101 protein-coding genes and 1 tRNA gene (1 of these 102 running past the window's edge) are annotated in these 115,343 nt (G+C 67.4%); 42 read left to right on the top strand and 60 right to left on the bottom strand.

What is annotated here, in order from left to right; translation table 11 throughout:
- Window positions 1–883 carry the 5' portion of a peptide chain release factor N(5)-glutamine methyltransferase gene (gene prmC / locus BGO47_RS11100; protein WP_292711915.1) on the bottom strand. The gene continues 8 nt to the left of window position 1, outside the view, so 883 of the gene's 891 nt are visible here — the first part of the coding sequence; its start codon is at window positions 881–883; its stop codon lies off the left edge, out of view.
- A gap of 39 nt (window positions 884–922) precedes the next feature.
- Complete coding sequence (locus tag BGO47_RS11095) at window positions 923–1,579, bottom strand: hypothetical protein (RefSeq protein ID WP_292711913.1); 657 nt, start codon at window positions 1,577–1,579, stop codon at window positions 923–925.
- A 121-nt stretch (window positions 1,580–1,700) separates the two neighbouring features.
- Between BGO47_RS11095 and BGO47_RS11090 the strand changes: the two genes are divergently transcribed.
- Window positions 1,701–3,317, top strand: a complete 1,617-nt coding sequence (locus BGO47_RS11090) for a helix-turn-helix transcriptional regulator (protein WP_292711911.1) — start codon at window positions 1,701–1,703, stop codon at window positions 3,315–3,317.
- Here the strand turns inward: BGO47_RS11090 and BGO47_RS11085 are convergent.
- Window positions 3,271–3,678, bottom strand: a complete 408-nt coding sequence (locus BGO47_RS11085) for a hypothetical protein (protein ID WP_292711909.1) — start codon at window positions 3,676–3,678, stop codon at window positions 3,271–3,273. The genes BGO47_RS11090 and BGO47_RS11085 overlap by 47 nt on opposite strands.
- Before the next feature lie 421 nt (window positions 3,679–4,099).
- Between BGO47_RS11085 and cysK the strand changes: the two genes are divergently transcribed.
- Together cysK and epsC are read left to right on the top strand one after the other, a co-directional pair.
- Window positions 4,100–5,038, top strand: a complete 939-nt coding sequence (gene cysK / locus BGO47_RS11080) for a cysteine synthase A (RefSeq protein WP_292711906.1) — start codon at window positions 4,100–4,102, stop codon at window positions 5,036–5,038.
- 2 nt (window positions 5,039–5,040) lie between these two features.
- Window positions 5,041–5,619: a serine O-acetyltransferase EpsC gene (gene epsC, locus BGO47_RS11075; protein WP_292711905.1), complete on the top strand. Its 579-nt coding sequence runs from the start codon at window positions 5,041–5,043 to the stop codon at window positions 5,617–5,619.
- Window positions 5,620–5,740: 121 nt separating this feature from the next.
- Here the strand turns inward: epsC and BGO47_RS11070 are convergent, their stop codons facing one another.
- The 15 genes from BGO47_RS11070 to BGO47_RS11000 form a co-directional block, all read right to left on the bottom strand.
- Complete coding sequence (locus BGO47_RS11070) at window positions 5,741–7,471, bottom strand: amidohydrolase (RefSeq protein WP_292711903.1); 1,731 nt, start codon at window positions 7,469–7,471, stop codon at window positions 5,741–5,743.
- 42 nt (window positions 7,472–7,513) lie between these two features.
- Window positions 7,514–7,918: a hypothetical protein gene (locus tag BGO47_RS11065; RefSeq protein WP_366246890.1), complete on the bottom strand. Its 405-nt coding sequence runs from the start codon at window positions 7,916–7,918 to the stop codon at window positions 7,514–7,516.
- A 66-nt stretch (window positions 7,919–7,984) separates the two neighbouring features.
- Entirely contained in the window at window positions 7,985–9,067 is a 1,083-nt protein-coding gene (gene prfA / locus BGO47_RS11060; RefSeq protein WP_292711899.1) for a peptide chain release factor 1, read from the bottom strand.
- Window positions 9,068–9,097: 30 nt separating this feature from the next.
- Entirely contained in the window at window positions 9,098–11,206 is a 2,109-nt protein-coding gene (gene rho / locus BGO47_RS11055; protein WP_292711897.1) for a transcription termination factor Rho, read from the bottom strand.
- A gap of 219 nt (window positions 11,207–11,425) precedes the next feature.
- A complete protein-coding gene (gene thrB, locus BGO47_RS11050) occupies window positions 11,426–12,367 on the bottom strand; it encodes a homoserine kinase (protein ID WP_292711895.1) in 942 nt (313 codons plus the stop codon).
- Window positions 12,364–13,452 (bottom strand): threonine synthase, encoded by a 1,089-nt coding sequence (gene thrC / locus BGO47_RS11045; RefSeq protein ID WP_292711893.1) that lies wholly within the window; start codon window positions 13,450–13,452, stop codon window positions 12,364–12,366. Before thrC ends, thrB begins: the two co-directional genes overlap by 4 nt.
- Window position 13,453: 1 nt before the next feature.
- Entirely contained in the window at window positions 13,454–14,791 is a 1,338-nt protein-coding gene (locus BGO47_RS11040) for a homoserine dehydrogenase (protein ID WP_292711891.1), read from the bottom strand.
- Window positions 14,788–16,215 carry a diaminopimelate decarboxylase gene (gene lysA, locus BGO47_RS11035; RefSeq protein WP_292711889.1) on the bottom strand — a complete coding sequence of 476 codons (1,428 nt, stop codon included), beginning with the start codon at window positions 16,213–16,215 and terminating at the stop codon, window positions 14,788–14,790. The genes BGO47_RS11040 and lysA overlap by 4 nt, the downstream gene beginning before the upstream one ends.
- Window positions 16,216–16,370: 155 nt before the next feature.
- Complete coding sequence (gene add, locus BGO47_RS11030) at window positions 16,371–17,363, bottom strand: adenosine deaminase (protein ID WP_292711887.1); 993 nt, start codon at window positions 17,361–17,363, stop codon at window positions 16,371–16,373.
- Window positions 17,363–18,103 (bottom strand): GntR family transcriptional regulator, encoded by a 741-nt coding sequence (locus BGO47_RS11025; RefSeq protein ID WP_292711885.1) that lies wholly within the window; start codon window positions 18,101–18,103, stop codon window positions 17,363–17,365. The genes add and BGO47_RS11025 overlap by 1 nt, the downstream gene beginning before the upstream one ends.
- 64 nt (window positions 18,104–18,167) lie before the next feature.
- Entirely contained in the window at window positions 18,168–19,103 is a 936-nt protein-coding gene (locus tag BGO47_RS11020; protein WP_292711883.1) for a nucleoside hydrolase, read from the bottom strand.
- Window positions 19,104–19,172: 69 nt separating this feature from the next.
- Window positions 19,173–20,204 (bottom strand): ABC transporter substrate-binding protein, encoded by a 1,032-nt coding sequence (locus BGO47_RS11015; protein ID WP_292711881.1) that lies wholly within the window; start codon window positions 20,202–20,204, stop codon window positions 19,173–19,175.
- 208 nt (window positions 20,205–20,412) lie between these two features.
- Complete coding sequence (locus BGO47_RS11010; RefSeq protein WP_292711879.1) at window positions 20,413–21,246, bottom strand: DUF2993 domain-containing protein; 834 nt, start codon at window positions 21,244–21,246, stop codon at window positions 20,413–20,415.
- A gap of 3 nt (window positions 21,247–21,249) precedes the next feature.
- Window positions 21,250–22,914 carry an arginine--tRNA ligase gene (gene argS, locus BGO47_RS11005; RefSeq protein ID WP_292711877.1) on the bottom strand — a complete coding sequence of 555 codons (1,665 nt, stop codon included), beginning with the start codon at window positions 22,912–22,914 and terminating at the stop codon, window positions 21,250–21,252.
- A gap of 179 nt (window positions 22,915–23,093) precedes the next feature.
- Complete coding sequence (locus BGO47_RS11000; protein ID WP_292711876.1) at window positions 23,094–23,918, bottom strand: transglutaminase family protein; 825 nt, start codon at window positions 23,916–23,918, stop codon at window positions 23,094–23,096.
- A 107-nt stretch (window positions 23,919–24,025) separates the two neighbouring features.
- On the opposite strand from BGO47_RS11000, the gene BGO47_RS10995 reads away from it, so the two are divergent.
- Together BGO47_RS10995 and BGO47_RS10990 are read left to right on the top strand one after the other, a co-directional pair.
- Window positions 24,026–24,098: transfer RNA gene (locus BGO47_RS10995), tRNA-Arg, on the top strand.
- Between the two features lie 265 nt (window positions 24,099–24,363).
- On the top strand, window positions 24,364–25,596 hold the full coding sequence (locus tag BGO47_RS10990) for a dipeptidyl aminopeptidase (RefSeq protein ID WP_292711874.1): 1,233 nt from the start codon (window positions 24,364–24,366) through the stop codon (window positions 25,594–25,596).
- Window positions 25,597–25,718: 122 nt separating this feature from the next.
- Here the strand turns inward: BGO47_RS10990 and BGO47_RS10985 are convergent, their stop codons facing one another.
- The 5 genes from BGO47_RS10985 to BGO47_RS10965 all read right to left on the bottom strand — a co-directional run bounded on the left by BGO47_RS10985 (window position 25,719) and on the right by BGO47_RS10965 (window position 31,546).
- Window positions 25,719–27,593 carry an alkyl sulfatase dimerization domain-containing protein gene (locus tag BGO47_RS10985; protein WP_292711872.1) on the bottom strand — a complete coding sequence of 625 codons (1,875 nt, stop codon included), beginning with the start codon at window positions 27,591–27,593 and terminating at the stop codon, window positions 25,719–25,721.
- Between the two features lie 67 nt (window positions 27,594–27,660).
- The gene (locus tag BGO47_RS10980; protein ID WP_292712151.1) at window positions 27,661–28,524 is read right to left on the bottom strand and encodes a CPBP family intramembrane glutamic endopeptidase; all 864 of its coding nucleotides are present in this window, start codon (window positions 28,522–28,524) and stop codon (window positions 27,661–27,663) included.
- Between the two features lie 47 nt (window positions 28,525–28,571).
- Window positions 28,572–29,303, bottom strand: a complete 732-nt coding sequence (trmB, locus tag BGO47_RS10975) for a tRNA (guanosine(46)-N7)-methyltransferase TrmB (protein ID WP_292711870.1) — start codon at window positions 29,301–29,303, stop codon at window positions 28,572–28,574.
- A gap of 17 nt (window positions 29,304–29,320) precedes the next feature.
- A complete protein-coding gene (locus BGO47_RS10970) occupies window positions 29,321–30,610 on the bottom strand; it encodes a hypothetical protein (RefSeq protein WP_292711869.1) in 1,290 nt (429 codons plus the stop codon).
- A 96-nt stretch (window positions 30,611–30,706) separates the two neighbouring features.
- Window positions 30,707–31,546, bottom strand: coding sequence for a DUF3097 domain-containing protein (locus tag BGO47_RS10965; protein ID WP_292711867.1), 840 nt, complete (start codon window positions 31,544–31,546; stop codon window positions 30,707–30,709).
- A 138-nt stretch (window positions 31,547–31,684) separates the two neighbouring features.
- Here BGO47_RS10965 and BGO47_RS10960 point away from each other — a divergent pair, with 138 nt between their 5' ends.
- From BGO47_RS10960 to BGO47_RS10945, 4 genes are read left to right on the top strand one after another with little or no spacing between them, the layout of a single operon-like run.
- Window positions 31,685–33,670 (top strand): TPM domain-containing protein, encoded by a 1,986-nt coding sequence (locus BGO47_RS10960; protein ID WP_292711865.1) that lies wholly within the window; start codon window positions 31,685–31,687, stop codon window positions 33,668–33,670.
- Between the two features lie 45 nt (window positions 33,671–33,715).
- Window positions 33,716–34,453 (top strand): PspA/IM30 family protein, encoded by a 738-nt coding sequence (locus BGO47_RS10955; protein WP_292711863.1) that lies wholly within the window; start codon window positions 33,716–33,718, stop codon window positions 34,451–34,453.
- A gap of 12 nt (window positions 34,454–34,465) precedes the next feature.
- Window positions 34,466–35,281 carry an arginase family protein gene (locus BGO47_RS10950; protein ID WP_292711861.1) on the top strand — a complete coding sequence of 272 codons (816 nt, stop codon included), beginning with the start codon at window positions 34,466–34,468 and terminating at the stop codon, window positions 35,279–35,281.
- Entirely contained in the window at window positions 35,278–35,760 is a 483-nt protein-coding gene (locus tag BGO47_RS10945) for a Fe-S oxidoreductase (RefSeq protein ID WP_292711859.1), read from the top strand. Before BGO47_RS10950 ends, BGO47_RS10945 begins: the two co-directional genes overlap by 4 nt.
- On the opposite strand, the gene BGO47_RS10940 is transcribed toward BGO47_RS10945, so the two are convergent.
- The gene (locus BGO47_RS10940) at window positions 35,750–36,463 is read right to left on the bottom strand and encodes a tyrosine-protein phosphatase (RefSeq protein WP_292711857.1); all 714 of its coding nucleotides are present in this window, start codon (window positions 36,461–36,463) and stop codon (window positions 35,750–35,752) included. The two genes, BGO47_RS10945 and BGO47_RS10940, sit on opposite strands and share 11 nt — an antisense overlap.
- A gap of 116 nt (window positions 36,464–36,579) precedes the next feature.
- Here BGO47_RS10940 and BGO47_RS10935 point away from each other — a divergent pair, with 116 nt between their 5' ends.
- The 6 genes from BGO47_RS10935 (at window position 36,580) to BGO47_RS10910 (ending at window position 42,757) form a co-directional block, all read left to right on the top strand.
- Window positions 36,580–37,527: an alpha/beta hydrolase gene (locus BGO47_RS10935; protein ID WP_292711855.1), complete on the top strand. Its 948-nt coding sequence runs from the start codon at window positions 36,580–36,582 to the stop codon at window positions 37,525–37,527.
- Window positions 37,528–37,651: 124 nt separating this feature from the next.
- Window positions 37,652–39,163, top strand: coding sequence for an ABC transporter substrate-binding protein (locus BGO47_RS10930; protein ID WP_292711853.1), 1,512 nt, complete (start codon window positions 37,652–37,654; stop codon window positions 39,161–39,163).
- Between the two features lie 84 nt (window positions 39,164–39,247).
- The gene (locus BGO47_RS10925; RefSeq protein ID WP_292711851.1) at window positions 39,248–40,198 is read left to right on the top strand and encodes an ABC transporter permease; all 951 of its coding nucleotides are present in this window, start codon (window positions 39,248–39,250) and stop codon (window positions 40,196–40,198) included.
- The gene (locus BGO47_RS10920) at window positions 40,195–41,118 is read left to right on the top strand and encodes an ABC transporter permease (protein WP_292711849.1); all 924 of its coding nucleotides are present in this window, start codon (window positions 40,195–40,197) and stop codon (window positions 41,116–41,118) included. The genes BGO47_RS10925 and BGO47_RS10920 overlap by 4 nt, the downstream gene beginning before the upstream one ends.
- Window positions 41,115–41,912, top strand: a complete 798-nt coding sequence (locus BGO47_RS10915; RefSeq protein ID WP_292711847.1) for an ABC transporter ATP-binding protein — start codon at window positions 41,115–41,117, stop codon at window positions 41,910–41,912. Before BGO47_RS10920 ends, BGO47_RS10915 begins: the two co-directional genes overlap by 4 nt.
- The gene (locus BGO47_RS10910; RefSeq protein ID WP_292711845.1) at window positions 41,909–42,757 is read left to right on the top strand and encodes an ABC transporter ATP-binding protein; all 849 of its coding nucleotides are present in this window, start codon (window positions 41,909–41,911) and stop codon (window positions 42,755–42,757) included. Before BGO47_RS10915 ends, BGO47_RS10910 begins: the two co-directional genes overlap by 4 nt.
- On the opposite strand, the gene BGO47_RS10905 is transcribed toward BGO47_RS10910, so the two are convergent.
- From BGO47_RS10905 to BGO47_RS10895, 3 genes are read right to left on the bottom strand one after another with little or no spacing between them, the layout of a single operon-like run.
- Window positions 42,690–43,328, bottom strand: coding sequence for a GNAT family N-acetyltransferase (locus tag BGO47_RS10905; protein WP_292711844.1), 639 nt, complete (start codon window positions 43,326–43,328; stop codon window positions 42,690–42,692). The two genes, BGO47_RS10910 and BGO47_RS10905, sit on opposite strands and share 68 nt — an antisense overlap.
- Before the next feature lie 9 nt (window positions 43,329–43,337).
- A complete protein-coding gene (locus BGO47_RS10900; protein ID WP_292711843.1) occupies window positions 43,338–44,036 on the bottom strand; it encodes a uracil-DNA glycosylase in 699 nt (232 codons plus the stop codon).
- 3 nt (window positions 44,037–44,039) lie between these two features.
- A complete protein-coding gene (locus BGO47_RS10895; RefSeq protein WP_292711841.1) occupies window positions 44,040–44,540 on the bottom strand; it encodes a phosphoribosyltransferase in 501 nt (166 codons plus the stop codon).
- 63 nt (window positions 44,541–44,603) lie between these two features.
- Here BGO47_RS10895 and BGO47_RS10890 point away from each other — a divergent pair, with 63 nt between their 5' ends.
- Window positions 44,604–46,109, top strand: coding sequence for an MFS transporter (locus BGO47_RS10890; protein ID WP_292711840.1), 1,506 nt, complete (start codon window positions 44,604–44,606; stop codon window positions 46,107–46,109).
- Between the two features lie 23 nt (window positions 46,110–46,132).
- Here BGO47_RS10890 and BGO47_RS10885 read toward each other — a convergent pair whose 3' ends face one another.
- Window positions 46,133–46,909, bottom strand: a complete 777-nt coding sequence (locus BGO47_RS10885) for an SDR family oxidoreductase (RefSeq protein ID WP_292711838.1) — start codon at window positions 46,907–46,909, stop codon at window positions 46,133–46,135.
- Between the two features lie 137 nt (window positions 46,910–47,046).
- Here BGO47_RS10885 and BGO47_RS10880 point away from each other — a divergent pair, with 137 nt between their 5' ends.
- Both BGO47_RS10880 and BGO47_RS10875 read left to right on the top strand, forming a co-directional pair.
- Window positions 47,047–48,369, top strand: a complete 1,323-nt coding sequence (locus BGO47_RS10880) for a bifunctional o-acetylhomoserine/o-acetylserine sulfhydrylase (protein ID WP_292711836.1) — start codon at window positions 47,047–47,049, stop codon at window positions 48,367–48,369.
- A gap of 143 nt (window positions 48,370–48,512) precedes the next feature.
- A complete protein-coding gene (locus tag BGO47_RS10875; RefSeq protein ID WP_292711834.1) occupies window positions 48,513–49,718 on the top strand; it encodes a homoserine O-acetyltransferase in 1,206 nt (401 codons plus the stop codon).
- Between the two features lie 18 nt (window positions 49,719–49,736).
- Here the strand turns inward: BGO47_RS10875 and BGO47_RS10870 are convergent, their stop codons facing one another.
- From BGO47_RS10870 to BGO47_RS10860, 3 genes are read right to left on the bottom strand one after another with little or no spacing between them, the layout of a single operon-like run.
- Window positions 49,737–50,045 (bottom strand): thiamine-binding protein, encoded by a 309-nt coding sequence (locus BGO47_RS10870; RefSeq protein ID WP_292711832.1) that lies wholly within the window; start codon window positions 50,043–50,045, stop codon window positions 49,737–49,739.
- The gene (locus BGO47_RS10865; protein WP_292711831.1) at window positions 50,042–51,322 is read right to left on the bottom strand and encodes a hypothetical protein; all 1,281 of its coding nucleotides are present in this window, start codon (window positions 51,320–51,322) and stop codon (window positions 50,042–50,044) included. Before BGO47_RS10865 ends, BGO47_RS10870 begins: the two co-directional genes overlap by 4 nt.
- A gap of 56 nt (window positions 51,323–51,378) precedes the next feature.
- Window positions 51,379–52,230 carry an ADP/ATP-dependent (S)-NAD(P)H-hydrate dehydratase gene (locus BGO47_RS10860; protein WP_292711829.1) on the bottom strand — a complete coding sequence of 284 codons (852 nt, stop codon included), beginning with the start codon at window positions 52,228–52,230 and terminating at the stop codon, window positions 51,379–51,381.
- Between the two features lie 27 nt (window positions 52,231–52,257).
- Between BGO47_RS10860 and BGO47_RS10855 the strand changes: the two genes are divergently transcribed.
- Entirely contained in the window at window positions 52,258–53,334 is a 1,077-nt protein-coding gene (locus BGO47_RS10855) for an NADH:flavin oxidoreductase/NADH oxidase (RefSeq protein ID WP_292711827.1), read from the top strand.
- Window positions 53,335–53,344: 10 nt separating this feature from the next.
- On the opposite strand, the gene BGO47_RS10850 is transcribed toward BGO47_RS10855, so the two are convergent.
- The 3 genes from BGO47_RS10850 to BGO47_RS10840 all read right to left on the bottom strand — a co-directional run bounded on the left by BGO47_RS10850 (window position 53,345) and on the right by BGO47_RS10840 (window position 57,304).
- A complete protein-coding gene (locus tag BGO47_RS10850; RefSeq protein WP_292711825.1) occupies window positions 53,345–54,412 on the bottom strand; it encodes a hemolysin family protein in 1,068 nt (355 codons plus the stop codon).
- Entirely contained in the window at window positions 54,409–55,734 is a 1,326-nt protein-coding gene (locus tag BGO47_RS10845; protein ID WP_292712149.1) for a hemolysin family protein, read from the bottom strand. The genes BGO47_RS10850 and BGO47_RS10845 overlap by 4 nt, the downstream gene beginning before the upstream one ends.
- A gap of 115 nt (window positions 55,735–55,849) precedes the next feature.
- Entirely contained in the window at window positions 55,850–57,304 is a 1,455-nt protein-coding gene (locus BGO47_RS10840; RefSeq protein WP_292711823.1) for a GuaB1 family IMP dehydrogenase-related protein, read from the bottom strand.
- 174 nt (window positions 57,305–57,478) lie between these two features.
- On the opposite strand from BGO47_RS10840, the gene BGO47_RS10835 reads away from it, so the two are divergent.
- Together BGO47_RS10835 and BGO47_RS10830 are read left to right on the top strand one after the other, a co-directional pair.
- Window positions 57,479–61,195 (top strand): multifunctional oxoglutarate decarboxylase/oxoglutarate dehydrogenase thiamine pyrophosphate-binding subunit/dihydrolipoyllysine-residue succinyltransferase subunit, encoded by a 3,717-nt coding sequence (locus tag BGO47_RS10835; RefSeq protein WP_292711821.1) that lies wholly within the window; start codon window positions 57,479–57,481, stop codon window positions 61,193–61,195.
- A gap of 8 nt (window positions 61,196–61,203) precedes the next feature.
- Window positions 61,204–62,091, top strand: a complete 888-nt coding sequence (locus BGO47_RS10830; RefSeq protein ID WP_292711819.1) for a diacylglycerol kinase — start codon at window positions 61,204–61,206, stop codon at window positions 62,089–62,091.
- 35 nt (window positions 62,092–62,126) lie between these two features.
- On the opposite strand, the gene BGO47_RS10825 is transcribed toward BGO47_RS10830, so the two are convergent.
- The 4 genes from BGO47_RS10825 to BGO47_RS10810 all read right to left on the bottom strand — a co-directional run bounded on the left by BGO47_RS10825 (window position 62,127) and on the right by BGO47_RS10810 (window position 66,839).
- Window positions 62,127–63,425, bottom strand: coding sequence for an alpha/beta hydrolase-fold protein (locus BGO47_RS10825; protein ID WP_292711817.1), 1,299 nt, complete (start codon window positions 63,423–63,425; stop codon window positions 62,127–62,129).
- The gene (locus tag BGO47_RS10820; protein WP_292711815.1) at window positions 63,422–65,920 is read right to left on the bottom strand and encodes a DUF2156 domain-containing protein; all 2,499 of its coding nucleotides are present in this window, start codon (window positions 65,918–65,920) and stop codon (window positions 63,422–63,424) included. Before BGO47_RS10820 ends, BGO47_RS10825 begins: the two co-directional genes overlap by 4 nt.
- A gap of 77 nt (window positions 65,921–65,997) precedes the next feature.
- A complete protein-coding gene (locus BGO47_RS10815; RefSeq protein ID WP_292711813.1) occupies window positions 65,998–66,243 on the bottom strand; it encodes a zf-HC2 domain-containing protein in 246 nt (81 codons plus the stop codon).
- Window positions 66,240–66,839 carry a sigma-70 family RNA polymerase sigma factor gene (locus BGO47_RS10810; RefSeq protein WP_292711812.1) on the bottom strand — a complete coding sequence of 200 codons (600 nt, stop codon included), beginning with the start codon at window positions 66,837–66,839 and terminating at the stop codon, window positions 66,240–66,242. Before BGO47_RS10810 ends, BGO47_RS10815 begins: the two co-directional genes overlap by 4 nt.
- Before the next feature lie 74 nt (window positions 66,840–66,913).
- Between BGO47_RS10810 and aroA the strand changes: the two genes are divergently transcribed.
- The 3 genes from aroA to bcp are packed head-to-tail and all read left to right on the top strand — an operon-like array spanning window position 66,914 to window position 69,844.
- A complete protein-coding gene (gene aroA / locus BGO47_RS10805; protein ID WP_292711810.1) occupies window positions 66,914–68,278 on the top strand; it encodes a 3-phosphoshikimate 1-carboxyvinyltransferase in 1,365 nt (454 codons plus the stop codon).
- Complete coding sequence (gene rsgA / locus BGO47_RS10800; protein ID WP_292711808.1) at window positions 68,275–69,327, top strand: ribosome small subunit-dependent GTPase A; 1,053 nt, start codon at window positions 68,275–68,277, stop codon at window positions 69,325–69,327. The genes aroA and rsgA overlap by 4 nt, the downstream gene beginning before the upstream one ends.
- 49 nt (window positions 69,328–69,376) lie before the next feature.
- Complete coding sequence (gene bcp / locus BGO47_RS10795; protein ID WP_292711806.1) at window positions 69,377–69,844, top strand: thioredoxin-dependent thiol peroxidase; 468 nt, start codon at window positions 69,377–69,379, stop codon at window positions 69,842–69,844.
- A gap of 60 nt (window positions 69,845–69,904) precedes the next feature.
- On the opposite strand, the gene BGO47_RS10790 is transcribed toward bcp, so the two are convergent.
- Window positions 69,905–70,312, bottom strand: a complete 408-nt coding sequence (locus BGO47_RS10790; RefSeq protein WP_292711805.1) for a histidine kinase — start codon at window positions 70,310–70,312, stop codon at window positions 69,905–69,907.
- 223 nt (window positions 70,313–70,535) lie between these two features.
- Between BGO47_RS10790 and BGO47_RS10785 the strand changes: the two genes are divergently transcribed.
- On the top strand, window positions 70,536–70,784 hold the full coding sequence (locus BGO47_RS10785; RefSeq protein WP_019182239.1) for a WhiB family transcriptional regulator: 249 nt from the start codon (window positions 70,536–70,538) through the stop codon (window positions 70,782–70,784).
- A 31-nt stretch (window positions 70,785–70,815) separates the two neighbouring features.
- Here the strand turns inward: BGO47_RS10785 and BGO47_RS10780 are convergent, their stop codons facing one another.
- Genes BGO47_RS10780 through BGO47_RS10770 form a run of 3 tightly spaced genes read right to left on the bottom strand, consistent with a single transcriptional unit; the run spans window position 70,816 to window position 74,134 of the window.
- Complete coding sequence (locus BGO47_RS10780) at window positions 70,816–72,294, bottom strand: PAS domain-containing sensor histidine kinase (protein ID WP_292711798.1); 1,479 nt, start codon at window positions 72,292–72,294, stop codon at window positions 70,816–70,818.
- Between the two features lie 35 nt (window positions 72,295–72,329).
- Window positions 72,330–73,514: a hypothetical protein gene (locus BGO47_RS10775; protein WP_292711797.1), complete on the bottom strand. Its 1,185-nt coding sequence runs from the start codon at window positions 73,512–73,514 to the stop codon at window positions 72,330–72,332.
- Window positions 73,511–74,134, bottom strand: a complete 624-nt coding sequence (locus BGO47_RS10770) for an SAF domain-containing protein (RefSeq protein ID WP_292711795.1) — start codon at window positions 74,132–74,134, stop codon at window positions 73,511–73,513. Before BGO47_RS10770 ends, BGO47_RS10775 begins: the two co-directional genes overlap by 4 nt.
- A 98-nt stretch (window positions 74,135–74,232) precedes the next feature.
- Here BGO47_RS10770 and BGO47_RS10765 point away from each other — a divergent pair, with 98 nt between their 5' ends.
- On the top strand, window positions 74,233–74,514 hold the full coding sequence (locus tag BGO47_RS10765) for a helix-turn-helix domain-containing protein (protein ID WP_292711794.1): 282 nt from the start codon (window positions 74,233–74,235) through the stop codon (window positions 74,512–74,514).
- Between the two features lie 19 nt (window positions 74,515–74,533).
- Here the strand turns inward: BGO47_RS10765 and BGO47_RS10760 are convergent, their stop codons facing one another.
- The gene (locus tag BGO47_RS10760; RefSeq protein ID WP_292711792.1) at window positions 74,534–75,121 is read right to left on the bottom strand and encodes a hypothetical protein; all 588 of its coding nucleotides are present in this window, start codon (window positions 75,119–75,121) and stop codon (window positions 74,534–74,536) included.
- A 127-nt stretch (window positions 75,122–75,248) separates the two neighbouring features.
- Between BGO47_RS10760 and BGO47_RS10755 the strand changes: the two genes are divergently transcribed.
- Complete coding sequence (locus BGO47_RS10755; RefSeq protein ID WP_292711790.1) at window positions 75,249–75,689, top strand: Rv3235 family protein; 441 nt, start codon at window positions 75,249–75,251, stop codon at window positions 75,687–75,689.
- A 24-nt stretch (window positions 75,690–75,713) separates the two neighbouring features.
- Here BGO47_RS10755 and BGO47_RS10750 read toward each other — a convergent pair whose 3' ends face one another.
- Entirely contained in the window at window positions 75,714–76,940 is a 1,227-nt protein-coding gene (locus BGO47_RS10750) for a pyridoxal phosphate-dependent aminotransferase (protein ID WP_292711789.1), read from the bottom strand.
- A 61-nt stretch (window positions 76,941–77,001) separates the two neighbouring features.
- The gene (gene secA / locus BGO47_RS10745; RefSeq protein WP_292711788.1) at window positions 77,002–79,818 is read right to left on the bottom strand and encodes a preprotein translocase subunit SecA; all 2,817 of its coding nucleotides are present in this window, start codon (window positions 79,816–79,818) and stop codon (window positions 77,002–77,004) included.
- Between the two features lie 311 nt (window positions 79,819–80,129).
- On the opposite strand from secA, the gene BGO47_RS10740 reads away from it, so the two are divergent.
- From BGO47_RS10740 to BGO47_RS10725, 4 genes are read left to right on the top strand one after another with little or no spacing between them, the layout of a single operon-like run.
- Window positions 80,130–81,059 carry a biotin/lipoyl-binding protein gene (locus tag BGO47_RS10740; RefSeq protein ID WP_292711786.1) on the top strand — a complete coding sequence of 310 codons (930 nt, stop codon included), beginning with the start codon at window positions 80,130–80,132 and terminating at the stop codon, window positions 81,057–81,059.
- Window positions 81,056–81,784 (top strand): ABC transporter ATP-binding protein, encoded by a 729-nt coding sequence (locus tag BGO47_RS10735; protein WP_292711784.1) that lies wholly within the window; start codon window positions 81,056–81,058, stop codon window positions 81,782–81,784. The genes BGO47_RS10740 and BGO47_RS10735 overlap by 4 nt, the downstream gene beginning before the upstream one ends.
- Entirely contained in the window at window positions 81,781–82,992 is a 1,212-nt protein-coding gene (locus BGO47_RS10730) for an ABC transporter permease (protein ID WP_292711783.1), read from the top strand. Before BGO47_RS10735 ends, BGO47_RS10730 begins: the two co-directional genes overlap by 4 nt.
- A 42-nt stretch (window positions 82,993–83,034) precedes the next feature.
- The gene (locus tag BGO47_RS10725; RefSeq protein WP_292711781.1) at window positions 83,035–84,390 is read left to right on the top strand and encodes a hypothetical protein; all 1,356 of its coding nucleotides are present in this window, start codon (window positions 83,035–83,037) and stop codon (window positions 84,388–84,390) included.
- 69 nt (window positions 84,391–84,459) lie between these two features.
- On the opposite strand, the gene raiA is transcribed toward BGO47_RS10725, so the two are convergent.
- The 5 genes from raiA to mtrA form a co-directional block, all read right to left on the bottom strand.
- Window positions 84,460–85,116 (bottom strand): ribosome-associated translation inhibitor RaiA, encoded by a 657-nt coding sequence (gene raiA, locus BGO47_RS10720; RefSeq protein ID WP_292711779.1) that lies wholly within the window; start codon window positions 85,114–85,116, stop codon window positions 84,460–84,462.
- 201 nt (window positions 85,117–85,317) lie between these two features.
- Window positions 85,318–86,022, bottom strand: a complete 705-nt coding sequence (locus tag BGO47_RS10715; protein ID WP_292711777.1) for a phosphoribosyltransferase family protein — start codon at window positions 86,020–86,022, stop codon at window positions 85,318–85,320.
- Window positions 86,023–86,118: 96 nt separating this feature from the next.
- Window positions 86,119–87,798 carry an LpqB family beta-propeller domain-containing protein gene (locus tag BGO47_RS10710; protein WP_292711775.1) on the bottom strand — a complete coding sequence of 560 codons (1,680 nt, stop codon included), beginning with the start codon at window positions 87,796–87,798 and terminating at the stop codon, window positions 86,119–86,121.
- Window positions 87,795–89,486, bottom strand: a complete 1,692-nt coding sequence (gene mtrB, locus BGO47_RS10705) for an MtrAB system histidine kinase MtrB (RefSeq protein ID WP_292711773.1) — start codon at window positions 89,484–89,486, stop codon at window positions 87,795–87,797. The genes BGO47_RS10710 and mtrB overlap by 4 nt, the downstream gene beginning before the upstream one ends.
- A gap of 48 nt (window positions 89,487–89,534) precedes the next feature.
- A complete protein-coding gene (gene mtrA / locus BGO47_RS10700) occupies window positions 89,535–90,215 on the bottom strand; it encodes an MtrAB system response regulator MtrA (protein WP_292711772.1) in 681 nt (226 codons plus the stop codon).
- Between the two features lie 215 nt (window positions 90,216–90,430).
- Here mtrA and BGO47_RS10695 point away from each other — a divergent pair, with 215 nt between their 5' ends.
- The 6 genes from BGO47_RS10695 to aqpZ all read left to right on the top strand — a co-directional run bounded on the left by BGO47_RS10695 (window position 90,431) and on the right by aqpZ (window position 96,769).
- The gene (locus tag BGO47_RS10695; RefSeq protein ID WP_292711770.1) at window positions 90,431–91,666 is read left to right on the top strand and encodes a hypothetical protein; all 1,236 of its coding nucleotides are present in this window, start codon (window positions 90,431–90,433) and stop codon (window positions 91,664–91,666) included.
- Window positions 91,663–92,316 (top strand): DUF4129 domain-containing protein, encoded by a 654-nt coding sequence (locus BGO47_RS10690; RefSeq protein WP_292711768.1) that lies wholly within the window; start codon window positions 91,663–91,665, stop codon window positions 92,314–92,316. The genes BGO47_RS10695 and BGO47_RS10690 overlap by 4 nt, the downstream gene beginning before the upstream one ends.
- Complete coding sequence (locus tag BGO47_RS10685; RefSeq protein ID WP_292711766.1) at window positions 92,313–93,527, top strand: DUF4350 domain-containing protein; 1,215 nt, start codon at window positions 92,313–92,315, stop codon at window positions 93,525–93,527. Before BGO47_RS10690 ends, BGO47_RS10685 begins: the two co-directional genes overlap by 4 nt.
- Window positions 93,524–94,555, top strand: coding sequence for a MoxR family ATPase (locus BGO47_RS10680; protein ID WP_292711765.1), 1,032 nt, complete (start codon window positions 93,524–93,526; stop codon window positions 94,553–94,555). Before BGO47_RS10685 ends, BGO47_RS10680 begins: the two co-directional genes overlap by 4 nt.
- Window positions 94,556–94,562: 7 nt before the next feature.
- Complete coding sequence (locus BGO47_RS10675; RefSeq protein WP_292711763.1) at window positions 94,563–95,852, top strand: DUF58 domain-containing protein; 1,290 nt, start codon at window positions 94,563–94,565, stop codon at window positions 95,850–95,852.
- 131 nt (window positions 95,853–95,983) lie between these two features.
- Window positions 95,984–96,769: an aquaporin Z gene (aqpZ, locus tag BGO47_RS10670; RefSeq protein ID WP_292711761.1), complete on the top strand. Its 786-nt coding sequence runs from the start codon at window positions 95,984–95,986 to the stop codon at window positions 96,767–96,769.
- A gap of 76 nt (window positions 96,770–96,845) precedes the next feature.
- On the opposite strand, the gene katG is transcribed toward aqpZ, so the two are convergent.
- The 3 genes from katG to BGO47_RS10655 form a co-directional block, all read right to left on the bottom strand.
- Window positions 96,846–99,146: a catalase/peroxidase HPI gene (gene katG, locus BGO47_RS10665; RefSeq protein WP_292711759.1), complete on the bottom strand. Its 2,301-nt coding sequence runs from the start codon at window positions 99,144–99,146 to the stop codon at window positions 96,846–96,848.
- On the bottom strand, window positions 99,143–99,634 hold the full coding sequence (locus tag BGO47_RS10660) for a Fur family transcriptional regulator (RefSeq protein ID WP_292712147.1): 492 nt from the start codon (window positions 99,632–99,634) through the stop codon (window positions 99,143–99,145). The genes katG and BGO47_RS10660 overlap by 4 nt, the downstream gene beginning before the upstream one ends.
- A 61-nt stretch (window positions 99,635–99,695) precedes the next feature.
- On the bottom strand, window positions 99,696–100,694 hold the full coding sequence (locus BGO47_RS10655) for a stage II sporulation protein M (RefSeq protein ID WP_292711758.1): 999 nt from the start codon (window positions 100,692–100,694) through the stop codon (window positions 99,696–99,698).
- 16 nt (window positions 100,695–100,710) lie between these two features.
- On the opposite strand from BGO47_RS10655, the gene BGO47_RS10650 reads away from it, so the two are divergent.
- On the top strand, window positions 100,711–101,559 hold the full coding sequence (locus BGO47_RS10650; RefSeq protein ID WP_292711757.1) for an RDD family protein: 849 nt from the start codon (window positions 100,711–100,713) through the stop codon (window positions 101,557–101,559).
- Here the strand turns inward: BGO47_RS10650 and ahcY are convergent.
- Together ahcY and BGO47_RS10640 are read right to left on the bottom strand one after the other, a co-directional pair.
- A complete protein-coding gene (gene ahcY / locus BGO47_RS10645; RefSeq protein WP_292711756.1) occupies window positions 101,553–103,013 on the bottom strand; it encodes an adenosylhomocysteinase in 1,461 nt (486 codons plus the stop codon). The two genes, BGO47_RS10650 and ahcY, sit on opposite strands and share 7 nt — an antisense overlap.
- 44 nt (window positions 103,014–103,057) lie before the next feature.
- Window positions 103,058–103,264, bottom strand: coding sequence for a DUF3499 family protein (locus BGO47_RS10640; protein WP_292711755.1), 207 nt, complete (start codon window positions 103,262–103,264; stop codon window positions 103,058–103,060).
- A gap of 170 nt (window positions 103,265–103,434) precedes the next feature.
- On the opposite strand from BGO47_RS10640, the gene BGO47_RS10635 reads away from it, so the two are divergent.
- Entirely contained in the window at window positions 103,435–103,875 is a 441-nt protein-coding gene (locus tag BGO47_RS10635; protein ID WP_292711754.1) for a metallopeptidase family protein, read from the top strand.
- A gap of 7 nt (window positions 103,876–103,882) precedes the next feature.
- On the opposite strand, the gene BGO47_RS10630 is transcribed toward BGO47_RS10635, so the two are convergent.
- The 4 genes from BGO47_RS10630 to manA all read right to left on the bottom strand — a co-directional run bounded on the left by BGO47_RS10630 (window position 103,883) and on the right by manA (window position 109,977).
- Window positions 103,883–105,253, bottom strand: coding sequence for a DUF5719 family protein (locus BGO47_RS10630; protein ID WP_292711753.1), 1,371 nt, complete (start codon window positions 105,251–105,253; stop codon window positions 103,883–103,885).
- Window positions 105,250–108,246 carry a glycosyl transferase gene (locus BGO47_RS10625; protein ID WP_292711751.1) on the bottom strand — a complete coding sequence of 999 codons (2,997 nt, stop codon included), beginning with the start codon at window positions 108,244–108,246 and terminating at the stop codon, window positions 105,250–105,252. The genes BGO47_RS10630 and BGO47_RS10625 overlap by 4 nt, the downstream gene beginning before the upstream one ends.
- A gap of 97 nt (window positions 108,247–108,343) precedes the next feature.
- Window positions 108,344–108,667 (bottom strand): WhiB family transcriptional regulator, encoded by a 324-nt coding sequence (locus BGO47_RS10620; RefSeq protein WP_228177570.1) that lies wholly within the window; start codon window positions 108,665–108,667, stop codon window positions 108,344–108,346.
- A 152-nt stretch (window positions 108,668–108,819) separates the two neighbouring features.
- Window positions 108,820–109,977, bottom strand: coding sequence for a mannose-6-phosphate isomerase, class I (gene manA, locus BGO47_RS10615; protein WP_292711748.1), 1,158 nt, complete (start codon window positions 109,975–109,977; stop codon window positions 108,820–108,822).
- An 86-nt stretch (window positions 109,978–110,063) separates the two neighbouring features.
- On the opposite strand from manA, the gene BGO47_RS10610 reads away from it, so the two are divergent.
- From BGO47_RS10610 to BGO47_RS10600, 3 genes are all read left to right on the top strand, one after another.
- Window positions 110,064–111,455, top strand: a complete 1,392-nt coding sequence (locus BGO47_RS10610) for an O-antigen ligase family protein (RefSeq protein WP_292711746.1) — start codon at window positions 110,064–110,066, stop codon at window positions 111,453–111,455.
- Between the two features lie 97 nt (window positions 111,456–111,552).
- Window positions 111,553–112,947, top strand: coding sequence for an O-antigen ligase family protein (locus BGO47_RS10605; protein ID WP_292711744.1), 1,395 nt, complete (start codon window positions 111,553–111,555; stop codon window positions 112,945–112,947).
- Window positions 112,913–113,914, top strand: a complete 1,002-nt coding sequence (locus tag BGO47_RS10600; protein WP_292711742.1) for a glycosyltransferase — start codon at window positions 112,913–112,915, stop codon at window positions 113,912–113,914. Before BGO47_RS10605 ends, BGO47_RS10600 begins: the two co-directional genes overlap by 35 nt.
- Window positions 113,915–114,181: 267 nt before the next feature.
- Here the strand turns inward: BGO47_RS10600 and glf are convergent, their stop codons facing one another.
- A complete protein-coding gene (gene glf / locus BGO47_RS10595; RefSeq protein WP_292711740.1) occupies window positions 114,182–115,318 on the bottom strand; it encodes a UDP-galactopyranose mutase in 1,137 nt (378 codons plus the stop codon).
- Window positions 115,319–115,343: the final 25 nt, after the last annotated feature.

Raw genomic sequence — 115,343 nt, 5'->3', positions numbered from 1 at the left:
GCAGCGCGGTAGTGACCCGATCGCGGCGCGTGAGATCCATGTGGGTCGCGGGCGCTCGCCATCCGTCAGCCACCAGGAGCTCCCGGATCGCCGCGCCCTGACTCTCGCCGTGCTCGATGGCCACGAGCGCGCCGGGGTGAGCCAATCGCAGCGCTGTCGCGCTGACCTGCCTGACGACATCCAGCCCGTCTTCCCCGCCGTAGAGGGCGGTCGGCGGATCGAACCACCGCACTTCGGGATCGCGCGGCACCGCGGCATCCGGCACGTACGGCGGATTACTCACAACCACGGAGACCTTCCCGTCGAGGTCGGGAAACGCGCGGGCGAGATCGATGAAGGCGAGCGTGGCGTTGTGGGCACCGACGCGGGCGAAGTTCTCCTTGGCCCACACGAAGGCATCGACGGCGTTCTCTGCGGCGAAGACACGGGCGTGCGGAGCCTCGGTCGCCAGCGCGAGGGCAATCGCTCCCGACCCGGTGCCGAGGTCGATCGCGATCGGCGACGGTGAGGCTGCCGCCAGAAGCGCATCCAGCGCGATCTGCACGAGAGTCTCTGTCTCTGGTCGCGGCACGAAAACGCCCGGGCCGACACGCAGCTCGAGGTGGCGAAACGGTGCGCTTCCCGTGATGTGCTGCAGCGGCTCCCGGGAGGCGCGTCGAGCGACCAGCTCCCGGTAGTGCGCGTCGGATGCCTCCTCCAGCGTGTCGCCTCGCACGGCCGCTGCCTGGACTGCGCCAGGTGATACCGCGAGAACGTGCGCGAGGAGAAGCTCGGCATCCCGACGAGAATCGAGAACTCCTGCACGGGCGAGATGTTCAGCAGCATCGGAGATGGCGCCTGCGACTGTCTTGTGCTGGCTGGTGTGTGTCAGATCTGCATCCATGGGCGCCCCTCAGCCTAGAGGGAGCGCTGACACCCCAGCTCAGCGCGAAAGCAGCCACTCCGTGACAAAGGGACTGCCCGCCGGCTGAGTCAGCAGACTCCCCCCGCCACAGGTGATCTCGACCGGGCCGGGTCCGGGAGCGGCATCGACGACCGCGTCGAACACCGATGGATCGTCCATCCGCACGCCGTTGACCGTGACCGTCGGCGTGACGGTGTGAAGGGATGTGTCGATCCCGCCGATCATAATGCGACTCATCTCAGGGTTGTCGTACACCCAGGCGCCTGTGACCGTTCCGCCATATTCGAGCGACACCGTCATCTCCATTCCTGCGGTGTCGGCGACATACGTGGTGAAGGTCGCGGGCCCACCCCACTGGAAGGTGTGGTCGGCCTCGAAGATCCACTGGATCTCACCATCGATCGTCACATCAGCGGCGAGCACATCGAGCTGGTCGTCCGCATAGAGGTCCGCTTCCATCTGAGCTGCAAGACCCGGGAGATCTGCGCTCCACGCATCCAGGATGCACACATCGCCCGTCCCCGGCTCAGGCAGCTCAACGGACGGATCGATCGTTGCCTCCTCGACCTTGTCGGTCTTCGGCTGGTCGTCGAGGGGCGCACTGCTGCAGGCGGTCAGCCCGAGACCAGCGAGAGAAGCGAAAGCAACGAGGACAACAAGTCGAGAGGATCTCATGGCTCGATGGTTACCGACCTGGGTGCGCGCCGGGCTCGGCGTCACGTGGTTCCCCCCGCGTTCGGCGGCAGCGAGGGTAGTTCCCCCACCCTGTCGAGCGGCACGTGGCATGATCAGGCGCATGAGCCGAAGGGTCGAGGATGCTGCTTCCCTCGCCGTTTTGCAGACGATGGAGACAGGGCGAACCGACTGCCTCCCTGCGCGCGGATGGGCCGCGGCGTACGGCGCGCTGTTCGAAGGGCGATTCGGCGACGCTCATGCGCTGCTCGCCTCCGACGACGAAGACGACTCCGACGCCGCAGCAGCTGGCTGGGCGCAGGTCGAGGCCCTGCTCACGGGCGCGGTGCGGGGTGAGATACGGCCTCGGATGCCGGACGCTGGCTCCATAACCGGCGCGATGGCATTGTTCCGCTGGAGCGAGGCGGCACACATCGTCGGCGACATGGCTGGATGCCAGCGGATGCTGAGCGATGCCGTCCAGCTGGCTGTTCCACGCCGAGCTCGCGTGTGGCTTCACCTTGCGTTCACGCGCGCGCTGTTGTTCCGCGGCGACATCGACGCGGCCCGAGGCGCGCTCAATGCGGCAACCGCCGACGCGGAGGCACCTCTCGCTCAGAGATCTGTCTGGTGTGTGCGGGTTCTCCTCGCGGGACTGAGCGGCAACCCCCGCCTCGCGCTGGCCGAAACCGAGAAGGTTCGCGCAGTGATCCTTCCCGCACGAGGGTATGCCGACTCGGGCATGGCGCTCACGACATCGCTCGGTCTCGCCGCCGTCGGTGCGCTCGACAGCGCTTCAGAGATTCTGCGTCTCGGCAGCGGCGGCGCCGGAATGCCGTTGCTGCCCCCTGCCCTCCGCGCATACGCATACGACGTGCTGATCGAGGCTGCTGTCAGCGCCGGACAGATCGATCTCGCCGAGTGGATGATCCTGGACTTCGATCGGGTTGATCTGGGGGTCAACGAGCAATTCCACGCAGCACGAGAGGCCGCCCGAGCTCGGATCGATATCGCCCGCGGCGATCGGCCGGGCGGCATGGCACGCGCCGATCGCGCACGACGACAGGCCGATCGCACGGGCAGCGGGCTGGTCGGAGCCCGCGCGACCATGATCATCGCCAATGTCATGGCTACTTCCGGTTCTGCGGGCCCCAACCGCAGGGACGAACCAGATGCGGTGGCCGCCCGCAGCCTTGAGCGACTCCTCCGATCGGTGAGCACCGCGGAACTGCGAGCCTGGGCCGAACAGCGTCTCGCCTCGACATCCCCACCCGGGGCGGCCCTCGACAGTATCCAGTGGTCGAGCCTCACTCTCGCCCAGGAGGCTGTCGCTCGTCTGGCTGCTCAAGGCCTGCGCAATCAGGAGATCGCGAGAATCCTCTACCTCTCCCCTCGTACCGTCGAAGGTCACATCGCCGCGATCATCAACAAGCTGGGCGTTTCCAATCGAGTCGGAATTGCACGTGCCCGGGAGGGCGCCACCACGATCGACGCACTTCTGCTTGCGCGCATGACAGCTCGTCAGACCGAGGTCGCACGCCTGATGGTCGCCGGTGAGGGTAACCGGGCCATCGCCGAGCGCCTCGCGATCAGTGAGAAGACCGTTGAGAAACACCTTCGCGGTATCTACCGTGCCCTCGGCGTCGCCGGTCGTGTGGGAGCGGTCGCCGTCCTCGTTGGCACGGTACCCCCTGTCATATCCGGGCAGCTACAGACTCAGCCAACGCTTGTGTCGCGCTGACGAGCGCCTGATCCGTGGCGTGATCGCCAGACACACGCAGCCAGAAGACCTTGTCTGCGGAGGCGAAGTAGGCGCCCGTGCTGGTTGCGACGATGCCTTCGGAGCCCGCACGGGGCGCGTCCGGCGGCGGCGGATTGGTGCCCGCGGGATCCCAGACAATGAGTTCGAGGAAGGTCGCCCCACCCGCGGTGTCGCCGGTCGTATTGTCAGCCCACGCGCATTGGCCCCCGAACGAATCGGTGAGACTGCCGAACGAATTCTGGCTTACGAACGTCGCGGCGCCCAGAAGAGCCACCACCTCGTCATGACTGACCAGCGAGCACAGGTCGGAAGACTCCGGGTCGCTCGCCGCCTCGATCATCGGCTCCGGGGACGCGGTGGGCTCTGACCCACCCTCTGCCGTTGCCACGTCGGTCGTCGCGACGAGCGATGCTTCCGGGGCAGTGGGCCCGGAACCGGAACACGCTGTCAGTCCCGTCGCACTGAAGCACAGGATCGCGACGCTGAGCACACAAATGGGAGACCGGAACCGAACCGACATGACTACCCCTTCCGATGAACAGCGCCACGCTACGGTGCGTCACGTCAGGGATGGGGCGTCCCGAACCTGAACACCGCGCAGCCCCCCGCTCAGGCACGTGCATTCCCTACGTAACGGTGCATCGACCGAAGGTCGGAACGATGAGGCTCGGTTGACGGAGCAATTCGTCACATTTCGCCCACACCGGAGACGCTCGCCTACGCTTGGTCGTTGTACCGACCACCTCCGCGAAAGGCCTGGCATGACCGGCATCCACAACGACATCACGAGCGCGTTCGGCAACACTCCCCTCGTCAGGCTCAACCGCGTCGCGGAGGGCGTCGATGGCACAGTGCTGGCAAAGCTCGAGTTCTACAACCCCGCGTCCAGCGTGAAGGACCGCCTCGGCATCGCGATCGTGGATGCCGCGGAAGCCTCAGGCGAACTCCCCCCGGGCGGCACGATCGTCGAGGCCACCAGCGGCAACACCGGCATCGCGCTGGCTATGGTCGGCGCCGCTCGCGGCTACAAGGTCATCCTGGCCATGCCCTCGTCGATGTCGACCGAGCGCAAGCTGCTCCTGAAGGGCTACGGCGCGGAGCTCGTACTGACCGACCCGGCCCTCGGTATGAAGGGCGCGGTCGCGAAGGCAGAGGAGATCGCCGCATCCACACCCGGAGCGGTCCTTGCCAAGCAGTTCGCCAACGAGGCGAACCCTGCGATCCATCGCAAGACCACGGCTGAAGAGATCCTGCGCGACACCGACGGCAAGGTCGACTACTTCGTGGCCGGGATCGGCACGGGCGGCACGATCACCGGCGTCGGCCAGGTGCTCAAGGAGCGCGTCCCCGGCGTCAAGGTCGTCGCCGTCGAGCCTAAGGATTCCCCGCTGCTGACCGAGGGTCGCCCCGGTCCCCACAAGATCCAGGGCATCGGCCCGAACTTCATCCCCGAGATCCTCGACCAGGGCGTTATCGACGAAGTCATCGACGTCGAGTTCGACGACGCGATCACCACCGCCCGCGCCGTGGGCACGAAGGACGGCATCCTCGTGGGTATCTCCAGCGGTGCTGCAGTGTGGGCTGCTCTTCAGGTCGCGGCGCGACCCGAGGCCGCGGGCAAGAACATCGTTGTGGTCATCCCCTCCAACGGGGAGCGCTACCTCTCGACGGCACTGTTCGAGCACCTGCGCGAGGACTGAACGTGGGGGTGCGCCACGTCATCGGCCGTGTCCGTGAAGACATTGCCGCAGCGAAGCTTCGAGACCCTGCTGCCCGCAGCGGCCTCGAGATTGCGGTGCTCTACTCGGGCCTGCACGCGATCTGGGCGCACCGCGTCAACCACTGGCTGTGGACCCACAACGCGCGGTTCCTCGCGCGGGCGGGATCTCAGCTCACCCGCTGGCTCACCGGCATCGAGATCCATCCCGGCGCGCAGATCGGTCGGCGCTTCTTCATCGACCACGGCATGGGCGTCGTCATCGGCGAGACCGTCGAGATCGGCGATGACGTGCTGCTCTACCACCAGGTGACCCTGGGCGGCCGGCAGCGCGAGGGTGGCAAGCGCCACCCCACCATCGGCAACGAGGTCGCGGTCGGAGCCGGCGCGAAGATTCTGGGTCCGATCACCATCGGCGACCGGTCGGTCGTGGGCGCGAACGCCGTAGTCACACGGGATGCCCCAGCCGACAGCGTGCTCACCGGCATCCCGGCAAAGGCCCGCAAGCGCAAGGAGGGGATGGACACCCGTGCCATCCTGACGATGCCCGACTACCAGATCTGAGCTCCGCGAAGTTCGCAGAATCGTACGAGGTTCGCAGGATGCCGCGACAATCGTGCGGACTTCGCGTCATTCTGCGAACTTTGCGCGGCTTTCAGAGCCCGTCATGCGGGCGAGCCACCCGTCACGCGTCAGCTCCGGGAAGGTGACAGCAAGCAGGCACGCCATAAGTGCGCAGCTGCGCGAAGGCAGCGTCGTTGACCTGGTGGGATGCCGCCGCGAACTCCCCGAGATCGACGCGAGCGCCGCCTAGCCAGGTGCCGAGCACACCGATCGCACCGATCTTGTCGGGGACCACAGCGTAGGGATCGGCATCGAGCTCGACAAAGTCAGCGAACTTACCGACTTCGATCGAGCCGATCTCGTGCTCGCGCCCCAGCGCGAACGCGGCATTGATCGTGTGTGCCCGAAGCGCCTCATCGAGCGTCGCCGCCTGTTCGGGAGCGTGCAGCGCGCCGGACACACACCTGCGCGTGACTGCTGCCTGCATGTTCAACAGCGGGGTGGGAGGAGTGACGGAGCCGTCATTGTGGAACGAAACCGGAAGCCCCGCGTCGAAAGCGTCTCGGAAACGCTGCCAGGAACCGCCGACCGCCGGCTCGAACATGCCCCCGTCGAGCAAGTCGCCCCAGTAGTAGAACTGGAACGGGCCCATGGAGGGCACGGCACCGATTGAGGCCATCCGAGCGAACTGATCGGCGCGCGCACCGCCGATGTGCTCGATCCGCCAGCGGTGATCACTCTCGATCAGGTTGTGCCGGCCGAGCACCGTTGTGAAAGCATCCAGCACGATGTCGATCGCGATATCGCCGTTGGCGTGGAAGGCCATCTGCCAGCCCTCACCGACGTGAGCCTCCAACAGGGCATCGAGCTGGTCACGGGTGTAGTTCATCATCTTCTCGCCGGGGATGCCGGGAGTGATCCCCGCGGCGCGGGTGACGTCGGTGTCGAGGTAGGGCGAACTCATCGCCACGTTGCCGACCCACGGTGAGCCGTCGGCCCAGAGCTTGATCCCCTGTTTCCGAAGAATGTCGTCCGGGACGGCCGACGTGAACGGATCGCCACAATCAGCCTCGGTCGACATGTGGTACAGCGAGATTCGCAGCGGACTGTTCGGGAGCGATGCGAGGGCCTCGTAGGCGGATTTCAGCTCGGTCTTGTACGTATGCTCTGACGTGGCGGTGATCCCCGCCGAGGACAGCAGCACGTAGTACTCGACGGCCCCCTGCAGGGGCTTCGGGCTCTTCGCAAGCGCCTCCAGCACGGGAGCCGCTTGCGCCATCGCCGCCGGGATCTCAGTGGCCACACCGGTGAGGGAGCCGTCGGCGTTGCGGCCGAAGAATCCGCCGACGGGGTCCGCGGGTGGGTTCTTCACCCAGCCGAGGTGCTCGAGCACCGCGGTCGTGACGTACGACGTGTGCCCCGAGTTGCCGAAGACCATCACCATGCGGTCACCAAAGATCGCATCGAGCTCTGGTGCCGTCGGGTCGGCGTGCTTGTGCAGGAGACCATCGAAGCCGAAGAACGCGAGCGGCTGGTCAGCCGGTGTCTCCGCGATCGCCTTGTGGAAGGCAGCGACCACGTGATCCCACGTGGGCGCGAACCACGGGGCGATCCAATACGCCGGCGGCATCGTCGCCATGCCGCTGAGAACGGGATGCGAGTGCGGCTCGACGAATCCGGGCAGCAGCGCGGCGGCGCCCGTGTCGTGCACGCTCGCGCCAGGTAGCGCGCTCTGACAGTCAGCCACACTCCCCACGGCGACGATCCGCCCGTCTGAGACAGCGACAGCCTGCGCTCTGGTGCGCGCAGCGTCCATCGTGACGATGGTCCCCGCGGTGATGATGACGTCCATGTCGTTACCCCCCCCTGCCGGCGGCTGTGGCCCGCGTTCCGCCTATTTCTCGGAGCGGCGCTCCTCGACCTTCTTCTTGATGAAGACCATCGGCAACAGCCACGTCGCGAGGGCCGTCACCAGCCACACGATGACGGGCGCGAGAATCCAGGTGAGCACGAAAGGCTCACCGATGCTGATGCCGCTACGGGGGATGAGCACAACGATCACGAGCGCGACAAGGGTCGAGATGATGCCGATGCCCCCGAGCAGGGCGGGTGCGTTCCGCTTGGCGACTGTCGCAATCCACGGCGACAGGACGCTCTGGAGCACCGCGAAGATCAGCACTGCGAGCACGAAACCCCACCAGTCGGCCCAGTCGATACGGAAGCCAGGAAGCAGCAGGTCGGCGGCGATGAGGCCGACGGCGGCGGAGAGAACGAAGATCAACGCGCGGATGAGGAACATGACCACGCCCTGACAGTAGCGCCTCGATGACCACCGCGACAGGATCTCTCGCTGCGGCGCGCGGGATCAGTTCCCGTCTGAACCGAGAGCGGCGAGCCGCTCCTCCTCGTCGGCTGCGATGCACGACGCGATGATCGGTTCGAGGGCGCCATCCATGACCTGATCCAGGTTGTAGGCCTTGTAGCCGGTTCGGTGATCGGCGATGCGATTCTCGGGGAAGTTATACGTTCGAATGCGCTCCGAGCGATCCATCCCACGGATCTGGGAGCGACGGGCATCGGATGCCGCGGCATCCCGCTCCTCCTGCTGTTTGGCCAGCAGCCGGGCTCGCAGGACACGCATCCCAGCCTCGCGGTTCTGCAGCTGAGACTTCTCGTTCTGCATCGACACCACGATGCCTGTCGGCAGGTGCGTGATCCGTACTGCCGAGTCCGTGGTGTTCACCGACTGGCCGCCCGGACCCGATGACCGGAAGACATCGATCTTGAGATCGTTCTGATCGATGTGGATCTCTTCGGGCTCGTCGACTTCGGGGAAGACCAGCACACCGGTCGTGGAGGTGTGGATACGCCCCTGTGACTCAGTGGCGGGCACGCGCTGCACGCGGTGGACGCCGCCCTCGTACTTCAGATGAGCCCACACACCCTGCGACGGGTCGGTGGAAGACCCTTTTATCGCGACCTGGACATCCTTGAACCCACCGAGGTCTGACTCATTTCGCTCGAGGAGTTCGGTCTTCCACCCTTTCGAGGCCGCGTACTGCAGGTACATCCGCAGCAGGTCAGCGGCGAACAGGGCGCTCTCCGCGCCGCCCTCGCCCTGTTTGATCTCCATGATCACGTCGCGTGCATCATCCGGGTCTCGCGGAATCAGCAGCCGCCGAAGCCGCTCCTGCGTTTCGGCGAGGCGTTCCTCGAGGGCCGGCACCTCCTCGGCGAAGGCGTCGTCCTCCCTCGCGAGGTCGCGGGCAGCGGCAAGGTCGTCGGATGCCGCCACCCACGCGTCGTGGGCAGCGACGATCCGACTCAATTCGGCGTAGCGTCTGTTCACCCGCTTTGCGCGGGCAGGATCTGCGTGCACCGCCGGGTCAGACAGTTCGATCTGCACCTCGCGGTGCTCGTCGATCAGCGCGCGGACGGAGTCGAACATCGCCGGCTCGGCCATCTCGATGCCGCCGGGTCAGCGGATGCTGTTCTCGTGCCCGTGGCCGTGTCCGCCGGCACCGTGACCGTTGGAGGTCGGCGCCGGAATCGACTTCTGCATCTGCACGAGGAACTCGACGTTGGACTGCGTTTCCTTGAGCTTTCCGAGCACGACCTCGAGCGCCTGCTGGGGGTCGAGGCCCGCGAGAGCGCGACGAAGCTTCCAGGTGATCTTGACCTCATCGGGCGAGAGCAGCATCTCTTCGCGACGCGTGCTCGAGGCGTTGACATCCACTGCGGGGAAGATGCGCTTGTCAGCAAGCTGACGGTTCAGACGCAGTTCGCTGTTGCCGGTGCCCTTGAACTCCTCGAAGATGACGTCGTCCATCTTGGAGCCGGTCTCGACGAGTGCCGTGGCGAGGATCGTGAGCGATCCGCCGTTCTCGATGTTGCGAGCAGCGCCGAAGAAGCGCTTGGGCGGATAGAGCGCTGAGGCGTCGACACCGCCGGTGAGGACGCGGCCAGAGGTCGGCGCGGAGATGTTGTAGGCGCGGCCGAGTCGGGTGATCGAATCCAGCAGCACGACGACGTCACGGCCGAGTTCGACGAGGCGCTTGGCCCGCTCGATGGCGAGCTCTGCGACAGTCGTGTGGTCTTCGGCTGGACGGTCGAAGGTCGAGGCGATGACCTCGCCCTTCACCGTGCGCTGCATGTCGGTGACTTCTTCGGGCCGCTCGTCGACGAGCACGACCATGAGGTGGACCTCGGGGTTGTTGGTCGCGATCGCGTTCGCGATCTGCTGCAGCACGATCGTCTTCCCGGCCTTCGGGGGCGCGACGATGAGGCCGCGCTGGCCCTTGCCGATCGGGGCGACCAGGTCGATGATCCGCTGCGTGAGCTTTTCGGGGGCCGTCTCCAGGCGCAGGCGCTCCTGCGGGTAGAGCGGCGTGAGCTTGCCGAACTCGACACGGTTCGCGGCGTCCTCGACCGACAGGCCGTTGACGGCATCCACCTTGACGAGTGCGTTGTACTTCTGTCGGCCGGTCTGCTCGCCTTCGCGGGGCTGCTTGATGGCACCGACGACGGCATCACCCTTGCGCAGGTTGTACTTCTTGACCTGACCGAGCGAGACGTACACGTCGCTCTGGCCGGGCAGGTAGCCGGTCGTGCGAACGAACGCGTAGTTGTCGAGCACGTCCAGGATGCCGGCGATCGGGATCAGGACATCGTCCTCGCCGACCTCGGGCTCGAACTCGTCGTTCTGGTTCGGGCCACGGCGCTTGTTGCGCTGGCGACCGCGAGCGGTGGAGGAACCGTTGTCATCATCGGAACCCGTGGAAGCCGACTGTTCGGGCCCGCCGGTGGAACCCGCGTTGCCGTTGCCAGCGTTACCTGATCCGTTGCCGCTGTTGCCCGATGCCCTGTTGCGGCTCCGGCTCCGGCTGCGGCTCCGGCTGCGGCTCGGCGTGGACTCCTCGCCGGCGTCGTCGGAGGACTCGGTGCTCGGCGACGACTCGTCGGTCGCTGCGGCTTCGGCAGCAGCAGCATCGGGGGCATCGCCGGCCTCGGCTGACGTGTCGCCTTCGGCGGCCTCCTCGATCGGCTTGTCGTTCGGGACCGGGCTCGACTCCTCGGGCTCGGTGGCCGCCGGCGTCTCTGCGGCAGCCTCGTCTGCGGGAGCCTGGGCGGCAACGTCGGTGCTCTTGGCTCGACGGGGTGCCCGCTTGCGTACCGGCTTGGCGGGCGCTTCAGCGGCCGGAGCCTCCTCGGCGGGGGCCTCTGATGGCGCTGCGGATGCCTGCTCCTCGGCAGGCGCTGCCTCCTGGGCGTCCGGGGACGAAGCAGGGGCTGCGTCAGCAGTCTCGGCGCTCGCCTCGGCGGCATCACCTGCATCCTCGGCTGGCTCCGTGTTCGCTGCGGGTTCCTCAGCAGCAGCAGGCTCCGCGACCTCGGTCTCGGCAGCGGCCTCCGACTCAGGAGCCGAAGCTTCCGAGGTGTCGGCGTCGGCACCCTCGGTCTCGGTCTCGGTCGATGCTTCCGACGGGGTGGTTTCGGTCTGGGGTGCGGCCTCGTCGGCCGCGGGGGTGGTCTGGTCGACAGCGTCGCTCTCGGACGCGTCGGTCTGGACCTCGGAGATGGACTCCACGAGTACTCCCTTGTGTACCTAATGTGCGGTGAATCGAATGATGTGCGGATCCGCACGGATGAAGAAGCCGCCGCGATGGGCTCGAGGTGCTGAGCGGGACTCAGCGTCTCGTGCTCATCTGCCTCTCCTCGATTCCTTCCGGGCAGAGATGTCCGGATTCGGAAGATCGAGGGAATTGCGGAGGCTTCGCAGATATGCGGCGGGGGCCAGATTCACGAGTTACGTGGAACCCCCCGCGTGCTCCTTCACTGTACCACCCTTGACATCGACGGCCAGCATGTGAGCCTCCCACGGGGTGTCAGTCACCTGCTCGGCGACTGCTGCCGCCTCCAGGCGTCGACCAGGACCGTCGGCCATGACCAGCACACTGGGGCCTGCTCCCGACACGACTGCCGCGAAGCCCTGCTCACGCAGTGCCCTGACCAACCGGTCGGTCTCGGGCATCGCCTGCGCGCGGTAGTTCTGGTGCAGCTTGTCTTCCGTGGCGGCAAGCAGCAGCTCCGGGCTCTGCGTGAGCGCCGCGATCAGCAGCGCCGACCGCGAGAGATTGAAGACTGCATCCTCTCGGGGCACCTGGAGGGGCTGGAGGCTACGGGCGACGCTCGTTGACATCGTGAAGCTCGGGACGAACACGACGGGCGAGACGCCGCGGTGCACCAGCAGCTTCTTGTGCTGCGGCACCGCCTCATCCATCCACGCGATCGTGAGACCGCCGAACAGCGCCGGCGCAACGTTGTCGGGATGCCCCTCCAGCTCTGTCGCCAGGCGCAGCATCGTGTCGGGCCCGATCTCGACATCTCCCTCGAGCAGTCCCTTGACAGCGAGGATGCCGGCAACGACCGCAGCACCCGAAGACCCGAGACCGCGGCCGTGCGGAATCGTGTTGCGTGCCCTCAGACGCAAGCCGGGCATCGGGCGGTCGACGGCTTCGAAGGCGTAGGCCATGGCCCGTACCAGAAGGTTCGTTTCATCCCGCGGGATTTCGTCAGCGCCTTCACCCTCGGCCTGGATGTCGAGCCCGGGCTCCGCAAGCGAGGTCACGACCAGGTCGTCGTAGATGCTGAGGGCGAGCCCCAGCGTGTCGAATCCCGGACCCAGGTTCGCGCTGGTCGCGGGCACACGCACCGCGACCGAACGTTCGGCGACCCGGGCTGCGTTCACGCGGGCGCCCCTGCGCGCGCGAGTCCCAGCACAGAAGCCACCTCGGACGTGGTCGCGTCCACGACAGTCGGCCGGGCCTCCGAGCCGTCGGCGTTACGCAGCGCCCACTGCGGGTCCTTGAGCCCGTGGCCGGTCACGGTCAGCACGACCGTGGATCCCGCCGGGACCACTCCCGCCTCCGCCCGGTCGAGCAGGCCCGCAACACTGATCGCCGATGCCGGCTCCACGAAAACCCCGACCTCACCGGCGAGGATCTTCTGCGCGGCGAGAATCCGCTCGTCGTCGATCGCGCCGAACCAGCCATCGGTCGCCGCCCGGGCTTCGAGTGCGAGCTCCCACGATGCCGGGTTTCCGATCCGGATGGCGGTGGCGATCGTCTCGGGGTTCTTCACGACTTCGCCGCGCACGAGCGGAGCGCTTCCCTCTGCCTGAAACCCGAACATCCGCGGAACGCGGGTAGCGACGCCACGCTCTGCCTCCTCGCGGTAGCCGCGGGAGTACGCCGTGTAGTTACCGGCGTTGCCGACGGGGATGAAATGGAAGTCGGGCGCGTCGCCGAGGACCTCGACGATCTCGTACGCCGCAGTCTTCTGCCCCTCGATGCGGTCAGGGTTGACCGAGTTCACGAGGTGGACGGGGTAGTTGTCGGCGAGCTCCCGGGCGATCTCGAGGCAGTCGTCGAAGTTGCCGCGGATCTGGATGAGCTGACCGTTGTGCGCCACCGCCTGACTGAGCTTGCCCATGGCGATCTTGCCCTCGGGTACCAGCACTGCCGCAGTGATCCCCGCGTGGGCGGCGTACGCGGCAGCGGATGCCGAGGTGTTGCCCGTCGAGGCGCAGATGACGGCCTTGGCGCCGTGCTCGACAGCCCGTGAGAGGGCTACGGTCATGCCGCGGTCCTTGAAGGAACCGGTCGGGTTCATACCCTCGAACTTCACCCAGACCTGGGCTCCGGTGCGCTGCGACAGCGCCGGCGCCGGCACCAGGGGCGTGCCGCCCTCTCCGAGGGAGACGACCGTCGATTCCGCGGTCACCCCCAGGCGGTCGGCGTACTCGTTCATGACTCCGCGCCACACGTGTGCCACGTCAATCTCCTTCTACTCGCAGGACCGAAACGACCCGGTCCACGACGTCACTGTCAGCGAGGCGGGCAACCGTCTCGCTGAGATCCTGTTCCAATGCCTTGTGGGTGCCGATCACGAGGCGGGCAACACCCGTCGGGTCGGCGGCGACGCGCGCGAGCGGGTCGGTGGATGCGTCAGCCACCGTCTGTTCGACCGTCGCAATCGAGACGCGACCCTCGCTGAGGATGCCGGCCACGGTCGCGAGGACCCCGGGCTCGTCGGTGACCTCGAGCGTGATCTGGTACTGCGTCGTCACGTGCCCGATCGGCAGGATCGGGAGGTTCGCGCGGGTCGACTCGCCGACCCCCACGCCACCGGCAATATGGCGTCGTGCGGCAGAGACGACATCGCCCAGAACCGCGGATGCCGTCTGCACGCCGCCCGCTCCGGCGCCGTAGAACATGAGGTTTCCGGCAGCCTCGGCCTGCACGAACACGGCGTTGTTCGCGCCGTGGACGCTCGCGAGTGGATGTTCGCGAGGCACGAGGGCCGGGTACACCCGCACGGAGATCGCCTCGCCGGAGCCGTTCGACACACGCTCGCAGACGGCGAGGAGCTTGATGACATAACCCGCCTTGCGCGCGGCATCCATCATCGGCTTGTCGATCGCGGTGATGCCCTCGCGGTGAACCGCTTCCAACGGCACCGACGTGTGGAAGGCGAGGCTCGCGAGGATCGCTGCTTTCTGCGCCGCGTCGTATCCCTCGATGTCGGCCGTCGGGTCAGCCTCGGCATACCCGAGGGCCTGCGCCTGCGCGAGGACCTCGCCGAAGTCGGCACCCTCGGTGTCCATCCGGTCGAGGATGTAGTTGGTGGTGCCGTTGACGATGCCCATGATGCGCTGCACCCGGTCGCCGGCGAGCGAATCACGCAGGGGACGGATGATGGGAATCGCGCCCGCCGCCGCAGCCTCGTAGTACACCTGCGCGCCGACCTGGTCGGCTGCTTCGAAGATTTCCGGTCCGTGCGTGGCAAGAAGCGCCTTGTTGGCCGTCACGACGTCAGCACCCGAACCGATCGCCTGCAGCAGGCTCGTGCGCGCAGGCTCGATCCCGCCCATCAACTCGATGACGATGTCGGCGCCGAGAATGAGGGTTTCGGCATCGGTTGTGAACAACTCGCGCGGCAGGTCAGCGTCGCGCGGCGCGTCCGGATTGCGCACGGCGATGCCTACGAGTTCGAGGCGTGCTCCGGCGCGGTCTGCCAGTTCGTCGGCGTGCTGACGCAGCAGCGCGGCGACCTGGGAGCCGACGGCCCCGGCGCCAAGCAGCGCGACGCGGAGGCGGCGATAGTCGGTCATGCCGTCCTTTCGGTCGGGAGGATGCCGGCGTCACGCGCCAGCAGGTCATCGATGGTCTCACCGCGCACGATCACGCGGGAGCGCCCGTCCCGGACGGCCACGACGGCCGGACGCGGGAGGAAGTTGTAGTTGCTGGCCAGCGAGAAGCAGTACGCGCCGGTCGCAGGGACCGCTAGGAGGTCCCCCGGTGCGACATCGGCGGGCAGGTACTCGGCATCCACGACGATGTCACCGGACTCACAGTGCTTGCCCACGACGCGAACCAGCTGGGGCTCAGCGCCGCTGACCCGCGATGCCAGGCGGGCGCTGTACTGCGCTCCATAGAGCGCCGGTCTCGCGTTGTCGCTCATCCCGCCGTCCACGCTCACGTAGAGGCGCTCGAGGCCACCCTCGAGCGCGACGGCCTTGGTCGTCCCGACGGTGTATAGGGTGACCCCTGCCTGGCCGACGATGGCCCGGCCTGGCTCGAACGCAAGGTTCGGCATCCGGATGCCGCGCGCGGCGCACTCGGCAGCGACAGCATCGACGATCCCATCGGCCAGAACCTCGATCGCGGTGGGGGTGTCAGCCCGCGTGTAGGCGATACCGAATCCGCCGCCGAGGTTCAGCACCTGGAGGTCTTCGGCAGCATCCGTACCGCCCTGCAGATCTGCGTAGAGACCCACGATGCGGGCTGCCGACTCGGCGAAACCGGCGGTGCCGAAAATCTGCGAACCGATGTGGCAGTGGAGCCCGACCAGCCGCAGGCCTGCGGCTGCACGCACACGGGCTGCCGCCACAGCCGCGTCGGTGATCGTGAACCCGAACTTCTGATCCTCATGGGCTGTCGCAAGGAAGTCGTGGGTCTCGGCGTGGACGCCGCTGTTGACTCGCACGAGCACGGGTTGCACGGCGCCAGCGGCCTGCGCGACGGCAGCGAGCCGCTCGATCTCCTGGAAGCTGTCGACGACGATCGAGCCGACGCCCACAGCGACGGCCTGCTCGAGCTCGGCGACGCTCTTGTTGTTGCCGTGTACGCCGATCCGGGCCGGGTCAACACCCGCTGCCAAGGCGACGGCGAGTTCACCACCGCTGGCGACGTCGACGGCAAGGCCGGCATCCGTGACCCACCGCACCACCTCGGTGCTGAGGAAAGCCTTGCCGGCGTAGTAGACCCGCGACGCTACCCCGTGCCGGGCAGCGGCAGATGCGAAGGCCTCGCGAGCGCGCAGCGCGTGGGCACGGACCTCGCTCTCATCCAGGACGTACAGCGGTGTCCCGTAATCGCGAGCGAGCCCGGATGCTGCCACTCCCCCGAGGACCAGCTCACCCGTGGCATCTCGCGCGGCATCCGTCGGCCAGACGCCGGGGACCAGATCATTCGGGTCCGACGGCACGTCCAGCCACGCCGGCAGCGCCGGAGCAGAAGTCGGGTGGGCGGACACGCAGAAGCCAATCGGTGAAGTCTTCGGCGCCGAACAAGCGGCGCGAGCAGGACTCGGGCGGTCAGCGCACGCGCCGAGACACTCCGGTCAGTCTAGGGCACCGGGTATCCTCGCCCGGGAATCCGCTTCCCCACGCTCCCCGCGCCCGCGCGACGCTACGAGCCGCTCTCGAGCCGGTTCCGCCAGCTCCGTCGTACGCCGTCTGCAACGAACGCCGCGTCCACGCTGTGCCGCGCCAACGCCGCGATCATGGCGTCATCGAACCCGAGGTCCTCGCGCAGCACGGCGACTTCGTTCGAGAGCAGCGAGCCGGTCTGTCGGGGGTTGTCATCGCCCAGGACGACGCGGGCACCGGCGCGGGCGAACCAAGCCGCCGGGTGGGCATCCATCGACGTCACAGCACCCGTATAGACGTTCGAGGTCGGACACACTTCGATCGCGATGTCGCGCTCGATGAACCAGCCGATGAGGTTGGGTTCCTCGGCGATTCGCGCACCGTGGCCGATCCTCGTGGCACCCAGGAGCTCCACAGCCTGTTGCGCAGCATGCCCGGACGCCGCCTCGGCAGCGTGGCACGTGATGCCCAGGCCCGCACTGCGTGCGATGGCGAACGCATTCCGGTAACGCTCGAGGTCGGGAAAGAGCAGTTCGTCACCGGCGAGATCGAATCCGACGACGCCGGACCCTGCGGCGCGAGCGGCGGCCCGAGCGACCGCCTCGTTCACCTCGGTGGCGTCGCTGCGCAGCGCCGCAACAACGACGCCGGCGGAAATCCCGGTATCGGCCATACCCGTGGCAAGTCCCGCGCACATCGCGGCGATCACGGCATCCAGCTCGGCGAGCGTCGCCGCGTGCGAGGCCGGACCGAACCGCAGCTCGAGGTGATCCTCGCCGTCTGCTGCAGCGTCTTCTACGGCCTCCCGGGTGATCCGCTCGAGCAGATCGAGCCGTGAGAAGAAGGGGAACGTGGCGACGACCTTCACGAGGTATGTGGTGAGGTCTGCCGGACCATCCAGCTGCAGAGCCGCCTCCCAGTCGCGGTCGGCGTCCGGCATCCCGAGTTCCCTCGCGATCTCGGCAGCCGTCGACGGCCGCACACGCCCCTCAAGGTGCGAGTGCAGGTTGATCAGCAGGGGCGCACCCGCCATCATGCGCTCTGCAGGAGTGAGATGGTGCCCGCCGCAGACAGAATGACGTCCTTCGCATAGAGCACGGTCGCCCCGCGGTATGAGACACGCTGCGTAAGGATGAGGGCGCTCGTGTCGGGGTCGGCACCGAGCGCTGTGGCACGGTGATCACCGAGAACGCCCACGGAGACATCGCAGGCGCTCGATACGTGCGACGGGTCGACGGATGCGAGGAGCCGGGTCAACGCGGTGGCTTCGGGCAACGTGTCTGTTGCAGGATCCGCGAGCACCGAACTTGCTGCGGGTACCGCCTCGAACGTGAGTGCCAGCTCACGGCCGTCGCGCCGCAGCACCGACTCCCACGTCCACACCGCAGCCGACGGATCGAGCCCGAGTGCCCGAGAAAGCAGATCAGACGCCGGCTGGACTTCATGGCTGAGCCGATCCACCATGATCGCACCGGCGGATTCGCCGAGAAGAAGCTCGAGTCCGCGCACGCGTTCGAGGCCGATCCGGGGAATCGCATCGCTGACGAAGCGACCGATCCCCCGACGTGTCGATATCAAGCGGTCCTCTTCGAGCAGCAGCATCGCCTCGCGCACGACCGGTCGGCTCACACCGAGGGCCGTACAGAACTCCGCATCGCTGGGCAGCACCGATCCGAGGGGGTAGGTCCCGTTGCGGATCGCTCGGGAGATGCTGTTGTACACCGCGACACGAAGGGGTTGGCCGACGGTGAGGGATAGGGGCTCGAGGGGCATATGGCGATCTCTCCTCACTAGCGTTTGGGCGATCACAATCCTCCTCCCCGCAGGGGCCGGACGCTCACGAGAGGACGCCAAGCATGGTCTGGAAGAACAGATCTTCGTCGATCTCCTCAATCACGCGCGCATTCGGCTCGCGACCAGATCGACGGACCGAGTCGACCAGGCAGTAGCCGGTTGCGATGCCGCGTGCGGTCTCGACGTCCACATAGTAGTCGCTCGCTTTCGTCACGATCCGCGGCTCGACGGCGATCGCAACCGCGATGGAATCCGGGTGGGTACTGCCATCCATCCCATGAGCCTTCTTGTTGTAGGCCAGCGTGCCCCGGTTTGCTCGGACGAAGAACCGGGATGCCCGCGTATCCAAGCTTTCGATGCGCTGCAGCTTGTCGGGACCAAACACTCCCTGGCGCATCACGAGATCCCAGGGAACGAGCGTTGTGCGAAAGCCCGCACGCAGCACGAGCGCAGCAGCCTCAGGGTCATGGAAGAAATTGGCCTCCGCCGCTGCCGTGATGTTGCCCGCAGCGTTATTCGTCCCTCCCATGATCACGAGGTCTTTGACCTTCCCGGGGAACGTTCGATCCGCGGCGGCGGCGAGCGCAAGGTTCGTCAGTGGCGCCTGGGCGACGATTGTGAATTCCCCCGGGTTGTCGGCGACAAGACGTAGCAAAGCGCTGACAGCATTCTCGGGTTCGGGGCGCTGCCGAGCTCGAGGAAAGCCCGCTCCGCCGAACCCGTCGGAACCGTGAACGTAGGAGGAATCGTCGAAGGGTGCCAGCAATGGCAGCCGTGCCCCCTCGTAGACAGGCACATCTCCCCCGCGCCCCGCCACCTCGATCGTGTAGAGAGCGTTCTCGACCATCTGGTCGAAGGCGACGTTGCCGTAGTTGATCGTGACCGCCTCCAACTGGGCGCGCGGGTCGCGCAGTCCGATCAGCAGCGCGAAGGCATCATCCTGTGCGGTATCGGTGTCGATGATCATGCGAACTGTCATTGACGGTTCCTCTCTGGGTGGGTGTCTCCACCGGTGGGCTGCGCGGGGCGGCGCAGCCCACCAGCACGGTCAGGAGCCAAGCGCGACGAGCTCGGGGAACTCGGCGTAGACCTCAGCGAGCAGGCTCAGATCGAACAGATCGTCTGCCGCGACCTCGATCCCCGCCGCGGACAGGCTCGCAAGAGTACGCTCCTGAAGCTCCGGGCTGATGGTGAACAAGCCGTTGGCAACGGTCTCGTCCGAAACGACGAGCGTGTTCTGCTCTTCGGCACCGGCACGCACGGCGACGGGATCGAGATCCAGGTCAGCACCGAACTGCTCCGTCACCAGACGCACGGTCTCGTCGACGTTTCCCAGCGCATCAGCCCAGCCCTGGATCTCGGCCCGAAGGAAGGACTTCAGCATTTCCCGGTTCTCGGCAATTGTCTCGTCCGCGGCAGTGATGGTCTTGGCAACGAACGGCAACCCGTTGGTCGCAAAGGGAAGTGTGGTCGTGGCGATCCCCCGCGCCTCGAGCACGAGCGGCTCGTTCGTGAGGTAGGCGACGAATCCATCGACCTCACCGTTCACGAGCGGAGCCGGATCGAACTGTACGGGCACGACCGTGACCTCGTCAGCGCCAATTCCGTTCGCCGCGAGCAGTGCGGAGAACAGCGCCGAGTTGCCATCCTGAACGCCGATGCGCTTGCCGATCATGTCTTGCGGCGTTGCGATGTCGGCGCCCCCTGCCAGCGAAATCACTGCGAATGGGTTCTGTTGGAACACGGCACCGAGGATCTTCAAAGGCGCCCGCTCGCGGGCCACCGCAGCGCCAATGGTCACGGCATCGCTGAACGCGACGTCGGCCGTCCCGCTGATGAGCTCGGGCACGCCCGCGGAGGGTCCAGGAACAAGCTGGACGGGACCGAGCCCCGCCGCGGCGTAGTAGCCGGCGGTTTCGGCGAAGTATTCTCCGGCGAACTCTTCGTTGAAGATCCAACTGAGCTGGACCGTTGCCGGAACGGTCTGGACGGTCGGATCAGCGGATACCGAGGCGGAGGTCCCCGGGCCTTCGGAGGAACAGCCGGCAAGGGCAAGAAGACCGACGAGTAGTGCGGACAATCCGGCTGCGTGATGAGCACGACGGGGCGAGAACGGGGTGGACATGATGCGCTGACTCCGGGATCGAGGGGACCGACACGGGCGTGCCGACACCCCGAAGCTATGCAGTCGGCATTTCGCCTCGACATCCGCCAGGTTTCCATCTGATTTCAGATATCGGTTGTCTGATATCTGCAAAGAGACGCACGGTGTGTACAGACGGAGCTGCTTAGCAGGTGCCGTTCTGCTGAAGCGCTGCGTCGTCGAGCATCCGGCCATCGATGTCGAACGTGGCGACAAGTTCCGCGCCCGTGACCGACGCATCCGTCAGGGTCGCTCCGGCGGGCAGGTACTGCGCAACACAGATCTGCCAGTCCTGCAGCACGGGGTCGGCGAGCGACCCGAACTGGTCCCGCACGCCGTCAGCGGTCACAGCGAGCCCGCTGACCTGCAGGCTCTCGGGCGAAAGTACGAGTTCGCCGGACGCGGCGCTGGGCACCAGCGACAGCGATACCGGGATGCCGAATCCGAACAGCGAAAGCTCGGTTCCCACCACGATCGCCGGATCCTGGAGCGTGAGATCGACGATGTCGATCTGCGCCACGCTGTCAGTGAGCGCTACCACCTGAGTCTGGTCGAGGGTCACGGTGGCTACTCCCCGACCCACGGTGTGGGGCGCCCCGGTACTGACGCCCTGCAGCGTGACATCGACATCCGCCGTCGTTGGCCCCAGTGGCACGTCAGTGGACGCCAGATGCAGATCGTCGAGGCTTCCGGTGAGGAGCTGGAGGGTGAGTGGCCCCGCGATCGAGACGTCGACGGGTTGATCGGCGGGCAGGTCAAGTCCCGTCCGCACCTGGCTGGCGATGCCCGCCTCGATCGTCGATCGCACGACGGTCTCGACGATGACGACCACCACCACGACGAGGACGATCACCACGGCCGCAGCTGCAACGAGCCACGGCCACACGCGGCGACGCTTCTTCGACTCCTCGGGAACCGCGAGCACCCACCCCGCACGCAGGTCCGGCAGCGGGTCGGTCGGGTGTTCGGCATCCGTCATGGGTTACATCCGTTCGGGAGCTCCGACGCCCAGCAGCGTCAGTCCGTTGCGCAGCACCTGGCCGGTGGCGTCGTTGAGCCATAGCCGCGTCTGATGCACCGGCGCGACGGGGTCGTCACCGAGCGGGATAACGCGGCAGTTGTCGTACCACCGGTGGTAGAGACCCGCGAGCTCTTCGAGGTAACGGGCGATCCGGTGAGGCTCCCGCACCTCCGCAGCGAACGCGACAGTGCGGGGGAATTCCTGCAGGGCGCCCAGCAGCGCCGACTCGGTCTCGTGCGTGAGCGTTTCGGGTGCGAACACACTGCGGTCAACACCTGCCGCCGCAGCGTTGCGTCCCACGTTGTGCGTGCGGGCATGCGCGTACTGCACGTAAAAGACCGGGTTGTCGTTCGTCCGCTTCTGCAGGATGTCGAGGTCGATGTCGAGGTTCGAGTCCGTGGAACTGCGCGTGAGGGCGTAGCGGGCGGCATCCACCCCGACGGCCTCGACGAGGTCTTCGAGGGTCACGACGGTGCCGGCGCGCTTGGACATTCGCACCGGCTGGCCCTCACGCAGCAGGTTGACCATTTGACCGATGAGGATCTGCAGGTTCACGTATGGCTCGTCACCGAACGCGGCGCACATCGCCATGAGTCGCTTGACGTAGCCGTGGTGGTCGGCTCCGAGCATGATGATGCACCGGTTGAAGCCGCGTTCGCGCTTGTCGAGGTAGTACGCCAGGTCGCCCGAGATGTAGGCGGGCTGGCCGTCGCTCTTGATGACGACGCGGTCCTTGTCATCGCCGAAGTCGGTCGAGCGCAGCCAGATCGCACCGTCCGCCTCGTAGATGTGGCCGAGATCGCGCAGCCGGTCGACGGCCCGGGTCACCGCGCCGGATGCGTGCAGGTCGTTCTCGTGGAAGTACACGTCGAAATCGACGCCGAAATCGTGCAGGCTCTGCTTGATCTCGTCGAACATGAACCCGACGCCGAGCTCACGGAATGCTTCCTGCTTGGCCGGGGCATCCAGAGCATCGAGGTCGCCACCGTGGGCATCCGTCACCCGCGCCGCGATGTCGGCGATGTAGGCGCCGCCGTACCCGTCCTCGGGAGCCGGTCGCCCCTCCGCGGCCGCGACCAGACTCCGGGCGAAGCGATCGATCTGGGCACCGTGGTCGTTGAAGTAGTACTCCCGCGTCACACTCGCGCCCTGCGAGGCAAGGATGCGGGCGAGCGCATCTCCGACGGCAGCCCATCGGGTGCCGCCGATGTGGATCGGACCCGTGGGGTTCGCCGAAACGAACTCGAGGTTGATGACCTGGTCAGCGAGCACCGTCGAGGTACCGAAGGCAGCGCCGGCATCGACGATCGTCTTGGCAAGTGAGCCGGCGGCCGCGGCATCCAGCCGAATGTTGATGAACCCGGGACCCGCTACCTCGACGCTCGCGACACCGTCGACCTGCTCGAGGCCCGCGGCGATCTCGGCGGCGAACTCACGGGGGTTCACACCCAGGCTCTTCGCGAGCTTCAGCGCCGCGTTGGATGCCCAGTCGCCGTGGTCGCGGTTCTTGGGCCGCTCCAGGGGCAGGTCGGCGGCGGTCAGATCGGATGCCGCGCCTTCACGTCGCGCCTCGGCAAGGGGCGTGATCACGGCGACGAGGGCAGCGGAGAGTGCTTCGGGGTTCATGGCCGATCCAGTCTAGGCGCGCAGCGGGCCCTCCCCTCCCGCGTCCTGCATCCTCCTTCGGCCGCTCGGCCCGCTCACGCCTCAGCCGAAAATCCGATCGGGCGCCGATAATCGGCTCGGGACCGGCGCCAGAGGCGCCCGATCGAATTCTCGGTGTGTTCGTGGCTTGTCTGCGGGGGTCAGGCCAGTTGCACGAGGGCAGCGAAGTCATCGGCGGCGTCGGGGCCGGATGCCGCGGGTGCGGCATCGACTGGCGCGATTCGAGCGTCCACGCGCATCCGATCAAGGCTGAGGTTTCCGCCGTGGTAGCTGAGGAAGGCACAATCCGCGGCATCCCGGCCCGTCGCGATGCGCACGAGCGAGCGCCGGTCAGCCAGCCGCGTGGCGTCGATGACGTACCAGGCGCCCTCGAGGTAGGCCTCGGCCACGGCGTGGAAGTCCATCGGCTCGAGCCCCGGCGCGTAGCAGGCGGTGTAGCGCGCCGGCACGTCCATCGCACGAAGGAGCGCGATGACCAGGTGGGCGTAGTCGCGGCACACGCCCTGCCCGGTCATCAGGGTCGTGACTGCCGAGTCAGTGCCAAGACTCAGTCCCGGCGTGTAGGTCACGGTCTCGGATACGAACTCCGACACGGCGAGCAGAAGCTCCTCGCCGACAATGCCTTTGAACTGCCGCCGGGCCTGCGAGAACACCTCATCGGATTGGGCGTACCGGCTCGGACGCAGGTAGGTGATCGCCTCGAGGTCGCTCGTCGGCCGGGACGTCACCTGTTCGTCGACGACGGCGTCGTACCGAACCTCAAGAACCCCCGGCTCGCCGCAGAAGCGGTGCAGGCGGCTTCCGGTCTGGTCGATGATCTCGATCGGCGTGTAGACACGATCCCCCTGCGAGAAGGTGAGATTTTCACTCAGAACCGGTGCATGCTGGGCGACGGCGATCTGGAAGATGAGGTCGATGGATGCCCGGAGTTCCAGGTCCAGTTCGGCGGTCACGATGCGATGCACCGGAGTATCCTCGCACGCCCTGAAGACCTGCGGATGACGCGTCCCGGTGACCCGGGCTCGGGGCGGTCAGGGCAGGCCCGGCGGGCGATGGTAATCTCGATCGGTACGCCTCCGTAGCTCAGGGGATAGAGCGTTGGTTTCCGGTACCAAAGGTCGCAGGTTCGATTCCTGTCGGGGGCACGTTATAGAGAATGGGACCGCCCGAAGGGCGGTCCCATTCTCTATCTCTACACCCACCGTCAGGCGGGCCCCTGCCGCCGGAGGCTCCGCGCGCTGCATCCGGAATGTAGGACAAATCCGCAGCGCAGGATGCTTCGGCGCGCAACCCTCCTACCTCAGCGATAACTCCTACGCTCGTGCGCACCGTCGCCGACGTCCGCGCACCCCACTTCCGCTGCCGCGACCGCGCCGATAGCCTGCCCCCGACGGCACTCGGGGAGAGATGATGGCGAATCTATTCAGCAGGCACGCGCACGACGTCTTCGAAACGGGGTTCTACAGCGAGGACTTCGACTTCGAGGTGCGGATCCAGCTCGGGCAGGCCCCCTACGGTGGCTCGGACGTCGGCGAGGTGCTGCGGACCATCGCAGACGTCAAAGACGGAGACCACGAGGGATGGCAGCGGGCGTGGAGCGCCCTCGGCGGGCGCCTCACCACGCAGGCGGCGGCGTCAGCGGATGCCGGGCATCGCGCCAGCGCGGCGGCAGCCTACCTGCGCGCGGCGAACGCCTACTCCCCCGCTGTGAGCGCAGCGGCAGCGTTGGGTGATGAGGACCTGCTGCAGCACACCTTCCGCGCCCACCGGGCCGCGTGGGATGCGTTCGTCGATCACGCGTCATACCCGGCGGAGCGCCTCGCGATCCCGTACGAGGACACGACGATGCCGGGGTATTTCTTCAGGGCGGACGCGGATGGCACGAAGGCGCCGACCCTCATCCTGGTCAACGGCAGCGACGGGTCTATCAGCAGCATGTGGGCGACCGGCGGGCTCGGCGGCCTGCAACGCGGGTACAACGTGCTCATGTTCGACGGGCCCGGTCAGCAGTCCATGCTCTTCGATCGGGGCATTCCCTTCCGCTACGACTGGGAAGCAGTCATCACGCCGGTCGTCGACGCACTCGTTGCTCGCGACGACGTGGATGCCGACCGTATCGCCGCGTACGGCATCAGCCAGGCCGGGTACTGGCTCCCCCGCGCCCTGGCATTCGAGCACCGGATCGCCGCTGCCGTGGCAGACCCGGGAGTCGTCGACGTGTCGCAGTCGTGGCGCGCCGGCATCCCGAAGTCCGAGATGGAACTGGTCGAGAAGGGCGAGAAGGAGAAGTTCGACCGAGGCATGGAGATGGCCCTGCGCTACTCGAAGTCCGTCGCACGCCTCTGGAACTTCCGCGCCAAGCCGTTCGGCAAGGACAGTCCCTACGACACCATGGTCGAGATGCTGCGGTACCGCCTCGACCCCGAGGTTGCCGCGAAGATCACGACGCCGCTGCTGATCACCGCTCCCGAGAAGGAGCAGTTCTGGCCTGGCCAGTCCGAACAGCTCGCCGCGATGGTGCCCGATGCCACGCTTCAGCAGTTCACGGCAGACGAAGGCGCCGATTACCACTGTCAGCCACTGGCGCGCCTGCTCACCGACGAGCGCATGTTCGACTGGCTCGACGCCCGCCTCCGGCGCTGAAGAGCCGCGGCCCCGCCTCGTCAAGGTAGGAGAAATCCCCGCCGCAGGATGAATCTCTGCTGATTCGTCCGACCTCGGGGATTTCTCCTACGTCCGTGATGCCGGCCAGCAGCTCCCTGCGGTCAGGGGAGGACGATCTCGAAGTTCGGATCTCCGGGTTCGAGCACGGCGGCGAGTTGCTCGAACACCCGCATGTCCCCTTCTGTGTCGACACCCGGGCTGGTGCGGTCTCCGCCGAGGAGGGCGAGCAGTCGCAGCTTCGGCATCCGCAGCACCAGCGGGGCGTCGGCAGGCTCCGAGCGCACGACGTACACGAGCACCCCGTTGCGAAGCGTCACCCGGTAGGTGACATCCAGGTCGGTGAAGACGAGATCCAGCGTCAGATCCAGGTCCCACGCGGCCGGCCCGTTCACAGAGATCGCGAGGGAGTCCAGCAGCTGCTCGGGTGAGAGCTGCGCGACGATCGACGGCGCGTTCGGACTTGTCGGGGTGCCGAAGCTCCCCGACGCCAACTCGGTGGCCCCCGACAGGAAGAAGTTGCGCCAGGTACCGTTCTCGGACCCGTAGCCAAGCTGGCGCAACGTCGCGGCATAGAGTTCGCGCACGCCGCCGTGCTCGGCATCCACGAAGGTCGCGTGATCGAGAAGGGTCGCCGCCCACCGGAAGTCGCCCTCGTCGTACGCCGCCTGAGCGAGCTCGATGACGCGGTCGATTCCGCCCAGCACCGAAACGTAGCGCTCCGCCAGAGCCGCCGGAGGGTGCGGCCACAGGCGCGCCGGGTTTCCGTCGAACCAGCCCATGTAGCGCTGGTAGATCGCCTTGACGTTGTGACTGACCGAGCCGTAGTACCCGCGGGCATTCCAGGCGTTCTCGAGCGCCGGCGGAAGCTGGATCACCTCGGCGATCTCGGCTCCGGTCATGCCCTGGTTGAGCATCCGTAGCGTTTGGTCGTGGAGGTAGGCGTAGAGGTCACGCTGGGTCGAGAGGAACTCCACGATCTCGTCACGTCCCCACGTCGGCCAGTGGTGGGAGGCGAAGACGACGTCGGATGCCTCACCCCACCGTTCGACGGCTTCGGTCAGGTACTGCGACCACACGTGCGGATCGCGCACGAGCGCGCCGCGGAGGGTCAGGATGTTGTGCAGGTTGTGGGTCGCGTTCTCGGCCATGCACAGCGCGCGGAAGGACGGGAAGTAGAAATGCATCTCGGCTGGCGCCTCGGTACCCGGTGCCATCTGGAACTCGATCTCCACCCCGTCGATCGTGTGCCGCTCGCCGGTTTCGCGGATGTCGAGGGTGGGCACGATGAGGCCGACGGACCCCGTCGAGGTGGTCTGACCGAGGCCCGTCCCGACCTGTCCGCGCGGCCCTCGCGGGAGCGCTGCGCCGTACATGTACCCGGCGCGACGGCCCATCGCGGTGCCGGCGTAGACATTCTCTGCGACCGCGTGGGCCACGAATCCCTCGGGTGCGATGATCTGCACGGCGCCCGCGTCCACCTCTTCCTGGGATGTCACACCGAAGACCCCGCCGAAGTGGTCGGCGTGGCTGTGCGTGTAGATCACCGCGACGACCGGTCGCTCGCCTCGGTGTTCGCGGTAGAGAGCGAGTGCGGCGGCGGCGGTCTCGCTGGAGATGAGCGGATCGACGACGATGACCCCGGTATCCCCCTCGACGAACGTGATGTTCGACAGGTCGAAGCCCCGCACCTGATAGATCCCCGGAACGACCTCGAACAGACCGTGCCGCGCGGCCAACTTCGACTGACGCCACAGACTCGGGTGCACGGATGCCGGGGGCTCGCCCTCGAGGAAGTTGTAGCTCTCGCCGTCCCAGACGACGTCGCCTGCGGCATCCGTGATCACGAGGGGATCCAGAGTGCCGAGGAAGCCGCGCTCGGCGGCGACGAGATCGCGATCGTCGTGAAACGGAAGCGTGTTCAGGGCGAGGGCGTGGGCGTCGACAATGGCCGGAGCCGGGTCGAGAGATTCACTCATGGCATCAGCGTGACTGAAGCTCCGTCGGCGCGCAAGGGCTAAAGGGCCCAGTCCTCCTGGGGGTAGATCAGATGAGAAACAACCCATCGAACAGGCCCGGATTGTGCGCGTGGACCAGCACGGCGAAGACCACCGCGTCGAAAAGCAGATGCACGGTGACGACGTACGCGAGCGAGCGGGTGACGAGGAAGATGTAGCCCTGCAGGAGCGCGAACGGGATCGTCAGGAATGGACCCCACGCCTGGTAGCCGAGTTCCCACAGGAACGAGACGAACACGACAGCCTGCAGCAGGTTCGCGGTGATCGGATGCATGTGCCGAAGCAGCAGGACGAACACCGTGCAGATGAAGAAGAGTTCGTCCCAGATGCCCACGGCGCCCACCCCGACGAACAGCCGGGCGATGAGGTCGGGAGTGTCAACCACCGGCCAGTTCAGGTACACGCCGGAAGTGATGAAGTAGAACGGCAGGATGAGCCACCCGAGCACGAGCACACCCACAAGCCAGGCCCACTGAAACCACGTCCAGCGCCCGCCGCCCCGCCACGGGAATCCGATCGCCCGGTCCCGATAGACCAAGCGCGAGATCAGGTAAGGGACTGCCACCGCTCCCCCGAGCGCCACCCCGAACCGAAGGATGGCGAGGTTGTCGAGCTCGGCCTTGAGCGGGATGGCGCTGACGATCAGCATCCCGATGGCGATGAGTGAGAGATCGCGCACGATCGAGGGGTCGCGAGAGACGACGCGGGCTGTGTCCGGCCGCGTCCCTGCCCGCACGATCGGGCGGGCAGGGACGGGCGCAAATCTCTCCACCAGCACGGCTGCGATCAGACCCGCCGCCAGGAGCATCCACCCGAGCCAGGGCAACAGGGCGACGAAGAACGCGGGAGCTGCCAGCACGACCAGCAGGGCCGGCAGGACGCGCCACGAGATCGCAGGAAGCCGGTGCGGAGCGCCGTGCGCGGCATCCGCGTGGCTGCTCACGCAGACCGCCGGTAGGTGAGGTCGCGGATCTCGCGCCCGGCGCGGGTGCCTTTGCGTTCAAAGGCCGTGAGCACGCGACCGTCGAAGCGAGGTGCCCAGTCGCCGTCGAAGGCGCGAGTGAACCCCGGCGCAGCATCCAATACCGACACCATCTGGTCGGCGTAGTCCTGCCAGTCCGTGGCAAGTCGAAGCACACCGCTCGGCCGCAGAACGGATGCCGCGAGCGCCGCGAACTCGGCCGTCACAAGCCGCCTCTTGGCGTGCTTCTTCTTGTGCCAGGGGTCGGGGAAGAAGATCCACAGCTCATCGACGGATGCCGAGGGCAAGAGATGCTCGAGAACCTCGGGAGCGTTGCCCTCCACGAGTCGGAGGTTGTCCAGGTTCGCCCGGTCGGCGTCGAGCATCGTGCGCGCAAGCCCCGCCCGAAAGACCTCGACTGCGAGGAAGTGCGCGCCTGGCTGGCCGGTTGCAGCATGCACGATCGCGTGCCCCTGGCCCGATCCGATCTCGACGATCAGGGGCGCCGTCCGTCCCCACACCGCCGCCGGGTCGATGGTCGAGTCCGCTCGGATGCTCGTGGAGGCGGCATCCCGCTCGACGGGGATGAGCATGCGGGGACTGACCTCGTTCCAGGCCCGCTGTTGCGCCTCCGACATCCGGCCGCTGCGGCGGACGAACGAGACGGGGTGCTGACGATAACCCGTCGGGGCTTCGCCGGAAGATGTCATCGCGGGGGCGCGACCGGTCACGGATACCCGATGGTCCACAGCAGGAAGACCGCCGCCACCTGCAGTCCGAGGCAGCCCAGCAGAAGCCACTGCCTGCGATGCTGCGTCGACGAGAAGCGTTCATCGCCGAGCAGGGGCGAGAGCGGCATCATGAGGCGGAAGGTCGACTGCTGGGGCAGGAAGACACCGAAGAGGTACAGGCCGTAGCTTGCCGCGTACGCCACGATCACCAGACCCAGCTTGCGCGTGGGCTTGGAGAAGATCCACCACGCGAATGCCGCCATGATCGCCAGCACCAGAAGGATGCCGAACACGTTCAAGTACGTGCCGAAGAACCGGAACCAGGGTGTCATGGGCACGAAGTCGCCAGTGCCGACGAGTGGAATCCACCAGGCGGTCTCGGTACGGACGTAGGCGTGCGGGATGCCGGTGACGGCATCGGCGATGTAGGTCCACGAGAGGCCCGCCGCCGCGATCGCGATCCCGCTGGCGGCAAGGCTGAGTCGCTGGGTCCAGGGGAACGGGTCGGTGCGGTGTTGCAGCCACCGCACGAGGAACACGATTCCGAGGCCCAGCGCGAGAGCGAGGACGCCGGGTCGGGTGTAGGCCGCGAGCACACCCACCGGCAGGATGAGGAGGTACTGGCGCTTTATCGCGAGGAGGAGGGCCGTGAAAACGAGCAGGAGGAACAGCGACTCGGCGTACGCGAGCACGTAGACGAACGACAGAGGCGCGAAGGTGAACAGGACGATGCCCCACCAGGATGCCTGCGGAGTCGTCACGCGCCGCAGCAAGAGGAAGAGCACGAGGGTAGCGCCGAGGCTTGCCGCGATGCTGACGATGATCCCGATGATTCCCTCGTTCACGCCGGTCAGGTCATGGCCCACCCGCTCGAGGAATGGCAGAACCGGCAGGAACGCCCAGTCGTTGGGCTGAACGATGCCCTCCTCCATCGGGAGCCGGATCGGATAACCGGTCCGGGCGATGTTGAGGTAGTGGTCAGCATCCCACCCCGTGAGAAAGGTGAGGAAGGTGCGCACATGGATGCCGAACGGGCCGAAACCGAGGTCAGCGAGACGCGAGATCTCGAAGAACATCCACAGCAGCCCGAGGTTGACGGCGCGACCTATCGCCCAGATCCCGACGACCTTGGTCAGCGTCCCGGATGCGATCGGTTCAACGCCGACGCGCTCCGAGGTGAGGTCTGAGAGCCATTCGCTCAGAGCGCGAGGAAGACCTCGCCATCCCCGGGAGGAGGGGGCTCTCCGAGGGGAGAGCGCGACATCCTGTCGAGAGGTGGGAACCACTGCTGACCTTCCGCGCACACAAAAGGAGGCGAGAACGCCTCTGTCTAGTATGCCAGTCTCTTCGGCAGGACCAATTCGGCCGTCAGCGCGACTCCCTCAGTCCGAGGCAGTCACGTAGTCGATCAGCTCCTCGACGCGACCGAGCAGCGATGGTTCCAGGTCGCGGTAGCTGCCGACCGCGCCCAGTATCCGCCGCCAGGCACGCGCGAGGTCCGCGGGGGTGTCGCTCGGCCAGCCCAGGGCGCGGCACGTTCCGACCTTGATGTCGACCCCGCGCGGCACGGTCGGCCACGCGCGAAGCCCGAGGGCAGCGGGGCGCACGCACTGCCACACATCGATCTCGGGGTGACCGACGATCAGGAGGTTCTGCCCGTGCCTGCCGCGCATGATCTCCGCGGCGATGCGGGCCTCTTTCGATCCGGTGACCAGGTGGTCGACGAGGATGCCGTACCGGCGGCTCGCTGACGGAGGCTCATCATCGAGCATGGCGGCGAGGCGGTCGATCCCTTCGAGGTACTCGACGACAACGCCCTCGGCACGCAGATCATCTCCCCAGACTTTCTCCACGAGCTCGGCGTCGTGGCGCCCCTCGACGAGGATGCGGCTTGCTCGCGCAACGCGCGCCCGCTGTTCGGGAGCCGCGAACGAGCCGGATGCCGTGCGCTTCGGCTGCTGCGCGGCGACCGGCCGGTGCGCGACGAGGACGACGTGCGAACCATCCAGCAGGAATCCGGGTCCGAGCGGGAAGCGGCGTCGTGCACCGAAGCGGTCTTCGAGTTCGACTGTTGCCGCGTCAGCCTGTGTCACAGCGCCGCAGAATCCGTCGGCCTGCACCTCGATGACAAGGCCCCGCTCTGCCGGCACGCGTGCACTCTCGGAGCGGCCATGTCCGCGCCAACCGCTTGCGAGCACGTCAGTTCCGTAGCGATCATCCACCACCGCACCTGCCTTTCGGGGACTCACCCTACGACGCACGCTGTGAGGATCCGGTGTGCCTCGCGGAGTGCTTCCCCGGGGCCTTGCCCCATCAATAGGATCGAAGAGTGCGGGCTTCGCACGCCGGGAGGGGAATCGATGCCGACTCGATGGTCATTCGGGGCCGTCCTGAGCGCGGTGACGACAGTGGCATTGCTCTCGATCATTGCGGCGCCGGCAAGCGCCACCGATCCGGTTACACTCGACGCCTCGTACGTCCTCGACGAGGTCGATGCGCTCAGCGCTGCCGATGAGGCGGCCGCCAACGCCACCCTCGCCGAGCTGTACGAGTCGACCGGAATCGATCTCTACGCCGTGTTCGTCGACGACTTCACCAACCCGTCGAACAGCCAGGAGTGGGCAGACGCGGTAGCGGAAGACAACGGGCTCGGACCCAGCCAGTACCTGCTTGCGGTGGCCACCGAGTCGCGCCAGTTCTACACCTCGGCCGATTCCTCCGGCCCGCTGAGCGAAGATCAACTGCTGGCCATCGAGGACGAGATCAAGCCCTATCTGAGCGCCGGCGACTACCTCGGTGCGATCACAACCGCGGCCGCTGGGTTTGAGGAAGCCCTGGCCGGCGGAGCTGGGGGCGGCGGGTTCTTCACGGTCGTGCTGCTCGTCGTGGTGGTCGGCGCCCTCGCTGGCCTGGTCATCTGGATCGTCATTCGTTCGCGTCGAAAGCGGCAAGCCGATCCGCAGGCGGTGAGTCTCGATGAGCTCGCCCGGCGCGCCGCATCGGCGCTGGTAGCAACGGACGATGCGATCACCACGAGCACGCAGGAACTGGGGTTCGCTCGCGCGCAGTTCGGCGACGCGGCGGCTGCCGAGTTCGAGAAGACCCTTGCCGCGGCCCGAGCGAGCCTCATGGAGGCGTTCTCGCTGCAGCAGCGCCTCGACGATGCCGAGCCCGATACTGAGGCTCAGATCCGCGAGTGGAACCTCGCGATACTCGACCTGTGCGGGAAGGCGAACACGGCGCTCGACGAGAAAGCCGCGGAGTTCGAGGCCCTGCGCGAGCTGGAGCGCACCGCGCCCCAGGCGCTCGATCGCGTTGCCGCGGACCGTGAAGAAGCCTCAGCTGGCATAGCCGGCGCCGAACGCGCACTCTCTGACCTTGAAGCAGCGTTTCACCCGGATGCCCTTGCGACTGTCGCCGACAACCCCGACCAGGCGCGGGAACGCCTAGCCTTCGCTGATGCTGCGCTTTCCCGGGCCCGGCAGGACCTCGCTGCCGGCAAGACAGCCGAGGCCGCGGTCGCGATCCGCGGCGCCGAGGATGCTGTAGCCCAAGCACTGCAGCTGGAGCGCGCGATCGACACACTGGCACACGACCTGCGGCAGGCGGCAGCGAACGCGCAGAGCGTCATGGCCGGGATCGAAGCCGACATCGCAGCCGCGCGCGCACTTCCCGATCTCGATGGGCGCCTGGCTGGTGTCGCGGCGAGCACGACGCAACAGGTCGCAGCGGCCCGAGCTCTCCTGGATGCCCCACAGCAGCGTCCGCTTGCCGCGCTGCACGCGCTCCAGGAGGCGGACCGGCAGATCGACGAGGTCCTGCAAACAGCGCGGGACGCGCAGGCGCGAGCGCAGCGAGCCCAGCAGGCGCTCGCGCAGATCTCGATGCAGGCGAGCTCTCAGATCTCCGCTGCCGACGACTTCATCGCCGCTCGGCGCGGCGCCGTCGGCGCCGAGGCCCGGACGCGACTGGCCGAGGCCCGCGCAAGCCTCGCCACCGCGCAGCAGATCCAGGTTTCCGACCCCGCGCAAGCCCTCCCTCACGCACAGCGCGCGGAACAGCTCGCGTCTGAGGCGATTCGGGCCGCCCAGCGCGACGTGGGTGCCTTCGATGTCAGCGGCTATGGCGGCTCCCGCGGTGGCGGATCGAACGGCATGATGGGCGCAGTTCTCGGCGGCATCGTGCTCAATTCGATCCTCTCCGGCGGCGGAGGCGGTAGGGGCGGCGGATTCGGCGGCGGGTCACGCGGCGGCGGATTCGGCGGCGGATCACGCAGCGGCGGATTCGGCGGCGGGTCACGCGGCGGCGGAGGCTCTCGCGGACGCCGCGGCGGGGGCCGTTTCTAGGCACGATCGACCACCACTCACACACCCAGACGGAAGGACATACCGATGGCAAAGCAGTCAATCTTCGGACGCATTTCAACCCTCATGAAGGCGAACATCAACGCGATGCTCGACCAGGCCGAGGACCCGCAGAAGATGCTCGACCAGCTCGTGCGCGACTACACGAACAACATCGCAGACGCCGAGGCTGCCATCGCCGAGACGATCGGCAATCTGCGCCTGCTCGAGCGCGACCACCAGGAAGACCTCCAGTCGGCATCCGACTGGGGAAACAAGGCGCTTGCCGCCAGCCGCAAGGCCGACGAGTTCCGTGCGGCGGGCGACCCGGTGGATGCCGACAAGTTCGACAACCTGGCCAAGGTCGCCCTACAGCGCCAGATCGCGGCCGAGAACTCCGCGAAGGCTGCGGCCCCGCAGATCGCCTCGCAGACCGAGGTCGTGAACAAACTCAAGGACGGCCTCAACGGCATGAAGCAGAAGCTCGAGCAGCTCAAGGCCAAGTCGGCCGAGCTGGTCGCGCGTCAGAAGACCGCCGAGGCCCAGACGAAGGTCGTGGATGCCGTCAAGTCGATCGATGTTCTCGACCCGACCAGCGAACTCGGCCGCTTCGAAGAGAAGGTTCGCCGCCAGGAGGCCATCGCGCAGGGCAAGACGGAGCTCGCCGCCTCGAGCCTGGACGCCCAGTTCGAGAGCCTCGACGATCTCGGTGAGCTCACGGAGGTCGAAGCTCGCCTCGCCGCACTCAAGTCCGGCGGTGCCCCCAAGCCCGCCATCGAGGGCTGACCGAACCAGCCGATGGCTCACTTCGTCATCGCCCCGCAGTGGCAAGGCTCCGGGTCGGCTCGCGCAATGCAGCTGATCGACGGCGCCGAAGCCATCGCGGGCGACCTCCCGGCTTCGGCCTGCACCCGTTTGGAGGTGCCGGTCGAAGCCGGTGAGAGCCTCGAGACCGGCATCCGTCGGGCCAGCTCACTCGTGCGCATCCGCGATCTCGTCCGGGATGCCGTGGCGAGCCTGTCCGAGCCGGTGGTCGTGATCGGCGGGGATTGCGGGGTGACCCTCGGCGCGCTGGAGGCAGTCGCGGCTCCCGACGTCGCGGTTGTCTGGTTCGATGCCCACGCCGACCTGAACACCCCGGAGTCCTCGCCCAGCGGAGCGTTCTGCGGCATGGTGCTGCGCGCCGCTCTCGGAGGCGGAGCCGATCGACTCCGCCTTCCCCACGGCATCCTGACCCCTGACCGGGTCGTGCTGGCCGGCACCCGAGAACTCGACGACGCCGAACAGCAGTACGTCGATCAGCACAGCATCCGCCGGGTGCTGCCTCGGGACCTGGCCGATCCCGAGACGCTCGTCGCCGCGGTGGCAGCGACCGGCGCTGCACGGGCATACGTCCACATCGACATCGACGTCTTCGATCCCTCCGTCGTTACGGGAGTGTCCTCACCCGTGCCGTTCGGTCCGGATGCCGGCGAGGTCATCGCAGCAGTCCGAGCGGTACGTGATCGCTTCCCGATCGTCGGGGCGACGATCGCCGGCTTCTCTCCCGCGTCTGCGGACACCGCGATTGAAGACATGCCGACGATCCTGCGCCTTCTCGGGGCGCTGGCGTGACCCCGATTCCGACGCCCCCACCGGGGTGGGAGGCTGCCGCGGAGCGGGCCGTCGCGCGAGGTCAGCTGCTGGATCGCTGGCTCCCGCTGCTGGACTCCCCGGTTTCGCGGGCAGGCTCCGTCATCGGAACCGCCATCGGCTTTGTCTGGGGCTTCCTCTGGAGCACAGGCAGGGTGCGAGTCCACCGGGGCGCCGACAGCACGGTGTTGTATGTCTTTTCCGGCATGCCCTCGTGGACGTTCCCCCGCGGCGGCGTGTGCGTCGGCGCCTGCTACCTCACGGCAACCAATGACGGCCCGCGCGTGCTGCGGCACGAGCTCGTCCACGCGCGGCAGTGGCGCCGCTACGGGATGCTGATGCCGCTGCTCTACCAGCTCTCGGGCCGCAACCCGCTAGGCAACCGCTTCGAGATCGAGGCGGGCCTCGCGGACGGGAACTACATCCCGCGCCAGCGACCGAAGAGAGCAGTCAGTCGATGAGCACCTCGTCCAGAGCGACGAGTTCGTCATCGCTCATGCCGTGGGCGCGCAGGTAGTCTCGCGGCGACCCGTAGGTCTCATCCAGGCTCTCCAGAAGCCCCGCGATCGCCGCGGCGGGAGACTTCGTGGCCAGTTCCTCGAGGTTGACCGAATCCGGGTGGAACTGGCGGATGCGAGCCACGACGTCGCGGTTGCGCGATTGCGGCAGGAGAGCCTCCGTGCGCGCATAGTCGGCGATGACGGCATCCCTGTCGACTCCCGCGGCGGCCAGCGTGATTGCCACGGTGACACCCGTGCGATCTTTGCCGACCGTGCAGTGCACCAGGACCGGCTGATCGGCCAGCACTCCTCGCACGACGTCGACCACACGCCCCGCTGAGTCATCGACGAGCCGGCGATACATCTCCGTGAGCGGAACGTCCTCGACGAAGAACGAGGCTACCGAGCCCAGGAACAGCGGAACCCGCTGCACCACGAGCTCACGGTCATCGAATCGGCTGGGCGCGCCGGCGACTTCGGCGTCGTCGCGAAGGTCGATGACGCGACGGATTCCGAGCCCCGAGAAGGCACGGATGCCGTCCTCGTCCAATCGCGCGAGATTTCCCGACCGGTAGAGCACGCCCTCACGGGTCCGACCTGCGCCAGCGGAAAGACCGCCGGTGTCCCGGAAGTTGATCGCCCCGGAGATGTCGAGTGTGCTCACGGCCTTCGACCCTATCGGGGTCGCATGATGCCTGCCTGTGCGCTGGTGGTCGTCGAGGTTGCGAGAGCGGGGCCACAATGGTTTGGTCACTCCCTTGCGACCACGGACGGACAGCGATGACCACGCCTGACGATGAGTTCCGATTCCTTTCCACAGACGCCCGCAGCGTCGGAGTGGCCGGAGACCTCCCACCGGTCGAGCGCGTGTCGCTCATCCTCGACGATGGACGCACCCTGAGCGCCCTGCGCTTCGGGGACACACCGCCGGTTGCCACCTTCATCCACGGCGCGGGGCTGAACGCACATACGTGGGACTCGACGATCCTGGCGCTGGGCCTGCCCGCCCTCGCGATCGACCTTCCTGGGCACGGCGACTCGTCCTGGCGATCCGACGCCGCCTATACCGCGGCGAGTCTGGCACCCGATGTGGCAACGGGTATCCGGGCATGGACCTCGACGCCGCAGCTTGTCATCGGACACTCGCTGGGAGGACTGACGGGCGCCGCACTGGCGGCATCCGTTCCCGAGCTCGTGACGCAACTGATCATCATCGACATCACCCCCGGCATCGATCCGAACGCCGGTGCAGCGCAGATCAGAGCGTTCTTCGCGGGACCGACCGACTGGCCAAGCCGCGACGAGTTGGTCGATCGCGCGCTGGCCTTCGGCCTCGGAGGCGGCACCCGAGAAAAGGCGGAACGCGGCGTATACCTGAACTCGCGAGTCCGCGAAGACGGACGCGTCGAATGGAAACACCACTTCGCTCACCTGGCCTCGGCTCTCGCGGCAGCGCCCGAGCTTGCCGCCCAGCTCGACGCGCAGCAGGACGCGCTTTCCGAGATCCTGTCGGCGACGGGATGGAACGACATCGCCGCCGTGACAGCACCGCTGTCGCTGATCCGCGGGGAGCAAGGCTTCGTGACGACCGAAGATGCGGCGGAGTTCAGCAGGCGCCGGCCCGACGCCGTTGTCGTCGCCCTTCCGACCGGCCACAACGTCCACGAGGAAGCACCGACAGCACTGGCTCAGACCATCACCGAACTGCGTAGCGTCGAACAACGATGACGTCACGTTCGCGGCTCGATGAGGGGAACGCCGCAACCGGACCCTAGAGTTGTCTACCGCAGATCCCCTTCGTGCTCCGCGTGCCCACCAGCTTCGCCGCGGATGCCCCCCGGAAAGGACTCCCATGTTCCGCCGCACCGCTCTGGCCGCGTCGGCCTTGCTCGCCGCGAGCGCCCTCGTTCTGACAGCCTGCACCGGAAGCAGTGACCCCGCATCACCGGCTTCGGGGGCCCCCGACCCTGACGCGTCGGTCGCGATCCGTCTCGTGCTGGAGCCGGGCAACCTCGACATCCGACAGACCGCGGGCGCCGCCCTCGACCAGATCCTCATCGACAACGTCTACCAGGGGCTCGTCGGCCGCACCCCGGAGCAAGACATCGTCCCCGTACTCGCCGAAGAGTACGACGTGTCGCCAGATGGGCTGACGTACACCTTCACCCTGCGCGAGGGAGTGACCTTCGGTGATGGCCAGGAGCTGACCCCGCAGGATGTCGTGTGGTCGCTGACGACCAGGCGCGACACCCCGGAATGGGCGGACTCCGCTCGGCTCGCGAACATCGCATCGATCACAGCCGAGGGGCAGGACATCACGCTCACCCTCTCCGAACCCGATTCGAGCCTGCTGTGGAACCTGACCGGTCGCGCCGGACTGATCCTCAAAGAGGGCGACACGGTCGACTACGCCACGGCAGCCAACGGCACCGGCCCGTTCCTGCTCGACTCCTGGCGTCAGGGCGACTCGATCACGTTCGTCCGCAACGACGCCTACTGGGGTGAGCCCGCAGCGTCCGCGGAAGTGGTCTTCGACTACATTCCGGAGACGCAGGCCGCCCTGAACGCGGCGCTGGCCGGCGAGGTCGATGTCGTCACCGGGTTCGACGCGAACTTCACCGATCAGGTTGAAGCGGACGGCGGGTTCGAGGTTGTCCTCGGGCAGTCGACCGACAAGGGAACGCTCGCAATGAACCAGTCTGCCGGTAGCCCGCTGGCCGATCAGCGCGTGCGCCAGGCGATCCGCCAAGCGATCGACCACGACGCCTTCGTCGCGGCGCTGGGAGCCGGCCAGACGCTGTCCGGCCCGATCCCCGAGCTCGACCCCGGCTACGAGGATCTCTCCGACGTGGCCCCCTACGACCCGGATGCCGCACGCCAGCTGCTCGCCGACGCCGGAGCGGAAGACCTCGATCTCACCCTCACGATCCCGTCGTTCTACCCGACCACAATCCCCCAGATCCTTGTCTCCGACCTCAACGAGGTGGGCATCACCCTCACGGTGAACAGCGTCGACTTCCCCACCTGGATCAACGACGTCTACGTCAACCAGGACTACGACCTGAGCTTCGTGCTGCACACCGAAGCCCGCGACTTCGAGAACTGGGCGAACCCGGACTACTACTTCACGTACGACAACCCCGAGGTGCAAGAGCTGTACCAGCAGTCCCTGGCCGCGACGGACGAAGCAGAGGCCGCTGCTCTGCTGGCCGAGGCTGCCCGGATCGTGTCCGAAGACGCCGCCGCCGATTGGCTCTACAGCGGCGCCTCCGTCGTCGCTGTAGGCACGGGAATCAGCGGGATGCCATCCATCAACGTCAACGAACGGCTCAACCTCGCCGACCTCGCCAAGATCGCGGGCTGAGGCGGGCTCTGACGAGGTCATCGTGATGCGTCGGCTCGCGCCCGCCCCGGGGGCGAGGGCGGTGGGGCTCGTCGGGAGAGACACGTGACCCGGTACGTCGTGACCCGGCTCGGCCTGCTCGTGGTGGGGCTCGCCGTGGCAAGCGCGATCATCTTCGTGACGCTTCGCGTTCTTCCCGGTGACGTGGCGCAGCTGATCGCGGGAACGAACGGCACGCCTGCACAGATCGAGGGCATCCGAGAGCAACTCGGGCTGAACCGCCCGCTGATGGTGCAATACCTCGACTGGATCGGTGGGGTCCTTCGGGGGGACCTCGGCACGTCTCTGCTTACCGGTACGCCGGTGGCCGAAGAGCTCGCTGAGAAGGCGCAGATCACCCTGCCCCTCGGCATCCTGTCGCTGACCGTCGCGGTTCTGTTCAGTGTTCCGCTCGGTGTCGCCTCCGCGATCTGGCGCGGCCACCGCCGCGGCACCATCATGAGCGTGAGCGCCCAGACCGTCGCTGCGGTTCCCGTGGTCTGGGCCGGCATGATGCTTGTCGTCGTCTTCGCCGTCTGGCTGGGCTGGCTCCCCGCCCAGGGCTTTCCGCGCAACGGATGGAACGACCCGGCGGCGGCGATCCGCTCGCTGATCCTTCCCGCCGTCACGATCGGAATCGTGGAAGGCGCCATGCTCCTACGCTTCGTGCGGAGCGCAACACTCCAGGCCATCGGACAGGATTACGTCCGCACGGCAGCCGCCAAAGGCCTGACCCGCACGACGGCACTCATCCGGCATGGGTTGCCGAATGTCGGGCTGTCGGTCATCACGGTCCTCGGGCTCCAGGTCGCGGGCATCATCGTTGGCGCCGTGATCATCGAGCAGCTCTTCTCGCTCCCGGGCATCGGTCGGATGCTCGTGGACGACGTGGGAGCACGGGATCTTCCCAAGGTCCAGGGCGAGCTGCTGGCACTCACGGGCTTCGTCCTGATCGTGGGGTTCTTCGTCGACCTGCTCCACAGGATCCTCGATCCCAGGCAACGGGAGGCGTCGTGACTCTCCCCCGAGGTGGCGCACGCAGCGGGCGCCCGCTGCGAACGCGGTGGCTGCGGCGCGTGTGGGCAGTGCCGACGGGGCGCTTCGGAACCTGCGTCGTCGCCGCGATCATCCTGGTCGCTCTGATCGCTTGGGTATGGACACCGTTCGATCCGCAACAGGTCAACGTGCAAGACCGCTGGCTTCCGCCGAGTTGGCCGCACCTGCTCGGCACGGATGGCGCAGGGCGCGACATCCTGAGCCTCGTGATGGCCGGCGCAGGAACAACGCTCTGGGTGGCAGTCGGGTCGGCGGTTGTAGCCACGGTCATCGGGATCGCGTTGGCAAGCCTCGGTGCTCTCACGACACGCTGGGTTCGCGAATCGGTGGCGGTCCTGATCGACATCCTCGTGGCATTCCCCGTACTGCTGGTGGCCATGATGATCTCCGCGGTGTGGGGCGGGTCGCTGTGGGTCGTGATCTGGTCGGTAGGGATCGGCTTCGGCGTGAACATGGCCCGCGTCACGCGACCCGAGCTGCGACGCGTCCTCCACAGCGATTTCGTGCTGGCAGGAACCGCGGCAGGCCTCACCCCGATGCAGAACCTCTGGCGCCACCTCCTCCCCAACGTCGCACCGGTGTTCATCGTGCAACTGTCGTGGGCGATGGCCGTCGCGGTTCTTGCCGAAGCCGGCCTCTCATACCTCGGTTTCGGTGCGCCAGTGACCGAGCCCTCCTGGGGAGTCCTGCTTCGGGACCTGCAGCAGTACCTGACCGTCTATCCGCTTGCCGTGCTCTGGCCAGGCCTGGCGATCACGGTGACAGTTCTCGGGCTGAACCTGCTTGGCGACGGCATCCGTGAGGCATCCGACCCGACTCTGGCCTCGACGACCGGCGCCGCGCGAGTGTCGCGCACGCACATGCCCGAGGTGGTCTCATGAGCCTCGAGGTGCACGGGCTGACGATCGAGATCGGCGGCGAGCGCGTCGTCGACGGTGTCTCGTTCGAGGTCCCGGACGGCGGGACGGTGGGGCTCATCGGAGAATCCGGATCCGGCAAGTCCCTGACGGCGCTGGCGATCGTGGGGCTTCTACCCCAGGGTGCGCAGGCATCGGGCAGCATCCGTTGGCGCGGACAGGAGGTTCTGGGCCTTCACGAGCGTGCTCTCGCGGAGCTCCGCGGCGACGAGATCGGCATCGTGTTCCAAGATCCCCTGACAGCCCTCAATCCGGTCCGGACAGTCGGACGGCAGATCGCCGAGTCGGTTCGCATCCACGAACGACTGCGAGGCCGCGGGCTGCGGGAACGCGCCATCGCCGAGGCCGCTCGAGTCGCGCTGCCCGAACCCGAGGCCATCATCAAGCGCTATCCGCACCAGCTCTCCGGGGGCCAGCGCCAACGTGTGGCCATCGCCATGGCGCTCGCGTGCCGGCCTCGTCTGCTCATCGCCGACGAACCGACGACAGCGCTCGATGCGACGGTGCAGGCCGGGATCCTCGACCTGTTGCGCGGCCTCACCGCCGACGAAGACATGTCCCTGCTGTTCATCACCCACGACCTGGCGGTGCTCGCCCAGGTCGCCACTCACGCCGTGGTCCTCGAACGCGGTCGCGTCGTCGAGGCCGGGGCGGTTCCCCGCCTGCTGAGCGCGCCGCGCGCGGCTGTCACGCAGGGACTGCTGCGTGATGCGACAGCCACGCTCTGGCGCGGGCAGACCTCGGGTGGGGACGCATGAGCGCTGAATTCGTGCGCGCGCAGGCGCTCACCCGGCGTCACCGCACCCCACCCACGCGGCTGTTCACGAAGCCCGTTTTCACAACGGCTCTGGATGCTGTCGATCTCACGCTCGAAGAGGGACACAGCCTCGGGGTCATCGGCGAATCCGGTTCCGGCAAGTCCACCCTCGTCCGCCTCCTCCTGGGCCTGGACACACCGACCTCCGGTTCGGTGCACATCGACGGCCGCGAGGTCGACGCGTCAGCATCGGCCAGGTCGCTGCGGTGGCTGCGGCGCGACACCGGCATCGTGTTCCAGGATCCCTATGCCTCACTCGACCCCCGCATGAGCGTGGGGCGCATCGTCGGCGAGCCGCTGTGGGCACTCGGCATCCCCGGCGACCGGCGAGCGCGCGTGCGGGAGGTTCTCACCCAGGTCGGTCTGGATGCTGCGGCAGCCGACAGGTTCCCGCACGAGTTCTCGGGCGGCCAGCGTCAACGCATCGCTCTCGCCCGGGCGATCGCACACCGGCCCCGCCTGCTCGTCGGTGACGAGCCACTGTCGGCGCTCGACGTCACGGTGAGAGCGCAGATCCTTGGTCTGTTCGACCGACTCCGACAGGACGAGGGCATGACGATCATCATGGTCTCCCACGACATCGGCGTGGTTCAGAACCTCTGCGACCGGGTGGTGGTCATGAAGGACGGACGGATCGTCGAACGAGGCGAGACATCCAACGTCCTGCGTGCGCCCGAGGCCGACTACACGCGAGCGCTCTTGGCCGCGATCCCGTCGATCACTCCCCCGGGCGAGGCTCCCGCGGACCGCCGCCGCGACGGAACAACCCCTTCTTCACCGGCTTGAGCGACTTCTGCAGGTAGATCGTTCCGAGCCACCGCCCGAACTTGAAGCCGACGCGACCCATCCGCCCGACTTCGGTGAAGCCCAGTCGCTCGTGAAGAGCAATCGAGGCCTCCGCGCCCTTGTCGCTGATGACGGCGACAATCTCGCGAATGCCCCTCTGCTGGCAGGCCTCGATGAGCGCCTCGAGCAGGGCGCGGCCGAGGCCCTTGCCTGCCGCAGCCTGGCCGAGGTAGATCGAGTTCTCGACGGTGTAGCGGTATGCGGACTTTCCTGCCCACGGCTGCACGAGCGCGTAGCCCAGGATCTGACCGGTCGGTGACTGAGCGACGAGAAAGGGCAGGTCGAGCTTCGCCAAGAACGCGAACTTCTCGCGCCATTGCGCGATCGACCAGACCTTCTCATCGAAGGTCACGACGGAGTTGCGCACGTAGTAGTTGTAGATCTCCCGAATGTCGGGGATGTCGCGCTCCTCGGCGGCCCGGATGACGTAACTGAACGGCCCTTCAGGCTCGGACCGCCGTCGCAGATGGAAGGGAAGCCGCCGCTTCTTGTCGTATTCCTCTTCCAGCATGAGATCAGCCTACGCCGACCGCTCGACGCGCCAGTCGATCGGTTCTGCCCCCTGCTGCTCCAGCAGCTCGTTGGCCCGGGAGAACGGGCGGGAGCCGAAAAACCCACGGCTCGCCGACAGGGGTGAGGGATGCGGCGACTCGATGATCGGAACCGGCCCCAGCAGGGGCCGCAGATTAGCGGCATCCCGCCCCCACAGGACGGCGACAAGCGGCTGGTCGCGTGCCGCCAGGGTGCGGATGGCATGCTCTGTGACAGCCTCCCAGCCCCAGCCGCGGTGTGAGCCTGGGGCGCCCGGCGACACCGTGAGCACGCGGTTCAGCAGCATGACGCCCTGATCACTCCAGGCGGACAGGTCGCCGTGCGAAGCTGGCGGGATGCCGAGGTCGTCGTTGAGCTCTCGGTAGATGTTCGCGAGGCTTCGCGGCAGGGGCCTCACGTGAGCGTCCACCGCGAACGAGAGCCCGATCGGATGCCCGGGGGTCGGATACGGATCCTGACCGACGATGAGTACGCGCACATCCGCCAGCGGCCGCGCGAAGGCCCGGAGAACCCGATCTCCCGCAGGCAGGTACCGCCGTCCCGCAGCTGCCTCCGCCCGCAGGCGCTCGCCGATGCCGGCGATCCGATCGGCGACCGGCGAGAGCGCGTCGGCCCAGCCGCCGTCGATCAGACCGGCGTCGGCGAGCTCTGGCAGGGACATCGCCATCGATCAGGCTGGTTCCTGAGCCGCGGCATCCTGCTCGATGACCGACCCCTGCCACGACCAGGGGAAATCGATCCAGAGGTCGGTGTCTTTCCACGACCAGTCTGGACGGATGATCGTCGTCGGCTTCGTGAAGATGACGACGCTACGCACGATCGCGCCACGATCGGTCAGGAGCCGCACCGCCAGATCGAGCGTGCGCCCGCTGTCGGCGACATCGTCCACGAGAAGGACGCGACGGCCTTCGAGGTAGGCCATATCCATCTCTGGGGGCAGGAGCTCGGGATCGGGAAGCACCGTGCCGATGCCGGTGTAGAACTCGACGTTGATCGCCCCGCAGTTCTTGACGCCGAGCCCGTACGCGATGGCGCCGGCAGGCAGGAGCCCGCCGCGGGCGATCGCGACGACCACATCGGGCATGAAGCCATCAGCCACGATGGTGCGGGATAGCTCACGCGTGGCATCTCCGAACCCTTGCCAGGTCAACGTTTCCCGCTCGGTCGTCACCGGTTCTCCTCTCGGTTGCCCCCGCACCAGACTAGGCGGCGCCGCGGTGCTATTCTCGCGGACGTGCCCGCCGCATCCGCCCTCGACCGGTTGCGCGGAACGGGCCTGGGAATCACTGCAGGGCTGATCGGCTGGTTCATCCTCGTCGAATTCGTCAGCGGCATCATCCAGGGCTACTACGTTCCGCTCTTCAGTGACATCGTCATCGACCTCGGCATCCACGATTCGGATGTGAACTGGTTCGAAGCTGCCCAGCTGCTGCTGTCTGCGCTCGTCGTTCCCATCCTCGCGAAGCTCGGCGACATGTACGGGCACAAGCGGATTCTGCTGATCTCGTCCATCCTGACCGCTGCAGCCAGCTGGTGGCTCGTGTTCGCGGGAGACTTCTGGACCTTCCTGATCGCGTGGGCATTGCAGGGGTTCTACGTCGTCTGGCTGCCGCTGGAGGTCGCGCTCATCTTCGAGCGCGGTCGCCGCCAGAACCGCGGCGTTTCCTCCACCCGGCGCGCAGCTGGGCTCCTCGTCGTCGGACTGCAAGCCGGTGCGATCGCGGGGGCGCTTGCCGCAGGCGCGATCTTCGAAGCGACCGGCGACCGCACCGTCACGATGATGATTCCCGCGATCGCGGTCACCCTCATCGCCGGGGTCATCTGGCTCGGTGTTCCCGAGTCTGAGCCCACGACGGGTCGGCGCCTGGACACCTGGGGCTTCGTGCTGCTGACGTGGGGTCTGTTGCTGGTGACGGGCGCCCTGGTCTACATGCGCATGATCCCGCAACTCGACCTCGGCGAGAACGCGTGGTGGTGGGTGGTCGCGCTCTTTGCCGCCGGGCTTGGCGTCTTCGTCTGGTTCGTCCGGTTCGAACTGCGACAGGACGACCCCGCGATCGACATCCGGGTCCTGCGGCGACCCGAGATGTGGCCCGTGCAGACGACTGCGTTCCTCGTGGGAATCAGCCTGCTCGGCGCCCAAGGGCCGCTGTCGACGTACGCGGGAACCGACTCATCTCTCGGCTACGGACTGGGGCTGTCGGCGTCGCAGCGCTCGTACGTGATCGGCGTGTATCTGCTCTCCCTCATCATCGGCGCCATCATCTTCGCCGTGCTGTCGCGTCGGGCCAATCCCCGACTCATCCTGATCGGCGCATCGCTTCTGGTCGGCATCGGCTACACGCTGTTCTTGCCGTTCCACCTCGAGCTCTGGCAGGTGCTGCTGAACCTCATGATCGCGGGCCTCGGCTCCGGCGCTCTCGTCGGGGCGCTGCCTGCGGCGGCTGCGGCGGCAGCCCCACGTGGACAGACCGGCATCGCCTCCGCGCTGACCAACACCACCAAGACCGTCGGCGGCGCCTTCGCGTCAGCCGTGTTCGGCGTGCTGCTTGCAGCCGGCGCCGGGGCTGTCGCCAGCGAAACCGCGGCATCCCTCGGCGGCTACCTCGCCGTCTGGGCGATCTGCGCCGGCGGCGGTTTCCTCGCAGCCCTGCTGCTGCTGTTCGTCCCGAAAGTCGCCTTCGCCGACACCGACACGAGCCAGCTCGAGGCCACCCAGGGCAGCGGACAGCTGACCTGAGCGTGGTCGCGCCCGCCCCTGCGCTACGGGAGGCGCGGAGTGAGCGGCCCTCGGGCAAGCAGGTACTGGGCAGACTGCGCGACGGGGCGCATGGTCACAAGGTCGAGGTTGACGTGGCCGGGCGCCTCCAGGGCGTAGCCGATCACATCGGCGACGTCCTCGGCAGTGAGCGGGTTCTGCACGTCCTCGTAGACAGCAGCCGCACGGTCACGATCACCACCGACACGGTTCAGGGTGAACTCTTCGGTATAGACCATCCCGGGGGCGATCTCGATGACGCGCAGTGGCTCCCCATTGAGCTCGAGACGCAGGGCATTCACCAGCATCGACTCGGCGGCCTTCGCGGCGTTGTATCCACCACCTCCGGGATATGCAACCTGCGCGGCAGTCGAGGTCACGAACAGCAGGTCGGCATGACCGTCGGATGCCGCACTTCGCCGCAGCTGCGGGAGCAGCGCCTGCGTCAGCCGCTGCACGGCGAGGACATTGACGTCGTACATCCACTGCCAGTCCGACACGCGGCCCTCCTCGACACGGTCAGTGCCGCGAGCACCGCCGGCGATGTGTGCAACGGAGTGCACGGCTCCGGACCCGGCGAGAAACTCCGTCAGCGCGTCGATGTCGGCATCCGTCGTGAGATCCGCAGCGAACGCAACGGCTCCGGTCTCATCCTCCAGCGCCGCGAGGCGATCGGCGCGCCGGGCGACGGCCACGACCTCCCACCCGCTCGCGCGCAGACGGCGCACCGTTGCCGCACCGATTCCCGAACTGGCTCCCGTCACCACTGCGCGTCTGGTCATGCGTCAACGCTAGCTGGCACGGGCACGCGAAGTGTTACGTCACATTTCCATGCGGTTGTTGACAACGGCACGTCTTCGTACTCTCGGTGGTGGCCGGTCGACCCGCCGACCGACCCCGAAGACGCAAGGAGCACCTCATGTCCGCACCCGAGAACTGGAAGTTCGAGACCAAGCAGATCCACTCCGGCGCCGCCCCCGACCCGACCACGAAGTCGCGCGCGACCCCGATCTACCAGACCACCTCATACGTGTTCGACAACGCCGACCACGCCCAGAACCTGTTCGCTCTGGCCGAGTCCGGCAACATCTACACCCGCATCATGAACCCGACGCAGGATGTCGTGGAGCAGCGTGTCGCGGCGCTCGAGGGTGGCAGTGGCGCCCTCCTCGTCTCGTCCGGTCAGGCCGCTGAGACCTTCGCCGTGCTGAACATCGCGCAGGCCGGCGACCACATCGTCTCGTCGAGCTCGATCTACGGCGGCACCTACAACCTCTTCAAGTACACGCTCGCCAAGCTCGGCATCGAGACGACCTTCGTTGAGAACCAGGACGACCCCGAGGAATGGCGTCGCGCCGTCCGCCCCAACACCAAGCTCTTCTTCGCCGAGACCATCGGCAACCCGAAGATCAACGTGCTCGACATCCGTTCGGTCTCGGCCGTCGCACACGAGAACGGCGTGCCGCTGATCGTCGACAACACGATCGCCACCCCGTTCCTCATCCGTCCCCTTGAGCATGGCGCCGACATCGTCATCCACTCGGCGACGAAGTTCCTCGGCGGTCACGGCACCACCATCGGCGGCATCATCGTCGACGGCGGAAAGTTCGCCTGGTCGCAGAACGTCGAGAAGTTCCCCGGTCTGACCGAGCCGGACCCCTCCTACCACGGCGCGTCCTACACGACCGCGGTCGGCGACGGCATCGCCTACATCATCAAGGCGCGCGTGCAACTGCTGCGCGACCTGGGTTCGTCCATCTCCCCGATCAGCGCCTGGCTGCTGCTGCAGGGCATCGAGACGCTCTCGCTGCGTATTGAGCGTCACGTGCAGAACGCGCAGGAGATCGCGGAGTGGCTCGAGAACCAGGATGACGTCGCATCGGTGAACTACTCGGGTCTGCCGACCTCACCGTGGTACTCCGCTGCGAACACCTATGCACCCAAGGGTGTCGGTGCCGTGCTCTCGTTCGAGCTCAAGGGCGGTGTCGACGCCGGTCGCGCGTTCGTCGACTCGCTCGAGCTGTTCAGCCACCTGGCCAACATCGGTGACGTGCGCTCGCTCGTGATCCACCCGGCATCCACGACCCACTCGCAGCTCACGCCCGAGCAGCAGCTCACGGCAGGCGTTACGCCGGGCCTCGTTCGCCTCTCGGTCGGTCTCGAGAACATCGAGGACCTGAAGGCTGACCTCGCCCAGGCCCTCGCCGCGGCCCGCAGCGTCGGAGCAGCAGCCAACGCCTGACCTGCGTCTCGCGCCCGAAGGGTCGCGACACGCCGCACGGATCCCCGATCCAGCGGCGAGTTGCGACCCTTCGGCGTTCGAGTCCGGACGCGGGAAACGTCATATTGCGACGGGAGCCGGGGCAGACCCGGGAGAATGGGTGAATGGACTGGCAGACCTCGGAAGACACGGTGCCCTCATCGCCCGTGACCGAGGCCGACGCGCGCCTCCTCCTGGGCAGGCCCCCGGCGACAGGCGCCTGGCGTGACGGCGACCCCGCCGGCGACCGCCGCTTCGCCGCGTTCGGCACCTTCCGGACGGAGGGCGGCGCCGAGCTTCCCGCCTACCGCCTCGCCTTCGAGACGTGGGGCGAACTCTCCCCCGGGCGGGACAACGCGATCCTGATTCTCCACGCGCTGACCGGCGACTCGCACGTGCGCGGACCAGCAGGCCCGGGGCATCCCACCGACGGCTGGTGGGACGGGATCGTCGGGCCCGGAAGCGCCATCGACACGAACCGCTGGTTCGTGGTCGCTCCGAACATGCTGGGCGGATGCCAGGGGTCGACCGGACCTGCGACGATCGCACCCGACGGGTACGAATGGGCAGCGCGGTTCCCGTACCTCACGATCCGCGACCAGGTCCACGCGCAACGGCAGCTCGCCGACGCTCTCGGCATCGACGTGTGGGCAGCTGTCATCGGCGGCTCGATGGGCGGGATGCATGCACTCGAGTGGGCGATCGAATACCCCGACCGGCTCGAGCGGGTCGCCGTACTGTCTGCTCCCCCGGCGAACACCGCCGACCAGATCGCCCTCAATTCGGTGCAGCTCGATGCGATCCGGGTCGACCCGCGCTTCCAGGGCGGCGAGTACTACGATGCCGCTGACGGCGACGGCCCCCACCGCGGGCTCGCGCTTGCACGGCGCATGGCCCTGCTGAACTACCGGTCACCGACCGAGCTCAACCAGCGCTTCCAACGCTCCTGGCAGTCAGAGGTCAGCCCGCTGGGCAACGGCGGCCGGTTCGCGGTCGAGTCGTACCTCGATTTCCACGGCAACCGCTTCACGCGCCGCTTCGACGCGAACACCTACATCACGCTCGTGGAGGCGATGAACTCCCACGACGTCGGCCGCGATCGCGGCGGCATCGAAGATGCCCTGGCTCGCGTGAGCGCCACCGCGCTCGTTGTCGGCATCGACAGCGACAGGCTCTTCCCCATCGAGGGACAGCATCGCATCGCCCGCGGCATCCGCACCAGCCTCGACGGAGACCAGGCTGCGGTCATCTCGAGCGACTTCGGCCATGACGGCTTCCTCATCGAGACACCGACAGTGAGCACCCATCTGCGCCGGCTCCTGGAGAGCTGATCGCGCAGTCCGGCGGCGTCAGTCCTCGTTGCTGAGGGCCTGCTCGAGGCGCTCGAGCTTTCCGTCGAGTTCGCCGGTATAGCCCGGGCGGATGTCGGCCTTGAGCACGAGCGAGACCCGTGAACCGTGCGCGCCGACCGCCTCGGTGGCAGCCTTCACGACCGTGAACACCTCGTCCCACTCCCCCTCGATCTCGGTGAACATCGAGGACGTACGGTGCGGCAGACCCGACTCCCGAACGATCCGTACCGCCGCGGCGACGGCATCGTGAACAGAACCGTCGGCACGCCCTGTGCCACTCGGGGCGACGGAGAAGGCAACGATCATGAGGCAGACCTTTCGCTGACGGATGCAGGGCGTCTGTGCGGCGCCCGTGCCGAGGCAGACCCGCCCTCGCGGGCAATGCGCACCAGGTGGATGACCGACCACGCGAACATCACCACGAGGGCAAGGTTTCGCGCCGTGAGCAAGGCGACGACCCCGGGAGCAGGGTGGTCCGTCATGAGGAAGTTGTAGTAGATCGGGTAGACGATCTGCGTCAGAAGCCCGGCCGCCACCGCGAAGGCGGCGGGCCGCAGCCAGGTCGCACGGTCAACCACGAGCCCGTAGACCAGAGGCGCCACGATCCAGGTCATGTACTGGGGCGAGCCGACCTTGTTCACGACGATGAAGGCGAGAACCAGGGCGAACGCCAGTGCCGGATACAGCCGCACGATGTGCGCTCCACGGCGCACTCCCCACACCCCGAGCAGCAGCAATGCAAGCACGGAAGCCGCCAGCAGCGGTGTCATGAGGGCAACTACGGCGTCGACGCCGGGGCCGGTGACCTGGAACGTGAGCAGGTCGCTGGAGTAGTACACCTGGGAACCGGCGACATCGAGCGCCGAGAACCACAGGTACACGGCGGACACGGGAGCCTCAATCTGCAAACCCCTGCCGGTCTGGTCGCTGATGAAGCCGAACAGATACCGCCCGCCGCCGAGCGCGAGCACCACCGCGATGGTGGCCGCCGATACGATGACGGCACCGCCGACGATGGCGAGGCGACGTCGCACCGCGACAAGGGCTGCCGCCAGCAGGGCTGCGGGCCACACCTTGATCCAGGTGCCGGCGGCAAGCAATGCTGATCCGAGCCACGGCCGGCGAACGAGCCACAGGCATCCCATGATCGCCAGCGGAACCGTGATCCCTTCCAGGCGATACATACCCACGGGCCCGAGCGCAACCATGAAGGTGAGCCAGAACGCGGCGGCCAGCGCCCGACCGCGAGACCGCGCATCGCCGAGCAGCACGGCGAACGCGACGGCGTCCACCAGGGTCACCAGGATCGCCCAGGCCGGTGTGTACGACACTGCGGCCTCGAACAGCCACGCCGCGAGCATGGGTATGAGGGCCAGAACGGGATAGACCCACGGCTCGGTAATCCCGACGATCTGCCGTCCGGACGTCCCGCAGTAATCCATGATGCCGAGTGCGCAGCCCGACCACGGCTCGTAGACCAAGTACACGTCACCCATCGGTGCGTTGGGCAGCTGGTACCCCGCTACTGCAACGAATCCGTGTACGAGGGCGAACGCCACCCACATCCAACCCCGCCGTGCCACGCAACCATCCTACGGAAGCGGCGGGGTCCGCCCCGTCAGCACGCCCGTCGCGCCGATCACGATTCGATGAGCATTGGCGTCGTGTGCGGGCCCGCGAGAAGGCGGCCCACCACGACCGGAAGATGCTCGGCGACATCCAGCGCCGTGATCGGTCCGCCGGCCACGGCCTCCGACGCGGTCTGGGCGGCCTGGCCATGAAGCCACGCAGCAGTCGCCGCACACGCGGCGAGCGAGACCGATGCGCGTCGCGCAACAGCCCCGGCTGTGACGGCCCCGAGGATGCCTGCCAGGACGTCCCCGGTCCCGGCAGTGGCGAGCCATGACGTCGGGGCTTCGATCGCGCACTCCCAGCCCTCCGGGGATGCCACGATCGTCGTGGCGCCCTTCAGCAGCACCACGGACCCGAGTGCCACAGCGGTCTCTGCTGCACCCGCCGCGCTGCGGGCACCATCCGGGTCGAGTCCGAGCGCAAAGCGGAGCTTCGCATGCTCCCCGGCATGCGGTGTGATGACTACCGGAGCTGTGGCGGATGCCGCAAGATCGAGCGCGCCGGCATCGACAACGACAGGATCAGGTCCGTCGAGAACCTCGCGCAACATGCGCGTCTCGGCATCCGTCCGATCCGCGGAGCTCGTACCCGAACCAATGACCCACGCCTGGACGCGGCCGCCAGCTGTGACGGTCTCGGGACGCCGCGCCAGCACGAGCCGTGTCGGTCGCGCCGGTCCGAGATAGCGCACCATGCCGATACCCGTGCGCCAAGCGCCCTCGACCCCGAGCACAGCGGCACCAGGGAATTGCCGTGACCCGGTCCGCAAGCCGACGACACCGCGGGAATACTTGTCGTCATGGGCGGTTGGTCTTCCCAGGACGCGGGTCGCGTCATCCGCCGCCCATGACCGCAACATGCGAGCAACCCTACCTCTGGAGAATCGATGAGTCTGCTGTTCACCCCCGTCGAGATCGGTTCTCTGCAGGCGCGCAACCGCCTGTGGGTCGCCCCCATGTGTCAGTACAGCTCGGTAGACGGGATGCCGAACACGTGGCATCTCACCCACCTCAGCTCGTTCGCGACCGGCGGCGCGGGCCTGGTGATGACCGAGGCGACCGCGGTCAGCCCCGAGGGACGGATCAGCCCTGAGGACACGGGTATCTGGAACGACAAGCAGCGCGACGCCTGGGCGCCGATCGCTGCAGAGATCCGCGCGCGAGGAGCCCTTTCCGCTATCCAGCTCGCGCACGCAGGCCGGAAGGCGTCGACATGGTCTCCGCTGAAAGCAGGTCGCGGGTCGGTTCCGGCAGCGGACGGCGGGTGGCAGGCGCTCGCGCCCTCGCCGATCGCCTACGACGGCTACGCCGTTCCTGCGGAGATGGATGACGCCGCAATCGCGAAGGTCGTCGAGGACTTCTCGGCAGCCGCCCGCCGCAGCGTCGAGGCCGGCTTCGATGTGCTGGAGGTGCACGCCGCGCACGGCTACCTGCTCCACGAGTTCCTCTCGCCGCTGTCGAATCAGCGGACTGATTCCTACGGCGGCTCGCTCGAGAACCGAGCCCGGCTGCTGCTCGCGGTGATCGACGCCGTTCGCGCTGCCGCGCCCACGACGCCCGTCATGGTGCGGTTCTCGGCCACGGATTGGGCTGAGGGCGGCTGGGACGTGGCCGATACCGCGACGGTAGCCGCCTGGGCCGCTCAGCGCGGTGCCGTGTTCTTCGACATCTCCAGCGGCGGCCTCGTCGCGCACCAGCGGGTCATCGCGGGTCCGGGCTACCAAGTGCCGTTCGCCCGCGAGGTGCGAGAGCGCGCGGGCGTTCCGGTGAGCGCGGTGGGGATGATCACCACGGGCACACAGGCCGAGGAGGTTCTCGCCTCGGGTGCCGCGGATGCCGTCATGGCGGCGCGCGAGTGGCTTCGCGATCCGCACTTCGCCCTGCGCGCCGCGACGGAGCTCGGCGATGACATCGAGTACTGGCCGGCGCAGTACGAGCGGGCCCGACTGACACGGATGGGGTGACCGCGGACCCCTACCGTTCGTTTCGCCAGCCCCGGCGGGTGGCATCCTGCACCTCGCCGACGAGTTCTTCGATGACATCCTCGAGGAACAGAACACCGGTGATGGTGCCGCCCGCGTCCCGCACCTGCGCGAGGTGCCGGCCGCGCTCCCGCATGAGCGCAAGCGCATCCTCAAGATCGGTGTTCTCGGTCACCGGAACCATGTGGTGGATGCGAGCGGGGTCGATCGGCCGCACAACGTCGGTCGCGGCATCCTCACCCTCAGCGGCGCGCAGGATGTCTTTGAGGTGGACGTACCCAAGCGGAATCCCCGCAGGGTCCACGATGACGTAGCGCGAGAACCCGTTCTTGGCCACGGCGCGCTCGATCTGCTTGGGCGTCGTGTTCTGCGGCAGCGTCAAGAGATCTGCAAGAGGCACAGCGATATCGCGAGCCTTCTTCTCCGTGAACTCGACGACTGCCGCGACGGTGCCCGCCGTGTCCTCGAGCACGCCCTCCATCCGGGACTGCGCCACGATCGTCGCGACTTCTTCGAGGGTGTAGGTCGACGTCGCCTCGTTCTTGGGCTCGACCCGGAACAAGCGAACGACGTGATTGGCGATCCAGTTGAGGGTGACGATGACCGGGTGGAAGACCTTCGATACCCACACCAGCGGCGGCGCGAGCATGAGCACCGCACGATCGGGAACCGAGAACGCCAGGTTCTTGGGAACCATCTCGCCGAAGACGACGTGGAGGTACGAGACGACGACGAGCGCGATGATGAACGCGATGACATCGACTGCGGCATAGCTCAGCCCGGTGAGCTCGAGCGGCACCGCCAAGAGGTGGTGAATCGCCGGTTCCGAGACGTTCAGGATCAGCAGTGAACAGATGGTGATACCCAGCTGCGAGGTGGCCAGCATGAGCGTTGCATGCTCCATGGCGTAGAGCGAGGTCTTGGCGGCACGCGAGCCACGCTCAGCCAGCGGCTCGATCTGCGATCTGCGCGCGGAGATGACAGCGAATTCAGCGCCGACGAAGAAGGCGTTGGCCACCAACAGGACGACCAGCCATGCCAGGCCCGCCCAGTCACTCACGAGGACACCTCCTCGTCAGCATCCTCACCGGGAAGGGCAGCGGGGACGAACCTCACCCGATCGACCCGCCTCCCGGCCATCCGCTCGACCGCCAGGGTCCCCTCCTCGAGCTCGACGCTGTCTCCCACGGCGGGGATCCGCTCGAGTTCGCTCATGAGGTAGCCCCCGACCGTGTCGTAGACGTCACCGACCGGGATGCGGATGCCGATCCGGTCGAGCACCTCGTCGGGCCGGAGCTCCCCCGGGAATACCACGTCCCGATCGATGCGGACGATGTCGGTGCGGCGCCGGTCATGCTCGTCGAGGACTTCACCGACGATCTCTTCGACGAGATCCTCGAGGGTGACGACCCCGGCGGTGCCGCCGTACTCATCGACGACGATCGCCATCTGGTATCCGCGGGAGCGGAGCTCGGCCAGCAGCGCGTCCAGGTGCACGGCTTCGGGCACGCGCAGCGGCTCGGTCGCGATCGCACCCACCGGAACCGTTCCGCGTCTGCCACGGGGAACACTGACTGCAGCCTTGAGGTGAGCGATCCCGACGATGTCATCCATCGACTCCTCGTACACCGGAAAGCGGCTGTGACCCGTGGATCGCGCGAGTTGGATGACGTCTTCGACGGAGTCATCGGATGCGAGCGCGTGAACGCTCGGGCGCGGCGTCATGACATCGGCGGCGGTCAGGCGCGCAAAGGTGAGGGAGCGGTCGAGCAATGACGCCGTGTCCTGTTCCAGGACACCGGCGCTCGCCGAACGGCGTACGAGGCTTGAGAGCTCCTCTGCCGAGCGCGCACCCGAGAGCTCTTCCTTGGGCTCGATTCCCACCGCGCGAAGGAACGCGTTGGCACTTCCGTTGAGCACGACGATGGCGGGGCGAAAGACGGTCGTGAAGGCAGTCTGGAACGGCACGACGAGTTTCGCCGTCTGCCGAGGGACGGCGAGCGCGAAATTCTTCGGTACGAGTTCGCCGATCACCATCGAAAAGATGGTGGCGATGCCGACACCGATGATCGCAGCGAGCGGACTGACAACGGCATCCGGCCAGCCCCACCCGGTGAACACCGGGCGCAACAGGCTCGAGATCGCCGGCTCCATCGTGTAACCGGTGAGAAGCGTCGTCAGCGTGATGCCCAGTTGTGCACTGGAGAGGTGCGTCGAGGTGATCTTGAGCGCGCTGATCGTCAGCGACAGGCGCGTCTCTCCCGCAGCCTGCCGCGCTTCGAGGTCTGCACGATCGAGGTTCACCAGCGCGAACTCGCTGGCGACGAACAGCCCCGTTCCGATCGTGAGCAGGAGCCCCACCCCCAGCATGATGAACTCCATCACGCATCACCCCCGGTCTGGGGTGCGGGTCGGTGGGGCGATCGTCGGCAACTCGGAGGGTCGTCCATCGTGAGGCGAGTCTACCGGGCGAGATAGAGCCCCCGGGCGGCGAACATCACCAGCTGACCGGGAGGGCCTTGCCTTCCTCGTAGCCGGCAGCCGACTGCAGACCGACGAGCGCGCGCTCGTGGAACTCGGGAACCGAGGCGGCACCGGCGTAGGTGAACGAGGAGCGCACCCCCGAGGTGATCATGTCGATGAGATCTTCGAGGCCGGGTCGCTGCGGGTCGAGGTAGATCTTCGACGACGAGATGCCTTCGGCGAACAACTCCTTGCGCGCTCGTTCGTAGGCGTCCAGGCGACCGAATCGCGCTTGCACGGCCTTGGTCGAAGCCATCCCCCACGACTCCTTGTAAAGGTTGCCGGCAGCATCGCGCTGCAGCGATCCGGGAGCCTCGATCGTGCCGGCAAACCACGAACCGATCATGACGGATGCCGCGCCCGCTGCCAGCGCCAGAGCAACGTCGCGCGGGTAACGCACACCGCCGTCAGCCCACACATGAGCACCGGCAGCGCGGGCCGCAAGCGCCGTCTCGTGGACAGCCGAGAACTGCGGTCGCCCCACCGCGGTCATCATGCGGGTCGTGCACATCGCGCCCGGCCCGACGCCGACCTTGATGATGTTCGCGCCGGCTGCAACGAGGTCGCCAACGCCCGCGCTCGTTACGACGTTCCCGGCCACGAGCGGCACACCGAGATCGAGGGCCGACACGGTGCGCAGCGCGCTCAGCATCCCCTCTTGATGACCGTGCGCGGTGTCGAGCACCAAGACATCAACACCGGCGGCCACGAGCGCTCGCGCCTTACCGGCCACATCTCCGTTGATACCTACGGCTGCCGCGACGATGAGGCGACCGTCTCGGTCGACCGCCGGTTGGTACAGCGTCGCGCGCAGGGCGCTTCGGCGAGACAGGGTCCCGACGACCTGTCCGTGGTGGACGACGCAGACGATCTCGACATCGGCAGCGACAATGACATCGAACGCATGCCGGGCGGACTCGATGTCATCGGCATCCACTGACGCGGGTCGTCCGCGTGTGAGATCACCCAGTCGAGCGTCGGGGAGGGCAGATCCCAGTCGGACAGCGGTCACGATGCCCTGAACGTCCTCGATCATGAGACGGTCGGTGGGCTGCGCGACGATCACGCCGTAGCCCTCCGTCGGAGGCAGCAGGGTCGTTGCGTCGGCAACTGTCGCGTCGGGGGGAAGAACCAGTGGCGTGTCCCAGGCTGCGGGCTGGTCCTTGACCCAGCGGATCGCGGCATCCAGTTCCTGCAGAGGGAGGTCCTGCGGAAGAACCCCGAGCCCGCCCCGGCGCGCGAGCGTGGCGGCAAGGCGCGCACCTGTGACCGAGTTCATGTTCGCTGAAACCAGCGGGATGGTGGCTGCAGTCCCATCGCGGGGCGAGAGGTCGACCTCGAGTCTGCTCCCCACGCCTGATCGGCGGGGAACGAGGAAGACGTCCGAGTAGGTCAGGTCGAAGGCCGGCGCATCACCGTAGAACTCCATGTGCGCCAAGCGTACCCGTCAATGCACTCAGCGGAATCGTGACCAATTCGCGGCGCAGCTCAGGTTCGGATGGCCTGCCGGGCCGTTCAGACGGACTACGCTGGTGTGTTGAACGACGCGGGCGCGACGACGATAGTCCGCGACGACAATCGTGACGAAAGCGGGCGATCTAACGTGTCGAGTCAGGTGACCGGCGTCGGCGTGTCGAACGAAAGCGAGTTCGGCGCAAACGAATGGCTCGTTGAAGAGCTATACGAGCAGTTTCGACAAGACCGCAACTCCGTAGACAAGGCCTGGTGGCCGGTTCTCGAGGCCTACCACTCCGCCACCGAGAACGGCGTGAAACCCGCCGGCGAGAGCGGCGCGAAGCCCTCGGGAGAGAGTGTGGCCGCGAAGCCCGCGTCAAACGACGCGCATCCAGTCACCGCGCCCACGCCGGTGATCGGCTCGCAGCCCGTTGCGCGCACGACAGCGCGTCCCGCCGCGGCCCAACCGATCCCGGCACAGGCCCCCGATACCGCACGCTCGGAGTCAGACGCCCCGCCGTCCGAGGACACGGTGACGGTCCTCAAGGGGATGCCGAAGACTCTCGCTGCGAACATGGATGAATCGCTCACCGTTCCCACCGCGACGAGCGTGCGCACCGTCCCCGCCAAGCTCATGATCGACAACCGGATCGTGATCAACAACCACATGGCGCGCACTCGGGGCGGAAAGGTGAGTTTCACGCACCTCATCGGGTGGGCCATCATTCGTGCCCTCACCGAGTTCCCGAGCCAGAACGTGTTCTACGCCGAGATCGACGGGAAGCCGTCGGTTGTCGCTCCAGCCCACGTCAACCTCGGTATCGCGATCGATCTCCCCAAGCCCGACGGCACTCGGGCACTGCTGGTACCGAGCATCAAGCACGCTGACACCCTCACTTTTGCCGAGTATCTGTCGGCTTACGAAGACCTGGTTTCGCGCGCCCGCAAGAACAAGCTCACCGCCGCGGACTTCCAGAACACGACGATCTCCCTGACCAACCCCGGCGGGATCGGCACGGTGCACTCCGTCCCCCGTCTCATGAAGGGGCAGGGATGCATCGTCGGCGCCGGCGCGCTCGAATACCCCGCCGAGTTCCAGGGCGCGAGTGAGAAGACCCTCAACGAGTTGGCGATCGGCAAGACGATCACCCTCACGAGCACGTATGACCACCGCGTCATCCAGGGCGCCGGCTCGGGAGAGTTCCTCAAGAAGATCCACGAGCTGCTCATCGGTGAGCGCCACTTCTACGACGACATCTTCGCCGAACTGCGGATTCCATACGCACCCATTCACTGGAATGCCGACATCAACGTCGACATCGCCGAGCGGATCGACAAGACGGCTCGCGTTCAGGAGCTGATCAACAGCTACCGCGTCCGCGGTCACCTGATGGCCGACATCGACCCCCTCGAGTACCAGCAGCGCACCCACCCCGACCTTGAGATCGAGTCGCACGGGCTGACGTTCTGGGATCTCGACCGGGAGTTCGTCACGGGCGGCTTCGGCGGCAAGCGCACGATGAAGCTGCGCGAGGTCCTCGGCGTGCTCCGCGACTCGTACTGCCGCACGATCGGCATCGAGTACATGCACATCCAGGACCCGGAGCAGCGGGCCTGGTTCCAGCAGAACCTCGAGGTGAAGTACACCAAGCCGGGCCACGACGAGCAGCTGCGCATCCTCAGCAAGCTCAATGAGGCTGAGGCCTTCGAAACCTTCTTGCAGACGAAGTACGTCGGTCAGAAGCGATTCAGCCTCGAAGGCGGTGAGTCCCTCATCCCCCTGCTGGATGAGATCCTGCAGGGTGCCGCAGAAACCGGGCTCGACGGAGCCACGATTGGGATGGCTCACCGTGGGCGACTGAACGTTCTGACCAACGTTGCCGGCAAAACGTACGGGCAGGTGTTCCGCGAGTTCGAGGGACGTGTCGCGATCGGCTCCAAGCGCGGCTCCGGCGACGTGAAGTACCACCTCGGGACCGAGGGCACGTTCGTCGCTGACGGCGGTGAAGAGCTTCCGGTCTATCTCGCAGCCAACCCGTCTCACCTCGAAACCGTCGACGGCGTCCTCGAGGGAATCACCCGGGCAAAGCAAGACCGACTGCCTATCGGAACCTTCTCGTGGTTGCCGATCCTGATCCACGGGGATGCGGCCTTTGCCGGCCAGGGCGTCGTCGTCGAGACCCTCCAGATGTCTCAGCTGCGCGCCTACCGCACCGGCGGCACTGTGCATGTCGTCGTCAACAACCAGGTCGGATTCACGACGCTGCCACAGGATGGCCGCACGTCTGTCTACGCGACGGATGTCGCAAAGACTATCCAAGCGCCCATCCTTCACGTCAACGGCGATGACCCCGAGGCGGTCGTGCGGGTCGCGCAGGTCGCTTTCGCCTACCGCGAGCGGTTCCACCGCGATGTTGTCATCGACCTGGTCGTCTACCGCCGGCGTGGGCACAACGAGGGCGACGACCCCTCGATGACCCAGCCGCTCATGACGAACCTCATCGAGGCGAAGCGGTCGGTGCGCCGCCTGTACACCGAGTCGCTCGTCGGCCGCGGTGATATCACGGAAGAGCAGTACGAGCAGGCCAAGAAGGACTTCCAGGATCGCCTGGAGCAGGCCTTCGCCGAGACACACGCCGCCGAGACCGGTTCTTCTCCGGTGGCGGGCGCCCCGATGACCGGCTCGATCGACACCATCGGCGAGCCCGAGACGACCGGCGTGTCGCGCGATGTCGTACAGCTCATCGGAGACGCGTTCGTCAACAAGCCCGATGGCTTCACTGTTCATCAGAAGCTGCAGCAGCTGCTCGACAAGCGCCAGGACATGAGCCGCAACGGCAGCATCGACTGGGCGTTCGGCGAGCTCCTCGCGTTCGGTTCGCTCCTGGTGGAGGGCACGAACGTCCGCATGGTCGGGCAGGACTCGCGACGCGGGACCTTCGTGCAGCGTCACGCCGTGTTCCACGACCGCGCCAACGGTCAGGAGTGGCTGCCGCTGGTGAACCTCTCCCAATCACAGGGACGCTTCTGGATCTACGACTCCCTTCTCAGCGAGTACGCCGCGATGGGCTTCGAGTACGGATACTCCGTCGAACGCTCCGACACGCTCGTGCTGTGGGAAGCGCAGTTCGGCGACTTCGCGAACGGCGCCCAGTCCGTGATCGACGAGTTCATCTCGTCCGCTGACCAGAAGTGGGGTCAGCAGTCGAGCGTCGTGCTGCTGCTGCCGCACGGTTACGAGGGACAGGGCCCCGATCACTCGTCGGCTCGCATCGAGCGCTACCTGCAGATGTGCGCTCAAGACAACATGATCGTGGCGCGGCCATCGACACCGGCCTCCTACTTCCATCTGCTTCGCCGTCAGGCCTACGCCCGCCCGCGCCGGCCCCTCATCGTGTTCACCCCGAAGGCGATGTTGCGTCTTCGCGGTGCGACAAGCCCCGTTGAAGACTTCGTGGGTGGCAGGTTCGAGCCGGTGCTCGACGACGATCGCGGTATCGACAAGAGCGCCGTCAAGCGCGTCCTGCTGCACGCGGGCAAGATTCACTGGGATCTGAAGGCGGAACTCGAGAAGAACCCGAACCCCGAGATCGCCCTGGTGCGCTTGGAGCAGTTCTATCCGGCACCGGTCGAGGACCTCAATCGCGTCATCGACGAGTACCCGAACGCCGAGTTGGTGTGGGTGCAGGACGAGCCCGAGAACCAAGGGGCCTGGCCTTTCATCGCCCTCGAGGTGGTCAAGCACCTGCACGGTCGCACGATCCGTCGTGTGTCCCGTGCCGCCGCGGCATCCACCGCAACCGGCTCCCCGAAGGTGCATGCCGCTGAGCAGGCGGAGATCATGCAGAAGGCGCTCACCCTCTGAACGTCACCGTGCTGGTCAATCCGGCGGCTCGAGCCGGAACGGGTGGCACGATTGCGAACCGGGCCGCAGAGCGGCTGCGCGAGCACGGCATCCGCGCAACCGTGATCAGCGGCGGCAGCGCTGCCGAGTCGACGGAGTTACTGAAACAGGCGGTGCGACTGGGCACGAATGCAGTGGCTGTTGTCGGCGGCGACGGAACGCTGTCTCTGGCGATGCAGGTTTTGGCGCACGGCGCGACGCCGCTGGGCATCATCCCGGCGGGAACGGGCAACGACCTCGCCGAGATGCTCGGCATCCGCGAGATGCGCCCTGACGATGCTGCCGACGCGATCGCCCGGGGTGTGACCCGCGAGATCGACCTCGCACGCATCCGTCGCCAGGGCCAGCCTGACGTCTACTTCGGGTCGGTTCTGGCCAGCGGCTTCGACTCGCGGGTCAATGACCGCGCCAACCGGATGCGGTGGCCTCGCGGCTCGTCGCGATACACCATCGCAATCCTGCGGGAGCTGGTCGCGCTGCGCAGCTTCGCGTACGAGGTCGAATTGACGGATGTCGAAGGCGCTGTGACGCGGCACGACGGCCCTCTTCTGATGGCGGCGGTTGCCAACGGAACCAGTTATGGCGGTGGCGTGCAGATAGCGCCTCGGGCAGACGCCGCAGATGGCGAGTTGGATGTCGTCCTCGTCCGCCCCACGCGGCGCGCGCGCTTTCTGCGCCTCCTTCCCCGCGTCTACCGCGGAACGCATGGAGATGTCCCCGAGGTGAGCATGCACCGAGCCCGGACGGTCCGCCTCAGAGCGCTGGGTGTCACCGCCTACGCCGACGGTGACCCGATCGGCCCTCTTCCTGTCGAGATCGATGTCGCGCCGCGGGCGCTTCGCGTCTTCGTGCCGTAGACGACGTGGACTGGCGTGACCTTCGCGCCAAGCACTCAGCCAGCGGGCGGAGCAAGGCCCAGACGGGGTGCGAGAGAGTCAAGCGCGAAGTCCAGGCCTCCGTCGAGGGCCTCGCCACCGTGGCCTGCACCGGCGATGGTGTCGGAGAACACCGTGAACCCGGCATCCGAGGCCAGGGCAGCATTCGAGACCTGACCCGGCCCGAACACGGTGTCCTGATCGCCGTGCGTGAACACGGCGACGTGCCCGGCGTACTGGCCTGCGCGAGCAACCAGAGCCGCGCTGGGCGACGCGGCCTGGAATGCAGCGGCATCCCCGGCGAAGACCTCATCGATGGTCTGCTGGACGTGCTCTGATCCCGGATACTCATTGCCCGAGATGTCCATCACGTTTCCCCAGATCTGCGGGTCCTGCGCGCCCCACGCGAAGGCGCAGGACCCTCCGTTCGAATAGCCTCCGATGACCCAGCGTGAGCGATCGGCCGTGACGTTGAGATGCGCCACAGCCCACGCGGGTATGTCCGTCGTGAAATACGTCGAGACAGCGCCGTATGTCGCGGAATCATGACACGCGGGGTCCCGATCGATGGCACCCAGCTGGTCCGCGACGACCGCGATGGGCGCAAGCCCGTTGTGAGCTGCAGCAAACCTGTCGAGCGCGGCAGCGATACTCGTCGGGTCGGGGGTGCCCGGCTGACCCATCATGAAGACGATGAGCGGAAGCCTCGGCGGGTTGGCGACAAGAGCAGCAGGCGGAAGGTAGAGCGCAGCATCCCTCGGCGAATACCCCTCGGCGGGGATGCGGTCCTCGCCCGATAGGGCGCTGACTCGACCAGTCGCCGGCAGGTCCGCGGGCGCCGCCCAGGTGGCGTAGAGGGTCGCGGGGTCATCTGTCGAGGTCGTGAGTGCGGGAAGCGGGAGGTCATCCAGTGCCTGGATGCCAAAGACTGCCGCCGGCGTGTGCGTCAGCCCGTATGACGAGTTGACCCCGAGCGCCGCGGCCATCAGCGCCGCCACAGCCATGACGACGGCGAGCAGACCCCGCCACCAGGGACGGGTGAACGCGACGACAAGGCCGGCGACCGCGAACCCGGAGCCTGCACCGATCCACAGCGCCGCGTGATCGGGTAACGGTCCGTCGAAGGCGCCGAGAGCCTCGGCGACCACGGCGAGGAGAAAGCCGCCGACACAGCCAGCGACCAGGGCGATCAGCCAGCGCCACGGATGTCTCGGGGCGGGCCACGCGATCACAACGGCCAACGCGACGACGATCGCGCACAGGACACCGAGGATCGGGCTATCGATCAGCTCGAGCGTCAGGAACCACTGTCTCATCGAGCACCGCCGTATCCGGCCCGGGCCACTGCGACGAGCTCGCGAGCCGACGGCTCCGATAGGTAAGCACGCAACACTGCGATACCGATGCCCGGAAGTTCCACGGGGTCGCTGTACGCGAGGTACAGCGTGCGATATTCCGGCCGGAACTTGCTCTTGAAGCGGAAGAGAGACGCGAAGCCGTACGCCGGTTCGAGTGCGGCAGCCACCTGTTCGAGAAGCGATGCGAGCAGCGTGCGGTCGCTTTCAGCGGCGCCGCCCGGCTTACTCGCCAGCGGAGCACCAGACAGGCTCACTACCTCCAGCCCGTCATCCTTGGCTCGAAGCGCGGTCTTGACGATGACAAACTCCATGAGACCGTTGGGACCGTCGACGCGGCGGCGCATATAGTCGAGGGTCCACCCCACGCGTCGACCCGATCGCCACGACGGCATCCAGCTCGTCACGACCTGGATACGCTCTTCGGGGTCGACCGCGAGTACCAGCGCCACATCCGGGTCCTTCGCCTCCTCGATCGACCCGAGCGTGAAGCCGAGCTCGGGGAGGGCCTTGTCGGCGACCCATTGCTCGTCGATCTCTCTGATCTGGGCGATCTGGTCAGCAGTGAGGTCATCCCATCGCGTCCACAGTGCAACAAACCCGTCTCGCTCAGCCCGCGTCATCGGCTGGCGCACCTTCTGCCAGGCCTTCCCCGTCAGTGTGAGCTCGGCGAGTACCATCACTGTCTCCTCACCGACCGATGTGTAGGCCCAGCCCATCTCCCGAAAGATCGGTAGGAACTCGTCATGGATGCTGTAAAAGGCCGGCGACCATCCCTGATCTGCGCAATGATCAACAAACGCCCGCACCGTCTGATCGCGCTGACCGGGCACACACAGCGGGTCCGCGATAGCGAGGGCAACATCGCCCACCCGCCGAAACGCCACGGCTCCTGTGCCGTCGGCGGTGTACCAGTGGTCGTTTCCGCGCCAGGTTCCCATGAACCCGAGGGTTCCGCCGCCGCGGCGAAGCAACCGGCGATAGCGCTCGTCGTCGGCGACGACAGCGTGCTGCGGGAATCGGTACATCCGCAGCATCGCGACGATGAAGACCGCCCAGAACAGGACACCCACCCACTGGTAGATCAGCAGCGCGGCACCGTGAGTAGGGTATGGCGGCTGCCCGAGGTTGCGCAGGAACGATGGCGGGACGAACCGGCGCAGCGTCTCGACCAGAAGGTCGGTGACACTGACGCGCTGAACGTAGGTCTGCCGGAAGATCGACTCGGCGACGAGGTGGGTTGCAGCGCAGGCAGCAAGAGTGGCGCTGACCGTTCCGGTGAACCACAGCACAGCGCGACGATCTGCCCGGACGGGAAAGAATCGCCGCAGCACGACCAGCGCACAGGCCATGGCCAGTGACACCCCGATTGCCGCGACAGCCCACAGCCCGTACTCCAGCCAGGTCGGATCGCCCCAGGGGCCGACCGAGACGGTTCCCGCGATGACGGACCAGATCGCCAGGACACCGATCAGCGCCTCGACCACAACCGCCAGGACGAGCGCAGAACGCCGACCACGGCGTAGGCCGAGGGCGGCGACCAGCAGCAGGGCGACCGGCACGAGCGCCATCAAACCCGGGCCGACGCCGCGCGTCACCACGACAGCGAGCTGATGGTCACAAAGCGGGCTGTACCGTGTCGCGCACAGGTCGATGAGGTTCTCGTCGTACTGGGTGAAGAACGACACGGCAAACGACAGCGGCCCCCGACCGCCGCCGGCCAGTACCGCCGCGAGCGGACCGAGGCCCGTCACCGCGACGACCAGTGCCGTGATGGAGCGCGTCTCTCGCGTGGATGATCGGTGCCAGGAACGTCGTGGGGTTCCGCGAACGAGCCACAGCCCCACCAGGAGCCCGAGCACTGCGGCCACGAGGCGGTACCACGCGTCGGTGTCACCGGCGTAGAGGGCGAACATGGCCAACACGGCGAAACCGACGACCCGGATGCGGCGACGCCAGAGGGCGGATGCCAGTGCAGAGGCAGCCATGAGTGCACCGACCATCGCGGTTGCCGGGTCAAGCACCGGTGTTTCCGCCGCCTCGACGGGACGCAGATCTGACACCGTCCACAGGAGGGCGTGGACGGCCGTGGCTACGAGGTTGCCGGCGAGGGCAACCACAAGCGTCACCCCGAGCAGCCGGAGGCGGCCCAGCAGCCTCTCGGCGTAGGCGAAGCCCGTCAGCGCAAGAAGAATCGTGAGGATCGTGTCAACAGCGGAGTCTGGAACGAAGATCGCCGTCAGCGGCGTCCACCAGCGGCCTTGGGAGAAGACCGCGACCGGTCCCACGCCCCAAAGCGATCCGTCGTCGCCCCACAACGTTCCGGTGAAAGCTGCGCACGCCAGGACGAGGCCCGCGGCTGACACCGCGACGACGTGTTCCGTGATGTAGCGTCTGACGACGCTCAGGCGTCGTGACGCAGCGAGATCGGGCTGTGCATGCTCGACAGCAGCCACCGGCGCACCTCCCGTTCACACGGTCGCGCCGAAACACTACAGCCATGTGCTCGACGTGGAGAGGGCGATCCTGTGGATCAGTGATGAGCCGCCTGTGCGGCGCGCAGCGTTGAAATTACCTGGTCGCGCAGCTCCTCGGGAGCTGTCTCCTTGCACGCTCGTGCGACAGCCTCGGTCAGAGTGGTTGCTACGAGCGCCTCCTCGCGGCAGGCCGGGCAGTGCTCGAGATGCTCTCGAATGTCGGCATGCTCGGTCTTGCATACCTCGTTTCGCAGGTACTCCTCCAAGTCCCGCGTGGCCTTTGCGCAGCCGCAGTCAGTCATGTGTCGCTCCTCGAGGCGGCGACCGAGATGCCCCGCTCGGTCGCATATTCGGCCAGCAGCTCCCGCAGCATCCGCCTGCCACGATGCAGACGGCTCATCACGGTGCCGATGGGGGTTTTCATGATGTCGGCGATCTCCTGATACGCGAAGCCTTCGACGTCGGCGAGGTAGACCGCGAGACGGAAGTCCTCGGGAATCGACTGCAGCGCGTCCTTCACGATGGATGCCGGCATGTGGTCGATCGCTTCGGCTTCCGCCGACCGCGTACGCGTTGAGGTCGTGGACTCTGCCCCGCCGAGCTGCCAGTCTTCGAGATCCTCGATAGCGCTCTGGTAGGGTTCCCGCTGCTTCTTGCGGTACGTGTTGATGTACGCGTTCGTCAGGATGCGGTAAAGCCATGCTTTCAGGTTCGTTCCCTGTGTGAAGCTCGACCATGAGGCGTAGGCCTTGACGAAGGTCTCCTGCACAAGATCTGCAGCATCTGCCGGGTTGCGCGTCATTCGCATCGCAGCTGCATAGAGCTGGTCCATGAACGGCAGGGCCTGCTCTTCGAACTGCGTGCGCGGGTCGGCCGGCGCGTCGGCCTGTTCAGTCATCACGCGCCAGTCTACGTCCGGCGCCATAGCGATCGTCATCGGGCTCCTTCCGTCCCTCATTAGGCTAGGAACCGATGAGCGGCCAGAGATATTCCACCCCGACCGGTTCCGGAGAATCCGGCTGGTCAGCTCCGCGCGCGGTGGAAGCGGTCGCCGCCCGTCTGGCGGTCCCAGGATCCAAGTCGCTGACGAATCGCGAACTGATCCTCTCGGCGATTGCCGATGCTCCGAGCACCCTCCACGCTCCGCTGCACTCCGACGACTCGGTGCGCATGGTGGCAGCATTGACGGCGCTGGGCGTCCAGGTGGAAGCCGTCGAGGGCGACAGCCCCTTCGGGCCTGACCTGGTCGTCACCCCTCCCAGCGCATCCGGATCGGTCGGCGCGACCTCTTCCGGGCTTCGCGGCGCGACAGTCGACTGCGGTCAAGCGGGCACTGTCATGAGGTTCATCGCGGGCATTGCTGGGCTGGCCGAGGGCGATGTGATGCTGACCGCGCACGAGAGCGCGCTGCACCGACCGATGGGAGCGATGATCAGGGCGCTTCGCGACGTGGGCGTCGATGTCGACGACGAGGGCCGCTGGGCGCTTCCCTTCCAGGTTCGCGGTCACGGCCACATCCGCGGCGGCGAAGTCGTGATCGACGCGAGCGCCTCCAGCCAGTTCGTGTCCGGGATGCTGCTCGCGGCGCCCCGTTTCGACACGGGTCTTCACCTCATTCATTCTGGGTCGCGGCTACCGAGCATGCCGCACATCGACATGACGATCGAATGCCTCGCGCACCGCGGTGTGCATGTCGAGCGGCCTTCCCCGCGCGAGTGGATCGTCCCGCCGCAGCCGCCCCGCGGCAAAGTCGTGGCCATCGAGCCCGACCTGTCCAACGCCGCCCCCTTCCTGGCAGCTGCCATGGTCACCGGCGGCACCGTCACGATCACCGGTTGGCCCGCGCACTCCACACAGCCAGGCGCGATGCTCGGGTCGATCCTGCACGACATGGGTGCCCGCGTCACGCGTCGTGGTGGGGCCCTCACCGTCGCTGCGGGCCGCGGCATCCGGGGTATCGAGATCGACTTGTCGGCAGCGAGCGAGCTGACGCCCACGATCGTCGGGCTTGCCGCCTTCGCCGCGGAACCGACGACGATCACCGGCGTGGGTCACATCCGCGGCCACGAAACCGACCGCATCGCAGCGCTCGTCGGAAACCTGCGCGCGCTCGGCGGTACCGCTGAAGAGCTCGAGGACGGTCTGCGCGTTATTCCCCAGCCGCTCCACGGTGGGGTGTGGAAAGCGTTCCACGATCACCGTATTGCCACAACCGGCGCTCTGATCGGTCTCGCCGTCGATGACGTCGTCGTCGATGACATCGGAACGACCGCGAAGACCATGCCGCAGTTCCCCGACCTGTGGACCTCGATGCTCGAAGGGAATGACGCGGAGTGAGTTGGCTCGGGGACATCGATGATGACGATGAACTCGGCATGGACGAGAGCGATATCCGCGTCAGGCCGAACCCCAAGGCCAACCGGCCGCGCACGAAGCGCCGCCCCAGCCACGCGGATGCCGAGATCGCACGGGTCCTGGGGGTAGACCGCGGCCGCTACGCGGTGCTCGTCGGCGAGGACACGGATGCCGAACGCCAGGTGACGGCCGCGCGGGCACGCGAGCTGCACCGCACCGCGATCGTCACCGGTGATCGCGTCCGGGTCGTGGGAGACACCTCGGGAGATGAGGGAACGCTCAGCAGGATCGTCGGGATCGAGCCGCGCACGTCTCTCCTGCGGCGAAGCGCCGACGACACCGATCAGGTGGAGCGCGTCATCGTCGCCAACGCCGATCAGATGCTCATCGTGATCGCCGCCGCAGATCCAGAGCCGCGCCCCCGCCTGGTCGACCGGTACCTCGTCGCCGCGTTGGATGCCGGCATCCGTCCCCTGATGGTCATCACGAAGACCGACCTGTCTGACCCGGCAGAGTTCCTGTCGCACTTTGCCGGACTCGACCTCGAGGTCTTCACCAGCGCGCGCTCGGACATCCCGCTCGAGCGGATCGGTGCCGCACTGGTTGGGCACAGCACCGTTTTCGTCGGACACTCCGGGGTGGGTAAGTCGACTCTCGTCAACGCTCTGGTTCCCGGCGCCGATCGCGCGACGGGACATGTCAACGAGGTCACCGGTCGGGGACGACACACATCGAGTTCCACGGTCTCATTGCGCTACGAGGCCCCCTCAGGCACGGGATGGGTCGTCGACACCCCCGGCGTACGCTCCTTCGGGCTCGGTCACGTCGATCCCGACAACATCCTGCGGGCATTCACCGACCTTGCCGAGGTCGCGCGGGAGTGTCCGCGTGGATGCACCCACCTGCCGGACGCGCCCGATTGCGCCATCTCGGAGGCTGTCGCGGCGGGACGCCTGGGTCCGGGGGCGGCAGCGCGGCTGGATTCACTGCAGCGGCTGCTCACGACCTTCGCAGATCGTCCTGAGCGCTGAGGACCCTGTCGAGAGCGCGGCGAGGAACGGGCGGCTCTAGGGTTGACGTATGACAGTGCGTCTAGAACCCGGTACCGCGGCCCCCGACTTCACCCTCGTGAACCAGGACGAGACGGATGTCTCACTTCACGATCTTCGGGGCACGGGCGTCATTCTTTTCTTCTACCCGCAGGCGATGACGCCGGGGTGCACGACGGAGGCTTGCGACTTCCGCGACAGTGTCGCGCCGCTTCGCAGCGCCGGGTACGTCGTGCTCGGCATCTCGCGCGACGCTCCCGCCAAGCTCCGGGCGTTCCGCGAACGCGACGCGCTCCCGTACGACCTGTTGAGCGACCCCGACCGTGCCGTCCACGAGGCCTACGGGGCGTGGGGCGAGAAGACGATGTACGGCAAGACGACGGAGGGGGTTCTGCGCTCGACCTTCGTCCTGGACGAGAACGGCGTCATCACGCACGCCCTCTACAACGTCAAGGCGACGGGGCACGTTGCCCGTATCCGCGGCCTGCTCGGTCTCTAGTTCGCCGAGTTGCAGCCCGCTGAGCCGCTGAGCCGCTGAGCCGCTCGGTGGCGCCGCTGACTACGCCGATTCACCGGAGCGACCGGCCTCCGAGTCCGCGCGCGCACTCGCGGCCGCGCCGCGAAGCGCTATCACCAGGAGCACGAGGGCGACGACCGCCGGGATGGCGATCACCACACCCGTGACCGGATGCGCGTACTGGCCCGTTGCAGCGCCGAGGGCGACGGCAAGGATCAGCAACTGCGTCACGATCGCTCCCGAGCGCCCCCACGACAACCCTCGCCACGTCGTGATACCGAACACTGCCACGATCGCGGCCCCGACCAGCGTCAGCACGATCAGGGCAATCGCGCTGTCGAGCGCCGCGGTGTCGCCGGCGATGACCGCAACGGCTTCCCAGGCCGCGAGCGCGCCGAGCCCCGCTGCTTCCAGCAGCACGATCGCGCCGGCCGCTCGAGCGGCAATCATCGAGCGCATCACTGCATTGACCTCCCGATCACTCTCGGCCCGCGCATGACGTTCTTACACCGTCCTCACGAATGAACCCTTGATTCGGGTGAACGGCTGTGGGACGATGGATAAAGCCGTGTGCTCCCACAAGGTCGTGGGACGAGACATCTTCTCGTACACCTCATAGAGTATCCGACCGCCCCCGTGGCCCGATGCTCATTCCCCATCAAGGAGCACCCCTATGGATTGGCGCGACAAGGCCGCCTGCTTGACTGTCGACCCCGAGCTGTTCTTCCCGGTAGGAAACACGGGTCCAGCGGTCGACCAGATTGAGAAGGCAAAATCCGTGTGCGCCCGGTGCACCGTCACCGAAATCTGCCTGCAGTACGCCCTGGAGTCCGGCCAGGACTCGGGTGTGTGGGGCGGCCTCTCCGAGGACGAGCGCCGCGCCCTCAAGCGCCGCGCTGCCCGCGCGCGCCGCGCCAGCTGACAACCTCGGTCGCGACGGCGTCAGGCGGTCGTCAATCGAGCGCGATGTAGCGCAACGGGATGTCGATCGTGACCTCCGTGCCGCTTCCGACGAGCGTGTGCCAATCGATCGTGCCGCCGAGTTCCCCCTGGATGAGGGTGCGCACGATCTGCGTACCCAGGCCCCGGCCGACCTGACCTTCCGGCAGGCCCACGCCGTTGTCGCGAACACGCACAAGGAGCCGTTCGGGGTCGCGCTCGGCCTCGATCTCGACATCGCCCTCTTTTCCAGCGAGGCCGTGCTCGACAGCGTTGGTCACCAACTCGGTGAGGGCCAGGGCCAGGGGCGTGGCGTACTCGCTCGGCAGGGTGCCGAAGCGCCCCACAGACCGAGTCCGCGCGCGCGTCGTCGGCGCGGCCGCGACTTCGGCGACGAGCTTGAGAACACGATCGAAGACATCGTCGAAATCGACGCGCTGCGTGAGTCCTTCAGACAGGGTGTCGTGCACGACAGCGATTGCAGACACACGACGCATCGCCTGCGTCAACGCTTCTCGGGCCTCCTCCGTGTGCGAACGACGGGCCTGAATGCGAAGGAGCGACGCGACTGTTTGCAGGTTGTTCTTGACCCGGTGGTGAATCTCGCGAATCGTCGCATCCTTGGTGATGAGCTCTTGCTCCTGGTGGCGCAGCTCCGTGACGTCGCGGCACAGGACGATCGCTCCGATGCGGGTCCCGTGATCACGGAGGGGGATCGTGCGCAGGCTCACCGTCACGCCGCGCGCCTCGATGTCGGCACGCCAGGGTGCGCGCCCCGTCACCACCAACGGAAGGGATTCGTCGAACTGGCGCTTCTCCGGAAGGATCTCCGTCGTCACCTCGACGAGCGACTCTCCCTCGAGCTCGTCTTCGAATCCCATCCGGTTGAACGCCGAGAGTGCGTTGGGGCTCGCGAACGTCACGGTCCCATCGACGTCGAGGCGCACGAGGCCATCCGAGGCCCGAGGAGCGCCCCGACGCGGAGCGGTTGGTGCACTGAGGTCGGGAAAGTCACCCGAGGCGACCATTCCGAACAGGTCATCCGCGCACTCGTTGAAGGTGATCTGCTGGCGCGAAGGAGTGCGCGTCTCACCGAGATTGGTGTGGCGGGTCAGGACTCCCACCGTCGTCCGCCCTGCGCCCGAACCCCGCACGATAGGGACCGCACGCACCCGGGTCGGGGTCTCTTCGAACCAGTCCGGAGATGCCGAGTCGACGATCATTCCCGAGAAGAACGCCTCGCGGATCTGGGTCCGCCACTGGGGGCGAACCGGATCACCAACGATGTCCCGGTAGAACAGAGTCGCAGCTCCGCTGGGGCGGGCGTGGCCGACAGCGACGAACGAGTCATCTGTCGTCGGAACCCAGATGACGATGTCGGCGAAGGCGAGATCGGCCAAGAGCTGACCATCCCCGGCCAGGCGGTGGAGCCATTCGACATCCGCGCCGGTGGAACGCCCCTGGGCATAGACGAGATCGCTGAGGGTCGACATCGTTTCAGCCTAGAGCCCTGGCGCGGCTGCTCGAACTACGCAGCTTTGCGAGTATCGACGGCGAGCGCCTCGCTCACAAAGCGCCGCACGGCGGACACGATCGGAGATCTCCGGGCAACATCCGCGATCGGGCGGGCGGCCAGGAGCGCGGCGTCGGCCGAGCGCGGATCTTGCGGCACGAACCATACGTCACGGATGCCGGCGAACCGGTCGAGACTTCGGCGCACCTGACCACGCGCGTCGATGCCCAGGGCGCCTGGGCGCAGCCGATTCGCGACCACCGCGATCGGTGTCGCTCCCACTGTCTCGCGTAGCTGCGCATAGCCGCGAACGAAACGGCTGATGCCGACAGGATCCGCAGCGGCCACGGCAACAATGAGATCAGCCTCCTGGAGTGCGGCGATCGTTGCGGCGTTGCGCCTGTCCCCCGCGAGATCACTCACGATCTCTTCGTCGCGGTCCAGCGGCGCCGCCACGTCGACGACAGTGACATCCGCCCATTCGCGGCATACCGCAAGTGCGGCGCGCACACGATCTTCACGCAATTCCGGCCAGCGCGATGGACGATTTATGCCGGTAAGAACCTGCGGCCCGCGACCGAGCCGCAGGGCGATTCGATCGAGTTCGGCGACATCCAGAGCGCCGCGGTTCACCTGGCGACATGCGGCGGCGAACCCCGGGCCTTCATCGGGGAGCCCCAGCGCCAACGCTATCGACGGCGCGTGGGAGTCGGCGTCGATCAAGGCGACGTCACGGTCGCGGGCGAGTTCCACCGCCAGCTCGATCGCGATCGTTGAGCGACCGGGCGACCCCGCCGGGCCCCATACGGCAATGACGCGTTGCCCGGCCCGCGGGGCGGGCGCGGCGGGCAGCGGGTCCCGGAGGGCGCGCACGAGCTCGCGACCGGAAGCGCGAGGCGACATCGGGACGCCGAGTCCGAATGCCTGAGCGATGCGCGCCGGCGCCTCTCCCTCACCCACCGGGACGATTCGGATCCCCTCCCGATCGCACACTGTCACGAGTTCACGCGTGAGCGTGTCGTGGCGCGCAGCGACGACGAGAAGGTCGAGCTCCTGATCGCCGGCGTCGCGGACTCCGCCGCGGGCAGCCGCGATCCCGGGGGCCGTCACCGGCACCGCCATCACGTCCCATCCGAGCCGCGAGAGCTCATCAGCCAGCCGTGTCGCGTGGGGCTCATCCAGCGCGATGAGAGTCCTCATTGCTGCCCCGGGGTCCAGGGGATGACCGAGAGCGCCGAACCATCGGCGATCGCGGCAAGCGCGGCTGCGACATCGGCTCGGGGGATCACCAGCTCGACCGCTGCCGTTCCCCCCGCCAGCGGTGAGTCGTCCCGGCTGACACTGACGACTGTCGCGTCAGCCACGAGAATGCGTGGCGTATCGAAGCGCGACTGATCCAGGCGCGGTGCTGCCCACAGCTCGACGGTCGATCCGGCCACGACAGATCCCGGCACCTCGGCAGCGCTGCGCACGACGACCGTCGTCGAACGCGTACTGTCATCGGTCACGAGGGCATCGGCGGGTACGAGCTCTCCGGCCGAGACCGTCCGAGCCGCAACGAGGCCGTCGCCGAGATCATCTGCCCCGAGGTAGGCGTCAGATGCAGTTCCCAGAGCAACGTCCACGACGGCAAGGTCGGTTGCGGCTACCGGCTCGCCGGGAACGATTGCACGGACGGCGACGTAGACAGGTTCGGTCTGACGCGCCACCGACACGATGAACCACACACCAACGACGGAAGCCAGAACCAGGATGATGCCGACAAGGAACCGTAGGTCGGCCCACGCGGGGCGCCGGGGCGTACGAGACGGGGAGAACATGCGAACCATGGTGGCCGAGGCACGCGAAAGGCTGCCGCGCTTATCCACAGCATGTGCTGCTGCGCCGCCCTGTCCGAGCCCGGCGTCATAATGGGGACATGCCCCATCCTCCCGCTGCCGACGCGCGCCTGTTGACGCCCTCGCAGGTCGCCGAAGTGCTCGCGATCGAGGTCGATGACGTGGTGGCTCTCGTCCTGGCCGGACAGCTCCGCGGGATGCGTGTGGGCGAGAGCGGGCAGTGGCGCATCGACGAGACGAGCGTCGAGGCCTACCTCGACGATCAGGTCGAGCAGACCCGCCGCATGGCACTGTGGCACCAGTCTCAAACCGCGAGCTTCCCCGAGCTGTGGGGCACCGGCGCCATTCGCAACCCCGACTGACCCACCAGGCTTCTCCCGGTCAGAGCCCCGAGTCCCCGGCTGCCACGACTAGCTGCGCGAGCGCGCCGAACGGAACCATCCGAAAGCCGGTCACCGCCGACGGATGCCGCGGGGTATCGAGGTCGTGAAGGGCAAGGTCGAAGTGATCGGCACCGGCCCGGTCCACCGTTCCGGTCAGGGAGTCGCCCCCGAACAGCTCGACCAGAACGGGAACGCGACGGCGCGCGAGGTCCCGCAGGACGAAACCCAGATCCAACCGCTCCCGGAGGGCTTGCCCCGCGTGCCCCGCGGCACTGTGTAGGAGGTCGGCGTGCGGCATCCGGAGCCCCGTGAGCCCAGCGAGCGGAACGATGCTCACTGACGACGGTCCTCGGTCGACCGCGAACCAGTCGGCACCAACCGCAACGACCCGCCCTTCGACACCGCCGCCACCAGTCAGGTGCGCCCCCACCTGAGCCTGGGCATCTCGCAGCACGAGAAGCCGATCCCGCAGCGATACGCGCGAGAGGCGCACCCGCTCGGACTCGGAGGCGAGGGCGGCGCGCTCGGCTTCCCACTCGGCGGATGCCTGAGCTTCGAGGTCATCGAACAGCCGGTCCCATCGCACGGGGCGAGCGTACGTCCCAGATGAGGAGTCGATGAGAAACTGTCCACAGCGAGGCCCCGACCCCCACCGAGCACCTGCCGTGTGCTCTACTTCTCGACATCCTGTTACCGGTCGAGAGTGAGATCTCATGGCGACGACGCATCCGAACTTCGCACGCGCGTACCGCGCGGCAGACGAAGCGGCCGAGCTGAACCAGTACTTCGCGCCACAGCGCACGAGCACCGCCGACCTCCCCGATCCCGAGACTTTCTTGCGCAACATCTCGCGTGGGGTCCTGGAGATCTTCGCGGGCGTTCGCGAGGTCGACCAACTCGCCAGGTGGTTGACCGAGGATGCGTATCGGAAACTCGTCACCCGGGCCAACCTCGCCGCCCGCGCACGAAGCGCCCGCGGCATCCCGGCGAAACGTCCCGTGCATCAGATCGTTTCCGTGCGCCACTCTTCTCCCGCCGACGGCATCGTCGAGGGCGTCGTCATCGTCCGTGGCCCCGCGCGCACCCGCGCGGTCGCCCTGCGCCTGGAGGGCATGGACGGTCGGTGGCGCACCACCTCGCTCGCCCTGCTGTGACGACGCCGGAAACGGCACCGCGCCCTATTGCCGGTACGACGAGAGGAAGTTGCCGAGCCGCTCGATCGCCTCGGTGAGCACTCGAGACTCGGGAAGCGTCACGATCCTCACGTGGTCAGGGGTCGGCCAGTTGAACCCCGTCCCCTGCACGAGCAGCACCTTCTCGGCGACAAGGAAGTCATACACGAGCTTCGCGTCATCCCGGATGTCGTAAACGTTCGGATCGAAGCGCGGGAAGGCGTACAGCGCCCCTTCCGGTTTGACGCAACTCACGCCCGGGATCGACTCCAGCGCCTCCCAGGCGGCATCCCGCTGCTCGTGCAAGCGTCCCGTGGGTGCGATCAACGCGTCGATCGACTGGACTCCCGACAGCGCAGCCTGCACGGCGTACTGCGCCGGAACATTCGGACAGAGCCGGGTCGAAGCCAGCAGGGTGATTCCCTCCAGGAAGCCGGCTGCGTGGTCCTTCGGCCCCGTGATCGCAAGCCACCCCGAGCGATAGCCCGCGACCCGGTAGGTCTTCGAGAGTCCGTTGAAGGTGAGCACCAGCAGATCCGGCGCGACAGCCGCCATCGGGATGTGCGTCGCATCGTCGAAAAGGATGCGGTCGTAGATCTCGTCAGCGAGGACCAGAAGAGAGTGCTCGCGGGCGATGTCGGCGATCTGTTCGAGGACTTCCCGCGTGTAGACGGCGCCGGTCGGGTTATTCGGGTTGATGACGACAATCGCCTTGGTGCGCTCGGTGATCTTCGAGCGGATGTCCTCGATGTCGGGCTGCCAGCCGTTCTGCTCATCGCTGAGGTAGTGAACCGGGGTCCCGCCACCCAGGCTCGTCATCGCCGTCCATAGCGGATAGTCGGGCGCCGGGATCAAGACCTCGTCGCCCTCGTCCAGGAGCGCCTGCATCGTCATCGTGATGAGCTCGGAGACGCCGTTGCCGAGGTAGACGTCATCCGGGTCGAGCGCGGGGAATCCGGGGACCTGCTCGTATCGGTACACGACGGCGAGCCGAGCCGACTTGATGCCGCGGCTGTCGCTGTAGCCGTGGGCCTCGGGGACCGCCTCGATCATGTCGCGCACGATCTGGAACGGAGCCTCGAAACCGAATGCTGCCGGGTTTCCCGTGTTCAGCTTGAGGATCCGGTGACCCTCGGCCTCAAGTCGATCGGCCTCGACCAGGGCCTGCCCCCGGATCTCGTAGAGGACGTGCTTGAGTTTGCTCGACTGGTCGAGCGGTCGGGGGTGGGTCATCCGTACAGGATAATGCCGCACCCGCCGGGCCACCTGACCGCGCGTGGCTCGCGCCCTGCGCTTACTTCTTCTTGTCGGCAGCGCGCCGCTGGGCACGGTTCAGCGGCGGCTGGGCCGCCTGCGCGGGCGCTTCGCCATCAGTGCGCTGACCGAACGCGCCTCGCGCGGCAGGAGTTGCCGGCGCGACCGGCGCTGCGGGCGCGGATGCCGCAGCCTGACGAGCCCGACTGGTCGCAGCCTGCTGCACCTGACCGCGTTCGTTGCGCACCTCGACCTCGCCAGCGTCGTTGGCCGCGGAATACTGCAGGCGCTGCCCCTCCACGGGCGCGATAGACAGACCCTTCGCCTCGACCTCGGCGGCCTTCTCGCCCTCGGCGCGGCGGACTTCGACCTCCAGGTTGTAGAGGTAGCCCACTGACTCTTCCTTGATCTGCCCCATCATCTGCTGGAACATCTGATAGCCCTCGCGCTGGTACTCGATGAGCGGATCACGCTGGGCCATCGCGCGCAGGCCGATGCCGTCCTTCAAGTAGTCCATCTCGTAGAGGTGGTCGCGCCAACGGCGGTCGACGACCTGAAGCACCACGCGCCGCTCGAGCTCGCGCATCGCAGCCTCGCCGAGGCTCTCTTCACGCTTCTGGTAGGCGATGCGAGCATCCGAGATGATCTCGCGCTTGAGCACCTCGGGGGTGACCTTGCCCTTGCTTCCGGACTCGGCGACGACCTCGTCGATCGTGAGAGAGACCGGATACAGCGTCTTGAGCTCGGTCCACAGGGCGTCGAAATCCCAGCTCTCGGTGTGCCCCGTACCCGTGTGATCGTCAATGAGGGTGCTGATGGCGTCCTCGATGAAGTGCTGGACCCGATCCGCGATGTCATCACCCTCGAGGATGTGGCGACGATCCGAATAGATCGCTTCACGCTGACGGTTGAGGACGTCGTCGTACTTCAGCACGTTCTTCCGCAGCTCGGCATTGCGGGCCTCCACCTGCGACTGTGCGCTCTTGATCGCACGCGAGACCATGCCGGACTCGATCGCGACGTCGTCGGGGAAGTTCGTGCGCGACAGGATGGCCTCGGCAGCCCCCGACTGGAACAGGCGCATGAGGTCGTCGGTCAAAGACAGGTAGAACCGACTCTCCCCCGGGTCACCCTGACGGCCCGACCGACCACGCAACTGGTTGTCGATGCGGCGCGACTCATGCCGTTCCGTACCGAGCACGTACAAGCCGCCGGCGGCAACGACCTTTTCAGCCTCTTCGGCGACGTGCTCGCGGGTGGACTGGTATACGGCATCCCACTCGGCCTCGTACTCGTCGGGCGTTTCCACCGGATCGAGACCCTTTGCCTTCATCTCTTGCACCGCGAGGAATTCAGCGTTCCCACCGAGCATGATGTCGGTTCCACGCCCTGCCATGTTCGTTGCGACAGTCACGGCACCCAATCGCCCGGCGCGGGCCACGATCTCGGCTTCCCGCGCGTGGTTCTTCGCGTTGAGCACCTCGTGCTTGATGCCCTTCTTCGCGAGCAGGCGCGACAGGTACTCGCTCTTTTCCACCGAGACGGTACCGACGAGCACCGGCTGCCCCGACTCGTGGCGCTTCGCGATGTCCTCGACCACCTGTGCGAACTTCGCCGGCTCGTTCTTGTAGACGAGATCCGACTGATCCTTGCGGACCATCGGTTTGTTCGTGGGGATTGCGACGACACCCAGCTGATAGGTCGACATGAACTCGGCAGCCTCGGTCTCGGCGGTACCGGTCATGCCCGAGAGCTTGTCGTAGAGGCGGAAATAGTTCTGCAGCGTCACGGTCGCGAGCGTCTGGTTCTCGGCCTTGACCGGCACACCCTCCTTCGCCTCGATCGCCTGGTGGATGCCCTCGTTGTAGCGACGGCCGACCAGGATTCGGCCGGTGTGCTCATCGACGATCATCACTTCGTCGTTCATGACGACGTAGTCCGTGTCGCGCTTGAACAGGGCGAGCGCCTTGATCGAGTTGTTCAGGAACGAGATAAGCGGGGTGTTGACGGACTCGTAAAGGTTGTCGATCCCGAGGTAGTCCTCGACTTTCTCGATACCCGGCTCGAGCACACCGATCGTGCGCTTCTTCTCGTCGACCTCATAGTCGACGCCCGGCTCGAGAGTCCGAGCGATCTTTGCGAACTCGGCGAACCACCGGTTGGCCTCCCCTGCGGAGGGACCCGAGATGATCAGCGGCGTCCGGGCTTCGTCGATGAGGATCGAGTCGACCTCGTCGACGATTGCGAAGAAGTGTCCGCGCTGGACGAGATCCTCCCGGCGCCAGGCCATGTTGTCGCGGAGGTAGTCGAAGCCGAACTCGTTGTTCGTGCCGTACGTGATGTCTGCGAGGTACTGCTCCCGGCGCACCTCAGGGGTCTGTCCCGACACGATCGTGCCGGTCGTCATCCCGAGCGCCCGGTACACGCGCCCCATGAGATCGGCCTGATAGCTGGCGAGGAAGTCGTTGACCGTGATCACGTGCACGCCCTTGCCCGCGATCGCGTTCAAATAGGCGGGAAGCGTTGCCACCAGCGTCTTGCCCTCACCGGTCTTCATCTCCGCGATGTTGCCGAGGTGCAGCGCAGCGCCGCCCATCAGCTGCACGTCGTAGTGCCGCTGACCGATCGTCCGTTTTGCTGCCTCCCGCACGGCGGCGAAGGCCTCCGGCATCAGCTTGTCGAGCGTCTCACCGGCCTCGTAGCGGGCGCGAAACTCCGCAGTCTCGTCCCGCAGTTCGTCGTCGGTCAGCTGCGAGTACTCATCCTCGAGGGCGTTGACCGCCTTCGCAACCTGCTGCAAACGCCGCAGCAGCCGACCTTCGCCGGCACGCAGGAGTTTCTCGAGAGGATTGGCCACGGAAAGCTCTCCATCTGTCAACGGCGGCACCCGGAGTGCCGACCCGGCGCGAACCGCGCGCGGACATACCGACTCATGTTACCGGGCCGTGACCTTAGCGTGCGCTGGGTCCGCTCCCAGCGGAAGCGCTCACCCCCGCCGGCGGGGCGTGCACCCTGAGTCTCTCGGGGAAGACCCTGAAATGTCACCGACAGTCAGCCGGCATGCTTGGCCCGGCCAACAGTGCCGGGATAGGTTGCACGCGGGGGATCACACGAAGCCGTCCGCACGTATCGGGGGAATGCTTCGTCGCGAATGGAAGGCGTGTGTCTATGGCCGTGTGGCGTCGATGGGTGTTGCCCATCCTCTTGGTGATCGTCTTCGGCGCAATCGCCGCGGCACTCGTGAAGATGGCCTTCTTCCCTGATACCGCGACAGCATCGGCCGATCCGGGAGGGCAGATCGCCGAGCCCGTTGTTCCCGTCGTGCGCCAGAGCGTGATCGACGAACTGACCCTTGAGGGAACGATCGCACGCGACGAAGCCGTGACGGTGCGCTCTGAGATCGACGGAACCGTCAGCGAGGTCAAGGTCGCGCCGGGCCAGACGGTGACGGCCGGTCAGGTGTTGATGACGATCAAGCAGTCCTACCCCGTCAAGACGATCGACGTGCTGGCCCCAGAAGCCGGCGAGGTGACCGCCGTCGCGGTGGTCAAAGGCCAGGCGACGAGCATCGGAGGCGAGATCGCGACGCTCAGCCCCGCCCGTTATCACGTGCAGAGCACCATCGAGCCGGTGCAGCTGTATCGACTGCTGAACGCCCCGACCGAGGGGGAAGTGACGATCCAGGGCGGCCCCGCGCCGTTTGCGTGCACGGGGCTATCGGTCCAGGTGTCCGAGGAGGGCACGACGAGCATCACGTGCGCCGTACCGGCCGATCAGACGGTGTTTGCCGGGCTTCGGACCGAGCTGTCCATCCAGGTAGCCACGGTCGATGATGCGCTCGTGGTGCCGGTCACGGCAGTGCGCGGCGGAGCCGGTACGGGGCTGGTGTGGGTGGATGCCGGCACCGGCGATCCCCTCGAGGAAAGGGAAGTCGGACTCGGAGTCAGCGATGGCACCGTCGTCGAGGTCGTCTCGGGACTGACCGAGGGCGAGCAGGTGCGCCAGTTCGTCCCCGGTCTCGCGGCCCCGAACGAGCCGGTCTGTTACGACGACGGCATGGGTGGTCAGTTCTGCGAGGATCCGGGGTGGAGCTGGTGAGTCTTGTCATACTCGAAGGTGTGACCAAGCAGGTCACACTCCCCGACGAGTCGACGCTCGACATCCTGCGCGGGGTTGACCTTGCCGTCTCGGCAGGAGATCACGTCGCGATCGTCGGACGCAGCGGCTCGGGCAAGTCCACGCTGCTGAACATCCTGGGCCTGCTCGATCTGCCGACCTCGGGAACAGCCGAGTTTCGAGGCACGCCGGTCGCCGGCATCCGACGCGGGCGGCTCGACCGGATGCGGGGGCGCGATGTCGGCTTCGTCTTTCAGCAGTTTCACCTGCTTGCCGGTCGCACAGCGCTCGAGAACGTCGAGATGCCGCTCGGATACGCGAGCGGCAAGCAGTTCTGGCGCCGCCGGGAGCTTGCCTCGGCGATGCTCGACCGTGTGGGCCTGGCACACCGGCTCGACGCGCCTCCCGAGCGCCTGTCGGGTGGCGAGCAGCAGCGCGTTGCGATAGCGCGCGCCCTCGTGCGTCGTCCGGCTCTCATCCTCGCCGACGAACCGACGGGGGCACTGGATGTCGAGACCGGTGCCGCAGTGATGGCGCTGCTCGATGACATCGCGACCGAAAGCGCCGCCGCGCTCGTGACGATCACCCACGACCTTCACGTTGCCGCTCGTGCACGACGGCACCTGCGACTGGCCGACGGCGTGCTCTCCCCCGTCGAGCTCGATCGGGCGTTCGCTGACACCGCGCTCGGGGCGGTGTCAGCATGAGCGGGTTTGTCGGCGCACTCCTGGAGGCGTGGGCGGAACTGCGCCATCACAAGCTGCGAGTCCTGCTGAGTCTGATCGGTATCGCCGTCTCGGTTGCCGCGCTGACCGCGGTCGTCGCACTGGGCGAGTATCAGCGGCAGGCCGCAGCGGAACAGTCAGACCGATACGGCGGTCGCGTCGCCACGATCTCGGTATCGGCATCCGCCACCGACGGGGGTCCCATGAATTGGGACAGCTTCGACGAGGACGTCTCCGGCGCTGCCGCACGGTTCAATCTGTCCTCGATCTCGCGGCTGGCGGCATCCGTGACCCTGCAGGTACAGACTCCCGAGTGGGTCAGACCCGTCACAACGATGCTGGTGGACCCCGCCTACCCCGTCATCCATCGATCGACAGTTGCCGAGGGCCGCTGGTTCGTGCCGGGTGACGAGGGACTGCTGGCGCCGCCCGTCGTGGTCAGCTACCCCCTGTGGACAGCGTTGGGAGCTCCGCCGCTCACGACGCATCCGACGATCGAGGTGGTTGGCGCCGCGGGAGGCACGTTCCCCATCGTCGGCGTCGCGCCGCGCGAGGGCGAGTGGGACCAGAACAAGCAGATCTGGATGCTCTATGACGGATACCGGGACCGTGTGGACTCGCTGCCCGCCGATACCGGGGTCACCTGGGAGCTGTGGGTGCCCGAAGAGATCGTTCCGACTGTCGGTGCACTGCTGGCGTCGGATGTCCGTGCTGCGGCCGGGGATGCGGTACAGGTGTCGGTCACCCGCACCGACTGGGGTTCACGTCCCGATGCGCAAGCGTCCGCGGCGATGTTCGAACTCGTCACCGGTTCGATAGCCGTCCTGATCCTCGTGCTCGGCGGGCTGGGGCTCGTCAACATCCAGCTCGTGGCGATGCGTCAGCGCATCCGGGAGATCGGGGTTCGCCGCAGCTTCGGAGCCACCGCCGGCCGGATCTTCACGGCGGTCCTTCTCGAGAGCGTCGTCGCCACCGCGGTTGCCGGTGTCGTCGGGATCGTGCTGGCGGTGGCCATCATGCGCACACCCATGGTGCTCGCCATGTTCGGCGCTCTGCAGGATGTGCCACCCTTCCCTGTTCGTGCCGCGATCACCGGGCTGATCGCATCTGTGGCGATCGGCGCGCTGGCGGGATTCCTGCCCGCGCTCGTGGCGGTGCGCTCACGCGTCATCGACACCCTGCGCGTGTGACCACTCAGCCCGAACACGGCTGCGCGATTCTAGGATCAAGGCATGGCCGGTTTTTGGGGACGACGCAAGCGTGAACAGGCCGAGACGGCGCAACAGGATGCTGACCTCGCGCGCCGCGCGCAAAGCTCGCTCGTCGCGGCTGACGAACACATCCGCCTTGCCGTCGACGAGGTCTCGTTCGCCGAAGCCGAACTCGGACCGAACGCCGTCGACGACTTGCGCGCCGCACTCGACTCGGTGCAGACCCACATGCAAGAGGCCTTCCACCTGCACCAGCTCAACCATGACGAGATTCCCGATAGCGCCGACGAACTGCGCACTCGCAACACCCGCATCATCCAGCTGTGCGACTGGGCAGAAGACCTCCTCGAAGACCGGATGGCGGCGTTGGCCGAGCCGATCGAGCGGGCGCGTCGAGCGCCGGAGATCATCGCCCGGGTCCGCGCTGACGCTGCCCGTGTCCGGGAACGCATCCCGCACGCCCGTGAGACCGTCGAACGGCTTGCCACCAGGTACTCCACACGCGCGTTGGAAGGTGTGGGCGCCAATCCCGCGGAGGCCGAACAGCTCCTGAGCTTTGCCGAACACAGCGCGGGAGTCGCTGAGCGTCGGCGGGAAGCCGGGCAGCGGGAGCAGGCTAATCTCGCGATGGAAGCTGCCACCGAAGCGGCTCGTCGCGCCGAGACCTTGGTCGATGCCGTCGAAACATTCGAGGTCGAGGCCCTCCGGGCTGAAGCGACGCTCGGCGCGATCGTGGAGGACTCGCGTGGGGATCTGATCGCGGCGCGTACCGCGCCGCAGGTTCCTGCCGTCATCGAGGCGATGTCAGCACTGCAGGCTGCCCTTTCTGCTCTTCCCGCCGCCGGCGTGAACACCGATCCGTTCGAGCACTTGACCCGGATGCGGGAAGCGAACGCGGCACTCGATGCGGCAGTGGCAGCGGCGCTCGAACGCGCATCCCGACCGATCCCGGAGCTGGGCCATGTGCGAAACGCGATCGATGACGCTGACCGCCAGCTCGCGGTAGCCCGAGACGTCATCGCTGGACACCGGGGCTGGATCGGTGCTGACGCGCGCACGCGCCTTGCCGAAGCCGAGCGCGTCCGGGCAGACCTGGACCGCCTCGTCGGAGGCTCCGCCGCGACCGTCCCCACCATCCCCGAGGACGATCGCGAGCAGGCCATGGAGTTCGCCCGCCGCTCGGCCCAGCTGGCAGGTGACGCGTTGCGGTATGCCCAGCGCGACATCGACGCATCCCGTCCCGCGGCGGGACCGCCGCCGCAATGGGGCGGCCCCATGGAGGGCTTCGGGCGCCGCACCGGCGGCGGTTCGGACCTGGTCGGAGGAATCCTCGGGGGCCTGGTGATCGGCAGCATCCTCGACGGGATCTTCGACTGAGAGAACGGATGCCGCGAGCTGTTCGGCTCACGGCATCCGTTCTCGATCTCGCGGCAGCGCCGCGAGCACTCAGCTCACGAGGGCTGCCGGGCTCGCCTCTGTCGTGAGGGAGATCACACCGTAGTCCCAGCCCTTGCGGCGGTAGACAACGCTGGGGTGATCGGTTGCGGCATTGATGAACAAGAAGAAGTCGTGGCCGACCAGTTCCATCCGGTCGACCGCCTCCTCGACAGTCATCCACTCAGCCTCGAACTCCTTCGTGCGGATGACGACGGGCGTGTATGCCTCGTCGTCCTCACCGTCGACGATCGGCACTTCGCCGGTCGCCACACGCCGGAGCACGTCTGCCGATGCGGGCTGGATGTCGATCCCGTCGAGCTCGCCGCGCTCCTTGTCGAAACTCGCCTTACGGGGGTGGTTTCGGGCGTCCACCCTCTTGTCTTTGGCGCGGCGCAACTGCTCGCACAGCTTGTCGACAGCCATGTCGAGCGCCGTGAACTTGTCGGCATCGGTTGCCTCAGCCCGCACCAGCGGACCCTTGCCGGTGAGCGTGAGCTCGACGGTGTGGTCTTCGACCCGACCCGTGCGGTAGGTGCGGTGAGTGACCTTGACATCGATGCGCTGCGCACGGGGTGCGAGGTGTTCGATCCGGACGAGTTTCTCTTCGACGACCGAGCGGAAGCGATCGGTGATACCGACTCCCACGCCGACGATGTTCGTGTCCATCTTGACCTCCTTGTTTCCGGTCCGCCCGGTTCCAAGGGCGGACCATCAGTCGCCTTGTCACCCCCACGTTAGACCCTGGTCACCTGCCTGTCACGCACGACTTCCGCTGTGTCCGCATACTCGCAGGAACCCCAGCGAGGGCACATTCTCCCGGCGCTCAGCGACTCCGAGAACGCCACATCGGGACTACCATTGCCCCGGTTATCCCTGCGTGTCACGTGACCACAGCAGCGGAGTGGACGCCACTGTGACAGCTCCGATAACCGTCGCCCCTGCCGCACGCAACGCATCGGTCGCCGCCCGCAGGGTCGCGCCGGTCGTCACGACATCATCGATGAGGACGACGGGCCGCAAAGGCACCGAGCGCACGGCGAACATGCCCTGGGTGTTGCGTTCCCGCGCCGCCCGACCCAGTGCCCGTTGATCGACGCCGGAGCCGACGCTCCGGAGGGCGGGGAGGCAGTGAAGCCCAGCCTCCCTGACGATGAGCTCGACGACGCCGTAGCCGCGGCGGCGCAGGGCAGCCGACGACGACGGGATCGCAACCGGGATGACCGCACCGGCCGCGATGGCAGGCACCAATCCCCCGGCCACGGTATTCGTCCCCTCCATCGCTCCGCGCAGCGCGGCCCCGAGTGGGCGAGCGAGCCCGGTCCGCCCCTCGGCTTTGAGCGAGCGCATGACACCGACGACGGGCCCGACGTAGTCCATCGCGCTGACCACCGCGAACTCCCCGAGCGTCCGGTGCCTCACACCGCCACTGCGCAACGCACGCTCGCACTGCTCACACAGCGGGGAGTCAGGCTGGCCGCATCCAGCGCAGTCGACCGGGATCAGCCACGAGAGCGCTTGCACTGCTGCATCGCGCACCCGTGCCGCGGCACTCGGGGAGGCAGAGGTTGGCACCGTCCCAGCGTGCGCCGGAATGCTCTTCGCAACAGAGGTCCGCAGCGATACCCCGAAAGACCGGGCGGACACGAAAGCTCGGGAGGAGCCGACGGGTCACCGCTGCGGCGTGCCCTGCTGCACTGCGAGGAGCAAGATCCCCTCCGCGGTCTGCAGCCAGTTCGCGCCGCGGCGCACGTACAGCCCACCCTCCTCCGAACGGAGGCGAACGCTCGACGTGGCGGTCGCAACCGTCGAGATCGAAACGCCGGCGGGACCGGAAACCGTTGCGGAAGCGCCCCCGACGACCTGTTCGACGAGGTTGGTCTCGGTTCCTGATCGCACGACGACAGCGACGGTGACGTCATCCGTCCACGCCATCGACACGGCCTCGCCCTCGATGCTGCCCGCAATGATCGGCTCACCCAATCGCGCGGGGACTCCATCGTTGTTTCGGATGACGCCCGACAGCCACAGCTCGGTGCGATCACCAACGCGCACGACGCCTGCCATGCGCGTACCGTCTCGGGAGATCGACACGGCCTGCACGTCGGCGGCGCCGGCTGCCGCCCACGGCTGCGAGAGAAGCGGGGACTCGACGCCGGGACCGAAAGCGGTGAGAGCTGCCGGTGAACGGGCAGGAATACTCCAGACGAAGCCCCGGGCGTCGATCACGGGATCTCGAAGCCCGCTGCGGGTGTCGACGACCACGACATCGTCGGTGGCTTCAGCACGAGCGACCGAACCGTCCGCTGAGCGGACCGCTGCGCTCTCCTGATCAGGCCCCACCTGCACGGCAACCGGGTTGCTTCGTGCGACGGCGTCCGAGAGCCCGGGAATCGCCGTGATCGCGGTGCCCGAGAGGAAACCGAAGCCTTGGTCGGTCATCACCAGCGGGCCGCCGGTGACCGCGGTCGACCGGGTCGGTACCGGAGTGGCGGCGATCGGGACGCCGTCGACGGTCAATTGCACCTCAGTGATCCCGGCGGTGGCAAGGCTCGCTTCTAGCTGCGTTGCCATGCGGTCGATCGTGAGCTGGGGCAGCGCAAGGGCCTCGGGCGACAGCTCCACCTGGGCAGTTCCTGCGCTCTGCGGCACTGACGAGTAGACGGAGGTCACGTCATCAGTGAAAGCAGTGGATACTGCCCCGGTAAGCCAGTCACTCGGCTGCTCGTCGACCAGCGCCGTGGTGATGCGGACGGCAGCGGATGTCGTCGGGAACCATCTCTCATCGGGAACGAGATACGTCCACGACGGGTCGAAGTACATCACCGAGTAGCGATGGAAAACTGTCCCGAACACGCTCTCGTCCAGGACGATGCCGTCGGGAGCCTTCGAGATTCGCCACTGGCCCGCTATCTCGACCAGTTCGAAAGCGAGAGTCGCGGTGCCGCCGAGGGTCGGCTCGTAGCGGCCGGTCTCATCGACACTGGCCACGGGAGCGAGAGTGACTCTGACCGTGTCATCGACCGCCGGCTGCGCAACGATCTGCCCCGCAGGGACGATCGCGACTCCGGCTGAGGGGTCCCACGAGGACTGGATCGAGGGTGCAAGAAAGGAGCGAGCGGCCTGCCAGTCATTGCTCGAGCCCGATCCGGCAAGCAGGAAACCCTCGACGATCTCCTCCGGAGTCGCTCCGGGCTGGGCTTCTTCCGGGAAGAAGCGCACCTCGGGGCCGGTCAGCACCTCATCGACGGGCCGACCGGCAGTGACCGGTCCACTGACGGGTAATCCCGCGCAGGCCGAGAGCACGAGGATGCCGGCCAGTGCCAGCACGCTTGCGATGAGCCGCCTCATGATTGAGCTCCCGGTGCTCGGTCGCCGCCGGGGATCGTCGATATCGGCTGGGTGTGCTCGAAGGCGTCGAGCGTGTTCTCGTCGCCGGGGTCGAGCGGAATGGGCGAGTCCAGCGGGAGCGCTGCGAGTCCCGTGCGGTGCGCGCCGCGCGGGAGCGTGAGCACGAAGTGCGCCCCGCGGCCCGGCTCCGACCACACGGCGAGGTCTCCCCCGTGGAGCTTGGCATCGCCGAGTGAGATCGCCAGGCCGAGGCCCGTTCCACCCAGGGTGCGCTTGCGGGACGGATCGGCGCGCCAAAAGCGGTCGAACACGCGTGCGGCATCCTCGGCGGCGATACCCATGCCGAAGTCTCGCACTCCGACAGCGACGGCTTGCTGGTTGCTGTCCACGGTGACCACGACCGGCTTGCCCTCGCCGTGCTCGATCGCGTTCCCGATGAGGTTGCGAAGGACGCGGCGCACCCGCCGGGGGTCCAGATCCACGGGCGAGTATCCGCCGGGGGCAACCAGGCGCAGATCTGTATCGTGCTGGTGGGCGACCTGCTCCATCGAGGCGATCACGTCCTCTGCCACGTGGGCAAGGCTCGTCGGTTCGAGTTCGAGCTGCACCGATCCCGCGTCATATCGGCTGATCTCCAAGAGGTCGCTGAGGAGAACCTCGAAGCGCTCGACCTGAGCAGCAAGCAACTCGGCGGCGCGCGCTGTTGCCGGGTCGAAATCATCGCGCCGGTCGTTCAACATGTCGGCGGCGAGCCGGATCGTGGTCAGCGGGGTTCGCAGCTCGTGCGAGACGTCCGAGACGAATCGCTGCTGCACCAGCGACAGATCAGCGAGCTCCTTGATCTGAGATTCAATGCTGTCGGCCATGGCGTTGAAGGACTCACCGAGCGTTGCGAGCTCATCCTCGCCGCGAACGGGTAGCCGGACCCCCAGCTCCCCCGCTGCGAGTTTCGCGCTGGTCTGTGCAGCTTCACCGATGGGGGCCGTAACCGAGCGGAGCACGAACCATGCGATGCCGCCGATGAGCAAGACCAGCGCGACGCCGACGACCCACAGCGTTGCCTGAACGAATCGGAGCGTCTGATCCGCCCCTTCCAGTCCGTAGGCGTAGTAGACCTCGAAGGTGCCGACCTGTGGGAAGATCAGCTGCTGCCCGACGACGATGCCGGGCGTCCCCGAAGCATCGAGGGCTACCGATTGCCACCACTGCTGATTGGCGTCGGCCCGCACCTTCTCGCGCAGTCCCTCGGAGATGATCGCCGTGTCGAACTCGCCGACGCGGTACGCCTGCGCAGCTGCCGAGGGCGCCCCCACGCGAAACGTCGCGATCATGTCGGTCGAGGACTGCTGCTGCAGGGCAGTGCGCAGCCCGAGCCAAACGCGCTGGATCTGTGCCGGATCGCCCTGGGTGTCGGCGCCGTCAAGAACGGTCTGTGCAGATGCCGTCGCACGAAGTGCCTGTTCGGTGACTTCGTCGCGGCGAGACGCGAACAGGTCATCCTGGATGGCCAGAGCAGTCCACGTCACGGCGATCAGGATCGCGAAGGCCGTGAGCACGATCGTCACCGAGAGCGTGCGAAATCGCAATGACCGTCGCCACAGGTGAACGAGGTTGTCGGGCCACGCCCGCCAGTTGCGCCGCCAGATCAGCGGGCGAAACGACGGCTCGGCGGCCCCTCGGGCGCCCACTGCCTCACCTCACGCGACCGCTGCCCGCGGCCTGATCGTCGACGACCCTCACTCCACAGCACCGGCCCGGTAGCCCACACCGCGCACTGTCGTCACGATGCGGGGGTTGTCGGGGTCGAGTTCGACCTTGGCGCGCAGCCGCTGCACGTGCACGTTGACCAGGCGCGTGTCGGCCTTGTAGTGGTAACCCCAGACCTGCTCCAGCAGCATCTCCCGTGAGAACACCTGTTGCGGCTTGGAGGCAAGCGCGACAAGCAGTTCGAACTCAAGGGGCGTGAGCGAGATCACCTCGTCACCGCGTCGCACTTCATGGCCCGCGACATCGATCGTCAGGTTCCCGATTCGCAGCGTCTCCTGTGACGGATGCCCGCCGGGGCGCAGTCGTGTGCGGATGCGGGCCACGAGCTCTTTCGGATTGAACGGCTTGACAATGTAGTCGTCGGCACCCGATTCCAGTCCGCGCACGACATCGGCGGTGTCGGTGCGTGCCGTCAGCATGATGATCGGGATGCCCGACTCGGAGCGGATCGCCGTGCAGATCTCGATGCCGTCGCGACCGGGAAGCATCAGATCGAGCAGGATCAAGTCAGGGCGTTCCGCGCGCCAGGTCTCGACGGCGGCGTTTCCGTCAGCGCAGAAGACCGTGTCGAATCCTTCCGTGCGCAGCACGATCCCGATCATCTCCGCCAGGGCGGTGTCATCGTCGACCACCAGGATGCGTGAGTTCATCGCGCCTTCGTTCCTTGCGTCCAGCCTGCGCACTGGCGGCAGGCAGCCGCGTGTGCTTCCCCCGAGAGTAGTCGACTCCACCTGTGCGCACGCCGTTGATTCGCGCGCGTCGGCACCGGCTCGCGCGTCGGCGGCACGCAGGACGGGCACGAGCGGCTCCGCTTCCCGTGTGACACGATGGAACTCACGACGATTCCAGCCTGTAGGAGGAACCCGTGACCGCGTACCCGTCTTGGACGCCTGCGCCGCGGCCTGGAATCATCCCGCTGCAACCGCTGACGTTCGGCACGATTCTGGGCCGCTCGTTCTCGGCGCTGCGACACAACCCGAAGGTGCTGCTCGGGTTCGCGATGGTCGTGCAGACCATCGCCTACCTCGTGGTCACCATCGCCATCTCGGGCGTCGCGTTCGCGAGCTTCTCGCGGCTCGACACCGTGCCTGCCGGCACCGACGAGTGGGATGCCGTCCTGACGGGATCGATTACACTCACCGCGCTGTCGGGTCTCGTACTCGGTCTACTTGCGGGCGCCGTGGGTGTGCTCGTGCAGGCCGTGGTCATCTCCGACGTTTTGCATGCTGCGGTGGCCGAGAAGATGACGCTGCGGATGCTGTGGCAGCGCGTGCGGCCCGTGGCCTGGCGTCTGGTCGGCTACACGATCCTCCTCTCGCTCGCGATCGGTGTGATCGTGGTCATCGTCGGCGGTCTGATCGCCGTCCTGGCTGTCGCCGTTCCCGCCGCCGCGATCATCCTCGGGATCCTCGTGGTCCTCGCCGCGATCCCCCTGAGCCTCTGGCTCGCCGTGAAGCTGCTGCTTGTTCCGGCGGTCCTGATCGTGGAGCACACGAGCCTGGGCGCGGCTTTGGCGCGCTCGTGGCGGCTGTCGCGGGGCCGATTCTGGGTCATCCTGGGCATCCTGGTGCTCGTCTCGCTCGTCTTCGGCGCCGTGGCGCAGGTCGTCAGCATCCCGTTCTCATTCCTCGCCTCCGCACTGACGACAGTGATAGCGCCCACGGGTGATGAGAGCGCAGCGGCGATCATCGGCATCGTCGCAACCCTCGGTCTCACGCAGATCGTGACGCTTCTCATCCAGTCCGTCGCCGTCATCGTGCAGTCCACTGCCGCGGGGCTCGTCTACATCGACTGCCGGATGCGGCATGAGGGGCTCGACCTCGACCTGCTCGAGTACGTGGATCGCAGAGATGCGGGAGAGGCGGGCCTCCCCGACCCGTACGTCGTCCACATCGGCCGCACCGTGCAGCCGCGGTGGCCCGCGGCGTACCCGCAACCGGCGCCATTCGCCCCGCCACCGGGCTACACCCTGGCTCCCCCACCTGCAGCCGAGCCGACACCCGCGCGGACGGCACCCGTCACGCCACCCGCTGACCCGTCGTCATCGACGCCTCCCACCGGTCCTGATGACGACCGGACGACGTGGGCGATGCCTCGGTGATCTCAGAGATCCCCCTCATCCCGGACGGGGAACAGGCTCGCGACTGGGCGGTGCAGGAACTCGCAGACCCGGTCTATCAGGCGGCACAGCCGACGTGGTTCGACCGAGCGGCACAGGCGGCGCGGGATGCCCTCGCTTCCCTGTTCTCACCTGATGTCGCGCCGGAGTGGGCAGCGATCCTCGCGCTCGTCGCCGCCGTCATAGCCATCGCGGTCATCGTCATCGCGATTCTCGTGTGGGGGGTCCCCCGACGGGCATCCTCGCGACGAGCCCGCACCGGTGAGCTGTTCGGCGACGTCGACTTTCGAACCGCCGACGGACTGCGGACGGCAGCTGAGGCTGCCCGCAGCCGTCGGGACTGGGACGCGGCGATCGTGCTGCGCTTCCGGGCAGCAGCCCGCGGCCTGGACGAACGGGGATTGATCGAGCTCGCCCCCGGCACGACAGCCCGACAGTTCGCGGTGCGCGCCGACGCCCTGGCAGCGCCGGCGAGCGCTGCGGTCCGGGATGCCGCCACCGTCTTCGAGGACGTCCGCTATCTTCAGCGGCCCGGGACCGACGCCGGGTACGAGGTGGTGGCTGCTGCCGACACCGTGCTGGCCCGGCTCACGCCCGGGCACGCCGAACCTGCGGAGGTGCACGCGTCGTGAGCGTCGATCTCGGCGGGCACCGCGGCGCGAAGACCGTCGCCCCGACCACCAGCACCCGCCGCGGCTCGGCGGTCGGATGGATCGCCATCGTCGCAGGCCTCATCGCTGTCGGCATCGTGGGTGCGAGCATCGTCGGCGGCAGCGAATGGAACCAGCGCGAGTCGCTCGATCCCGAGTCCGCAGCTCCGACGGGCACCCGGGCGCTGGCACGCATCCTGGCCGATCAAGGCGTCGACGTGCGCATCGTCCGCTCGCACGAGCAAGCCGCCGCGGCGCTGCGTGAGACCGCGGCAACGCTCGTGCTTCCGGATGCACCCGCGCTCTCCGACGAGGCGATCTCCGCCCTCACCGCACCCGCGACAGACGTCGTCCTCATCGACCCGCGCTCGCGCACCCTGCGCCTGATCGCCGACGGGGCGAACGCCGTCGGCGTCGCCGATGATGCGCTCGTGCAACCGCAGTGCTCCGTGCCAGAGGCACGGCGCGCCGGAGCGATCCGTCCGCGAACGGTCTTCGTCGGTACGGATGCCGCCCAGTGCTATCCGGCAGCAGGAGGCTATGCGCTCCTGGTGCGCGAGACCATCCGCCCCGACGCGCCGGGTACGCAGCGCGTGTCTGCCGTCGACGGCGCCGCGCTGTTCACGAACGAACATCTGGCACAGGACGGCAATGCAGCCCTCGCGCTGGGCCTGATGGGCAGGAATGCGACGCTTGTCTGGTACGTCCCATCCGTGGGCGATACCAATCTCGATCCGGTGAATCCGTCCCTCGGCGAACTCACTCCCCCATGGGTCAGCCCCGTGATCGTCCTGGCGCTGGCGGCTGCAGTCGCGGCGGCGCTGTGGCGCGGCATCCGTTTTGGACCGCTTGTCGGGGAGCGACTGCCGGTGACCGTGCGCGGCGAGGAGACGACGCGGGGCCGAGCGCACCTGTACGCGCGATCCGGCGACACCGCGCATGCCGCATCCCTGCTGCGCCATGGTGCACGCGTGCGGATCGCGCGGTTGCTCGGCCTGTCAGGGTCGTCGTCGGCAACAGAAGTCGCCGACGCGCTCGCGAGGGCCTCGGTGTCGTCGCGGGAGGATGCGCGAAACATCCTGGACGGCGCCCCGCCGACATCGCGGCGCGACCTTGACAAGCTCTACGACCGGTTGCGCAGACTCGAAGCTGCAGCGCGCGCGGCACTTCACCCCGAAAGGAACGCCCCATGACGACTCCCGACCCGGCGCCGACGACTGCCGACAATGCCGTTCCCGACGCCTCCGGCCGTAGCGACTCCGTCCCCGGCGACGACGACGCCCGCGCCGCCGTCGGGCGCGTTCGTACCGAGATCGGCAAAGCTGTCGTCGGTCAGGATGCCGCCATCACGGGGCTTCTGATCGCGCTGCTGGCCCGCGGACACGTCCTGGTCGAGGGCGTACCAGGTGTCGCCAAAACGCTGCTGGTACGAGCGTTCAGCCGCGCGCTCGGCCTGGAGACCAAGCGCGTGCAGTTCACTCCCGACCTCATGCCCGGCGATGTGTCGGGCTCGCTCATCTACGACGCTCGGTCGGGTGAGTTCGAGTTTCGCGAGGGCCCGGTCTTCACCCACATCCTGCTGGCCGACGAGATCAACCGCACACCGCCGAAGACTCAGGCTGCCCTCCTGGAGGCGATGGAAGAACGCCAGGTATCCACCGACGGCGTGACCCGCCCGCTCCCCGATCCGTTCCTCGTCGCCGCGACCCAGAACCCGATCGAACACGAGGGGACCTACACGCTCCCCGAAGCTCAGCTCGACCGGTTCCTCCTGAAGCTCATCGTCGACATGCCCGCACACGATGCGGAGGTCACGGTGCTCCGCCGCCACGCCGACGGCTTCTCTCCCCGGGACCTGGATGAGGCCGGGGTGCGGACCGTCGTCACTGCGGCAGACCTGCGGGCGGCCCAGGCGGCGGTGCGGGAGGTGTCCGCCACGGATGACGTCCTGGGTTACATCGTCGATCTTGCGCAGGCCACGAGGCAGAGCCCCTCAGTGCAGCTGGGGGCGAGCCCACGCGCCGCCACGGCGCTTCTGGCGACGGCGAAAGCATGGGCGTGGCTCGGCGGCTCACCGGCTATCACCCCCGACCACGTCCAGACGATGCTCCTGCCAACGTGGCGGCACCGCCTCCGGCTTCGTCCGGATGCTGAGCTCGAAGGGGTCTCCGTCGAAGCGCTGCTCCAGAGCATTCTGCAGCAAACCCGCGTCCCCCTGTGAGCCCCGCATGTATGTGACCGGTCGTTACCCGCTTCTGGTGGGTGCCGGCGCTGTTCCCGTCATCCTCGGCTCCGTCGGCGGAATTCCCGCCTGGGCAGGTGCTGCGGCCTGGCTCGGACTCTGCCTGCTGCTGCTGGGCATCGATGTGCTGGCCGCCCCCAATCCGCGTCAGGTGAGCATCACCCGCGCTGGACCGACGAAGGTGCTGCGTGACCAAGCAACCCAGGTCACGGCGACTGTCGTCAACACGGGTACGCGAGCCCTTCGCATCCGTGTTCGGGATGCCTGGCAGCCGACCGCGGGCGCCGCCACCGGAACGGCGGTGATACGGATCGAGCCGGGCGCGTCGGGCCGCGTGATCACGTCGCTGCTGCCTCGTCGGCGTGGAGAGCTGCGTAGCGCCGGACTCGCGGTACGCTCAGCGGGGCCTCTCGGGATCGCGGGTCGCAGCACACTCATCGCGGTTCCGGGAAGCATCCGGGTTCTGCCACCGTTCACCTCGCGGCGTCACCTGCCCTCTCGTCTCGCGCGGCTGCGCGAGCTCGACGGGAACACCAGCGTCCAGGTGCGCGGACAGGGCACCGAGTTCGACTCGCTGCGCGAGTACGTACGCGGCGACGATGTGCGCTCGATCGACTGGCGCGCCACGGCCCGGGCCAGCGCAACAATGCTTCGCACGTGGCGTCCCGAGCGCGACCGCCACATCGTCATCATCATCGACACCGGTCGTACCGCCGCGACGCGCGTCGATGACGGCGTGAGACTGGATGCCGCGATGGAGGCAGCCCTCCTCCTCTCGGCCCTCGCAGCGCAAGCGGGAGATCACGTCCACCTGGTGATGTTCGACCGGGCGGTGCGTGCCCGCGTGACCGGCCGCGACGGCGCGGCTCTGCTGCCCGCCCTCGTGGACGCCATGGTCGCCGTGGATGCCGGTCTCATCGACACCGACTGGGACGCCGCTTTCGCACAGGCCCGCCTGCTGACCACCCGACCGTCGATGATCGTCGTGCTCGCGGCGCACGATGATCCCGAGGCTTCGCGCGGTTTCCTCGGTGCGCTCCCCCTCATTCCCGCCCACACGCACGTGCTCGTTGCCGCAGCACAGCCCGAGCCGACCGAGGCACCCCAATCCGACGCGTTCGAAGCCGCAGCGCGGGAACGGGCCCGCTGGGATGCCGACCGAATGGTGACGGCGCTCTCCCGGGCAGGAGTCGACGCACTGTCGGCATCCGCCGAGGACCTGCCCCCGCGCGTTGCCGACCGCTACCTCGCACTCAAGGCACTCGGTCGGCTCTGAGCACGCCGCCCAGGGGCCCAGATCGCGACCGGACCCGGTGAAAAGGGGCTGATTTCGCCCCGATGGGGCGAGTCGTTCGCCTGTGAGTCGCCTGAGAGCGCTAGGTTTCGGCCGAATGAAAGGAGCCAGAAATGGCTGACACCACTTCCGCCCCCGGCACCGCGACGAAGCTCATTGCCGAGGCCCTGGGAACGTTCCTGCTCGTGTTCGGTTCGATCGGCACCGCCCTGTTCGCCGCAAACTTCGGGGCGAGCCAGAACGGTACCTCGCTCGGCGTCGGCTTCCTCGGCGTCTCCCTCGCTTTCGGTCTGACCCTGATGGCAGGCATCTACACGTGGGGCCCGATTTCGGGCGGCCACTTCAACCCGGCGGTCACGTTCGGCCTCGCCGCTGCCGGACGCTTCGCGTGGAAAGACGTACCCGGCTACCTCATCGCCCAGATCATCGGTGGCGCCGTCGGCACGACGCTCATCGTGCTCATCGGACTGTTCGGTCCTGACGGGTGGCTCAGTGCTGCTCAGGACAGTGGCTTCGCGAGCAACGGCTACGGTGCGGCATCCCCGGGCGGATTCGGCCTCGGCGCAGCCATCGTCGCCGAGATCCTGCTCACCGCGATCTTCCTGCTCGTGATCCTTGGCGTGACGCACCCCCAGCGCAATGCCGAGAAGTTCGCCGGGCTGGTCATCGGCTTCACGCTCACGATGATCCACCTCGTCTCGATCCCGATCGACAACACCTCCGTGAACCCGGCCCGCTCGATCGCGACGGCGATCTACGGTGGCGGCGAGGCGCTCGCCCAGCTGTGGGTCTTCATCGTGTTCCCCCTGGTCGGAGGGCTCCTGGCCGGATTCGCGCACCGCGCACTGTTCGAGCGCAAGCCGCTGCCTCCGGTTCAGGCAGAAGCCCGCGTCAGCTGACGACGCATCCGGCACAACAGAAGCGGCCCGCCTCCGAGGAGACGGGCCGCTTCGGTGTGGATGCCGAGACTGAGGCTCAGACCAGGTCGAACCGATCGAGCTCGGTGACCTTGCCCCACGCCTTCACGAAGTCGCGCACGAACTGCTCATTCGCGTCATCGCTCGCGTAGACCTCGGCGATCGCCCGCAGCTCGGAGTTGGATCCGAACAGTAGGTCGACCCGGGTGCCGCGACCGACGAGCTCGCCCGAGCCGTCCTTCGTTCCCTCGAACGCGTGCTGGCCGGGGTCGAGCGAGCGCCAGGTGGTGCCGAGGTCGAGCAGGTTCACGAAGAAGTCGTTCGTGAGCACGCCCGGGCGCTCCGTCCACACGCCGTACGCCGATCCGTCGTAGTTGCCGGCGACAACGCGCAATCCGCCGAGAAGCACCGTCATTTCCGGGGCGGTGAGGGTCAGCAGGTTCGCCTTGTCGATGAGCAGGTGCTCTTCGGGCAGACCGGATGCCGCAGCGACGGGGCCGAGGTAGTTCCGGAAGCCATCGGCAGCCGGCTCCAGGTACTGCATCGACTCGACATCCGTCTGCTCCTGTGACGCGTCGGTCCGTCCCGGGTGGAACGTCACGGCGGCCTCGACACCGGCATCCTTCGCCGCCTTCTCGACACCGGCGTTACCCGCCAGCACGATGAGGTCAGCCAGCGATACCTTCTTGCCACCTGAGGCTGACGCGTCGAAGTCCGCCTTGATGCCCTCGAGCACGCCGATCACCTTCGCGACCTGCGCGGGGTTGTTGACCTCGAAGTCCTTCTGCGGTGCCAGGCGAAGACGAGCGCCGTTCACGCCACCGCGCTTGTCGCTGCCGCGGAAAGTGGATGCCGCAGCCCACGTCGTCTGCACGAGCTCGGCGACGGTGAGGCCCGACTCGAGGATGCGCTGCTTGAGGAGCGCAGCATCGGCCTCATCGATGAGCGGGTGGTCAACCGGGGGCACCGGGTCCTGCCAGACGAGCTCTTCGGCGGGGACTTCGGGTCCCAGGTAACGCGCCTTGGGGCCCATGTCGCGGTGGGTCAGCTTGAACCAGGCGCGCGCGAACGCGTCAGCGAACGCTTCCGGGTCTTCGAGGAACCGGCGCGAGATCTTCTCATACTCGGGGTCGAACCGCAGCGCGAGGTCGCTCGTGAGCATCCGGGGCTCGCGACGCTTCGAGGGGTCGTGGGCAAGGGGAACCATGTCGGCACCGCCGCCGTTGACCGGACGCCACTGGTTGGCACCCGCGGGACTCTTCATGAGCTCCCACTCGTAGCCGAAGAGGATGTGGAAGAACTCGTTGTCCCAGCGGGTCGGGTGGTACGTCCAGGTGACCTCGAGACCACTGGTGATCTGGTCGTCGCCCTTGCCCGAGCCGAAGTTGTTCTTCCAGCCCAGACCCTGCATCTCGGGACCGGCGGCCTCGGGGTTGTTCTCGAGGTACGAGTCGGATGCCGCCCCGTGCGTCTTGCCGAAGGTGTGACCGCCGGCGATCAGGGCGACGGTTTCTTCGTCGTTCATCGCCATCCGCTTGAAGGTCTCCCGGATGTCGATGGCCGATGCCAACGGGTCGGGGTTGCCGTTCGGACCCTCGGGGTTGACGTAGATGAGTCCCATCTGCACCGCGGCGAGCGGGCGCTCGAGGTTGCGCTCGCCGGTGTAGCGCTCGTCGCCGAGCCAGGTGGTCTCGGGGCCCCAGTAGACGTCGTCATCCGGCTCCCACGCATCGATACGTCCACCGGCGAACCCGAACGTCTCGAAGCCCATGTTCTCGAGCGCGACGTTGCCGGCGAGGATCATGAGATCGCCCCACGACAGCGCGCGCCCGTACTTCTTCTTGACCGGCCACAGGATGCGGCGAGCCTTGTCGAGGCCGACGTTGTCGGGCCAGCTGTTCAGCGGCGCGAACCGCTGCTGGCCGGTGCCACCGCCGCCACGTCCGTCCATCACGCGGTAGGTGCCAGCGCTGTGCCAGGCCATACGGATCATGAGGGGCCCGTAGTTGCCGAAGTCAGCCGGCCACCAGTCCTGCGAGACCGTGATGGTCTGTTCGATGTCCTTCTTCACGGCGTCAAGATCGAGGGACTCGAACGCGGCCTTATAGTCGAAGTCACCGCCGTAGGGGTTCGCCTCCACGGGGTTCTTCGCGAGGATCTTGAGGTTCAGCTTGTTCGGCCACCACACTTGGTTGGCCGAACCGTTCGTGGGGTGGGGCTGCGCGTGGATGACGGGGCAGGCACCCTCGCCCGTGGCCTCGGCGATCTCCGCCTCGTCGGTGTCGGTGACGGTGACCGACTGCTCGATGTCATTGGGCTGTTCCCCCAGGGGAGTGACTGCCGGGTCGTTTTCGCTCATGATCGTCCTTCCGTGACGGTCGGGTTGTGGGTAGGTGATGAGGAGTCGGTCTCTGGCGCGGCGCACGCTGCGCACACGCCCCAGAATGTGATCTCGGCCTGGGCGAGTGCGAAGCCATGGGTTTGCGACGGATGCAGACACGGTGCTTCGCCGGTGACGCAGTCGACGTCTTCGACGCGCCCGCACGAGGTGCACACCAGGTGGTGATGGTTGTCGTCGATACGGACCTCGAACCGCATGGGCTGGCCGGCCGGCTGGATCCGGCGCACGAGGCCTGCCGCCTCGAAGTCGCTCAGCGCGTTATAGACGGATTGCAGGGTGGTGCCGGGAGCGCGGTGATCGACATCCGCGAAGATCGCATCGGCACTGGCGTGAGGGTGCTCCCGAAGAGCGTCGAGCACTGCCAGGCGCGCGCTCGTGACCCGGAGCCCCGCTGCGCGGATCACCGATTCGACCGGCTCGGGGCCGGCGATCCCCCGCGCATCCATCACACATCGACGCTAGCGCATTTTTGATCAGTTCAAAAGGAGCGTAGGTGATGGAACACGCTCACCCGCCAGCCCACAGCCGGGTAGTGCCGGCGTGGAACTCCGTGAGATCCCCCGTTTCGCCGGCGCGCACGGCTCGCCGCCCGACGACGAGCATGTAGACCAGAAATCCCGCGAGAGCGGCGGACCCGATCCCGATCTTGAGAGCCCATGGCCACGTCTGCGCCGTGACGAACCCCTCGATGATCCCCGCCACAGCGAGCGCGACGACCAGTCCGATCGCCACCGTCGCCAGCGCCCGTCCCTCCGCTGCGAGCGCCTCACCGCGGGTACGCGGCCCAGGCGCCACCCACGACCAGAACAGATGAAGACCTGCCGCGACGGCCAGGAAGACGCAGGTGAGCTCCAGTTGCCCGTGCGGAAGGATGAAGAGAAAGAACGTGTCGACGCGGCCGAACGCTGCGAGCACGGCGGCTGCCGTCCCCACCGCGACGGCATTCTGGACCAGCACCATGACCGGCCAGATCCCGGTGATCCCGAACAGCACGCTCTGGGCTGCGATCCACGCATTGTTGGTCCAGACCGTCCCTGCGAACACGGCTGCGGGGTTCTCGCTGTAATAGCCCTCGAACTCGACCTCCGCGTAGTACTCGAGTTGCACCTGCGAGCCCAGCGACGCGATCAGCGCCGGATCACGGGAGATCCACGTCGCGACAACCGCGGCGACCGCCACGAACAGTCCTGCGACAGCAAGGGTGGTCCACCGCAGGCGGTAGAGCGCCGCCGGCAGCTGCCACACGAAGAAGCGCGGGATCTGCCGCAGCGGATTTTCCCCACGCCCCGTCAGCCGTCGACGCGCGCGCGCGAGAAGCAGGGAGACGTAATCGCCTTCGGCAGTGCGCCCCGCGCTCGTCTTGATGTCGGCGAGATCGGCCGAGGCCGCCCGATATCTCGTGACCAGTTCATCGATCTCGACGCCCGAGAGCCTGCGGGAGCGGCCGAGTTGATCAAGCCGCGCCCACTCCGCGCGTCGCGCGTCAGTCAGGGCATCAAGATCCATTTGCTTTACTGTACCCATGGCCTCCGAGCACCCGATGACGGTCGACATCCGTCAGGACGAGGTGCTCACCGGCGAAGCAGTCGCACTCGACATCCAGCCGTTGAGCTTCTTCCAGCGGGCCCTCGGCTGCCTGATCGATGTCGTCGCGTCAGTCGTGCTCCTGATCGTGCTGGCTGTCGTGGCGAACTGGCTGTTGGGCGGCGCGTTCCTGGATGCCGCCCTGGCGCCGATTCTCGGAATCACGACGGTGGTCATCGTCCTGGTGCTCGTTCCGGCACTCGTGGAGACACTCACGGGCGGGTCGAGCCTCGGGCGGTGGGCGGTGGGCGGCCGCATCGTGCGCGTCGATGGCGGCGCGGCAGGATTCCGCCACGCGTTCATCCGCGCCTTCATCGGGGTGCTTGAGATCTGGCTGACCGCGGGAGCGGTGGCGGCGATCGTCGGCGCATTCACCCCGCGGACGCAGCGCCTTGGCGACCTGGTCGCCGGCACGTACTGCGAGCGATCACGTGCCCCGAAGCTCCAGCCGCGCCCCGCCGAGTTGCCCTCGACTCTCGCGAGTTGGGCGGCGGTTGCCGACGTCGGGCGCATGCCCGATCGGTTGGCGCGTCGGGTCTCGCAGTTCGCTCACCAGGCCGCCTACCTCGACCCCGGCGCGCGGGCACGGGTCGCCGCCGCGCTGGCGGCAGAGGTCACGCCCTACGTCTCGCCTCTGCCACCGGTGGACCCCGAGACGATGCTGCGCGGCGTGGTAGCCCTGCGGCGAGCGCGCGAAGGCCGGGCGCTCGCTCTGCAGAACGAGCGCCTTGTGACCCTGATCGCCGGGGATCCCGACACGACGACGGTCCGGACGGTGCGTCAGTAGCGGTAGTGCTCGAGCTTGTACGGCCCCTCGACTGGGACGCCGATGTAGGCTGCCTGGTCGCCGGAAAGCTGCGTCAACTGCACGCCCAGCGCAGGAAGGTGCAGGCGCGCGACCTTTTCGTCGAGGGCCTTCGGGAGCGTTGCGACTCCGAGCGGGTAGTTCTCGCTCTTGGTCCACAGCTCGATCTGGGCGAGGACCTGATTGGTGAACGAAGCGCTCATGACGAACGAAGGGTGCCCCGTCGCGTTCCCGAGGTTCATGAGCCGCCCTTCGCTGAGCACCAGGACACTCCGGCCGGTGGGCAGACGCCACTCGTGCACCTGCGGCTTGATCTCGACCCGTTCGGTACCAGCCAGGCTCTCCAACCCCACCATGTCGATCTCGTTGTCGAAGTGGCCGACGTTGGCGACGATCGCGAGGTGCTTCATCGAGAGCAGGTGGTCGACGGTGACGACGTTGCGGTTGCCCGTTCCGGTGATGAGGATGTCGACCTGGCCGATGACATCCTCGAGCCGGGCGACCTGGAACCCGTCCATGGCCGCCTGCAGCGCGCAGATCGGGTCGATCTCGCTCACGACGACGCGAGCGCCCTGACCGCGCAGCGCTTCGGCGGCCCCCTTGCCGACATCCCCGTACCCGGCCACGAACGCGACCTTCCCGCCGATGAGAGCGTCGGTGGCGCGGTTGAGACCGTCGGGAAGAGAGTGACGGATGCCGTACTTGTTGTCGAACTTGGACTTCGTGACCGAGTCGTTGACGTTGATCGCGGGGAAAAGCAGCTCGCCGTCACGGGCCAGCTCGTAGAGCCGGTGGACGCCGGTCGTGGTCTCTTCAGTCACACCGACGAGTTCCCGGCTCATGCGCGTGAAGCGCTCGGGGTCGCGGGCGAGCGAGCGCCGCAGCAGGTCGAGAACCACGCGGTACTCCGTGGAATCGCCGGGAGCGGCATCCGGCACAGCCCCCGCCTTCTCGAACGCGACGCCCTTGTGGACGAGGAGAGTGGCGTCACCGCCGTCGTCGAGGATGAGGTTCGGACCGTCGAATCCCTCCGCCGACCAGTCGAAGATGCGATCGGTGCAGTCCCAGTACTCGGCGAGGGTCTCGCCCTTCCAGGCGAACACCGGAACACCCTGGGGCCGGTCGACGGTGCCGGTCGGGCCGACCACGACGGCAGCCGCAGCTTCGTTCTGGGTCGAGAAGATGTTGCAGCTGGCCCATCGCACCCGGGCTCCGAGTGCCACGAGTGTCTCGATGAGCACAGCCGTCTGCACGGTCATGTGCAGCGATCCCGCGATCCGCGCACCGCGCAGCGGCTGCTGCGGACCGAACTCCTCGCGCAGAGCCATCAAGCCCGGCATCTCGTTCTCGGCGAGGCGGATCTGGTGGCGTCCGGCATCGGCGAGCGCGAGGTCAGCGACGGTGTAATCGAGCGCGGCGATCGTAGAAGTCGACATGAGCGGTATTCTCCCACGCCGCCGGCCGCCGGAGCTGCGCCCCGTCAGGCCCGCAGGGTTTCGTGGCGCACAACCACCCAGCCTCGCGGCATGGCGAGCCGCTCGGTGTGGATGCTGCACAGATCGTGCGCATGGACCACCGCCTCGGGGCCCAGCGGGCCGAGCACCGCCATCTGGTCGCCGTAGTCGTAGGTGAGCGTGGCAACGGCTTCCCGCGCGCACGCAATCTTGGAGCACAACCGTTCACGCATCACCGTCACGGTACCCGCATGCCCACGGCACAGTCGGCCGCCACGCGGGCCGGGCCGACCACCGCAACCGTTCGCGTGTCACGCGCTGCGGGTCGCCGGCGGCGCAAACCACGCATCCGTGACACCGCAACGGTGAGGTCCGGGGGATCGGGCCGATCTAGGATGGGCGCATGGCCTGGCGACGCTCCCGCTCAGCCCCGGCACGATCCCGGCGCCCCGCACGTCACGGGCGCCATGGGCGCGTGGGACGCAGCCCCGTCGTTCGCCCACCACTCCCGCCCCTGGACACCCGCATCGACAGGTTCGACCTCACCGTCGGCACCGCGGCGGAGTTCCTACGATCGGCGTGGGAGGAGCTCCGCGAGGTCAGTTTCGAGATCGGCGATATGCCCCCCGCGACGGATGCCGACGGCATCCCCCGGTGGGCAGTGCTCACCGACCAGAAGCGCATCATCCTGTACCGCGTGCCGCTGGAGCGCCTGTCGCACCTGCACCGCAACGATGACCTGCATCGCCGGATGATGATCGAGGGGGCAGTGTTCCGCGCTGCGGCGCAGTACCTCGGCAAGGATCCGTGGGATCTGGGCCCCGACCGCTTCCGCTACTTCTGAGGCCGGCTCAGGGGTAGACGACGATCGGCTCCTGGCCCGCGGTCGCGGGAAACACCGGGAACGCACCCAGAGCACCGGCGCCGACGTAGCCAACGCTCGCGCGTACGGGCCCCCCGGTGAGCTCATACGCTATCGCGGCCCGCAGCGGTACCTGAACGCTCGCGCCCGCCGGCACTGTCACCGGGACAGGGCCGGACCCCGGTTCCGCAAGCTCGACTGTCACATCCGCTGAGCCCGGGTTGGCGATGGTGAGGACAGGGCCCGGCCCGCTCGGCACAGCGATGACCGCGGAAGACTCGATCTGCGGGGACGCCTGGTACCAGGCGAAATCGGACCCCGCACCGAAGCCGGTGGTCTGCCACACCGCAGCCGCGACCGGTGTCGAGGCCACGACATCCACCGTGTAGGAGCCGACCGGCAGACTCGGCATTTCGACGGCCGCCGGGATTCCCGACCGGAGCTGAACGTTCACCGGATCGATGGCCGGCGCTGCGGCACCGACAGCTCGCACCGAGATCGTCGCCTCGGTATCGGCATCCGGCGAGAGCACCCGCACCATGGTTCCGGAAAGCCCCGACCCGCTGGCGAGCGCTCCCTCGGTGACCGTGACCCCGACGATCGTCTGGCTGGTGGCGAGCTCGCTGAGCCCTCCGGACTGGTCCACCCCGCCGGGCTCGAGGACCCGCGTGATGCTCGACTGCAGGGATGCCGCGACCGGGGCGCCGGTGGCTTGAACGTGCACGACGGGGCTCTCCTCGCCGAGGGCGATGCCCGCGAGAGGGATGATGCGCTGAGCGCCGGGGCGCACGATGATGCCCCCGCCACCGGGAGGAACCTCAGCTCCGGAGGCTCCATAGACAGTGAGTGTGACAGTCGCGGCGACCTCTCCCGGGTTGGAGAGCACGACAAGGTCAGCGGCGCCTGTGGTTCCCGCCCCGGCCACGAGCCACGAATCCAGCAGCGGCAGGCGACACGAGGCCGCGCTGTACCCAGCGAGGTCGGGGTCGCCGACGGTCGCAGAACCCGCGGCGGCGAAAGGCTCCGACCCCGGCATAGAGCGAAGCACGAGCGGAGCCGCTCCCGCGGCATCCGAAGCCAACTCGCCGCGATCGATCGCGCTCTCCCCTGCCGTTGCCACGGCCTGGGGCGCTGCCACGGTGATCGAGCTCACGGCTGTCGAGTCTCGTGCAGACACGAGCAGGTCACCGGCACACACGAGGGTCTGCCCGGCCGACGGCGGCGAAACTGCCACGGATGCCGGTTCCGGCGCGATCGGGGGAACCTCGATCAGCGGCACCAACGCTATCGCGGCAATGGCGCCCGCTCCCGCGAGCGCACCGAAGACGGGCCTGAGCCAGCGTGAGGCTGATCCGGTCATGTCGCCTCCTCGCCCGTCGGCTCGCTCGGCAGAGCCTGGGCCTCCTGCGCGCCGTCCTCGAGGCGCCGAGCCCTTCCGGCATCCATCGCCCGCTCAGCGGGTGTCAGGCCCACAATGCGCGGATGCTGCCGCGCACGGGCCCGGCTCCGCCCCGTCGGTGCCGCAAGAAGCAGGGCGATCACGATGACCGCGATCTGAAGGATCTCGATCGCGATTCCCCCCGCCGGGTTCTCGGCACTCGGCCTGGCCGCGATGTCAGAGGTGACACGCCACAGATCGCCCCGTTCGGTGGCCCCGACAGGATCGAGGTCATCGCGCTGATCGAGCGCTGTGGCGGACTCGCGCCGGAGCACGTCAGCCGCGGGTGCGTCGGCGCCGGGAGCGAGGAGCACGAAAGCGATCCCCTGCTCAGCGAGCGCAGCAACGGCGTCGGGCGAGGTCGAGCTTACGAGCGCCGCAGCAGTGGCAGCGAGCTGAGCTGACGCGTCATCCACCGCCGTCCGGGTCTCGAGCACGGTGCTGTGGGCACCGAGGGTCTCGCTGCCGCCCCAGACCACGCGTGCGGCGAGGCTTCCGTCGGCTTCGGCCGTCAGCACGATCGTCCCTGTCGCGGTGTCGCCACCGCTGTCGGCTTCGACATACGCCGGCAGCGTGCTGGTCGGACCATTCGTGAGGGCTGTCGCACCCCGCGCCCACGCCGTCAGGGCCGGGGCTGCCAGGACCACCAGAGTCACGATGCAGACGACTGCGGCGGATGCCGAGACGGCTCCGGCATGCCGTCGGAACCGAGCCATCTCGGCCCGACCGAGCTGATCGAGTGTCAGGATGGCGCCGCCCACCATGCCCCACCACGCGAGAGTCAGCCCCGCCCCCGGCCACAGCGTGAGAGCGTTCGCGCCGTCGAAGCGCACCGCGATCGCGGTGGCTGCCACAGCTGTGGCAACGCCCAGCACGACCAGGGCGAGGTGCGCAAGCCCGACCGGCCATCGCGGTGTCGCAGCAGCGGATGCCGCCAGCAGCGCGATCGGCACCAGCAGCGCTGCCGGAACCCACAGTGGCAGGGCGGAAAAGAGCTCTGCCCAGCCTGCACCGCTCGAGGCCGGGAACCCGAGAGAAACCCACAGGCGAGTTCCCGCATCCGCCGTCTGCGCAAGGGCGTCGATCGGGGCGCCGGGGTCGGCGAGAAGCCCCCAGGGGTTTGCCGCGTGAAGCTGCGCCCATGCCACGGGCAAAAAGATCACGATCGTCGGAACGGCGACCCAGAGCATCCGTGCGACGCCGGCTCCGGAACGACGCACGGCGGCGGCAATGATCCCAGCGAGCAGGACGAGGGCGAACGCGGGAGCGAGCGAGGGAGCCGCGGCGATGACAGCTGCGGCCAGCAGCGAGGCAGCTGCTGCCGGGACCCACGAGCGGTGCGCGACGGCACCGGCAAAGACCAGCCACGGCAGCAGAAGGTGCACGATCACACCGGTCGGGATGCCCTGGGTCAGGGCAACCAGGAAGGTCGGCGCGAGCGCCCACGCCACACCGGCAGTGATGCGCAGCACCGGACGATCGGTGATCCGCGTCGCCGCAAACCACCCGCCGAGAGCTGCCAGCGGCAGAGCCGCCAGCCACAGGAGGACGAGAGCCCAGCTAGGCGCGAAAGGCCAGAGGGAGCCGATGACCGCCACGACCGCCGAGAACGGGTCGGCCGGGCCCGACACGTTCCACCCCGTTGGTCGGAGTCCGTACGCCGCATCAGCCCAGAGCCCTGCGACGGTGTCTCGCAGCGGCTGGAGAGCTCCGCCACCGAGCGCCGGCCACGCTAGCAGGGCGGGGAAGGCAGCGAGTGAGACAGTTGCCATCGCGAGGACGAGCCAGGCTCCGCCACCGCCGAAGAAATGAAGCTCACCACGCGGGAGCGCGTCGGGATCGTGCTCGGTGGGCTCGGCCGCACGCTCGCGCGCGAGCGCGGTCGAGACGCGAAGAGAGGCGATCCTCGACCAGGGCACGCTGCGGTGACGGCGCAGACGGCGTCTGCCGCGCGCGATCGCGGCAAGGCGCACCATCGCCAGAATCGTGGCCGCCCACTCCCCCGCGATTCGACCCGGGTCCTTCATCACCAACTGGGCGATCGTGCGGCCGAGGGCAAGGAACGGCAGCGACAGCCAGATCGGAACAAGCAGCAGCGGATGCGCAGAGGTCAGGCGTCGGTGCAGCTGGGCCGCGCGGCGTCGCGCGATGATCATGCGACGCCGACTACCGGTTTCAGCGAACGGAAGCCCGGCAACCCCATCACCCGAAACGCCGACGCGCGTGGTGGGGGCCAGGGCAACGCGTCCTCCCATGAGGCGTGCCGCCACCGCGAGGTCAAGGCCCTCGTCTGCGTCGCGCAGGGCCGGGTCGATCCCGCGCAACGCGCGGAAGACAGACCCGCGCACCAGCACGGCGCGGATGTCGGAGCCCAACACATCGGTGATGCCATCGCGCTGGCCCTGGTCAAGATCTCCCGCAGCCAGCTCCACCGACGCACCCGTGCGGGTCATGCTGACCCCGAGCGACACGATCCGCTCAGGTCGGTCATGGCGGACGAGCTTGGGCGCCACGAACGCGAGCGTGGGTGAGAGCTCGAGCTGCCCGGCGAGGCGGGCTAGTGCCTCGGGTTCGGGAGCGGTGTCTTGCGCGAGCAACCACAGCAGGTCGGCATCCATACCCGTGCCGCCGCGAGGACCCGGTTCAAAGGCGGCGCTCGCCACAGCCGCCGCGAACCGCGTCCGCCGCCCGAGACGGATGACGCGGACGCCTCGCCCATCGGCGGTGGGATCGGGAAGGCTGCCCGGTTCGAGGGCGTCTTCGACAGCAGGATCGGTCCCGCACACGGCCAGTGTCACGGCATCGGGCCGCCGGGAACCGCCCGCCAAGGACGCGACCGTGCGACGAAGGTGGTACGCCGCGGACGTGCGACCGTCGGGACGCACGACGACGATCGCGTGAACAGTGCCGGGCATGACGCCGTCAGCCTATGGTTGTGTCCGCCGCCCCAGGCGCCTTGGGCCCGGCGTTTCCGGTCGAGGGCTCACGTGGGCGCTGCGGCCCCGCAGGCGGTCAGCTCGCCCGCCGCTTGAGCTTGCGGCGCTCACGCTCGCTGAGCCCGCCCCAGATCCCGAACCGCTCGTCGTTTTGGAGCGCATACTCCAGGCACTCGCCGCGCACATCGCACGAACTGCAGATGCGCTTGGCGTCTCGCGTAGAGCCGCCCTTCTCGGGGAAGAACGCCTCGGGATCGGTCTGCGCGCACAGCGCGTCGGTCTGCCAGGCGAGCGCGTTCTCGTCTTCGGGGTCGACGCGACGTACACCGGGCACACCGAGATGCACCGGGTCGACGAACCAGTTGTCCGGCACACCCGACCGATACTGCGAAGCCGACATGTCGTTCTCCCCACCTCAAGAACTCCCCCACGCGGTCAGCGTGTTGCAGTAATTACACCGGTGTAGTTCGCTGCGGTCAAGTCGCAGATCGTAAACCCTCAATCGCCGCCTTAACCTTCTTGGCGGAATTCCCGGCGTGTCGCGGGTGATGACTACCGTCCGGGTTCGGCGATGAAGACCTCGCCGGATCCCGAGATCGAGACCGACCCTTCATCCGGGGTGATGAGGACTGCCGATCCGGGGCGGAGCGTGTGTCGATCGCGGGTAGCCGTACCCGTGACCTCGACCTCACCGGAGGTCGCGACGGCGATCGCAATGCCGCTCATGCGAACCTCGGCAGCGGCGCGGGAATCCGCCGTCACCTGCGTCAGAACGAAATCAGGGACGCCCCCCGCGAATATGCGTGTCGGGGCCGCGGCCGGATCGAGCACAGGCGCCGGTCCCGGACGCGGATCGAGGATCGCGGTGAGTTCGGACACGTCGATGTGTTTGGGCGTCAGTCCCCCACGCAGCACGTTGTCACTGGCAGCCATGATCTCGACGCCGAGACCTTCGATGTACGCGTGCAGCACGCCGGCCGGAACGAACACTCCCTGACCTCGACGCAGGATGACCAGGTTCAGGAGCATGGCGACGACGATGCCGGGATCGCCGGGGTAGTGGCTCTGCAGGTGGCGCACGAGCTCCAACTCGTCCGCGAACTCTTCGGATGCCGCATCCGTCGCCGCGGCGATGATCTCACTCACCTGCGGACCTGCTGCCGGCGAGAGAATCCAGGCCAGTGCTGCCGCGAGCGCCGCCGCGTCATCCGGATGCGCGTCGAGAACGGTCCGCAGGGGTGCGGTCGCGTCCCCGACGGCGCCGAGAAGCCGCCGAGTGGCAGCGAGGTCGCGCAATCCTGCCAGGGCGAGGAACCGCTCGCTGAGCGCGACGATGATCTCGGGTTTGTGGTTGTCGTCCCGATAGGTCCGCGTTGCAGCGTCACGCGGTGTCCCCTCGGCCTCCTCGCGTGCGAAGCCCTCCTCGGCTTGCACCTTCGAAGGATGAGCCTGAATCGACAGCGGCGAACCGGCAGCGAGGATCTTCAGCAGATACGGCAGTCGCTCCGGGGTGCCCTCGGGCGCGTCGGCAGAGGTGAGCCACTCGCCGAGAGTCCGACCGTCCGGTACGCGCGCCGGGTGGCCGGGGTGATCCCCGAACCACACTTCGGCCTCGGGCGCACCGGTCGGGGTCCGTCCCTCGAGTCCGGCGATCAGAGTCGTGGACCCCCAGGCGTAGTCGCGGGGCGTGTTCGTGAGCGGAACCAGCACGCGACCAGCGTACCGACGGCAGCGGCACCATCCACGCCACTACTCCCCCGCATCGGGCAGACGCTGAGCGGTAGCCTGAGAGCACCATGGCCCGCTTCAGCCGTCATCCAGCTTCGGCGCCGCCGGTCGCTCCAGAGCGGGAGCGCACCCGGCATCTTCTGCTGCGCGGATGGATGGTCTTCAGCCTCTTCTTCGCCTTCACCGCTCCGGGCTGGGTGCTCGGATTCGGCGTGCCCGTCACGGCGATCGTCGGTGGTGTGATCGTCGCGGGGTCTGCGGTCATGGTTGCCGTCATCCGACCGCCGTTCCAGTGGCGACGGCTGCCCTGGATCGCCGGGACATTCATCCTGTGGGCCGGGCTGTCTATCGCGTGGTCGGGATGGCGCGAGACATCCGCACTCACGTGGCTGCTGCTGGTTGCCACGACCTTCCAGGGGATCGCCATCGCGAGCGTGCTCACCTGGCGAGAGATCGTCCGCGCAATCGGGGCAGCCCTCGGCTGGGTCATCGGGCTGTCCCTTCTCGCCGAGATCCTGGTGGCGTGGCTCGTCGGCGGCGCGCTGTACGCAGGGTTCGAGACGGATGCCGCAGCAGGCGCCCCCGAGTGGATCAGCGGCGGTATCTTCGCCGGCGCGCGCATCGACGGCGTCATCGGGAACCCGAACCTGCTCGGCATGATCGCCCTGCTCGCGGTCATCGTGTTCACGATCGAGTTCGCCGCGCGTGAGTCGCGCCGGATCATGCTCGGGGTGTGGATCGGGCTGTCCGTCCTGACGCTCGTGCTTGCGGCATCCGTGACCGCCTGGTTCACCGCTGCCGGGGTCGCACTCGTCCTGACCACCGTGCTGCTGATGCGCACCGCGCGCAGACCCGGTGAGCGCACGCGCTACTACATCGGTTATGCGATCATCGGCGCAGCTGGCGCGATCGCGCTCTGGATCTGGCGGGCCCCCGTGTTCACCGCGCTTGACCGAACGGCTGACCTCTTGGATCGCGAGACGATCTGGACCGCCGTCCTCCAACGCGCAGGCGACCACCTCGCGGTCGGTGGCGGCTTCGCAACACCCTGGCTGCCGTGGGATCCGGCCTTCCAGGACTGGATCGTGCTCGATGGCAGACAGGTCACGCAGGCACACAGCGTGTGGGTCGACATCCTTTTCCAACTCGGCATCGTCGGTGTCTTCCTCCTCGGGTTCGCCTACCTGGCGTTCGTGTGGCGCTCGTGGTTCTTCGCCGTCGACCGGCCACGCTGGGATCTGCGGGCGGACCGGCCCTACTCGGCGCTGACCCTGCTACCGACGCTCACCGCCGCGGTACTTCTCGTCCAGGGGCTTGCCGAGACGGCGCCGCTGATGGGCTGGGGATGGATGCTGATGATCCTGCTCGGCTCCAAGATCAAGCAGTCTCCGCATATCGGCGAGGGGCCCGCTGAACAGCGCCTCGCGATCGAGCGCGGAGAGCTCTTGCGCACGCCGTGACCACCGATTCCGACTGTTCCCGGTCGCGTCGGATTCGGTGGGAAGGCTCGGGAGTCTGTGACCGATCTGTGATCTCGGCCAGCTAGCGTGGCCATTGATGACGGTTTTCGGAGCCCCTACGGCCACCCTTCCTGTCGTCGCCCCTTCCACCACGATCTCGCTGCGCCGCGCCCCGCATGTGTGGGCCGGCGTCGTCTTCTTCATCGCCTTCACGGCACCCGGATGGGCGGCGGCGTTCGGCGCACCCGCGGCCGCTGCCGCCGGCATCGTCGCGTGTGCGGGAGTTGCGATTCTCGCCCTGCGCGTCATCCGCGCCCCGCAGTGGCGCGCCCTGCCGTGGACTGCGCTTGCCTTCACGGGATGGGCTGGAGCCAGCATTGCCTGGTCGCGGTGGCCCGAGACAACGGCGCTGACGTGGGCTCTGCTCGCGGCGACGACGCTCGTTGGCATCGCCCTTGCCGCGATGCTCACCTGGCGCCAACTCGTCTCAGCACTCGCCTGGGCGCTCGCTGCCGTCATGGCGTTCTCGGTCGCCTTCGAAGCGTGGGCCGCCCTCATCGTGGGTGGTCCGGTCGGAATCGAGTTTGCCGCCGTGGATGCGCACACCGAGCGTAGTGATATCTGGACGAGCGCCCAGCTGTTCACCGGCGGCCGCCTCGATGGGATCGTCGGCAACGCCAACCTGCTCGCGATGCTGGCGCTGCTCGCAGTGGTCGTGGTCAGCATTCGTCTGGCTGTCGAGCGACACCAGCGGGGCATCTTCATCGCGGTACTTGCAGTCTCGGCGTATCTGTTGGTTCGCACCGAATCGGCGACCGCATTCATCGCGACAGCCGTGCTCGCGCTCGCGCTTGTCATTCTGCTCGCCGCACGCATTGCACGCACGACAGCGGGTCGCCTGCGCGTATACGTCGCGGCGGCGACCCTCGCGGCGATCGCTGCAGGCCTCGCGTGGCTCATGCGGCGCGGCATCCTGTCGTTCCTCGGCCGCGACGGAGACCTGACCGACCGCACCGAGATCTGGGATCTCGTCTTCTCTCGCGGGGCGGCTCAGCCGGTCGTCGGCAATGGGTTCGCCACACCGTGGATCCCGTGGGATCCGGCATTCTCCGACTGGATCGTGATGCCCCGAGGCCTGCACATCATCCAGGCCCATAGTGTCTGGGTCGACGTGTGGTTCCAGCTCGGCGTGGTCGGCGTGGTAGTGCTTGCCGCCCTCTATGCGCTCTTCGTATGGCGCACGTGGGTGTTCGCGGTGCGCCACCACCGCTGGCAGCGCCGTGACGACCGCGTTACCGCCACGGTTTCGCTCCTCCCCGTCGCGGTCGGGGTGATCGTCGTCATCCAGGGAATTACCGAGTCCAGCCCGCTCCTGCTGTGGGGGTGGATGCTGACAGTGCTGTTCCTGGCGAAGCTGCAGCCTCCTGACAGGGCGTCGCAGATAGGATCGTCGAGACATGCGCGCCGCGAACCAGAACCCGACTTCGTCTGACTCGAGCTTCGACCCGTCGACAGCGACGATCGTCGCTGTCACGTTCAATCGGTCGGGGCTGCTCTCCCGTCTCCTCACGAGCATCGGGGAGATGGATCCGAAGCCCGGACACGTCGTTGTGATCGACAACGCCTCCTCGGATGACACCACCGAGGTCGTTGAGTCATTCCGCGAGCGGATCGGCACCGAGCTCGTCTACCGCCGCCTCGAGACCAATACCGGCGGGTCCGGCGGGTTCAGCGCAGGAATGCAGACAGCCTACGAGCTTGGCTCCGAGTGGATGTGGCTCATGGACGACGACGTCGAAGTGATCCCCGACGGGCTCGCCAAGATGGGTCGATGGTCAAGGCGCTTCCGCTCCATCCAGGGTCGCCGATACGATTTCGATGGCAGCGAGTTCTACTGGCAGTACCGCATCGCTGCCCGGATGGGCATCCCGATCCCCTTCGCCCCGGCGGAGTTCGACGAATCAGGCTTCAAGGAGATGAACTCCGGATGCTTTGAGGGGATGTTCATACATCGCGACGTCGTCGGCCGGATCGGGCTCCCCGACCCGCGCTTCTTCATCTACTGGGATGACCAGGTCTACGGGTGGCTCGCATCGCGAATCACGACATCCGTGATCGTGAACGAGTTCGTCCTTCGACGCACGCGCGAGATCAAACAGTGGGATATGGGCATTCGCCACATGAATGCCTCAAGTGACGCCTATCGGTACTACATCATGCGCAACCGGGCGCTGATCAAGCAGTACTACCGCAGTCTCGGCGTTTACCACCCCGCGCTGTTCGCCGCCGGCACGACTCTCACCTTCGTGAAGGAGCTCATCCGGCTCCTGGTCGTGGAGCGCACCGTCCGTGGCACCCGGCACCTGTTCCGGGGCTTGCGCGACGGCCGCGCCATCGCGCAGGACCGCTCCTGGCAGCCGATGCCGCCGCTGGAACTGTCGGCTCGGCCGGTGGCGTAGTCGGCGTTCTAGCGCTCCAGCACCTCGCCGATCGACGCGTCCATCGCCAGCGAGAACAGAAACTCAACGCCCTTGCTCAGCACAAACCGGTTGACCGGGATACTCCGCGGTATTGCCGTGGAGCGCACCAAGCGCGCGTCCACGTTGACGTCGCACGTGAAAGGTTGACGTCGCGGGTGAGCCGTGACGGGCGGCGTTGAACCACGCCCACGGCAGCAGCGACGAGCGGCGGCGAGCCGGGTCGTCGCGCGCGGACGTCGGCGGTCATCATGCCAGCCGGTTCTGCCACATCGACAGCGCGGAGCCGATGGCCATGTGCATGTCCAGGTATTGGTACGTCCCGAGCCGGCCGCCGAAGTGCACGTCCGGCTCGAGCGACGCCCGCTCGCGGTACGCCAGCACGCGCGCGCGGTCGGCCGGCGCCGCCACCGGATAGTACGGCTCGTCCTCACGGGTGGCGAAACGGGAATACTCCCGGACGATGACGGTGCGGTCGCGCGGGTATCGGTCAGCGCGTTCCGGGTGGAAGTGTCGGAACTCGTGGATTCGAGTGTAGGGAACATCGGCGTCGGCGTAGTTCATCACGCTGGTGCCCTGGAAGTCCCCTGTCTCGAGCACGTCGCGTGCGAAATCCAGCGTTCGCCACGACAGCTCTCCCTCCGCCTCGTCAAAGTACCGATCCAGCGGTCCGGTGTAGACCACCGGCACCTGCCCGACCACGGCCTGCTTGTGCAACGGCTGGGTCCTGTCGAAGAAGTCCGTCTCCAGGCGCACCTCGATGCGAGGATGGTCGGCCATCCGCTCGAGCCACGCGGTGTATCCGTCGACGGGCAGGCCCTCCCAGGTGTCATTGAAGTAGCGGTTGTCGTAGCTGTAGCGCACCGGCAGTCGCGAGATCACCTCCGCCGGGAGGTCCTTCGGGTCGGTCTGCCACTGCTTGGCGGTGTAGTCCCGGATGAACGCCTCGTACAGCGGCCGTCCGATCAGGCCGATCGCACGCTCCTCCAGGTTGGCGGCGCGCTGGGGATCGAACTCGCCGGCCTGCTCGCGCACCAGCGCGCGCGCCTGATCCGGGGTGTACGCCGCCTGGAAGAACTGGTTGATCGTGCCGAGACTGATCGGCAGCGGATAGACCACCCCGCGATGGGTGGTGTACACGCGGTGGACGTAGGGCGTGAACGCCGTGAACCGGTTGACGTACTCCCACACCGCAGGCGTGGAAGTGTGGAACAGGTGCGCGCCGTATCGGTGCACTTCGATGCCGGTGTCGGGATCGTCCTCGCTGTAGGCGTTGCCACCGATGTGCGGTCGGCGATCGATGACGGTCACCCGCCGCCCAGCCGACGCGGCGCGCTCGGCGATAGTCAGCCCGAAGAAGCCGGAGCCGACGACGAGTAGATCCATGTCGGGAGTCACCTTCGGGATGGGG

The organism is Microbacterium sp. 67-17 (assembly GCF_001898325.1).
In the GTDB taxonomy this organism is placed as follows: Bacteria; Actinomycetota; Actinomycetes; order Actinomycetales; family Microbacteriaceae; genus Microbacterium; species Microbacterium schleiferi.
The sequence above is the reverse complement of the archived record's forward strand: the minus strand, read 5'-3'. Positions and strand labels throughout refer to the sequence as shown.

Bases quoted from the DNA above. Each gene is read 5' to 3' on its own strand.
- BGO47_RS10790 (WP_292711805.1), bottom strand. From the start codon at position 70,312: ATGATTGCCGCTCGAGCGGCCGGCGCGATCGTGCTGCTGGAAGCAGCG.
- BGO47_RS10960 (WP_292711865.1), top strand. From the start codon at position 31,685: ATGCCGACTCGATGGTCATTCGGGGCCGTCCTGAGCGCGGTGACGACA.
- BGO47_RS10900 (WP_292711843.1), bottom strand. From the start codon at position 44,036: ATGGCGATGTCCCTGCCAGAGCTCGCCGACGCCGGTCTGATCGACGGC.
- cysK (WP_292711906.1), top strand. From the start codon at position 4,100: ATGACCGGCATCCACAACGACATCACGAGCGCGTTCGGCAACACTCCC.
- BGO47_RS10985 (WP_292711872.1), bottom strand. From the start codon at position 27,593: ATGAGTGAATCTCTCGACCCGGCTCCGGCCATTGTCGACGCCCACGCC.
- BGO47_RS10625 (WP_292711751.1), bottom strand. From the start codon at position 108,246: ATGCCCGGCACTGTTCACGCGATCGTCGTCGTGCGTCCCGACGGTCGC.
- BGO47_RS11070 (WP_292711903.1), bottom strand. From the start codon at position 7,471: ATGGACGTCATCATCACCGCGGGGACCATCGTCACGATGGACGCTGCG.
- BGO47_RS10990 (WP_292711874.1), top strand. From the start codon at position 24,364: ATGGCGAATCTATTCAGCAGGCACGCGCACGACGTCTTCGAAACGGGG.
- BGO47_RS11025 (WP_292711885.1), bottom strand. From the start codon at position 18,103: ATGCCCCTCGAGCCCCTATCCCTCACCGTCGGCCAACCCCTTCGTGTC.
- BGO47_RS10840 (WP_292711823.1), bottom strand. From the start codon at position 57,304: ATGGAGTTCTACGGTGATGCGCCGGCCTTCGACCTGACCTACTCGGAC.
- BGO47_RS11040 (WP_292711891.1), bottom strand. From the start codon at position 14,791: ATGACCGACTATCGCCGCCTCCGCGTCGCGCTGCTTGGCGCCGGGGCC.
- BGO47_RS10610 (WP_292711746.1), top strand. From the start codon at position 110,064: ATGGCCCGCTTCAGCCGTCATCCAGCTTCGGCGCCGCCGGTCGCTCCA.
- BGO47_RS10630 (WP_292711753.1), bottom strand. From the start codon at position 105,253: ATGACCGGATCAGCCTCACGCTGGCTCAGGCCCGTCTTCGGTGCGCTC.
- BGO47_RS10750 (WP_292711789.1), bottom strand. From the start codon at position 76,940: ATGACCCACCCCCGACCGCTCGACCAGTCGAGCAAACTCAAGCACGTC.
- BGO47_RS10710 (WP_292711775.1), bottom strand. From the start codon at position 87,798: ATGAGGCGGCTCATCGCAAGCGTGCTGGCACTGGCCGGCATCCTCGTG.
- BGO47_RS11085 (WP_292711909.1), bottom strand. From the start codon at position 3,678: ATGATCGAGGCGGCGAGCGACCCGGAGTCTTCCGACCTGTGCTCGCTG.
- BGO47_RS10725 (WP_292711781.1), top strand. From the start codon at position 83,035: ATGGCCGGTTTTTGGGGACGACGCAAGCGTGAACAGGCCGAGACGGCG.
- BGO47_RS10605 (WP_292711744.1), top strand. From the start codon at position 111,553: ATGACGGTTTTCGGAGCCCCTACGGCCACCCTTCCTGTCGTCGCCCCT.
- BGO47_RS10930 (WP_292711853.1), top strand. From the start codon at position 37,652: ATGTTCCGCCGCACCGCTCTGGCCGCGTCGGCCTTGCTCGCCGCGAGC.
- BGO47_RS10765 (WP_292711794.1), top strand. From the start codon at position 74,233: ATGCCCCATCCTCCCGCTGCCGACGCGCGCCTGTTGACGCCCTCGCAG.
- BGO47_RS10680 (WP_292711765.1), top strand. From the start codon at position 93,524: ATGACGACTCCCGACCCGGCGCCGACGACTGCCGACAATGCCGTTCCC.
- BGO47_RS10770 (WP_292711795.1), bottom strand. From the start codon at position 74,134: ATGTTCTCCCCGTCTCGTACGCCCCGGCGCCCCGCGTGGGCCGACCTA.
- BGO47_RS11090 (WP_292711911.1), top strand. From the start codon at position 1,701: ATGAGCCGAAGGGTCGAGGATGCTGCTTCCCTCGCCGTTTTGCAGACG.
- aroA (WP_292711810.1), top strand. From the start codon at position 66,914: ATGAGCGGCCAGAGATATTCCACCCCGACCGGTTCCGGAGAATCCGGC.
- katG (WP_292711759.1), bottom strand. From the start codon at position 99,146: ATGAGCGAAAACGACCCGGCAGTCACTCCCCTGGGGGAACAGCCCAAT.
- argS (WP_292711877.1), bottom strand. From the start codon at position 22,914: ATGAACCCCGAAGCACTCTCCGCTGCCCTCGTCGCCGTGATCACGCCC.
- BGO47_RS10910 (WP_292711845.1), top strand. From the start codon at position 41,909: ATGAGCGCTGAATTCGTGCGCGCGCAGGCGCTCACCCGGCGTCACCGC.
- BGO47_RS10740 (WP_292711786.1), top strand. From the start codon at position 80,130: ATGGCCGTGTGGCGTCGATGGGTGTTGCCCATCCTCTTGGTGATCGTC.
- aqpZ (WP_292711761.1), top strand. From the start codon at position 95,984: ATGGCTGACACCACTTCCGCCCCCGGCACCGCGACGAAGCTCATTGCC.
- BGO47_RS10785 (WP_019182239.1), top strand. From the start codon at position 70,536: ATGGATTGGCGCGACAAGGCCGCCTGCTTGACTGTCGACCCCGAGCTG.
- BGO47_RS10935 (WP_292711855.1), top strand. From the start codon at position 36,580: ATGACCACGCCTGACGATGAGTTCCGATTCCTTTCCACAGACGCCCGC.
- BGO47_RS11010 (WP_292711879.1), bottom strand. From the start codon at position 21,246: ATGACGGATGCCGAACACCCGACCGACCCGCTGCCGGACCTGCGTGCG.
- BGO47_RS10860 (WP_292711829.1), bottom strand. From the start codon at position 52,230: ATGTTGCGGTCATGGGCGGCGGATGACGCGACCCGCGTCCTGGGAAGA.
- BGO47_RS10950 (WP_292711861.1), top strand. From the start codon at position 34,466: ATGGCTCACTTCGTCATCGCCCCGCAGTGGCAAGGCTCCGGGTCGGCT.
- BGO47_RS10810 (WP_292711812.1), bottom strand. From the start codon at position 66,839: ATGACTGAACAGGCCGACGCGCCGGCCGACCCGCGCACGCAGTTCGAA.
- BGO47_RS10640 (WP_292711755.1), bottom strand. From the start codon at position 103,264: ATGCGTGAACGGTTGTGCTCCAAGATTGCGTGCGCGCGGGAAGCCGTT.
- BGO47_RS10635 (WP_292711754.1), top strand. From the start codon at position 103,435: ATGGCCTGGCGACGCTCCCGCTCAGCCCCGGCACGATCCCGGCGCCCC.
- BGO47_RS10755 (WP_292711790.1), top strand. From the start codon at position 75,249: ATGGCGACGACGCATCCGAACTTCGCACGCGCGTACCGCGCGGCAGAC.
- BGO47_RS10915 (WP_292711847.1), top strand. From the start codon at position 41,115: ATGAGCCTCGAGGTGCACGGGCTGACGATCGAGATCGGCGGCGAGCGC.
- BGO47_RS10855 (WP_292711827.1), top strand. From the start codon at position 52,258: ATGAGTCTGCTGTTCACCCCCGTCGAGATCGGTTCTCTGCAGGCGCGC.
- glf (WP_292711740.1), bottom strand. From the start codon at position 115,318: ATGGATCTACTCGTCGTCGGCTCCGGCTTCTTCGGGCTGACTATCGCC.
- BGO47_RS10845 (WP_292712149.1), bottom strand. From the start codon at position 55,734: ATGGAGTTCATCATGCTGGGGGTGGGGCTCCTGCTCACGATCGGAACG.
- BGO47_RS10600 (WP_292711742.1), top strand. From the start codon at position 112,913: ATGCGCGCCGCGAACCAGAACCCGACTTCGTCTGACTCGAGCTTCGAC.
- BGO47_RS11095 (WP_292711913.1), bottom strand. From the start codon at position 1,579: ATGAGATCCTCTCGACTTGTTGTCCTCGTTGCTTTCGCTTCTCTCGCT.
- mtrA (WP_292711772.1), bottom strand. From the start codon at position 90,215: ATGAACTCACGCATCCTGGTGGTCGACGATGACACCGCCCTGGCGGAG.
- BGO47_RS10620 (WP_228177570.1), bottom strand. From the start codon at position 108,667: ATGTCGGCTTCGCAGTATCGGTCGGGTGTGCCGGACAACTGGTTCGTC.
- BGO47_RS10885 (WP_292711838.1), bottom strand. From the start codon at position 46,909: ATGACCAGACGCGCAGTGGTGACGGGAGCCAGTTCGGGAATCGGTGCG.
- prfA (WP_292711899.1), bottom strand. From the start codon at position 9,067: ATGTTCGACTCCGTCCGCGCGCTGATCGACGAGCACCGCGAGGTGCAG.
- BGO47_RS10880 (WP_292711836.1), top strand. From the start codon at position 47,047: ATGTCCGCACCCGAGAACTGGAAGTTCGAGACCAAGCAGATCCACTCC.
- BGO47_RS10875 (WP_292711834.1), top strand. From the start codon at position 48,513: ATGGACTGGCAGACCTCGGAAGACACGGTGCCCTCATCGCCCGTGACC.
- BGO47_RS11065 (WP_366246890.1), bottom strand. From the start codon at position 7,918: ATGTTCCTCATCCGCGCGTTGATCTTCGTTCTCTCCGCCGCCGTCGGC.
- BGO47_RS10955 (WP_292711863.1), top strand. From the start codon at position 33,716: ATGGCAAAGCAGTCAATCTTCGGACGCATTTCAACCCTCATGAAGGCG.
- BGO47_RS10905 (WP_292711844.1), bottom strand. From the start codon at position 43,328: ATGCTGGAAGAGGAATACGACAAGAAGCGGCGGCTTCCCTTCCATCTG.
- BGO47_RS10660 (WP_292712147.1), bottom strand. From the start codon at position 99,634: ATGGATGCGCGGGGGATCGCCGGCCCCGAGCCGGTCGAATCGGTGATC.
- bcp (WP_292711806.1), top strand. From the start codon at position 69,377: ATGACAGTGCGTCTAGAACCCGGTACCGCGGCCCCCGACTTCACCCTC.
- BGO47_RS10780 (WP_292711798.1), bottom strand. From the start codon at position 72,294: ATGTCGACCCTCAGCGATCTCGTCTATGCCCAGGGGCGTTCCACCGGC.
- BGO47_RS10775 (WP_292711797.1), bottom strand. From the start codon at position 73,514: ATGAGGACTCTCATCGCGCTGGATGAGCCCCACGCGACACGGCTGGCT.
- BGO47_RS10870 (WP_292711832.1), bottom strand. From the start codon at position 50,045: ATGATCGTTGCCTTCTCCGTCGCCCCGAGTGGCACAGGGCGTGCCGAC.
- BGO47_RS10675 (WP_292711763.1), top strand. From the start codon at position 94,563: ATGTATGTGACCGGTCGTTACCCGCTTCTGGTGGGTGCCGGCGCTGTT.
- BGO47_RS10815 (WP_292711813.1), bottom strand. From the start codon at position 66,243: ATGACTGACTGCGGCTGCGCAAAGGCCACGCGGGACTTGGAGGAGTAC.
- BGO47_RS10655 (WP_292711758.1), bottom strand. From the start codon at position 100,694: ATGGATCTTGATGCCCTGACTGACGCGCGACGCGCGGAGTGGGCGCGG.
- BGO47_RS11020 (WP_292711883.1), bottom strand. From the start codon at position 19,103: ATGACAGTTCGCATGATCATCGACACCGATACCGCACAGGATGATGCC.
- BGO47_RS10825 (WP_292711817.1), bottom strand. From the start codon at position 63,425: ATGAGACAGTGGTTCCTGACGCTCGAGCTGATCGATAGCCCGATCCTC.
- add (WP_292711887.1), bottom strand. From the start codon at position 17,363: ATGGCGGGTGCGCCCCTGCTGATCAACCTGCACTCGCACCTTGAGGGG.
- trmB (WP_292711870.1), bottom strand. From the start codon at position 29,303: ATGACATCTTCCGGCGAAGCCCCGACGGGTTATCGTCAGCACCCCGTC.
- raiA (WP_292711779.1), bottom strand. From the start codon at position 85,116: ATGGACACGAACATCGTCGGCGTGGGAGTCGGTATCACCGATCGCTTC.
- BGO47_RS10650 (WP_292711757.1), top strand. From the start codon at position 100,711: ATGGCCTCCGAGCACCCGATGACGGTCGACATCCGTCAGGACGAGGTG.
- ahcY (WP_292711756.1), bottom strand. From the start codon at position 103,013: ATGTCGACTTCTACGATCGCCGCGCTCGATTACACCGTCGCTGACCTC.
- BGO47_RS10730 (WP_292711783.1), top strand. From the start codon at position 81,781: ATGAGCGGGTTTGTCGGCGCACTCCTGGAGGCGTGGGCGGAACTGCGC.